The organism is Spirosoma harenae (assembly GCF_054776975.1).
Genome location: NZ_BAAHBD010000014.1, coordinates 1 through 115,343, shown reverse-complemented (window position 1 = coordinate 115,343; position 115,343 = coordinate 1). Strand labels below are relative to the sequence as shown.

Sequence of the window (115,343 nt, the reverse complement as noted above, 5' to 3'; positions counted from 1 at the left end):
CAAAACCATCACCGAAAATCGATTGGGAAACGGGCGGGTGATCTGGGGACAACCGATTCAGACAGTCTTGGCCTCACTTGGTATTCAGCCTGATGTTGACATTACGTCTCGGTCCGGAGATGCACCTATTACCTGGATTCATCGGCGAGTTGGCGATAAGCACATTTATTTCCTTGCCAATCAACGTCGATCCGTTGAAGAAACGGTTTGCACATTTCGGGTATCGGGCAAACAGCCTGAATATTGGGATGCTGCAACGGGTAAAATGACCCCAATCCCGATTTATGAATCTGAAAAGGGGCAAACTCGCCTACCAGTACATTTTGATCCATCAGGCTCAGTTTTTGTCGTATTTCGGAATCCAGCGCAGAAGCCATTACAGGCAATCGTAAAAAGAACAGAAACGCTGTTAAGTGTAAAACCTTTTCCAGGATCTACCCGGAAGCTCAATAAAGACGTAGTAAACAACTTTACGATTAGCGTTTGGGCAAAGCCTGAGTTGAATAGTATGCTTTCGCCAACGGGTTTTCTGGAACACGTAAAAGAACCCTGGACCGATTATTACGCCATCTACCCATCCGCAGGAGCCGATTTATACGGCACTGGACATACTACTTGTGGCCTAACGATTGGCCGCAATGGGGTTGCTGTTTGGGAGCGTACAACCGGTAATCCCGTATTTCGCATGGCCGCTCCGACCGCTATTTCAGGCTGGAGCCACGTTGCACTGGTCTATACGGATGGGATACCCTCGGTGTATGTAAATGGACAATTGATTCAACAGGGGAAAGGGGGTGGAAATAGTGTCCATCCTGGAACTGGTCTGGCATATTTGGGCGATGGAGCCTCATTTTACAATGGGGATATAACAGAACCTCAGTTAATTACAGAATCATTAAGTGCAGATCGAATTCAGCAATTAAGTCTTCAGAGTCGCCCAAAGTCGTTTGATTTTCTTCCTGTTACCGTCAGTACTAATGGAAAATCCGGGCTATTGTTTTGGCAGGATGGTCAATATATATTGCGCGGTCAGAATGGGAAGGATACAACAATAACCGTTTCCCAAGCCACTCCTGTCGTAGAACTGAACGATGATTGGCAGGTGCGTTTCCCACCCAATCTGGGAGCGCCTGAGCAGATCAAATTGCCTAATTTGATGCCATTGAACATGCATGCGCAGGATGGGGTAAGGCATTTTTCCGGAACAGCAACCTATTCAAAAACCTTTACCATTTCTTCGAATCGTCGCTCAATAACTAAGCGACTGTTTCTGGATTTAGGTCAGGTAGAAGTCATTGCCAGTGTCGTTCTAAATGGAAAAAGCCTGGGTACACTTTGGAAACGCCCGTATCGGCTGGACGTTACCGATGCTGTAATCAATGGGCCAAATAACCTGGAAATCAACGTAACTAATCTTTGGCCGAATCGCCTGATTGGCGATGAACAGTTGCCAGATCCAGACAAATTTACGCCGGGTGGTGGAGCAAGTGGATTTGCGAGCTTGAGCAGTGGGGCCATTATGGAGTTGCCTGATTGGTACAAAGATGGTAAACCCAAACCCGTTGACGGCCGTGTTACATTCACCACCTGGAAGCATTATAATAAAGACTCGCCGTTGCTTGAGTCTGGATTGATTGGGCCGGTGCAACTGCGAGAGGCTGAACTGAAGTTGCTAACTTAATAGGAGCGAGGAAGGATGACAAAACTGCATATTTAGTAATCGATAATGAAAACAATTATTCTCTTAACATTCCTTTCGTTCTCTGCTCCCGCTCAGCCCGTTATTGTGAAAACGGAAAATGGCCAGATTCAGGGAGCGACTAATAAAACGGGTGATATCCGAATTTTTAGAGGAGTTCCTTTTGCCGCTCCGCCCGTTGGAAATCTCCGCTGGAAAGCGCCACAACCCGTGGCGAACTGGTCCGGTATTCGGAATTGCGAGTTGTTTGGACCCAGCCCAATGCAAGGGAAGCCCACACCCTTTATGTATTGGTCGTCAGAGTTTCTGATTCCAGAGCAACCCATCAGCGAAGATTGTTTGTACCTGAACGTATGGACAGCTGCAAAAGCGGCTTCAGAGAAACGTCCAGTAATCGTTTACATTCCAGGCGGAGGATTCCGAAGTGGGGGAGGAGCCTGCCCTATTTACGACGGGGAATCGATGGCTAAAAAGGGAATTGTATTCGTCACGATCAATTATCGACTTGGTGTTTTTGGATTCCTGGCGCACCCAGAACTTACTCAGGAATCGAGCTACAAAGCATCGGGTAATTATGCTCTTCTGGATATAATTGCTGCCCTAAAATGGGTCCAGAAAAATATTGCCGCGATGGGTGGCGATCCCAGAAATGTTACGATAGCCGGTCAGTCGGCCGGAGCGTTTGCGGTTAATTTCATAACAGCATCCCCGTTGGCCAAAGGACTAATTCATCGGGCTATTGCAGAGAGTGGAGGTAGTTTCGTAACGAGCCCAATTCGCCCTAAACTCACGTTGCAAGGCGCAGAGGAACAGGGCGTTGCTTTTGCTAAATCGCTAAAAGCCAATTCACTCACTGAATTGCGCGCTAAATCTGCCGACGAAATTTTCAAAGCAACTGGAGGCCTGAGCAGTCCCATTACAGATGGCTATGTGATTCCAGAATCCATTTATACCATTTACGAAAAAGGTCATCAAAATGATGTGCCGCTGATTGTTGGCTGGAACGAAGATGATCGGGTAGCGGGGCCACCTGCCAAAGCTGATGCGTTTAAAGAGCAGGTAAACAAACGGTTTGGTGATAAAGCTGACGAATTTCTAAAAGTATACCCCGCTCAAAACGATAAGGAAGCTTCAGAATCACAAATAGCTAGCGGTCGGGATGAAGCGTTTGGTATTCAGGATTATACATGGGCAAAAATGCAGGAGAAAACAGGTAAAGCACCCGTATACGTGTATAATTTCAACCGAAAAGTGCCCGCCAATACACCCGAAACGCAGTTTGGCGCCTTTCATTCTGGCGAAATCGTTTACGCCTACAATAATCTGCACACGCTGAAACGCCCCTGGGAGCCCGCCGATCGAGCGTTGGCGGAGGCAATGTCCTCCTATTGGGTGAATTTCGCCAAAACAGGAAACCCGAATGGCAAAAATCTGCCCAAATGGGTTCCTTATACCCTCAAAATCGAAAACGTTCTGATTCTGGATACAACGATCCAGAATAAACTCCTGCCTACAAAAGCTCAGCTTGCGTTTTGGGAGAGTTATTATGGTGTTGAGAAATAAGCTTGGTAATTAACCTACAACTATGAGAAAAATGAACGTTCAAATTGGCGTATTCGCGCTCCTTTTTACGTCAACAGCGTTTGGCCAGAACTGGACCGAGACGAAAATTGGGAACTGGACGAAAGTCATGAATAAAGGAGGTCAAACGCTTGGCTACTCGGCTGGTTCGAGCGTAAAATTGCTGACCGACAAAGGTTTCGCTTTTAAAGATTTGAATAAAAACGGTAAGCTTGATACGTACGAAGATTGGCGCCTTCCGGTCGATGAACGAGCAAAAGATTTGGCGTCGAAAATGACCGTCGATCAAATTGCCGGGCTGATGCTTTATAGCAAACACCAACCCATACCGGCAGCAGCGGGCGGTCCGTTTGCGGGTACGTATGGCGGAAAAATATTTGCCCAAAGTGGTGCTAGAGTGTCGGATTTGTCTGATCAGCAGAAAGAGTTTTTGACGAAAGATAACGTGCGGCATGTACTCATCACTTCTGTTCAAAGTCCGGAAGCCGCTGCCGAATGGAATAATAACGCGCAAGGTTTGGTTGAAGGACTTGGCCTCGGTATTCCGATCAACAGCAGTTCTGATCCCCGGCATGGGACTCGGGCCGATGCTGAATTCAATGCGGGAGCCGGTGGCGCTATTTCGATGTGGCCCGGTTCTCTGGGGTTAGCAGCAACGTTTAATCCTGATCTTGTAAAACGTTTTGGACAAATTGCCGCTACCGAATATCGGTCGTTGGGTATTGCCACGGCGCTCTCCCCACAAGTTGATCTGGCGACTGACCCGCGCTGGAATCGCGTGAGTGGTACATTTGGCGAAGACCCTAAATTGGCGACGGATATGGCTCGTGCGTATGTTGATGGTTTTCAGACCTCAACAGGCGCTACCGAAATTACGGGTGGATGGGGCTATCACAGTGTGAACGCGATGGTGAAGCACTGGCCGGGTGGCGGCTCAGGCGAAGGAGGCCGGGATGCGCACTATGGCTACGGGAAATACGCTGTATATCCGGGTAAGAATTTCGAGACGCATTTCCTGCCCTTTATCAATGGCGCTTTCAAGTTGTCAGGTAAAACTGCAATGGCATCAGCAGTAATGCCATACTATACCATTTCCTACGGTCAGGATAAAAAGTATGGTGAAAATGTGGGTAATAGTTACAATAAATACATTATTCACGACCTGCTCCGAACGAAATATAAGTACGATGGTGTGGTATGTACCGATTGGCTAATTACAGCCGACGAAACAGCCGTTGATATTTTTCTTACAGGAAAATCATGGGGAGTTGAGAAACTGTCAGTTGCGCAACGGCACTATAAAATCCTGATGAATGGCGTAGATCAGTTTGGGGGTAATAATGAATCAGGTCCGGTGATCGAAGCTTATAAAATGGGTGTAAAAGAACATGGTGAAACGGCTATGCGCGCCCGATTTGAACAGTCGGCAGTACGGTTGCTGCGTAATATTTTCCGTACGGGGTTGTTCGAAAATCCATATCTCGATCCACAAGTTTCGCAGAAGTCAGTTGGGACGCCTGAGTTTATGAAAGCGGGGTATCAGGCTCAGCTGGAATCCGTTGTGATGTTGAAGAATAAGGCCAAAGTGTTGCCACTTACGAAGGGTAAAACTGTCTACATTCCCAAGCGATTTACCCCGGCCGGCCGGAATTTTTTGGGTATGGATATCCCTGAAAAACTGGAGTATCCAGTTAACCTGGACATCGTTAAAAAGTATTTTAAAGTGACTGACAATCCAGCCGAAGCCGACTATGCGCTAGTGTTCATGCGGAGTCCGGATTCGGGTGGGGGTTACAGCAGTGCCGACGCCAAAGCGGGAGGTACAGGTTACGTGCCAGTCAGTTTACAATATGGTGATTATACTGCACAGGAAACGCGTGATCCGAGTATAGCCGGTGGCGATCCGATGGAAAAATTCACGAACCGGACCTATAATGGCAAAACAGCCAAAACCATCAATACAACCGACCTGAATATGGTTAAGGAAACGTTCGCACAAATGAAAGGGAAACCAGTTATAGTAGCCCTGAACATGGCAAATCCAACGGTTGTCAGTGAGTTTGAAAAGGAATCAAATGCAATTCTGGCGCATTTTGGCGTGCAGGATCAGGCCTTGATGGATCTATTTACGGGGGCTCACGAACCATCAGCCTTACTACCAATGCAGATGCCTGCCACTATGAAAGCCGTTGAAACGCAAGCTGAAGATGTTCCGCGCGACATGAAATGCTACGTTGACTCAGAGGGTCATACGTATGATTTTGGGTATGGCTTAAATTGGAAAGGCGTTATTCAGGATTCCCGCACAGCGAAGTATAAACAGGGTGTATTAAGTCTTAAGTAATTTCGTAACCAGATCGGCAGGAAGTTGGACTTTGTGGGAATAAGTTATAAACTTGCTTCATAACTAAAGATAGTATCTTACTCGTTATGAAATTCTCGCAAACCCGATTCCTGCCGATTGCTTTGGCGAGCTTAATTCTGTTAGAAAGCTGCGCCAGTTCGACGGTCATTCAGTCGAATCCGACTGGAGCTAAATTGTATCTGAATAACTCTCTGGTCGGCACAACACCCTACCGACATACGGATACCAAAATCGTGGGCACTACAACCGAAGTGCGATTAGAAAAAGAAGGATATCGGCCCTTGTTGACAAATTTTGCCCGGAACGAACAGGCCGATGTTGGCGCGATCATTGGTGGTGTTTTTCTTCTGTTTCCATTTCTATGGACGATGAAATACAATCCTAATCGAACGTTCGAACTTTTACCAGCCACAGGAACTGAACCATCTGGTAACCTGACTATGCCACTGGCGAACGATGCAGTGGCACCAGCGTCGAAAGCTACGCAACTGCGCGAACTCAAAAAGTTGCTGGACGATGGGATTCTGACCAAAGAAGAATACGAAAAAGAAAAGAAGAAAATCCTCGATACCGATCGTTGATGAAATCGCATAAATGACGTGATGTCGGTTTCTAAAATCGACTTAGGGAGGTTTATAAAAACGTAGTTAATTGGCCACCCCATGAGTATGAGGGAGTTTTTTCGTGCTGGTCGCATCGTTATTCTTACGCTGGTTTTTACCGCGATCACATCGTCACTATGGGCGCAGGTTATCGTGTTCGATAGTTCAGCCGTCAGCCGATCGCAAGCAGAACAGGAGATTGGCCGACTGAAATCTGCGCTCAGACGACAACCTAATTCTGTTCAGGAAGCGGATACACTGCTTAATAGGGCTCGTAAGCTTGGGTATATTCCTGGCCAGGTAATAGCATTATGCCATTTGGTAGGAATCTATTTACAAGAACAGCAGACGCAGCAGGCTGACGCATTGATAGAGGAAGCGAGTCAACTATCGAAGCAAATTCATGATACTAGAGAAGCGGGCTGGGCAATGGCGATGGTTGGCCGGATGCAGGGCAGCAATGCCCGCAAAAATCCAACATTTACCAATGCACTGATGCCCGTTCTGGAGTCATTAAATGTGACGATGACTTCTAACGTATTGGCAAAACGGAAAGAACCCAATTCCTTGCCCGTCGAAGTAATTATTCCAAAGGAGCGACGCGTAACGGATAGGCGATCTTTTCCAGCCAATCCATCGGAATACATTAACAATATTCCCATCCCCAATTACGACCCAGCCATTCACACTCGTTTCCGTATAAAACCTGATTTTGTTGATCGGTGGCTCGATACGCTGATTCGATCGGGAACGAAAAATACGAAAGTCGTTCGTCAGCTTACCGAGCGAAAAAAACTTCGGGATTCAACTCAGGTGTTGAGTAAAGCGTTTGCGAAAGCAGGAAATTATGCAGAGGCATATAAATATTATTTGCAATACACGGCCTATAAAGACAGCCTGACCGCCGAAGCAACCAGCCGCCGACTGGCTTCGCTGTCTTACAAGCAGAATTTGCTCAGGAAAGAAGCGCAAATTCAATTGTTGACGAAGGATCGCCAGCTTCGGGATCAGGAAGCGCACAAGCAGCGGCAGTATGTGTTTTTGATGATTGGCTGCATTGTGCTTTTAACAGGTTTTGCCATCGTTCTGAGCCGAAATAATCGAGCCAAACAATTGGCAAACAAACAGTTAAATGACCAAAAAGAAGCGCTTCAGGCAACATTAGCTCAGCTGAAAACTACTCAAAATCAACTAATTCACGCTGAAAAAATGGCTTCGCTCGGCGAACTGACAGCAGGGATTGCCCATGAGATTCAGAATCCACTGAATTTTGTCAATAATTTTTCTGAAGTCAGTACGGAGTTAGTTGCTGAACTAATTGAAACCCGTCAATTAACGGAGCGTGACGAGGAGCTGGAGAATGAACTGCTAGACGATGTACAGCTGAATCTACAAAAGATAAAACAGCATGGTCACCGAGCGGCCAGCATCGTCAAAGGTATGCTGGAACACGCTCGGCCGAGTAGCGGACAGAAAGAAAAAGCGGATCTAAACGCCCTGATTGATGAATACTTTAAACTGGCTTACCACGGCATTCGGGCTAAGGATAAGACGTTTGAAGCCAGGATGATTACCGAACTAGACCCTACTCTGGCGCAGATAACCATCGTACCGCAGGAAATCGGACAAGTGCTACTGAATGTCTTCAATAATGCCTTTTATGCGGTCCAGAAACGCCAGCAAAGCAGTCCTGATAATTTTCAACCGGAAGTTACGGTGAAAACAAAGAAGGGGGCGAATCGGATCAAAATAATCATTCGTGATAATGGAATCGGCGTGCCGGATTCGATAAAACTGAAGATTTTTCAACCGTTTTTTACGACCAAACCAACCGGTCAGGGCACGGGTTTAGGTCTTTCGTTAAGCTACGACATCATCACAAAAGGCCATAATGGGACCTTTACCCTGGTCAGTAAAGAAAACGAATACACGGAGGCCGTAATAACTTTACCAATAGGCGCTTAACACCCTTGAACGACTAAAATCACGATTTTCGACTGTATTCCACAAAATCAAAAGCAACCGCGTGGCGCTCATCGGCAGAGTGAGGTCGGCGGCTAACTTCCTGCCATTCGCTTTTGTTGAAAGCTGGAAAATACGCGTCACCCTCGTAGGCCTGATGAATTTCGGTCAGATATAGCGTGGTAGCTACCGGCATGGCCATTTTATAGATTTCGCCCCCGCCAATCACGAAAATTTCGTCCTGATTAATGGATTTAGCTTTCGTGATGGCCTCGTCCAATGTATTGACAACAGTAACCCCATCTGCCTGAAAATCAGGATTACGGGTAATGACGATATTAGTCCGATTCGGTAATGGTTTGCCAAGGGCTTCCAGCGATTTACGGCCCATGATAATCGGGTGATGACTCGTTTTTCGTTTGAAAAATCCAAAATCGTCGGGCAAATGCCATGGCATGTCGTTATCCCGACCAATCACTCCATTTTCTGCTACAGCAGCAATAAGGCTTATTTTCATAATTTAATGATAGCATGATTGAGTGATAGAATGATTGAATAGCGCATACAGAGTATTCAATCATTCTATCACTCAATCATTCATAATTTTTTACGTCGTTCCATTAACTCTCGCCAAGTCGTGACGATAATTCCTTCTTTATCTATGTAGGCTTTCAGGGCTGGGTCCATCATGCCCAGCATATCACCTTTGCGACTTTGCCCTGAACTGCTGATGTGTTCAAAAGCTGGCGTTGGGGCGGTACAGTGCATGATAATATACGTCAGGCCGGGTTGTGCGGAATTCAACAACTCGATGAACTTTTCTGTTTTGAATTTCTGTAAAGCTTCGTCAGAAGCGCCAGCAGGTAAGTTGCTGCTGGTTATAGAACCGTCCAGGTCATCCAGAACAGGTAAGCCTGCAGCCCACAACTGCTTTCCAACCTGTTTTGCTACCTGTTGCATGGCTGCCGCTATTTTGTTGGTTTTAACAATCAGTGTCGCATGCCCGCCCGGAAACAGAATAGGGACTTTTTCCTGTATCGCTACTTTGACATAGCGTTCAAGGAATTTAGGTTCAAACAGCGTTCCCATATGCGAATCCATGTGCGTAGGTTGCAGCCCGTACGACCGGTAAAGAGCTAATTGCGCCCGAACTTCCGCTTCGACTTCATCCGCTGATGCATGCGCTACTACTTCCGCAACGGAAGGCCAGAGATTCCCCTGGCTATCATATAAGCCGGGGGTTTTTTCTCGGCCTAATAAAGCCGACCAGCGGTAATTCTTCCACTCGGAAGTAAGTGTTAAGTGAACACCCGCATCGACGTTCGGATGTTTTTTGAGGTACTCGAAGAAATGCGGAACCCAACCGCAAGGCATCATAATACTTGTTGAACTAGCAATTCCTTTATCGATCGCATTGATGGTACCGATATTCGAATCGTAGCTCATTCCCGCATCATCGACGTGGAAAATAACCACTTTTTTACCTTTCGGAAAGCCGAGTTTTTCGGCATACGTTTCGGTTTGAGCCTGGGTAGAAATGGAACCAGTCACGGCAAGAAATAAGCAAAGTAGAAAGCGTTTCATGAATGGTATCGAGTTTAGAATAAAGCAAAATCGTGTTAATCGGTTTGATCAAAAAATCAGGTTCAGAGCTTATTCCCCCGCAAAAACTCCTCGGCGGTCATGCGCCGTTTGCCTTCGGCCTGGAGTGAATCGATTTGGAGCCAACCGTCAGCCGCACGTATCAGAATTGTTTTTTTATTATCGCTGTAAGCCTGACCAATTTCGGCGGCAAATGGTGAGTCATTCGCCAGCGAAACGTCATAAATTTTAAACACTTTTCCGTTGATCAGCGTCCAGGCCGAGGGGTAGGGCGACAAACCTCGTATAAAATTACGAATCGCAAGTGCCGACTGGTTCCAGTTAATTTCGGTGGTTTCACGACTGAGTTTTGGAGCGGGTTTTAGATCGTCGGCTGCGGGTTGCGGAGTGCGTGAATATTCACCAGCTTCAATAGCCTGAACCGTTTTAAGCACCAGATTCGCTCCTCGTTCCATTAATCGGTCGTGGAGTGTTCCGGCGGTATCATTAGGGTAAATTGGTTCGTGATCCTGAAAAATCATCTGACCTGTATCGATCTCTTTTTCAATAAAAAACGTAGTGACGCCCGTTTCGGCCTCGCCATTAATGATAGCCCAGTTGATAGGCGCAGCTCCACGATATTGAGGTAAGAGTGATCCGTGTAAATTGAAGGTGCCTATGGTTGGCATCGCCCAAACCACTTCAGGCAACATACGAAACGCAACCACAACCTGTAAGTCAGCTTTGTAACTCGCTAATTCATTTAGGAAAGCTGGGTCGCGGAGTTTTTCAGGTTGTAAAACGGGTAAGTTGGCGGCTTCGGCCGCTTTCTTAACAGGTGAGGGAGTTAACTGTAATCCTCGTCCGGAGGGGCGATCTGGAGCCGTTACAACAGCCACTACCTGACAACCTGCACCCAGTAGCCGATGTAGACTGGCAACGGCAAAATCGGGCGTACCCATAAAAATAATTCGAAGTGAAGTTGGCATGAATCAGTAAATCAGTTTTTAGGGGAGCAATGGATTATGTGTTGATATAGCCGGGAAGTATTCGTAATTTTGTTCCACTGAATGCGTTGCTCCGGACGCGTTGCAGCAGGACGAGATTGATTGATAGCCTATGCGACAAACAATTTTTTATAAGTCTGAACCGTTAGCTTCGGAAACCCGGCGGCTACCCTGACGAGTCTGCAAAGAAAACCAATTTGGTTGCAGAACGGTCAGTGTACCGTTCTTTTTGTTTTTACGGAGCAGAATCAACCAATATGAATAACGAGTAAGTACACATATTATGGGAAAAATTTCATACTATACCGAAGAAGGGCTCAACCGGCTGAAAGCTGAATTGAATGAGTTAAAAACCAAAGGCCGGGCTGCGATTGCCCGTCAAATTGCAGAAGCCCGCGACAAAGGTGATTTGAGCGAAAATGCGGAATATGATGCCGCCAAAGATGCTCAGGGGCTGCATGAACTAAAAATATCGAAACTGGAAGAAGTACTATCGAATGCCCGTATTCTGGATGAATCGACCATTGATGTATCTCAGGTATCTGTTTTATCGAAGGTAAAGATCAAGAATAAGAAAAACGGCACAGAAGTGACCTATACATTGGTATCGGAGGAAGAAGCGGACTTGAAAGCCGGTCGGATTTCGGTAAATTCCCCTATTGGAAAAGGATTGTTGGGTAAACGAGCTGGCGATATCGCCGAAATTAAAGTACCCGCTGGCGTACTTGAATTCGAAGTAATTGAAATTGGACGCTAGCTTTTATGGTGATGAGAGATGAACGATAACCGCTCCGGCGGCCCGGTTATCGTTCATCTCTCATCGTTTTTCACTACCTCTATGCCTTCTATTTTCTCCCGAATTGTGGCTGGTGAAATCCCAGCCCATAAGATTGCGGAAACCGACGATTTTCTGGCGTTTCTGGATATTATGCCCACCGCAACAGGCCATACGCTGGTTATTCCGAAGAAAGAAGTGGATTACATTTTCGATCTGGATGATAAGCTATACGACGGGCTTATGGCGTTTGCGAAGAAAATTGCCCCCGCTATTGAAAAAGCAGTGCCTTGCCAGCGTATTGGGGTAGCGGTTGTTGGATTGGAAGTGCCGCATGCACACGTCCATCTAATTCCGCTTAATTCGATGGCCGATATGAATTTCAATAACAAGCTGAAACCTACTCAGGAAGAACTAGGGGCGACGGCGGCAAAAATTCGACATTATCTGTAAGCTTTGCAGCTAATGTATGCCTAAAACGAAAGTTATGCCGAATAGACGATCCGGCATAACTAACGATCCACCTCATCGCTGTCCTATAAATACCCTTATCAAAGTTCGTTTCTTTTCGATCGAGAAGTCAAGGAGGAAAAGACCCTATTGGCAATAGTATTTTTCCCCTAATTTTTTACCGGGAGCGAGCCATTTTCCAGCAACACTTTCTGAAAGAATAACAGTTGAAAAGGTAGCGCATTGCCCCAATATTCCCAGGTATGTGCACCGGGCCTTTCTGTATAGTCATGGGGTGTTTTATTGGCGACCAATTGCTGATGTAAATCCCGATTCCCTTCAATCAAAAAATCATCGACACCAACATCAAAAATTAAGGCAAGATTAGCAGCCTTTACCTGGTCGGCCATCGTGACAAGCGTATAACCGGGATAGGGTGTTTGCGGATCTTTGGGCGGGCCAAGCAGACGAGCGAAATTCTGTGATCGCGATTGCGCAAAATCCGGTTCAACTTTCCAGCTAGCCGTATTGATATTCAGTACACCACTCATACTACCCGCAGCACAATACAGATCAGGATGACGAGTAGCAATAAAAAGAGCACCATGCCCGCCCATCGACAGGCCCGCAATGATACGTCCTTTGCGATCTTGACTAGTGCGATACGTTGACTCTATTTTCTGGCGAAGTTCCGTAGCAATAAAGGTTTCAAACTGACTGGTTTTATCGATTGGACTATCATAATAGTAACTAAGGGGAGCTACACCTGGTGTAACGATAATTAGATTATACTGGTCAGCGAGTCGATGCAGCAGCGTTTTGTCGGGGACTTTAGTTAGCCAATCCCGAAAACTCCCACCTCCACCGTGTAGAAGGTACAGGACTGGGTAAACGCTTTTACCTTTCTGGTAAGTAGAGGGGAGTATCACCGCAGCTCGTAGGGTTTGCTTCATTCCAGCACTGGGAACATCCAACGTATCAACTTTCGCAGCTAACAGCGAAGTTGATGGAGTAAGCCAACCGATGAGGCAGAGTAGTTTTAAAAATTTCACGAGGCAGCAAGAAATAGAATGAGTGAATGAATTGTATGGCTAAAATAGCCCTTGACCTCTTATTTACAGGTATGTACTATAAAGTGTCTCTATAGATTATAGCTCGTCAATTATTAATTTCCTCCCGAAACAAGCAAGGCAACCGAGGCTATCCCTATTAAAATAAGCCAGGAAAGCCAGAAACGCCGACCATCCCGCCGACGTTCCTCAGTTGTCATATCCCGTCGTCGTTTGGGCGATCGTTGAAAGGCTTTGCTAAAAAAGTAGATCGAGCCCGCCAGGCCACCCAGCCCCAGGTAGAAGGTTAATAGCGCCAGGAAACCATATCCAGAACAAAGAATACTACAGGATAAACCCGCAAGGACGTAAGCAACCGCTATTCCGACAACGCCGAGGAGAATGTATAAACCACGTGGACTGGATTCTTTTGCGGCTGAAGGGTTGTCTACCTTCGTTGTTGAGCGATTCGCAAGTCGAACGGAATCTGTTCTGGAAAGGGAATCACCAACAATCGTGATACGACGACCACCCAGAGCATTTGTTGACGAATGAGTGGTTTGAACGCGTTGATTCCAGATACCACCTAACAGGCAGAATAGAAGGAAATTACTTGAAAAAGCCAGAAAAGTCCACCGCCGGACCTGGCTGTAATGAGCTGATTGGTTAATTTGATGTAGGTGTGGTCGGATCGAAAAGATCAGACCGATCAGCACTAATATACAGATGTACAATCCTGTAAGCGGTGATTGATTCAATAACGTAGATCCTAAAAGTACACCACTGAATCCGTTAATTATCTCGCCAAGAATGATCAGAGAAATGGCAATACCAACATGACGACTGGCCCAATAGGAAAGTAATTTCATACAATGTGAATTAGGGATGAGTCTGGAAAGGGAATACAAAATGGCTGACAAATTTCCCTAAACAACAGACCCAGCTAAAAAATGTTTAGCCGGGTCTGAGAATAGTACCAAAAATGTAAGTTCTTTAACGGATTGATCAGTTAAGGGATTTTTCCAGAGTTTTTTCTACACCGATAGAAAGCATTGAGATTAGATCTGCTGAAACGGCCTCCGCGAAACCTGGTAGAGTGCTCAGATCCGTTTGCCAGAGCGTTTTATCGGATAATACGCTTAGCACAAAGGCCTGAATTGTTGCGGCCGAATTTGGCTTTACCGTTTTCCAGTCGCCGTAGAAATAACCAGCTTTGTCGTCGCGGATCGGATAAGTAACGATGCCGCCATTAACCGCAATTTCGCCATAAAATTGGCCACCTTCTTCACGAACCGCTTTCATGAACAGCAGGTAAGCGGCAAATCCTAAAGCTGCCATTTTAGGAACAGCATTAAATTTCTCGTAATAGCGTTGCAAGGTAGCAACATTACGGGCCTGCATTTTGGCCGTTTCCTGAAGCGAAATATTCAGCAGTAAATGGTCGAGGTTTGGATTGCGGAATCGGTCGAGTACATCGTTCGCAAATTCCAGAACAGCCGCTTTGTCCATCCCCGGAATGCCATAATCCGGAACGGTCGGAACAATTTCATCCAGCATCAACGATTCAATGAATTTACTCATCAACGGATGCTGCATTTCGTCGGCCACTGTTTCCAGACCTAATAAATAGCCCAGCGGCATCGTGAGTGAATGACTACCGTTCAGAACCCGTAGCTTACGCTCCCGATAAAAGTTGATGTCTTCGTCGATGATAATTTGCGGAGTATTTCCATCGGCAAAAGTGAGTGTTTCCTTCACCCGATCATCGCCCTCAATGGCCCAGAGGTGGTAAGGTTCCGTAAATGTCAATAAGCCATCTTCATACCCCACTTCCTGTTGCAGTGCCTGTTGGGCTTCGTCCGTAGGTCGCGTTACGATTCTGTCGACCAGTGAATTGCAAAACCGAACGTGGAATTTAAGCCATTTCATGAACAGTTTACCTAACTCATTAAATTGAGCCAGCTTTTCAACGGCCTCCCGAAGTTTCAGACCATTGTCGGTAACCAGTTCGGTTGGAATAACGACCAATCCTTTCGCTTTGGAGCCTCCTACGCTGCGGAATCGTTCGTATAGAAACGCCGTTAGTTTCGCCGGGAACGAGTGCGGAGGTTGTTGGAAAATACTTTCCTCTACGTAATTCAGTCCAACTTCGGTCGTGTTTGAAATAATGATCTGAAGTTTCGGATTTCGGGCTAGCATCAACACATCTTTCCATTGTGTTTGGGCTGCCAACACCCGACTTACGGCTGAAACAATAGTCGTCTCTGCCACTTCTTTCCCTTGCTGTATACCCCGGACCGCTACGGTGTATAAATTATCCTGTGTCGAAAACTCATCGGTGTTACTATCCGTCGATTTAACAACGACTATTGAACCATTAAACCGTCCTTCGGCATTTGCTTTATGCACTAAATAGTCGGGTAATCCACGTAAGAGGACGCCCGTGCCGAATTGAAGAATTTTTTCCGGAAAAACAGGAGCGGGATGTATTGAACGGGTTAGTTTAGCCATGGTTGAATGGGTGGCAACCTTCTCTGCGGTCATCAGTTAAAGACTTGTTTACTGTTATCGAAACGTGAAATATAGGCCCAGATAGTGATAATTTGGCAATATTACGAACTACTTGGCTAATCAGTGCTTTGATTTTATCAAACGTCAGCTTCTATTTCAGCGCTTTTTCCTTTTAAAATAGACGCACAATACTGATACTACCTGCCTCTATCAATTAATTGCTAGTAATTCATTTATCGTTTCAATTTACCTGAACTATCCCCATTCGCTAGTGTTTCAACTTCGGCCAGTGTCGCCAGATTAACATCGCCTGCTATGGTATGTTTTAGGGCTGAAGCAGCCGCCCCAAATTCAACAGCCCGCTGTAAGTCATTAAACTTCAGTAAGCCATAAATCAAACCAGCCATGTAGGCATCTCCCGTACCAATGCGATCTGTGATAGACTTTATATCGTAGAGTCTTGATTTCTGGACCGTCTCTCCGTCGAATAGCTTGGCCGATAACTGATTATGCGATGCACTAATTGAGTTACGCTTCGTATCGGTAATGTACCGAATGTTGGGGAAACGCTTCATCATGGCCCTGCCTGCTTCCTGAAAGGTACTGCCCACTACGCCATACAGATCGGAAAAAAGTCCTTTGCTTCCCAAAACGAGCGTACAGCCTTCTGTTAATGCAGGCATGATTTCCTGCGGCCGACGGCCATATTGCCAGAGGTTACTACGATAAACAATGTCGCTGGAGACGGGAACACCCAGTCGGTTAGCGGTCTGGATACCTTGGAGCAACGTATCGGCGGCACCCTGCGAGAGAGCTGGAGTAATGCCCGTCCAGTGAAACCAGCTGGCGCCCTGCAAAATCGACTCCCAATCAATATCATCGGGTTTTATCCGTGAAAACGCCGAATCGACCCGGTCGTAAATAATCTGGCTGGCTCGACTTCCGGCACCCGTTTCCAGAAAATAGAGTCCCAGACGTCCGTCGCCGTATTTTATATATTGGGTATTGACATCAAACTGGCGAAGGTAGCCCGCAGCAGCGCGGCCCAAGGCATGGTCTGGAAACCGGCTAACGTGGTTTGCTTGTAAACCGAGTTGCGCCAGGGATACCGCTACATTGGCTTCTGTTCCACCAAAATGCATGGTTAACGAATCTGTCTGTACAAACCGCCCAACACCCGGCGGACTGAGCCGGAGCATTACTTCACCAAATGTGATAATTTTCATTTGCTTTACTTATAATCGACTGCCAACTAACCAATGAGCACTCTTCTCTAATTCTTCTGCTTTGACGGGCTCTAATTTCGGCAATATTAAATGAATCAACACCAAAGCGATCAGATAGGAACAACTGGCAATGATAAACATGGGAAGATAGCCGAAGGCCGTGATAATCCGACCTGCCAGCAAGCCCAGCAAAATACCACCTACTGATCCAAACATACCGCCAATGCCCGTTACGGATGCCACAACATTTTTTGGAAACAGATCCGATGCGAAGGTGTACATATTCGCCGACCAACCCTGGTGTGCAGCCGTAGCCAACGAAAGCAAACCGATCGCTACCGTAATACTACTGGTTTGGGCGGCAAAGAAAATAGGTACGACGCAGATAGCACATATCAACAGGGTGGTTTTTCGAGCCTTATTTGCCGACCAGCCCCAACTCATTAACTGCGTACTGAGCCAACCGAAAAAGATACTGCCCGCATCGGAAACGACGTAGATAATCAGGAAAGGAATACCAAAACTTTTCAGATCGAGCTTTTGGTCGAAAGCATCATTTGAGTTGAAAAAGTCTGGAAGCCAGGAAATATAGAACCACCAGATCGGATCGGCCATAAATTTACCAACGGCAAAAGCCCAGGTTTGTTTATATCCCAGCAATTGCCCCCAGGATACTTTAACCGGAACCTCTTTGTCATTATCACTACGAATATAAGCCATTTCGCTCGCCGAAAGGGACGGGTTTCGCTCTGGTTTACTGTACGTAATCCACCATAAAAACAGAAGCCCAAACCCAAGTAATCCTGTAACCAGAAACGTACTACGCCAGCCAAAATCCAGAATCAGGTAAGGCACCATAAAGGCCGTCAGAATGATACCGACGTTTGTGCCGGCATTGAAAAGCCCACTGGCAAACGATCGTTCGCTTTTAGGAAACCACTCCGATACGGTTTTGATGGCCGAAGGAAAATTAGCTGATTCACCCAGACCCAAAAAAGCTCGCGTCCATCGAAGGCCAGCCATATTATTGACGAAGGCCGTTAACACCCCGGCTATACTCCACACAACAATTCCAAGAGCAAAGCCACGCTTCGTTCCAATACGATCGATCAACCAGCCAACCAGCAGAAAGCCAATAGCATACGCAAACTTGAAAGCGGCATCAATATCGCCGTATTCTATTTTGAATCGGTCAGTAGCTTCTTTAGTTAGAATTGCATTGGGGGCCAAGTCCAGCATTTCTTTCCGAAACAGATCGTCGGTCATGGTAAACGATAACACTTGCCGATCGATGTAATTGATAGTCGTTGCCAAAAACAGCAAAGCAACAATGCGCCAGCGAAAGCGACCCGAAGTGGTTGGCGTTTGCAAAACAATAGTAGAAATTTGGGGAGAAAAGCAGAAATAACTGCTTATTTACCTAAAAATTAGTGATGAGTGATAAACGATAAACAATAAGTGATGAGTGGCTGACGCAAAAACAACACTCTCATCGTTCATCACTCATCGTTTATCACTACCTATTTTATGCTTGAGCAAACCTGGCGATGGTTCGGTCCAAACGACCCTGTATCGCTTAATGATGTCCGACAGGCAGGAGCTACCGGAATTGTAACGGCCCTGCATCATATTCCGAATGGCGAAGTGTGGCCAGTTGAGGAAATTATAAGCCGTAAATCGCTTATCGAGTCAAATCATCTGACATGGTCAGTTGTTGAAAGTATTCCGGTACACGAGGGTATCAAAACCCGTTCAGGCGATTATTTACGGTACATCGAAAACTACAAGGAGTCGATTGTTAACCTGGCAGAAGCGGGTATCGATACGGTTTGCTACAACTTTATGCCTGTTCTCGACTGGACACGCACGGATCTCGATTTTCCCATGCCCGATGGTTCGACAGGGCTAAGGTTTGATGCAACGGAATTTGCTGCTTTTGAATTATATATTCTGCAACGGCCCGGAGCCGAATATCTTTATAATGATGAGCAGAAACGACTGGCGAAAGCAAAGCTGGACAGTATGACCGATAGCCAGCTGCAACGCCTTACCCGCACGATCATCGCGGGTTTGCCCGGTTCAGAAGAAAGCTACACAGTTGAACGGTTTCGGGATGCGCTCGCTGCCTATAAGGACATTAGTGATCGTGAACTTCGGCAGAATCTGTATTCGTTCCTGCGTGAAATTGTTCCTGTAGCAGAATCGGTTGGTGTACGATTGTCGATTCATCCCGATGATCCGCCGTATCCGATCTTAGGGTTACCTCGCGTAGTGAGTACCGAAGCTGATGCAAAAGCACTACTGGCAGCTGCTGCTTCGCCCGCTAATGGAATCTGTTTTTGTACAGGATCATATGGAGTTCGGGCTGATAACGATCTGGCTGGTATGGCTGAACGGTTAGGGCCGAATATTCACTTTATCCACCTCCGCAGCACGCAGCGGGATGCTGATGGAAGCTTTCAGGAAGCAAATCACCTCGAAGGTGATGTGCCGATGCCCGGCGTTATGCGGGCTTTATTGGCTGAACAGAAACGCCGACAGGATGAAGGTAGGCAGGATTTTCGAATGCCTTTCCGCCCCGATCATGGCCATCGAATGCTCGATGATCTGACTTCCGGTAAGCGTACAAATCCAGGCTATACCGCCATCGGCCGATTGCGTGGACTCGCCGAATTACGCGGACTCATGCTTGGGTTGACAAGCTAATAGATAGCAGTCAGTAGTCGCAAGATCAGTCACTAAGCGGCTACTGACTGATGACTATTTTCCTATCTTGCCGTCGTAAAATCGTTTGATTATTGGCTGTTTACAAAATCCCGCAATGTCTGGATCGCCGAATCGAATAAAGAGTGGCTTATTCAGGATTGGGGTCAGTCGGTGGGGAGCATGGCTGGTTGCCAGTTCATTCCGAGTGATCTAGTACCGATAAAAAATAAACAAGTCGATAGGCAGGGCCGTCAATTTCTGATGACTACTAACTATCGACTGTTAACTCTACTGTTTATACACCTTCCCGTCTTTCATGACGAATTTGACCGCCTGAAGGGTTTTGATATTCTGAATCGGGTTTTCGTCAACGGCAATAATATCGGCCAATTTACCGGCCTCAATCGAACCAATCTGGGTATCCATACCCAATAGTTTAGCATTGTTTACTAAAGCTGATTTGACGGCCTCCACGGCTGGCATTCCCGCTTCAACCATATATTCGAATTCTTTGGCGTTATAGCCGTGGATGAAAACGCCCGCATCCGTTCCAAAGGCAATTTTTACGCCCGCTTTATAGGCTTTAGCAAACGTCGCCTGAATTTTCGGACCAATCGCTAAGGCTTTTGGCGTTACCAAAGCGGTGTAATACCCAAAGTGTTTAGCGGAATCAGCAACGGTTTTTCCTGCAATGATAGTCGGAACATAATACGTACCGTGCTTTTTGAACAGCTCAATGGTTTCATCGTCCATATACGTGCCGTGCTCAATGGTCTGTACACCCGCCCGAATGGCTCGTTTCATTCCTTCGGCACCATGCGCATGGGCGGCTACGGCGAATCCGTAATCTTTGGCCGCGTCGACAATTGCTTTCGCTTCCTCCTCCGTAAACTGCGGGCCAGAGCCGTCTTTGGCATTACTCAAAACACCTCCGGTAGCTGTAATTTTAATCAGGTCAGAACCGTCTTTATAACGTTGCCGAACGGCCTTTCGGGCATCGTCGGGGCCGTTGATAACACCATCTTCCGGGCCGGGGTCGCCCATCAAATCTTTGCGGTAGCCATTTGTTGGATCGGCGTGACCGCCTGTCGTTGCAATCGACTTGCCCGCTGTTAACACACGTGGCCCTTCCACCAAACCCGCATTGATAGCATTCCGAAGCGATACATTGATACCTGAACCACCCAGATCGCGAACAGTCGTAAAACCAGCCAATAAAGTTGTCTTGGCGAAACGGGCGGCCCGAAAAGCTACATCTGCCGGGTTGCTGGTAAATCCATCAATTGTCCCTCCACGACGGGTCTGGGTTTCCAGATGGACGTGCATATCGATCAAGCCGGGGAGTACCGTTTTTGATTTCATGTCCAGCGCCTTATCCTGACCCGATGCAGCTGTGTAGCCTTTCTGAACAGCCGTGATCTTGGCCCCTTCGACAACAATAGTCATTTGGGGTTGGACATTATTACTCACACCATCGAATAGATTGCCGCAGTGAATTAGCGTGCGTTGGGCAAATAGGGGAGATACCAGCAAAGAAAGGCCGGCCAATAGGTAAACTTTTTTCATAAAAGAAGTTGGTTGGGTACAAAAAAGGCTACAACATACCGTTGTAGCCTTCAAATTACAAAAAGACTGGAATAACTCTTACTGTTTCGTCACCTGAACGACAGCGGTTTGTGGCCGGTTGTCTGATGTAGTGCCTGGGTAAGGGTTCACTTCCCGCAGAATCACCTTATACGTTTGATTGCTTAATGTCACACTCGTTGAATCAGGACGTTTATTATTACTCGGTCCAGGGTCAGCGCCAAGGGCCAACCGAACTATGGTCGAATCCTGATCTTTCGACAGAAGTAGTTTGACTTTCGCCTGACCAGCCCAAACACAAACCACGTTAGCAGGGCAACGGCTATCCTGAATCGAATCGGCCCGGACGGTTACCTCAGAACCTAATCGGGCCGATTGATGAAGCCCAAGCGATACCTGATCAGTCGGAGTGGTATCGTTCGATTTGCAGGCGGAAAAAATTGTTATTCCAACGAAGAGTAAACCAGAAAGCTTTGTTGTTAACTGTGTCATAATGTAATCCTTTGTTTCTAGCATCGACTCCCGTACCAGAAAAAAGGTTGGAACGATTGGTTATCTTTTTACAATCACACCATCGGCCACAAAGGTCAGCGCTTTTTCTGGCTCCGTAATTTTCTCGATTTCTTCCTTCGATTTACCAGCGTCCTGCGCGTAGTGTTTCAGATCGGCTACAGGTGTAACGCTGGTTTCGGCAGTTCCTTCAACCACAACGGTTTTGCCAACAATGTCTTTCGGAACGAAAAAACCATAGTCTTTAAACGTGACCCGCATGGTTTGACCTTCGCTGGTTTTTAGTTTCATCCAGCAGCCTTTCACTTTGCAAACTGATTCTACGGTTCCTTCCACTTTGGCGGGCATTTGGGGTTTATCGCCCATTTTACTGGCTAATTGGGTAGCCGGAATTGCCCCGTTATCGGTAATTTTTTTGCCGTGGTAGCTGATTTCCTGTTGCGCAAAGGCGAGTAAAGAAGCGCTGGTCAACAGCACTGTTAGTAAGAAGCTTTTCATGAATGTTTTTTCTGTTAAACGAATAGGTAATTATTTATAATGATTCAAAAATACTAAATTCTGTGTATTCCCTCACCCCAACCCCTCTCCCAAAACGGGAGAGGGGCTTTTTTGTCTCGCCTTGTGGATTATTACCTACGTATCCGTCTACTGATAAATGGTAGATATATGAAACAACATTCGAGCACGCCGTCTATGAAGGAACTTCGTCGTGGACTTCGGCAAAATCAGACGGATGCTGAAATTGTGCTTTGGCAAGCGATACGTGCGCGGAAGTTAGCCAATGCAAAATTTCGTCGCCAGCACAGTTTTGGGTATTTTATTGTTGACTTTTATTGCTTTGAGCATAAATTAGTCATCGAGGTAGATGGTGCTGTTCATAATACACCCGAAGCAAAAATTAGCGATGCAGAGCGAGAAGCAGTATTATGTGATTTAGGCCTCACGGTAATGCGATTCAAGAATGATGACATACTGTACTCACTGACGAACGTACTTCAAAAAATTCGCGAAAATTTAACCTGAAAAACCTCCCTCTCCCAAAACGGGAGAGGGCCGGGGTGAGGGAAAATAAATCAACCATGCAAACCACCACAGAACCAACTATAAAACAACGCCTACTTTCTGACTGTCAGGCATTCATTGATCTAGCAAATGTGCTATCCGAAGATCAGTTTCGAGCAAATACATCAGATAAATGGTCGGTAGCAGAGGTCATGCAGCATTTGTATCTCTCGGCCCGGCCTGTGGCAAGACTAATGACTGGTCCAAGAGAAGTTATGATACAATGGGGAAGGGTAGAATCACCTACTCAAAACTACAACGAAGTTGCCTTAACGTACCAAAACGTATTGGGGAAAGGCCTGAAAGCACCCGCTATGGCGTCGCCCCGACCTGAAGATATGGCCGTTGAAAAACAGGTAATTATTGATCGATTTATAGGTGTTTATCAGGCATTGGATGATGCAATAAATAGCTGGTCGGAGGAGGAACTCGATGAATACAGTATGCCACATCCTGCATTGGGTAAATTGTCCGTTCGACAGATGCTGTTTTTTACCAGTATCCATACGCAACACCATTTTCGATTGCTACCAGCGTATAAATAAACGTTGTGTGTATATCTGTCAGAATCGTTGTGGCTAAATCGCAGAACGTACGTACATTGATTGTGATTAATTGAGTTATAGGTTTGATAATCAGTATTTTATTTACTAATATTAATTGGCTCTAGCCAAAACGCATCGAAAGGTCAACTCTTTCGATGCGTTTTGGCTAGGGAAATAGTTCAGGGATATCTACTTTTTCAACTGGTCAACCAGTGCCGAAACCTGCTCGGCCGACGTAGCCGGGAAATTGGCAATCCGAATCTGCGATTCTTTGAATTTGCCGTATCCACTACCTACCACCATATTAGCTGTTCTGGCTGCAGCAATAACTTCTGCCGAGGGCATTTTTGTGTTCGCCACCACAACGGTTTGCGACCGATGCCGCTCCTGCTTAACGAAGGGCTCATAGTACTCTGAGGCTTCCAGAAACTTGTAGATCATTTTGGCTTTTTCCTCGGTCTGTTTCCGAATCGTATCGATACCGATACGGTTGAAATCTTCCGCGATTTTTCCCAACAAATAAATGTACAAGACGTTCGGCGTAGCTGGCGTTTCGAAATCCTTGTAATGTTTCCAGAGAGTAGGCAGTGTATGATGCGCGCCAATCGTAATTGTTTCGGACTTCTGTAATCGTTCGGCTTTGGCTAAACAGGCTTCGCTGGCAATCCAGACGCCAAGACCGGCAGGCATGCCGAAGGCTTTCTGTACGGAAAAAAAAGCCGAATCAATGATGCTGAAATCCAGATCGGGGTAGGGGGCCGACGAAACCATATCGACGCAAAACAGCTTCTTTGGGTATTTGCGCTTAAGCTTATGAATTTCAGCTGTTTTCATTTGAACGCCTGAAGACGTTTCGTTATGCGCCAGACAAACAACTTCGGCATAATCGGCAACCTGAACGTCGGCCGCATCGAAACCTTCGCCAAAGGGCTTCTTCAGGATGTGAGCATGCTTGTGTAAGGCGTTGGCATAATCGTAAAATTTCTGTGAGAACGAGCCATTAACCAGATGATAGCTTTCATGCTCGACACAGTTTAGCAACATACGCTCCCATACCTCAGAGGCTGACCCAGTAAAGAAAATGCCATGCGTAGATGGTATAGTCAATAACGTCCGAAGTTGTTCGTCGGTGAACTTGTAAATCTCCCTGAACTGCTTACTGCGGTGCGAAATGGAACCAATTTGTTCATCTATAGCTGTTTGCAGATGTTTGTGAAAAGTTGGATACAGTTCAGCAGGACCGGGCGTAAAATACGTTTGGGGCATAATAATCAAAAATTAGGGATTGAGTGGGCAACCACACGGAAACCGAACAGACTTACCCAATTGGCGGTTCACCTTTTGGCGCATCGATTCTGGTTTGGGGATAAAAACAATTCTACCCGCCCCCGGTACTTCGGTTGCGGCTACAGGCTGACCCATGTGTTTATAAAAATCGTCAACGCAGGATTTGGGTAGCAAATCTAGGCAAAGATTAATTCCAGCGAAGTCATTGTATTGGTAAAATTGCTCGAAAAAGCGCCATTGATCGGCCGTTAAGCAAGTGGTCAATAACTTGGCTTCCCAAATACTGGTCGTATCGGGATGATTCAGTAAGGAGGGCCAGCCAGCCTCCACATACGGTTTTAGCTGAGACTCATGTAATCGACCAAAATAATGCCCTACCGTTTTTTTGCCATGAAAGCGCTGAAGCGCATAAAGCATATTTGTCCGGTTGAATAACGGGCATAGCCCCTCGGGAATGCCAATTGCATTGCCACCAACCAGACAGAATGGCCAATCTAAAATCGCTTCGCCAGGTTGTTGTTGTATCCGGGAAATATAAGAGTCGAACGAAGCCGGGTAATAGTATGGCATCTGCTCGTAGCGGACCCGATAAACGCTAACGACTTCTACCAAGCCAATCAGCACTAAGACCGCTATGAATGCCGGACGTATGCGCCCACTCCAGTGCAGGGCGAAAATGACCAGAATAACCGGATAGGTAACCGTGACACGGGAAGGAATTCGATTAAATCGATCCCAGGGGAAAATTTGCAGCGTTGGAACCTGAATCGGGTGATAGAGCGCGTGCAGTACACCAAAGATCAGAAAGGGTACATAGGCCCACCGGATCGGTTGCCGGGTTTTCCAAAAACCGAGCAGGCCTAAGGTCAGTAGAAACCAGCCCGCACTCCCCGCTCCAGGAACTTCAGGCATATCGTGTAAGTACGGTTGTAATGGATCAATAATGAGGTTGAATCCGGGCAGGTAAGGCATAAGTAGCCGAAGCGGGTGTACCCAACCGTGGCCGTTTGCAAACCGATTCTTAAAGACGAACGTACTGGTTTGCTGGACGACTTCGAGCAGCAAAGGCACATACAGTAAACTAAAAATAACGATCGCAACCAGAAGCAAAACAGCGGTGCGTGGATGTTGGAGTTCCAGCCGCCAGCTCCTAAATACCTGATTAATTTGCTTTGTCGGTTTCTCCGAACTGCGAAGCAATCGCCAGCTTACTATTCCGACTATAAACAACGCATTAAGCGTAAACGAACTTAATGCGTAACCCATTATATAACCTAAGTCCTGCCCCAGACAAAGCACCAGTAGCAGGGTTTTCAACAGTAAAAACCGTAAACTAACTGGCTCGCGCAACACGATGCGACGCGTTAGTAAGAAATCGGTGAGGATACTGAATACAGTCCAGTGGATCACCGCATAGGCAAAATGTCCGGGATATTTGTTGAGCGCGTAAAAGTTCAGAAAAGAAACAAAAAAGCCTGCTAATGCGGCTCTGAACACGCCATAATCTTTCCGAAGTAGGAAGTACGTTCCTGAACTGAGGAGGAACAGGCTTAGTAAATAATAGACGTTCAGCCAGGGGCCATTGCCGGCAGCGTGATACCAGATTGCATACCAGAAATTCTGTTCAAATGCCCATCCCTGAAAAACGTGATTGGTACCAAATGGATAAAAAGTCTGATTGTTTAGCCAATCCAGATGGGGTAATGGCCTAAACGACAGATTTTTAGCAACGTAGTACCCCATGTAATCCCATTGGTCGGTATCACCTGAGGGTATACTGGCAAGTGGACCGCTGAAGTTGCGAACAAAGAAAAATCCATACAGCAAGGCCAGTACGCCAAAAAAAGGAAGCACTATGCCTGCCGAAAACCAGCGGGCATAGCGCACTTCTGCTGAAGAAGGGATAAAGTAAAGATTCGTCATAAAAGAGGAGAAAGGTAAAAAAGAAGGTATGGGCAAAGGAAGAAGGGAATGGGCTGATCACCGAACTTTTCCCTTCTCCTCCTTTTTTCCTCGGCTCCTGTTAATACAGTAATCTAAACTTAATGGTATTGTCAATTTCCTTCAGTTCCTGAACCACTTCATCGGCATATTCTTTGCCAACATCGGTGATCACGTACCCAATTTGCTCGTTGGTTTTCAGATACTGACCGTGAATATTGATATGGTATTTGGCGAAAATGGTATTCATTTTGGCCAGAATGCCCGGTACATTGGCGTGAATATGCAGCAGCCGATGAGCACCTTTCAGCAAAGGAAGCTGAAGTTCGGGGAAGTTGACGCTACCATACGTACTGCCGTTGTTAATGTATTCGAGCAATTTGCCCGGTACAAAATTGCCAATATTTTCCTGCGCTTCTTCGGTACTACCGCCAATATGAGGGGTGAGAATCACATTCGGTATTTTGCGTAACGCGCTGACGAATTCTTCATTATTCGTTTTGGGCTCGTCTGGGAATACATCTACACCTGCCCCTGCCACTTTTCCACGTTCCAGCGCATCAACGAGTGCTGGAATATCGACAATGTGACCGCGTGAGAGATTCAGGAAAATTACCCCCGCTTTCATCAGTGAAAACTCACGGTAACTGATCAGGTTTTTGTTTTCCTTGCGTCCGTCAGTATGTAAACTGATAATGTCGGCAACGGCCAGCAGCTCATCCAGTGACTTACATTTGCGGGCATTCCCAAGCGCCAGTTTATCAACGACATCATAGAAATAAACCTCCATGCCCAAGGCTTCAGCGACTACGGACAATTGCGTGCCAATGTTGCCGTACCCAACCAGGCCGAGCTTTTTCCCGCGAACCTCAAAACTGTTTTTTGCCGATTTGTCCCAGCCCCCCAGGTGCATCAGGTTACTTTTCGGAACAACACTCCGAATCAGCATGATGATTTCGCCAATCGCCAACTCGACAACGGATCGGGTGTTGCTGTATGGTGCGTTGAAAACGGCAATCCCTTTTTGCGTACAGGCATCTAAATCGATCTGGTTTGTACCAATACAGAATGCGCCAATCGTCATCAATTTATTGGCATGTTCCAATACGCGGGGAGTTACATTTGTTTTCGACCGAATGCCGAGAATCGACACGTCGCGAATGGCCTCGATCAATTCATCTTCATCCAGCGCTCCTTTTCGGATTTCAACGTTAAATCCTTCCTGCTCAAAAAGCTGTACAGCAACAGGGTGTACATTTTCCAGTAAAAGAACCTTAATTCGGCTTTTAGGATACGACTGGCTGCGATTCAGATTATTATGATATAAAAATTCATCGAGCGAAGGAGCCACATAGTCCGCTTTTTCGACGACACGAGGACGCATGACGTTTTCAGTAAAGGCATAAAAACGATTGGCCAGTCCCGAAGCACGGATTTCATAGTCAGTATACCCATCGCCAATTACATAGACTTCACCATCCAGATTCAATTCTTTGATAACCTGAGATTTACCCCCATTAGCAGAGAGTGGGTTTTCGGCATCGAAACCTATGATAGCACCATCTCTGTCGAAGACAAATGTATTGGCGAAGACATTCGTCGAGCGAACGCCCAAAGACGTTACAATCGGTACGATAAACTCTTTGAATCCGTTTGATACGACGTAAATATTTTCCGCATTTTCGGTCAGAAACTCTTTGTTGCGCTGAAACGAATCGGAGATTTTACCCATCAGATTCTCGATCAGGGCAGGCAACTGATCGCGGTGCGCTTTAAGTAAGCCCAGCCGCAGATTGAGTGATTCGGTAAACGAAATTTCGCCCGACATTCCCCGGTCGGTGATGGTTTGAATTTGCTTCAATACATCGTCGCGGTCTGGCCGACCGATGAGTGAGATTTCGCCGAGCACGTCGAGGGCTTCGACTTTGGTAAACGTACTATCGAAATCGATGATGTAATACGTCTGTTCCAGTGGTTTGGTGAGCATAATTTACATTGGTTCAACATCCGCATCTTCCTGCGGTTCATTATCTAAAATCCGGTTACTAGTTTTTAAAGGGGCGGTAAACCGCTGTTTGTCGATGTTGCCTTTGTGTTACTCGTTTGTCAAAAATTCTACAGCCCGTTTTTCCGACCAATACGTACCCTGAAGAGTACTGTTTTTGTCGGGGAAACCGCAATGGCCGCCTTGCTCTGGAAACTCCATCCAGACGTTGGGTAGTTCCCGCGCTAACGCTTCCGGAAAACATTCGGGCGATAGAAACGGGTCATTTTTAGCGTTGATGATCAGTGTAGGTATTGCAATAGTTGGGATAAACTGGAGTGAACTACTACGCGTGTAATAGTCCAACGCATCCCGAAAACCATTCATTGGAGCTGTAAAGGAATTGTCGAACTCGCGAACATTACGCGCTTTTATAACGGCCTCAGTCGGAAAAACGCCAGGCATAACGGTTGCCTTTTGAAGCACTTTTCGTTTTAACGTCCGACTGAATCGATAATTGTAAACCAGACTATCCCACTGCTCAAGCCGTCGGGCTGAGCCCATTAGATCAAGTGGGACTGAGAAAACAACTCCCTTTTTAACGGCCGGATTAATGTCTTGTCCGCGTTCGCCCAGGTATTTCAGCGTTACATTTCCCCCTGCGCTAAAGCCCATCAAATAAACCGTCGAATAGCCTTTCGTGAGCGCATAATTTAGGACGAAGTGTAGATCTGTTGTTTCGCCAACGTGGTAAAATCGCTCTTGTCGATTCATTTCTCCACTGCACGAACGGTAATGCCATGCCAGACAATCAAACCCGTTTTTTGTTAAATGACGCACCATTCCCGCCAGATAGGGACTTGTTGAACTGCCCTCAAGACCATGGGAGAGAATAACTAACGATGAGTGATTATTCGCGTTAGCCAACTCATCACTTATCGTTCTTGGCTCATCATTAAAAAACGCCCAATCCAAATCCAGAAAATCATCGTCGGGGGTTTCGATTCGTTCGCGGACGTAGGAAACCGACACCTTGCGAAATAGCGAGGGAATAATGGTTTGCAAATGACCGTTCCACAATCGGGTGGGCGGCTCATAATTGGAAGAGGCAATCAGCGGCATTGCAGACGCGGGCGATTGAAGCCGCAAAGGTAGGGTTTTCCACTGCACGAAAAAAGGCTGGTCGTACGACGGCCAGCCTTTCCTATTGAATACAACCTGAATTGAAAAAAGCAATGATGGATGCTACCTGAGCAGCAAGTGAAACAAAATTGGTAAATAAAAAGATTTAATACAACTATTTCGATAAAATAAATAAAAATAATGAGCCAAGTACCATGGTTGAACTTTATATTGGCGTATGATTAACCTGCGTACAATTAATTACTAACATTTTTTGCCTTTCTCCTAAATACATTGGCGGAGTAATGAATCTATGCGGTCGGTTTTAGCCCTAAAATTCCTGCTACTTATCTATTTGCTTACTGGCTGTGTCGATCCGGACGGTGCGTTAGTATTTAGTAGGGTTAACACAATCGTTGTTGATGGGGTGATTACTAATCTGGCTGAACCACAACTTATTCGTCTGAATCAGTCGAAAGCCGACCCATTGACGGGGCGGTATGGTACTATTCCACTCAGTAAGGCAGCCGTTGATGTCGTAGTCGATTCAATGGAGGTGATTAGATTTCAGGAAACCGATCCGGGGCGGTATCAGGCACCTGATGGATTTATTGGTCAGATTGGGCATAGCTACCAGCTTCGATTTGTTTTATCGGACGGGCGATCGTACGAATCGACGCAGCAGGTGATGCAGGCTGTACCACCCATTGCTAGAGTTTACGCAACATTCAACTCGAAAAGTTTAGCTCCAGCTCAGCAATTAGATGGGGGCTATGTAGCTGCTCATGATTTTTTCATTGATTGGCAAGATCCTGTCAATCAGCATAATTATTATCGTTGGGATTGGATCGATTGGGAGAGACAGGAATGGTGTCACAGTTGCCATGGCGGACTCTATCAAATTACAGATGCAAATGGGAATCTGATCGAGGACTGTGTCAATGAGAAATTCACCTATCCGTACTATGATTATAATTGCCGAACAGCGTGCTGGGAAATCATCCATAGTTCTCAGTTAAATGTATTGGATGATGTCTATAGCAATGGTGGAACTGTAAAAGCACGTTTGGTTGCACAGGTTCCGTTGTATTGGAAGCAGCATTGCCTAATCGAAATTCGACAATCCTCGCTTTCTGAGTCGGCCTATACTTACCTTAAAAAGCTACGTGATCAGACGCAAAACACAGGTGGAGTTGCCGATGCGCCCGGTTCGATTCCAGTTGGGAACGTAAAAAATCGTACGACGCCCAATGAACTTGTAGTAGGCTATTTTACTGCTTCGGCCGTTTCAGCACAACGGTATTGGCTAACCCGCAATGATGCCGTAGGATTTACACCGGGGCTGTTTAAAGCGTTGAATGGGCACGATCCTATTGGTGAACCCAGTAGCTCAGCTCGCTATCGTCCTCCTTTAGCGGTTTGCGCACCGAGCGATAGCCGCACTCCCATAAAACCAACAGGCTGGCAGGACTAGTTTACTTAGGCAACAGTTGGACTATAACCCGTCGGCTTATCGTTCGTGCATTTACAGAAGTAGTTTGATCAGGGCCAACCCAATTGGCCTTTATCTGGTCAGTTGATACACCTTGTTGTTTCAAATAATTCGCTACTGTTTTTGCCCGTTGTTCGGCAAGCGTCATATTTAATTCACGTTTGCCAATATTGTCTGTATAGCCCGTCACCATTGCCATCAGTTTAGGTTGGGCCGTCAAAAGTTGGGCTAGCGAATCTAAACTGGCTTTTACACCCGGTCGAAGTTGATGACTGCTTTGATCAAAATAGAGAATCGAAATACTGATCTGGAGGTCAGACGAATATACTTTAGACTCCTGAGCAAAGGTTTCTATTAGCGTACAAGGAAGTACAATCAGACTCCAGCCAATAATCCAGCCTATCAACCTGGACAGTGCAATTTGTCGAATGCCTGCTGCCAGAACGTCCATACACCTATTTATTTTGGATGATTCGTTAGTGTCTGTTGATAATAGCCATCAAACAAGAATAGGTTTGGATGACTTTGTACTTTGATACATCAATATGTGAAATTGACTGGTTTGATTGAGTATGAAAGAGCGGATTCTCGCTGAAGCCCGGCACCTTTTTAATCATTATGGCGTCAAAACGGTCAGGTTGGAGGATATTGCCAGAGAGTTAGGCATTTCTAAAAATACCGTCTACCACTATTTCGAGAGTAAAGAAGAGCTGGTCAGGTTGATGCTGGAAAGTCAACTGAATGAAAGCCTGGAGCAAGCTACTGTCATTCAAACCCAGGTAGACAATCCAATTAGTATTGCCCTACGGATTTGGGACCGACTAATCCTGTACCGACGCGAAGTAAATCCAAACTTACTCCGCGATATAGAACGCCATTACCCGACTGTCTGGCATTTTTTTCAAAGCTTTCAAGCGGAATATATTAATCGTATTCTAGTGAAAAATCTTCGGCAGGGGATAGAGCAAGCCGTTTACCGGGCTGATTTGAATGAAGCCGTAATTGCCTGGTTATGGGTCGATCAAAGTCAGCGCGAGACGCCCTTTGAGGATGCTGATGAAGCTATCAAACACCTTTTTGTTCGTGGACTACTCACACAGAAAGGACTGGAATTTTATGCGGCTCTCTAAAGCGATTTTGTCATTCTGACCGTAGGGAAGAAACTTAATGTACCCTAATTCTAAGTAAGGATGCAGTAAGATTCTTCCCTACGGTCAGAATGACAAAAGCACTCTTTTCTAACTAATCGCTTTCGCTACTTCCAGTTCCTGCGGCTTCTTAGGCGTTACTTTTTTCTTCGTAAATCGGGCGATAATTCGGTCAACGACGAGGTAGACTGATGGGACAACCAGCAGGGTTAGTAGGAGGGAAGACGTTAATCCACCGATGATTACCCAAGCCATACCGTTTTTCGTTTCAGCACCGGCACCGCTGGCTAACGCAATTGGCAACATACCGAACACCATCGCCAATGTGGTCATCAGAATCGGACGGAGACGTTCTTTACCTGCTTCAATCAGTGCATGAACCACATCATGACCTTCTGCTTTTAGCTGATTCGCAAAGTCAACGATCAGAATCGCGTTCTTGGCAACAAGTCCCAGCAACATAATCATACCGACAATCGAGAACACCGTCAGGCTCTGCATCGACAGCGCCAAGGCCAACAATGCACCGATCAGCGCAACCGGAATGGAGAACAAGACAACGAACGGATACACAACGCTTTCGTAGAGGGCGACCATGATAAAGTACACCAGCAGAATAGCAATGCCTAACGCTAAGCCCAGACTACCAAATGCATCGGATTGCTGTTGCAATTGACCTAAGTACTGAATACTAACGCCTTCTGGAAGTTTAACATTCGCCATTTTAGCCTGAATATCAGCACCAACCGTACCAACTGGTCGGCCAATCACCTGTGAATTAATCGTGATAGACGATAATCGGTCGATACGTTCCAACACGCTTTCACCCGTTTGTTCCTGCACCCGAGCGAACTGCGATAACTCAAACGTCCGGCCCTGATTGTTGACAAACGTCAACCGGTTGACATCCTGAGGATTGGTACGGTCGAAACGGTCAAGGCTAATCAGAATATCGTATTCATTTCCGTTCTGTTTGAACTTCGATAAATCATTACCTCGGAACGCGTTCTGTAAAGCAATACCAACATCGGAAGCACTGATGCCCAGTTGCGCCATTTTTTCCCGATCCAAGCTTACCGTTACTTCCGGTTTCGGATCTTTTACGGAATACTTCACATCCTGGGTACCAGGAATCGACGTAACCACATCCTTCACCTGCGCGGCAGCCTGCCGGATACTCGTCAGGCTGGTTCCTTTTACGGCAATCTGAATTGGCGCCTGCGAAGCACCCACAATACCGACAGGGCTTACCGTTACTTTCACACCCGGAATCTGACCGACCTCCCGTTTTAGTATTTGCCCGAAATCTTCAGTCGAAACCGTACGGCCTTTTTTATCGGTTAGCTTAACGTTCAGATCAACAATATTGCTATTGGAAGACGTAGCGATACCACTGCTGGTGTAACCCACGTTCGTGAAAACGTTGGTTACTTCGGGGTGTTTCATAATCAATTGCTCGGCCCGTTGCGATACGGCGTTCGACTGGTAAATGGAAGCTGTCGGCGCTAGTTCCAACTGGACGCTCATTTCGCCCTGATCGCTTTGGGGCATGAAGGCAGCACCAATAAAACCAGCAGGTACCAGCGCAATCGAGCCAATCAACAGAACTAAAACAGCAATGAAAATCCAGCGTTTATGGCCCAGAACAGACTCCAGAATACGTCCATAAGCCGCTGTAATTCGATCCAATAGCCGCTCAAAACCGAGATTTAATTTGCCCCATAACGAGTTCGGATTGAGGGCTTCCTGTTTGCCGAAACGCGATACGAGCAGGGGAGTCAGTGTGAACGACACCATCAAGCTCATCAGCGTTGAGAATACGACAACCAGTGAGAACTCTCGTAAAATATTCCCGATCAGGCCGCCTGTCATGGCAAGCGGTACGAATACCACAACGTCAACCAGTGTGATTGCCAGTGCTGTAAAGCCAATTTCGTTCCGTCCTTCCAGAGCGGCCTGGACGCGGTTTTTACCCATTTCGAGGTGACGGTTGATATTTTCCAGAACCACAATCGAGTCATCGACCAGAATACCTACGACCAGCGAAAGCGCCATCAAGGTCATCAGGTTCAGCGAGAAACCTGCCAGATACATCAGCACAAACGTTGGGATAATGGACGACGGCAACGCGACCAGTACAAACAGCGACGACCGGAAACTATGCAGGAACAGCAACATTACTACAGATACGATCAAAACGGCCAGGAATAGATCGTCAACTACGGCATGGGCTGAAGCCAGTGTGTAAGTCGATTGGTCGGAAGCAATGTTAAATTTCAGTTTTACATCGCTGTGTTGTTTTTCCAGAACCGCAATTCGTGCCCGTACTAACTCGCTGACTGATACCGCATTGGCATCTGATTGTTTCTGTACCTGAATACCAATCGAAGGGATACCGTTGATGTGGTTGATTGCTGTCGGTTTAGCCACAGCATCGACTACTTCGGCTACGTTATTCAGTTGAATTTCACTGCCATCGGTCCGACGAGCAATGACCAGCGTACGAAGACGATTCACTGTTTCGACGGACGCATCAAACCGAATGGAATATTGCTGTTCCCGTGTTTCGAGTTGACCCGCAGGGTAACTGGTATTGGCGGCATTAATCGCCTGCGACACTTGACCGATCGAAACACCATAGGCCCGCAATTTTTCGGCGTTGACATTGACCTGAATTTCTCGCTCAGTTCCACCAATTACATTGATCTGACCAACCCCGGCAACGTTCGATAGCTGTGGTTTTAATTCATTATCAATCAGGTCGTACAATTTGGTCGGCGACAGGTTGGCAGTTACACCCATCCGCAAAACAGGAATTTCATCCGTCGAGAATTTATTCAGAATCGGCCGATCTACTTCGTCGGGCAACAGGTTGATGATCTGTTCGATCTTACGTTGGGCATCCTGTTGTGCCTGGGTTACGTCGACGCCATTCTTCAACTGGATAATGACAATCGAAGCCCCTTCTTGTGAGGTAGCGGTCATGCGATCCAATCCTTCCAGCGACGACACCGCATCCTCAATGCGTTTCGTCACGTTCGTTTCGACTTCATCGGCGGAAGCACCCCGATACGTAGTGGCTACGCTGATGACGTTCGCTTCAAATTTTGGCAGCAGGTTGTACGACAATTGTTGGTAACTCAGTACCCCGAACAAAATCAGTACAGTAAATATGGTCGTTACCAGTAACGGCCGTTTTATGGCTATTTCGGTTATTGACATGATCTTATTATTTTGTTATCTGCACAGGCTTGCCTTCGCTCAGGTTTAGCTGGCCAGTCGTGACGATTACGTCCCCAGCAGCTAAGCCGCTTAGTACTTCAATGGAGTCGCCGAAATCACGTCCTACTGAGATTTTACGCTGATGAACTACGTTGTTTTCGACGATGTATACATACGGATTTTTGATACTTTCAACCAAGGCTGTACGCGGAATCTGTAGTGCTTTCTGATTAGATTTCTGCGAAAAATCGACGTTGACGAACGTTCCGGCTTTCAGGCCGTTCCCATTGGCAATCGTGATTTCAACCGGATAATTATGCTCGTCGGTGCCTTGTGGGGCGATGTAAGAAATCTGGCCGGTAAAAACTTTGCCTGGAAATACATCGGCTGAAACTTTCACGGATTGGCCTTTATGCAGCTGATACACATCACTTTCATTGACCAGTACGTTTACTTTCAATCGCGATATATCCAGCACTTTGCCCAGCGTACTGCCTACGGTGATGTAAACGCCGGGTTCAATTCCTTTCTGAACAATCTGCCCGTTGATTGGCGCTTTTACATTGGCATCCTGAATTTGCTTCTGAATCTGTTCGGCCTGATTAACAGCGTTTTCATAGTTGTATTTAGTTTCATTTACCTGAATTTCAGTTGTAGCGTTTCCCGCCAGCAACGTGTTGTAGCGCGTAACGTCTTTCTTCAGTTTTTCGATGTTAAGTTTAGTAGCCTGTAGCGACAGTTCCTTTAATTGATTGTCCAGTTCGACCAGGGTTTGACCTTGACGGACTGGCGTACCCAGATCAAAATTGACGCGTGTGACTTTGCCGGCGGTGGTTGCCGTAATGTTTGCTTCCCGGAACGGAATTAAATTTCCCGTTTTTACAAGCTGCTGACTGACAGTGGCTTCTTCAACCCGATTGACTGTTACTGGGATCGCTACGTTTGTAGCGACAACGGGTTTGTTCTGTGCATCGATTTTCTTTTTATTCGATGCCAGTCGAAACCCGATCAGAGCAACGATAGCCACTGAGGCCGCGATAATGATGAGTGATGTCTTTTTCATGCATTGGTTGTATTGCCGTCTACTGACCGCTCCGGCGGCCCGATTAGAGTTGATTATAGAAAGTAAGTAATGTGCCCTTCGATTGCTCTAAATCAAGGCGGGCCTGGTACAGATTAATGAGTGAATTGATGTAGTCAGACTGTGATTGCCGGTATTGGGTATCGGCATTGACAAGATCGGTGAGCGATTTAACGCCTTGCTTGTATTGCAGTGTAGTGATGTTATAAACTTCCTGAGCCAGCTTAACGTTTCGATCGCCATTCAATACGTTGGTTTGTACACGCTGAATTTGCGATTGTGCATTGTTAAATTGAAGTCGATACGCAGCTACATTCAGTTTCTGCTGTTCTTCCTGATTCAGCACCGTAAGTCGTTGCTGTTTGATTTGAGCGTCCCGTTGAAATCCATCGAAAATTGGAATACTGAACCGTAGCCCAACACTACCAAATCCGACGAAATTGGTGAATAATTTATCAATAGTTTGCGCCCCCAAATTAACCGTGCCATAATTGGCCGTCAGCGCTACGGTTGGAAAATAACCTGCTTTAACTCGTTCTAATTGAAGGCGTTGTAGATCCAGATTGGTAGCTGCCTGCTGAAACGAAACTAGATTTGTAGCCTCAAAAGGTGTTTGCTCCACCGTGGGTAGTTGTTTCAGAAGGGTCGAATCTGTTAACGTAATCGTTTCATCCTGCGATAAACCCATTTGATATTTCAGGCGGTTCATAGCCAGGTTCAGATCATTCTCCGCCAACGTCAATTGCGACTGCGTGCTGTTGTAACTCACTTCTGTACGGGTATAATCAACTGGTTGAATCACACCGTTGTCGCGTTGTAATTTCAGTATGTTGAGTACCTGCTGGGTTCGCTGTAAGTTATCTCGTAGCAGTGAAATCTGTTGCTGGGCGATAAAAACCTGATAGTAATTGCTGGCAATGTTGTAAATAATGTCCTCGCGAGTTTGGCGGGTATTTAGTTCGGCTAGTTGCTGGTTGGGCTTAGCCGCTTTGATTCCGAGCAGCAACGATCGGTCATAAATGGTTTGACTGGCTTGCGCCGTTACGTTTGTCTGGTACTTCTGCCCGATAATAAATACTTGTGGTTCAGGGCCAAACACACCAGCTGGAATAACGCTTTTTTGCAGTTTGACATTATCGGTCAGCGTTCCCGTTGCTGATACCTGGGGTAGATATAAGCCCAACGCCTGACGTGCCTGCTGATTGGCATTTTCAACCTGATTTTGTGCAATGCGAACGGTGCCGAAATGTTGCAGTCCGTAGTCGATACAATCCTTTAATCGAAAGCTAGCTGGAGACTGGGCCCAGCTACTCTGGGCTAGCAGGATCAATAAACCCAGTGCAATTTTTTGTTTCATAAGTGAAATAAAGTTGATGTGTCTACTGTAGATATATCAACTATATGGTTAAAAAAATGTTACTTATCCAATAGAGAAGAAATCTTCCGGAGCGTGGTCAGAAAGGAAGCCAGTTCATCTGCATTTAGTTGATCTGTCACCTGCTTATCAATGCTTTCAGCCGTTTCGATCACTTTCTCAACTACCATTTTGCCTGCTGGCGTCATCTGAATCAGGTTCTTCCGTCGGTCGATCTCATCCGAAACGATTCGCAAGTAGCCATCCCGTTCGAGCGTGCGTATTGAGCGCTGAATGCCAGACTTATCCTTGTGCAGTAAATTAGCTATTTCCTGTTGGGAAGGCAGCTCGTCGCCCGAAAAGTAGGTTGCGAATAAAATCGGCAATTGCTCAAGTTGTAGGCTAAAGCCCGAACGCAGCAGCTCACGATTTGCCCGTTTGCCCATCAGATGGCCTACGTGATTGATCGTGAAAATGGACAGGCGACCCATCCGCTCCGAAATTTTGCTCCGTAATTCCTCTTCTTTATTGACTACCATGCGACAAAGGTATTTATTGTTGATATATCAACCAAACTTACAAAAGAAAAGTTTTTCAATTTTTCAGTTTCTTCCACCGGTCCGTTTTCTCATAACTGAAGCTAATAATTGGTTAGGAAGCAGGAAGTCAGCGTATTCTATTTAGGTAATAATTTCCCTGGATTGAGAATGCCCCGTGGGTCTAAAGCTTTTTTAATCGTACTCATGAGCGCTATTTCTTCAGGAGTACGGCTTACGTGAAGCCACGGCTTTTTCTCTAAACCAATTCCATGTTCGCCGGTGATGGAGCCTCCGATTGGCTGGAGAGGTTGATAAATAATGTCTTCAATTGTGTGTTTTGTTTTCTGATCATCGTCGCCACAACTAATAAATAGGTGCAAGTTCCCATCGCCCATATGGCCGAATATATACAGATACACATCTGGCCAACTGCTGCGTAGTGCCGATCGGATTGTGTTGATATAATCGTCCATATCGGCAATAGCCAGACTAATGTCAAATAGAAAGACTGGCCGATGGACCGAAAAGATAAACTCTACATTTTCGCGAATACCCCAGAACCAGTCCAGCTCTTTTTGCGACTGGACAATCGCAGCATCCGCAATTAACTCGGTCGTCAGGCAATGTTCTAAAAACGCTTCAACCTGTAATTTGTCTTTTTCGGCCTCCTGTCCGAGTGATTCGAGCAGAATATAAAAAGGATATGTTTGGGCTAAAGGCGGAGAAAACGTTGAAGGCTTCGACGTCATTAGTTGGTAGTAATCCTGCCACAACAGTTCAAAGCTGGTAAGGTCACTTTTTAACGTGGCTTTGGCCGCGAGTAACACTTGATTGGCTTTCTCAAAACTCTCTACGGCTATAAAAGCTGTGTTTCGGGTTTTGGGCAGGTCTTCCAGTTTCAAAACGGCTCTTGTGATAATGCCAAGTGTGCCTTCTGATCCGATAAACAGTTGTTTGATGTCATAGCCTGCATTATTCTTCATCATCCTGTTCATCGACGAAACAATCGTGCCATCGGCTAAAACGACCTCTAAACCCAGTATCAGATTTCGCATAACGCCATACCGCAACGCCTGTAGCCCACCGGCGTTGGATGCAATGTTACCACCAATCATACAGCTACCTTTAGCACCCAAATCAAGCGGAAATAGCTGACCCTGTACGGCTACAGCTTCCCGCAGTTGCTGCAATACCACCCCTGCCTGTACGATTACCGACTTGTTGATGACGTCGATTTGTTCAATCTGATTCATTCGTTCCAGGCTTAGCGCAATTTCATTGGGCTGAGTATCTGTGCCGCCAACAACATTTGTCAATCCGCCATGCGGCACGACAGGCTGATGGAAGTCATGGCAGATTTGAAGCATTTTTGATACATCCTGGGTTGTTTTTGGCAAAAGCAGCGCCAGACAATTCAGATTCCCGGATGGCTTCCAATGGCTTGCCACGCGCGTGCTGGCTTCCTCATGAGTTAGTACACAGCTTTTGCCAAACGTTTTCACCAGCAGCTCGACTATATCAGACATGGTACTCTGTAGCATTAGATGTGATAAAAACTAAATAAGCCAGAAATTATGGCCGGAATAAGCAGTAGCGGTGCGCCTGGAAACCAATACCCATAGATGGTTTTGAATCGCTGCAGATTGTTCATCCACAGCGATTCAGTCAGTAGCTACAGCTCGCTAAAAATAACCACCTTTTTCGGTAATTTCCTGAATGGATTGCCCTTCATGAACCCAATTGAAAATCATTTTTTCGTTCGCAATAATCTCCTCTGCCCGCATCAGAACATCGTAGGCAATTTCGCGGGGAACCACCAGCACTCCGTCAATATCGCCTAATACGATGTCGCCGGGTTTAATAGTTACGTCGCCAATCTGGATCGTAACCTGAAAATGCGTGATGAGGCATCGGCCCAGACTACCATTCGAGATTCTGTACTTGTAGAATAGGGGAAAGTCTGCTTCCAGAATCTGGTGTGTATCGCGAATGCCCCCGTCAATACAGGCTGCTTTTACTTTTTTCCCTTTGGCGGTGGCGGTCATAACTCCTCCCCAAAGAGTCGCTTTGCTATCGCTGGTGGTATCCCAAACCACAAATGCGTCTTCGTGCATTTCGTCGAGCATTTGCGTACGGAATTCCATTTCGCCCCGAATCATGGCATTGGGAGCGCTTTTTACGGTAAACGCAAAACCTGCTACGGTTCGGTACTCGCGAAGGGGTAGAATATGGCCGGGTAACGCCTGATTCAATAGACAGAATTCGCGCATAACGTCGTTGACAGCCCCTGTGTAGAGTTGTTCGTACCGTTGTAGTAATTCTTTTTCTGGGATAGGGAACGTGGTGTCGGAAACGCCTTCACGCTTTTCGATCAACTGCTCCAGATTCATCAATCCGACTTCTTTCTTGTACTGATCGACACTCATGATTTTTCGTTTATCTAGTTTATAATCAATTGAATAATGTGATTCCTTTTGTGTTTGTCCTGATCTGTTGTAACTGCCCTTTTTCGGCCTCTGTAACGACTAAGCCAAGTTTGCCGGATGGGTCGAAGGCGCAGTTGGTTGGGTTCTGGCCAATTGTGTTAATTTTCTGAATAACCTTTCCTTCGGGGGAAACAACGTGGATGTAGCCCGTACCATAAACGGCTACGTAGAGATTGCCGTTTTCTCCAAAAGCCATACCGTCGGGTCCGCCAGGTCCTTGCGGGCCTTCTACCGTAGCCCAGACAACCGCATTGGTCCATTCGCCGGTTTCAGCATTCCATTCGCCTTTCCAGAGTCGATGTTTATAGGTTTCCGCCAGAACCAGCGTTTTTCCATCAATGCTGAATGCCAGCCCGTTGGGGAAATATTTTTCCGTAGTGATTTTCTTGACGGAACCATTATGCATCCGTACAACTGCATAGCCCGTCGGTTCCTGCCGCGATTCGCCGGGGCAGGTAAAGAGCAGATTACCTGCTGAATCGAAGGCTAAATCGTTGGGTTTGTTGAGGGGGACGCTATCGATTTTATCCAGAATGGTATCGGCTTTTCCGGTGACAGGATCGAAGCACCGGATACTACGTTGAGCAGAATCACAAAACCAGACTTTCCCCTGCTTATCGATGGCAATACCATTCGGCCCTCCACCAACGGGAAAGCGTTTTAGCTTCCCATTTTTGACCTGAACCAAACTTTCGCCTTTCAGTTCAACAGCCCACAAACTTCCATCGGCCGCAAAAGCTGGTCCTTCCGGGAAATTTAGTTTGGTTGCTATATTGGCAACTGACGCCGATGCAGGAAGCGGAGTATTCTCGTGAATCTGCGCAATTTCTTCTTCTGACAACGCCCGATCGAACACGGCCAGGCCGCCAAGTTGGCCAACAAAATCGTTACCAATATTCCCTAGTCGGTGAACGGCTCCAACGGTGAAATCCGCACCATCGTCACCTCCGTCGAAAATACCTTCTGCATATGAGTAGGGATTGCGATCTGCGCGGGTATCGAATTGGCCGTTTCGGTACGATTTGATTAATTGTCCATCATAGGTCATAGCTACGAACGTCCATTCGTCGTACCGAACGGGTGTTTGTCCGATTGATACGTCGACGCACCATTTTTCGCCGGGAGTTGGACCGCCCACCCCCGAAATATGTCCACACACCTGACTTTTGCTATCGCGAAGCCGAATATTCAGAAACAGGCAGTACTGGCGTTTTTTCTGAGTCTCATTCCACATGCCGGCAATGGCTTCGCACTCGGCATTATCGCGACTTTTGACCTGGCGCTTTACCCAGGCCAGTATGGTTACCTGCGCATTTTTTCCGCGAATGTTCAGGCCGGGGCATTCAGCACGGGGAATGGTCAGGTATGCATGTTCTTTGATATCGAGCGAATGGTTTGACAAAACGCCCTCTTTCAGGATTGAAACCGGACCGGTTGGCTCCTGCAATAGATACTGGTATTTTCCTTTGGAACGTAGCGGTTGTTTTCCGGTAAAATCCCAGAGACATAGCAAATTGGGTACGGATAACAAATCCGATTTCGTGGATAGGGCGTGTGTTGTATTTGTCATCATCAGGCCGCTGAGTAAGGTTGACTGGGTGATAAAATGGCGTCGATTCATAGGCTATTTTCTTTATCCCGGTCGAAAAACAGGAAAGCACCCGCCCAGAGAAATAAGCTGCCCAGTACATAGACACCTGATAGGCTTGCAAGCCCGGTTGTCAGTCCCAGCGTAGGCTTTAAAACACCCAGTAGGTAGGGGGCAAACGAACCAATTAGAAAAGCGCAGGCCAGCATCAGTCCGTAGGCTGACGACCGGATTTTAGGCGACACCACTTCGTAGAGCGAGGCAACAATGTTGGAGTCGTACCAACCCCGGAAAATGCCGAATAAAAACAGGGCTATGTATGTGAGCGGCTGCGTCTGACTCATGCTGATGCCATAAATAAATGGGGCGCCCAACAGCAAACCCAAAGCCTGCACCACCAGTCGACTTTTAGGATTGGCTTTGGCGTAATAATCAGCAATTTTTGCCCCCGACAATACGCCCAGAAAGGCACCGAGATGGTGATAAAAGAGCGACGAAAATCCAGCATCGGTCAGGCTCATACCGAACTTATCGACCAGAAACGATGGCATCCAGGTCAGGTAACCGACATTTACGAATACCATACAGCCAAACCCTAGCGTGAGCATAATGACTGTCGGTTTTCGGACCACGATCCGTGCGGTTTGGCCAATTTCGGATAGCATAGGTTGGCGCGCTTCGACGGTTGCTTTTACTATGTCTTTCGGGATGCGGCTGAAGAATGCAAATGCTAGTAGAATGCCCAGACTGCCAAATAAATAGAATGCTTTCTGCCAGCCGTAATGCTCGCCAATGTATCCAGCAATGATACCACTCAGAATGATACCGAAATACACCGCCGTCTGGTGAATCGACAGCGCAAATGAGCGACTTTCTTTATACTTTTCGCCCAGCAGCGCATTAGCAGACGGAGCATAAAAAGCCTCTCCACCCCCCGTTGCCACACCGCGTAACAGAATAAATTGTAGGACAGTGGAGCAAAAGCCCGTCAGTAACGTAGCGCAGGACCAGAATAGCAGGCAAAAACCGAGAATATTTCGGCGTGAAAATCGGTCGCCAATAAATCCAGCTATGGGAACCAGTAGGCCATACGTCCAAACCAGTGCCGATGCAATCAGGCCGAGTTGAGCATCAGTCAAACCGAGATCTTTCCGAATGAGTGGTAACACGACGCTGAAAATCTGCCGGTCGGCCTGGTTCAGGAAGAAAGCCAGCCAAAGTAAAGCCAGTAACTCCCAACGAAAGCCAGTCGGTTTTTTTGTGAGCGAAGGCGGTGATTCAACCATGATTACGGGAGTTTTGCGGTTGTGGGAGCAGCATTCCAGGCACTAACAGTCAGACGGGCATTCTGCCGGGTCGAGGGTTCGCGCCAGAGTACGTCCATGTCGATTTCCTGCGTTTCGCCGGGGGCAATCCAGGTGAAATTGTCCGAAGCGACAATAGCACGTTTGGTCCCGGTAATGTCCAGTTTCGCCATAAATGCCGGAACCTTTCCCGTATTCGTCACCTTCACCCGAAGCTGAGCCTGGTCGGTGCCTGTTGGCTTCTGACCCACTACCGAAGCCGTCAGCGACGTTACTGTTTTTGCCATCGTAGGCTTTAAAAAAGGGCCTTTTTCCAGTGTTGGCCAGGGAATCGGATTATTGATGTATTTCTGATAGAACTCACCGTTTTCCAGCATCGAAAGACTGCGTGGGTAATAGAACGAGCGCGATAGAAGCTTACCTGCGCTGTCGTGCAATTCGGCAACGATGAGCACGTAGCGATCGCGGTAATCTGCCGGAATCACGTACTCGCCTAGGTCGGCAGAACCGACCGACGTACCAGCTGCTACGGTCATTTTCTGTTCCTTCTTCCAGAGTTGTTTGAACGTATCGTCGAGTACCTGCACGGAAATTGTTGCGCCCGGTATTGCCTGAGCGAGCGAGTGATTTACGTTGACAGGCAACTTGATCCGTTCACCGGGTTTCCAGAGCAGACGCGGAAGGCTGATCGCTATGTGGGTTGGTTCGTACGTTCGTTTGAGGAAGTAATACGGTGCACCAGCATTCCCAAACCAGTCCATCATCTGTATCGCAACCACTGGCCAGTGGCGCTTGAATACCCAAGGCATCAACCCCGACGTAACCGGATAATTACCCTGCATTTTTTCGGAGAAAACCTGATAAAATTCCCCCGCTCCCACCTGCGACGCTTCCGTAATGGCTTCGATAGTCGGATCAGTCATGTCGGTAACGTGTGATGCCCGACTCAACATGCGCGGTACGCGACTAGGCCCGTATTCGGTAAAATGATGAATGAACTCGTTATGCCCCTGGTAAAAGTCTTTATCCCACATTTTCCCTAACCCCGTAAATTCTTTGTTATCAACGGTTTCGTAGAATAGGCTGGCTTCGGGCATCGAGTGCATACCCGTTTCTGAAATCCAGGGCTCGTAGCGGTAGCCGATACCATACCAGGTTGGGTCCATATCGGGGTAAGTGTGGATACTTCCGTCATCGGGGGTGGTACGGACGTATAGGCGTGACTTGTCGAAAATATCCAGATTGCGTTCCAGAATACCCATCGTGGCCGCATTGCCCAGCGAATATGGGTTGAATTCGTTACCGCCACACCAAACTGCCAGCGACGGATGATTGCGTAACCGGACGATCGTTTGTACCACCTGGGCCTCCCAAATATCTTGGGGATAGAGTGGCGTGTCCTGATTTCCGATCGGGAAATCCTGCCAGACCATGATGCCCAGTTCGTTACAGATGTTGTAGAAATGCTCCGTTTCGAGCAGGCCACCACCCCAGATACGGATCAACTGAACGCCCATTTTTTTTGCCGCTTCCAGCGTCCAGCGGTAGCGTTCTTTCGAGGTTTCGAGCAACACATCCTGCGGGGTGAAGTTCATGCCTTTCACAAAAAACTTCCGCCCATTGACCACAAACTGCCAGTTCTCCCAGCGGTCGGCATAACGTGGTCCAGCCGAAGCTACTCGCTCGATGGTACGTATTCCGAACGGAAACTGAATCTGGTCGACAACCAGCCGGTCTTTTTTGAGCGTTACTTTTACCGTGTACAGATTGGCCTCGCCCAACCCGTTCGGATGCCACAGTTTGGGATTCGATATGGTTAAATCGTCTTCGAACCAGGTCCGACCCTTGAATGCCTTGAACGGTTTTTCCTGCGTGAACGCTACATTACCCCCTTTATCGACCAGTTCAAGCAGAACAGACAGGGCTGCATTGGAGGGCGTCGTACCTGGAACGCGACCGTCGTAATGATGCATCTGCGCGTTTTTCCAGGGATGGAGCTGGTAGCCAAGTGAATTCGTATCAGCCAGTACCTCACTCGCGAAGTGAAGCGTTGCTTTCCCATTTTGGATAGATGTCGTAGTCAGGTAAGGTCGTTCGAGGTGATAGGGCTGCACCATTTCGAGCCGGACATCCTGCCACATACCCACGCTGAAGAACATTTCGCAACCCGAACTTCCTGAAATGACCCACGGCTTGATAATCCGGCCACTGGCGCGAGGATTGTAGCCTTTTCGCTTTTCAATCATGTATTCGCCATTGCTGTTGCGCGGCAGACTTTCGTAATCAGTGGCCTTGTTGCCCCAGTTTCCAGCTCGCACTTCAACCAGCAGATCGTTGTTGCCCGACGGTTTTAATAGCTTGCTGATCTCAATCGTTGGTCCGCCGAACATGCCTTCGTGAACACCTAATAGCGTGCCGTTCAGCCACACTTTCGAAAAGTAATCGACACCATCAAAGCACAGAAAAGCATAGCTACCAGTTTTGGCGCTGACGGGTGTCGAGAAGGTTTTGCGGTAGTACCACACCTTCTCGTCCATGAACTTATACCGGTCGGAGTTTTTGTGGTAATAGGGGTGAGGTAGCTTCCCAGCTTTGTAGTACGACCAATGCACCGAATTCGGAATGCTGGTCTGAAACGCATCTTTGCGAGGAGCGTTCAGATCGGTTATGGGCTGGTCGGTATGCGACAATTCCCAGCCATCGCCCGATAACGATACGTGTTGCGCTCCCGTTCGTGGGGTAATCCGGTACGGTTGCCAGAGTTTATTTTTCTCTTCGGCAAATGGGTTATCTGGCGCTGGATTCTCCTGACCAGAAACCGAAGCGATGCTCAGGAGCGTTATTAGGAAGAATAGCGAAATGTGTTTACTTTTCATCAATCAAAAGGCTAAGCTTATGGAAGCACTTCGGTTTATACAGCGCGTTACCGACGATACATTGGTACTACCCATGCCCCCCTCGTACCGGGAGCAGGAGGTAGAAGTTATTGTTCTAAAAAAAGTTACGTCACCAAGGCCCGAATTAACAGTCGAAGAAAAACTGGCGATTTTGCGGAAGCACAAGGCATCAATGCCCGCTAAACTTGACCCGCAGATTGATCTTGATGAAGAATGGTACCTCCAATAAGAATTTTTCTCGACACATCGATTCTTGCTGAGTATAAAAAAGGTACTAAAACTGACTTGCTGGACGAATTGATTCAGCGCCAATATCTCTTGTGTTATAATCAAATCGTTCTTAGTGAATATCTGTTCGTGACGCTTGCTCACTACGGACAGAAGTCGCTTCGGACGTTGAAAATGGCCAATTATATTCCTGAATTGCTGGATAAGCATGACGTTGAATCGTTATTACAGCCCCTTCATTTTTTAAAAGATGTTGACGCATCTGTAGCATACGATGTTCCCCGGTTTATGCGGGAATACAATCTATTGCCCAACGACGCTATTATTTTTTCGCATTGTCAATCTTCTGGTATCAAGTGCCTTGCCTCTTATGATGCCGATTTCCAGCCAATTTGCCGTAAAGAAGGCGTTATCCTTATTGACAGCGTTGATGTCCTAAATACTCATTTCCCCGTTTCATAAGGTTTCGGTTTTCCGTAGCCCCGCATCAGCAGCAAACCACCGTCGACGGTGATGGTCGAGCCGGTCAGGTAGCTGCCCGACGCGATTAAATCCACTAGTACGCTGGCGATTTCTTCTGGTTGACCGAGCCGTCCGGCGGGTATGCCGTCGGTTACTTCCTGAAGTAAGTCTGGGTTTTCCCAAACCAACCGATTGATGTCGGTCTGCACAGCGCCAATCGCCAGCGTATTGACTCGGATGTTGTGTGGACCCAGCTCCATCGCTACGCCTTTCATCAGGATTTCCAGTGCTCCTTTGGTGGCTCCGTAGAGCGATAAGCCAAGTCCAGGCCGAATTCCATTGACCGATGTAATGGTCCAGATACTACCTGCTACCGAATGCTTTACCATATTTCGGGCAACTGATTGCGTCAGAAACGTTGTGCTTCGGAAATTGACGTTACTGAACTGTTCAAAATCGGTTTCAGTCACATCCAGAAAATGTTTTTTGTACGATACGCCCGCGTTGTTTACCAGAATATCCAAACCCCCTGCTATTTCCCAGGCTTGTTCGCCAAGTAGAATAGCCTGCGCGGTTTCCTGTAAATCAGCCTGCAGCAGATAAGCCTTAAGGCCCATTTGGCGAATCGTTTCGGCAACGGTTTCGGCATCTTCACGGTTTTCGTGAAAATGAATCACTACATCGCAACCCGCTTCGGCCAACTGGATTGCAATGGCTTTCCCGATTCCTTGCGATGCTCCTGTTACCAGTGCTTTTTTACCTTCTAAGCGCATGTTACCTCACCCCCGGCCCCTCTCCTAACACAGGAGAGGGGAGATTTTTTATTTTACTTTTTCTATATCCTGTCTGCCTTATTTTACATTCCACCAACGGTTGGGTACCAATCCGGTCGATAGGGGTCTTGGTGGAAACGGGCGTAGTAATCGCCTTTCTCCTCGTAATACTTTTCGTAGTGCTTCATCTTATCCTCGTCCAGCGATACGCCTAAGCCGGGGCCGGTCGGGACTTTGATCGCGCCATTTTCGTATTTCATTAACCCGCCTTCGATGATGTCATCGGTGAGATAATGGTAGTGCGCATCGCCCGCGAAGTTCATTTGTGGAATGGTTGACGCGGTGTGAATCATAGCTGCCAGCTCAATACCAAATTCAGCACCAGAATGCATGGCAACACCCAGATTGAACGTATTGCAGACCGCAGCCAGATCTTTTACCCCGCGCGGACCTTCCCAATAATGAATGTCAGTCAGAACAATATCGACCGAGCCCATCCGAATGGCCGGAGCCAGATCGTCGAATTTTGCCGGATACATGTTGGTGGCAATGGGAATCCGTATTTGCTTCCGAACGGCTGCGTTACCTTCCAGTCCCCACGATGGATCTTCGAAATATTCAATGTTGAGGTCTTCCAGCCGACGCCCGATTTGCACAGCGGTCTGCACCGACCACAGGCCATTCGGGTCGATACGTAGGCCGAAGTCGTCGCCCAGTTTCTCGCGGCAAAGCTCTAAAACGCGGGCTTCTTCTTTGGGCGACTTTACACCCGCTTTTAGCTTCATTGAGTTGACGCCCAGCGTTTCATGCAGCTCTACACAGAAATCGGCCATATCTTCAGCCGTTTCGTCGTGTTTACCATCGCCCGGACGGTCGTAGCGCCAGAACAGATAGGCAATAAACGGCACCTCATCGCGAACGCGTCCACCCAGCAAATCACTCAATGGTCGGTTCAGAACTTTGCCCTGAATGTCGAGACAAGCCATTTCGATGGCGGCATACAGTCGGGCATTCGACATGTAATAAATGCTACGAAGTACTTTCAGCTTGATTTTTTCAAGATGAAACGGGTCTTCACCAACGATACGTGGCTTTAGTTTTTGCAACGCTCCCCGCTGATCGCCACCACCTACTTCGCCCAGGCCAACGATACCTTCATCCGTAATAATTTCGAGAATGGTACGTAGAAAATAGCCGGGATGTACGCCCGTGTTATGGCGCAGTTGAGCATTTAGCGGAATCGCAACGCAACGGGTACGGATGTCAATAATTTTCATACTATCTTTTTTAATTGCCGTAAAAAGTGGATTGCTCTACGGTTTTAATACACTACGTTGTCAATCCAGCACCACTACCTGCGTGCGGGCACCGCTTTTCGGAAACTGAACTTCTTTCTCATATTTCTTCCCGTTCCGTTGTGTGACCACTTTGTATGTGCCGTAAAAGCCCTTGTAACTTACCGCGTTATTTTTGGGTGATATCGTTACATTCGTGCGCCATTCTTTGTTGATCAGCCGGTCCAATACGTCGTAAGCGGGCTTTTTAGAGAAATCACGATTCAGCAGACCACCTTTCCATTTGTCTTCGCCGGGCACCACCGTACCGTCGGATTTGATACGGGCCGGGGCCGCCGTTCCATCGACCAGATTCCACCAGATAATACCTTCTACTTTCGGATGGCTAAACCATAGTTTGTAATAATTCTCGGTCATCACCGCCTGGTATTCAGGACCTTTATCCGACAAGGCCGATACCGTAATTTCGGTGATATGCAGCGGTAAATTGAAATCGGAATACAGATCAAGTGTGTTGAATAAGGTGCTGGGAGTCATGGCTTTACCTTTCAGTATTTGTTCATATTCCGGTTCGCTGAAGTTGTGAAATTGCAACCCGATGGCATTGATTTTGGCGTTCCGTAGGAGCAGATTCTCAGTGAGCAGATAATCGGCGTTGTATTCGCGCTTGTTGCTGCGGTTCCAGATTCCGGTGGTGAAATTGAGCGTAAACACGTTGCTGTTTGGGAATCGATGTTCGCTTTCTTTGAACGCTTTGAAAGCAAAATCTTTAGGCATCAACACGTCGGGGTGGCGGTCCGTCACTTCGTTTACGACGTCCCAAATCTGAATGTCGTGACCGTAGCGTTCGCCAATTTCCTGAATTCGCTTGCTTATTTTCTGCTCCATGATTTTTTCATCTTTCGGCAGCCAGGTCGGGATCGACCAGCGCTGATTGTCCCACACGAGCGTATGGCCTTTTGGGGTAATGTTGTTCTTCTTCGCAAATTCCAGCACAAGGTCGGGAGCTGGGCGACGGTAGATGTACGGGCTATCTTTTCCGAACCGTAGCTTCCCCGGTTCTGGCTCCAGTTCAGGCCAGTAGAACGGAATGGTTACGAAGTTGAACAGCTTCGTAAAATGCTCTTCATAGAGGGCATCTTCTTTTGGATTTTTGAATCCTTTCACCATGAATCCATTAGCCCCGAAATAAAAATCATGGCGGGTTTGACTTAACGAAACATCACCCGGCGAAACCGGATTGCCGTCTTTGTCGGTAAACTGAACCGTAAAAGCGCCCATTCGATTGTCGCGGATACCGTCGGCAATACGTTGCTGCACAGCCGGATCGCTCCATTGACTTTTATATTCATCGGAAAGCTGGGCCGATACCTGAAATGCCGATAACGTCAGTAATGTAGCAGTGACAAGTTGTTTCATCGTAAAAAGACAGCCTGTGAAAAGTCGACAGACTAGTTGGTTTAAAAATTCAGGTTGACTCAACTGAGCTTATTTTGTTGCATTCAATGCTCCGCTGAATCCGATATGGACTCGCGCAATCCACGGATACGTATTGTCTGCCTGCGCATTGCCGGTAACAATCTTGACGGCGACTGTTCCGTGGGGCAGTGCCGAAACAGAATAGGTGTATTTATCAATCGGATTGTCTTTTTCCTTTGATATCTGGCTGGGGTAAGCCTTTCGATGGCTTTGGGTAATGGCTCCTTCTGGCAATGATTTCCAGACGGTTCCATTCGTTGAATAGAGCAATTCAATACTATCGACCCGATCACTAAACGCGAAAACATCAATCCATTTTAAAGAGTCAGCGCTGTATACCAGCTCTCCCGAACCGCTTTTTGGGGCTCGTTCTACCTGAAAAAAATCTTCTTCCGTCTGGCGTAACCTCGGCCATGATTCTGTGCTAATGCTAAGATTTTCCGAGTGAGACTGAGTCAGTGAAAAGTCCTTCAGGTTGTCCATCACCATCCTGGTAACTGGTGTCACAGGGCCTATCACGTTTGATGCTGGTGAAATCCCCGACTCATTTTTACCCTTGATTCGGTAATAATATGATTGTCCGGGAATCACACTGTTATCGGTAAACAAGGGATAATAGTAGAGATGATAGCTAATATCCAGATCGCCACTGATAGCCTGCCACGGACCTTTTAATGAAGTTGCCCTTTCTACGATATAGTATCTTGCTCCCGGCGAACAACGCCATTTTAGCGCCACGGCATCGTTCCGCACACTGGGATATAAATAAGGCGCATCTGTTGGAGCGGGTAGTGCTGGTTCCCGTTCTCCTCTGATTTTATACCCATAAGATCTGATTAGCAGGAGGTTTTCCCGTTCCTTGAAATAATCGCCACTATCGAATCCGGGCCAGCGGCTTCCTCCCCAGGAGTACGAATGAAACAATGCATGTCCGCCAATGCCACCGTTGTACAGCGGTTTCATCAAACTCCAGAGTAAAGCTCCGGTCGTGCCTGTGTTGTAAACCTGTTCGAGCACGTCTTTGAATCCCTCCAGCCGCTGAAACTCATCGATAATCATCGGGCGTTTTCCTTTGCATTCGTTCCAGAGTTCGGTAACGCTGTTTCGATAGTTGGGGTACTGGCGGGTTTTTACGATATCGATTTTCGTGTTATTCGTTAGCACATCGTTTACATTGTCCTTCATCTGCTGCACACCGTTTGCTCGACGAGGGTCGGCAATCAGATGATTGGGGTCAATGCTTTTTAGATAATCGGCCATTTCCGCAATCCAGGCTCCTTTGTTGTTCGGTACTTCGTTGCCAAATTCCCAAGCCAGAATGGCTTTATCGTTTTTGTAAAGCTGCCCCGTATACTGATTCTTACGATTAACAAACACGTTCAGTAAATCCTTGAAACCATCCTTTACGGCGGGCGTCTGGTAGTAATCGCCACCGCCATAAAGCTTACTAAACGATTCGGTAGAGCCCCAGAATTTGTTCTCTTTGACCAGACAAAGGATTACCCTGATGTTGTACTTAGTACACAACGCCAACATCTTGTCGATGCGCCGAAAGGCCGTCTCATTATACGTGCGTGGCCCCGTGACGAGTGCTTCAAATTCGCCGGAGCCGTCTTCCACGGTGATTCCCCACGTTCGAATCGTGGTAACTCCCATCTGAGCCATATCCTTAAAATAGGCTTCCATTTCAAAAGAAAGCTCCATCGGATCATAGATGTAGCCACTCGCCGGATTCGTGTTTTTGTAGCCGTCGTATGGACTGGTAATCGTCGGCGCATTTACGGATATGAATCTGAACACCTTGTTGCCATCCTTCAGCCGATCGCCCTCTCGTGTGATAAAATGGGTAAAGGCTTCTGCGTTGGCTGTACCAGCAAGGCATAGACAGAGTATCGTATAAAAAAACTTTACATTCATTACATCATGGTTTTCAGGAGTGATGACAAGCAGGTAGCCAACATCGGTCGACTACCTGACCAACCAACCTATCTGTACTTATTTACTTAATACCCCGGATTCTGATCGGTAGGAGCAAGAGCCGTATTATAATTCAATTCAGCTACCGGAATTGGCCAGAAGAGGTGTTTGTCGGCAACGTCTTTGCCGGTTGCCGCCTTAATTATCTCTTTCAGTTTAGCTGTTCCCAGCCGTTTCAGATCGAGCCAGCGTTTCGCTTCGTACTGCGTCTCGTAACCGCGTTCTTTCAGTACCAGATCATTGAAGGTAGTGGCATTGTAATCAGCCAGTTTAAAATCGATGTCTGAAGCGGTTGTTGGTGTTTTGCCATAAGCCCGGCGATGGACCTGATTAAGCGCATCCATCGCAGCTTGCGTTGGTCCATTGCCAGCTCGGCTAACGGCTTCAGCATAAAGCAGAAGAATATCGGCATATCGGTAAACCGGGAAATCGTTACCGGCACCAGTACTCGTGGCTGCAATTGGGTCTGAAAATTTCTTACACAGGATGCTTGTTTTGCCTAAGCCAATATCCCAATTGTACCAGAAAGCACTTTTGCGCAGGTCTTTATCATCCCAGTTTTTAATAATCGGATTCGTTTGCGTATCGCTATAATGTGCGTAGAAACCTCCGGCACCGTGCAATCGTGAACCAGGATGATGCGCAAACATCGCTAAATACATTCCCTGGTCGTTCTGACGGGTTTCTTTCAGATACCAGATTTCTTCGGTCGTCGTAACAACGGTAGGGCCAAAAAGCTTCGTATCGAATTCGGCGGCTGTGGTTATCGGAACCAGCGAAAACACATTTGACTTTATGATTTCATCGGCTTTGTCGCGGGCTTCGGCGTATTGATTTCGAGTGAAATAAACCTCGGCCAAAGCGGCTTTTGCAGCCCATTTCGTAGCCCGTCCGACCTGTGCCCCTTTATCGGGTAGGTTCGTTTCCGCTTCTTTCAGATCGCTCAGAATCAGCGTGTAGACTTCTTCAGCCGTGTTTCGTTTTACGTTTGGTTCGTTCAATTGTGCTTCGGTACGGATTGGAACGCCCCCCCAGTTTCGAACGAGCCAGAAATAGGCAAACGCCCGCAGATACTTGGCTTCCGCAACGTATTTCGTTACGTCGGCCTGACTAATGCTCTTGCCTTTCGGAGCGTTCTGAATGACCAGATTGGCGTTACGTATTGCCAGGTAAAATAAGCGCCATCCATCGTCGGTACGCGGGATATTGGTGCTATTAAGTCCCTGAAAATCACTCAGCACCTGATAGCTACCCCGGCCATAACTGTAATCTGTATACGCTTCAAGTTGGGCACCTAACTGCCCAGTAATACCATTGATGGCCCGAAGCTGGGCGTAGGATGCGTTGACAGCGGCTTCCACTTCACTTGCTGTGTTGTAGAACGTTTCTACAGCCACTGCTTTGGGCTTTTCGACCAGTATTTCCTTACAGGACTGGAGCAGACAAAATGCCGGGAGGAAGAATAATATCTTTTTCATGTATTGTTCAATTTTGAATGATAGAAAGAGCGAATGATAGAATGGCTGAATAACTGAATTTCACTTTTACGTTTTATTCACTCATTCGATCATTTGCTCATTCACAATTAAAACCCAACCCTGATTCCAAATGTGACGGCTTTTGATGTCGGATAGCTGTAATGGTCGATGCCCTGACCGATGGAGTTGGCTCCACCTTGAGAATTGGTTTCGGGGTCCCACCAGGAGTATTTCGTTAACGTCAGCAGGTTCTGTCCGCTGGCGTAGATTTGGGCCGTGCGCATCCAGTTTATTTTTAGCGCCTGCAACGGTAAATTGTAGGCTAACTGGATGGTTCTCAAGCGCAGATAGGAACCATCTTCTACGAATCGGTTCGAATAATTATAGCTGTTGGCGCGGGAAATAACTGGATATTTCGCATTTGTATTCGTTGGTGTCCAGTGGTTCAGATACACTTCCCGAGGCATATTCAAACCAAAGCCATAATCAAGCGTATTGTTGATCGAACTGACATTCACCAGATTATTGCCCTGCGTTCCCTGAATGAACAGGGTAAGATCAAATCCTTTAAACGACATGCTTGAGTTCAGGCCATAAATAAAGTTGGGATTGGGATTACCGATGATGGTTTTGTCGAGCTGATTGATGACGTTATCACCATTCAGATCTTTGTATTTTACTCGTCCCTGATCGGTATAGCCATCTTCAACGTAGCCGAAGAATACGCTCATCGGTTCGCCCTCACGCAGCAGGTTGGCGGCATCACTGATCAGCGTAACCCCGACGCTTCCACCCAGAATATCCTGACCGCCATTAAGTTTGACAACCTTGGACCGGTTGAACGCAATATTACCGTTTAGATCCCACTTGAACGCTTTGTCGAGAACGCGGGCAGACAGCGAAATTTCCAGTCCTTTGTTCTGAATTTGGCCTACATTCCGGATGGTACTGGTGAAACCGAAGCCACTTGGCAATTGCACCGTGTTGAGCAAATCGCGGGTGTTTTTGATGTAATAATCGAGCGTTAACTGGAAGCGGTTATTCAGAAATCCAGCATCGATACCAAAATCCAACTGCTCGGTGGTTTCCCATTTCAGGTTGCCGGGTAGTTGGGTTCCGGGTGCAAACGTATTGTAAAGCGCATCGTCGAATACGGTTTTTCCCGCCGATAGATTATTCAGCGTAGCGTAGGCATTAATGGCCTGGCTACCCGTTAAACCCCAGCTGGCACGGGCTTTCAGGTCGGTAAGGAACGATATGTTTTTCATGAAATCTTCCTCCAGCACCCGCCAGGCCAGCGCGCCCGATGGAAAATAACCCCACTTGTTGCCTTCGCTGTATTTGCTGGAACCGTCGGCCCGAATGCTGGCCGTCAGCAGGTATTTGTTATTGAAGCTGTAGTTCACCCGACCCAGATAGGAGAGCAGAGTACTAAACGAATAACTCGTTCCGGGAATACCGGGCGTTGCTGCCGATCCCAGATTCGCCGTTTCGGTAATATCGCTGAGGAAGCCGACACCCGACGCACTCAGCGACTTGTTCATGAAATCCTGATAGGTGAAGCCCGCAACCGCCGAAATGCTGTGTTTCTGGGCAATGGTTTTGATATAGCTGATGGTATTTTCACTCAGCAGACTCATTCCACGAGAGGTCGAAACGCTTGCGCTCCCTTGCGAGTTGATGAATTTGGTTGTGGTGTATGTATCGGTTTGGTCGTCGCTGTTTTCGATACCGCCCGAAATTTTGATCGCCAGCCCATCAAATGGCTTGAATGTTAGAGCCGCGTTCGCCAGCACCCGGTTTGCATCGACATTATCCGTGAACTGCTCCAGGTAATTCAGCGGATTGATCAATACGTTGGAAATGAACGGATACGCCGTTGCCAATACGCGATACGACCCATCGGTATTATACGGTGTAAGCGTTGGCGGAGCCGAGATCGCTGCCGAAATCAGCGTACCCCCCCGGTTACCACCCCCCGAATTCTGGCGACCGGTTGTAATTTTTGTTAACGTAGCCCCATAACTCAGATTGAACTTTTTACTGACATCTGTCGAAATATTAGCCCGAAGCGAATAACGTTTGTAATCACTACCCCGAATTATGCCTTCCTGATTAAAAATACTGCCACCGACCGAAAACCGTGTTTTTTCGTTGCCACCACTAACTGTCAGATTGTGGGTTTGCATCGGGGCTTTCTGGAAAACCAGATTTTGCCAATCGTAGCCATCACCAAAGCTATTGATCTGATCCTGTGTGAAATAGGGTGCTACTTTGTCGTTGGTAGCCTGCTCATTATAGAACATAGCATATTCCTTTGCATTCATCAGGTCGAGCTTTTTACGGAGCGATTGAATACTGTAACTACCTTCATAATCGACCGTCATTTTGCCTGCTTTGCCCTGCTTGGTTGTAATAATTACCACCCCATTTGCCCCCCGCGAACCATAAATAGCAGTTGCTGAGGCATCTTTCAGAATCTCAATACTTTCAATATCCGAGTTGTTGACGATGGTTGGATTGCTACCCGACGTTGGAAAACCATCGACCACATAGAGCGGCTCGTTACTTCCCTGAATGGAGTTTGTACCACGAATACGTACGCTGATGGATGCACCCGGAGCGCCAGTGTTCTGTGTTACCTGAACTCCCGGCGCCCGACCCGACAGCGCCTGTAATACGTTTGTGGCCGGAAACGCGTCGATCTCTTTTCCTTTTACCTGCGCCAGCGAACCGGTCAGATCCGACTTGCGAACGGTACCATAACCGACCACGACTACCTCATCAAGTTGCCGATCATCGGCTGCCAGTTCAACGTTAATTGTCGACTGGGTTTTAACGGCAACTTCCTGATTTAAAAAACCTACTGACGAAAAGACCAGGGTTGCATTCGCCGGGTTTGGAATCGAGATCCGATAGCTCCCGGAAGCATCCGTGGTAGTACCCGTTGTGGTACCCTTCAGTGAAACAGTGGTGCCCGGCAGAGGAGCTTTATCGCTCGCACCCGTTACCTGCCCGGATACGACGACGGATTGTGCCCACGCTACAGAAGCACAAAGCGTCGTCATACAGGCAATCAGCCACGTAAACGTAACATATTTCATGAGATTTAGGAATGTAATTTTATAATATAAAATTAAATTTTATTCTATTGCAATACTAATGTGTTCTATAGCTTATCTCCAAATTATTTCTTGTTTTTTCATAAAAAACTCAATCCGTAGCTGGTATATACTATAGTGGATTGGGCATAAAAAAAAGGCCGAGGCCTTTTTTAAATATTGTCTATATAGCTCTATATCAGTTTATTATTGATAATAGTAGCGCATTTCCGAAGGTCCTGTACGAGTTTTTGCTTATCCATAGCCATGTAGCGATATTCGGGCAAATAAATGCTCAGGCTGGAAACGACAAGTCCATTTTTGTAGATTGGTACCGCAAGCCCAATAACGTGTCGATTCGGAATTGTTTGCAACGCTAGTTCTTCCCGGCTCATGCGTGACAACACGTCATATAACTGAACTTCGGACTTAATTTCCGGCCAGGAATCGCCAGTGGGGAGCCCATATTTGTTAATGAAACGTTGAAGTTTTTCTTTGGCTAGCATGGCCAGCAAGAGCCGTCCGGAAGCCGAATCATATACAGGTTTTATATCGGCCGTACGTACCTGTAAATCCTGCTCGGCAAAAGTTCTATGAATAACAACTCGTTGATTATCTTTGAGAATAGCTAATAAACAGTTTTCGTTGACGGCGTGCGTCAGTGCATCCATTGGCTCGCGGGCTGCTTCGAGTAAATCTTTCTGGTAGGCTTCGTTTCCAGTTAAAGTGTATGATTTTGCACCGAGTATGTAGCCTTTTTTAGCCCCTATTTGTTCGACATAACCACGGGCAACTAACGTCTTCAAAATGTTAGCGCAAGTCCCATGATTCAGGCTAAGCCCATCGGCTAATTCGCCCAATGATTTTGGTTGTTCGGGATCATTTGCTATCAATTCTAATAAGTCTATGGCTCGATTAATAACCTGGATCATTTGCTATGAATTTTATAATGCAAAATTATTTTAATAAATGAGAAAATAAAACTAGGCCTGTTTTTTCATCTGTCCCGTTGATCATTGCCAATTTGGGGGAGGGATAATTTGTCTTGTACCTGATTCGTATGGTAGAAAACAGCATGCTCCGCTTTTTTTATTTAGGACCTTCCTTAAACACGCGCCAGATCGTAATCGCAACTCTTTATTAAATCGGTTTTCCATGAAATCGCACGGACAAACTCAGGCCAATCTGGATTTACTATACTGGCAGCAGTTACAAAGTGGGAGTGAGTTGGGCTTAAAAAAACTCATTGAACGCTATTTTAATGCCTTACAGAACTATGGTTACAAATTCGTTCGGGATGAGGATTTCGTGAAAGACTGTGTACAGGAAGTCTTTATTGAAATCTGGAACCGTCGGGCGCGGATCAGTACGCCGGAGAGTGTGCGGGCCTATTTGCTGGGTTCAGTGCGGAAACGCGTGTTACGGGAAGGTTTTCGCCAACGTATCAATCGGGATGACGAAACCGCTGACCTCGAAAACGATCTAACTTTTGTGGAGTTCTCGCCCGAATGGTCGGTGATTGAACAGGAGAGTCTGGCCGAAACGACCCAGCGTATTTCGGATTCCTTGAATCAGCTGCCCAAACGACAGCGTGAAGTTATTTATCTGCGCTATTATCAGAATCTGGAGCGAGACGAAATCGCTGAAATTATGGGTGTCAATCCACAATCGGTGTCGAATTTGTTACAGGCGGCCTTTAAAACATTTCGGGAAAACTGGGCGGGTGCTGTGCTGCTGGCAACCTGGCTGAGGGACGTGTCTTTCTGAAAAATTAATCGCATAACGAGTATTTCAACGGCTTCGTTGCCATCTATTTACAGAGCGTCGGTTCCACCCGTTACTTTCCCATGAAGAACGACCATTATCGAGACTACAGCGTTGACGACTTGACCCAGGACGAGCTGTTCCGGGACTGGGTTATCAATCGGAACAGCCAAAGTGAATTATTTTGGCTGGAATGGTTGGCAGAAAATTCGGATTGTGCCGATAAGGTACAATTGGCGAAAGCGTTTTTGCTGGCACTCGAAGAAAAAGATACCGGTTTGTCGCCGACCGAGCTAGAGGATATTTTTGCCAGCATCGTACAAGATAGTCAGCCTACTGTAATTCCTTTCTGGCAAAGACCGGCCTGGCGTGTAGCTGCCACGATTTTGCTGACTCTGGGCGTGAGTTATTTTGCTTTTACCTATTTACGCAAATCGGATGGGGAGCCGCTTAGCCATCAGGAAATCGCTTCACTCGAAGAAATCAGTCCGGCGCTGGCTGCCGATTATACCGAAATCAGCAACGAAAACGCCCAACCCCGAACATTTTTGTTGCAGGACAGCAGCCGGATTGTGCTCTATCCAAACGGAAAACTGCGTTATCCAAAACAGTTCGACGAGGCCAAACGCGAAGTATACTTAATAGGACGAGCCTTCTTCTCGATCAAACGAAATCCGAAGAAGCCGTTTTGGGTTTATACCGATCAGATTTCGACTCAGGTTTTAGGAACCAGTTTCCTCGTAACGACCGATGCCCGTCAGGCAAAAGTGGCCGTTCATTCGGGCCGTGTGTCGGTCTACATGCGTACCGATGTAAAGCGCGAGCAGCAACCCGGAAAGCATGAATCCGCTGGTGTCGTCCTGACGCCAAACCAGCAAGTGGTATTCTCGCTGACTGAAAAGCGATTGGTGAAATCGGTGGTTGAGAAGCCAATTACGTTGCAGAAAGTACCTGTGAACGATTATATTTTTGATGAAGCTCCCATCACCCAGGTGTTTGCCTTACTTGAAAAAACGTACGGATTACCCGTTGTGTATGATGCGTCGAGTCTGGAAAACTGCTACCTAACCGCCAACCTGACGGGCGAATCCCTCTTCGATAAATTGAATCTGATCTGCAAAATTACCCGTTCATCGTACGAGCTGGTCGATGGCCAGATTGTCATTCATAGCAAAGGATGTGATACTAAATAGCTGATATTGAATTGATTAACTTAATGGAATAAATTTTTTCTAAAAATAATCACAAAAAAACAGTATCTATAACTTCTTGCTGCTATCCATGAGCAAACCCCCTTACATCTCATGGATAGATTTTACAGAAATTTATTTCCATTTCAGGAGCTTATGAAACTCTCGGTTATTCAGTTGCTGATAACCATCCTGTTCATGGGTGCAACCTATGCACACAATGCTCGTGGGCAGGAAATTCTTAACCAGCGCATTACGCTCAAAACTGAAACCACAAATCTGAAGAAAGCCTTGCTGACCCTGGAACGGGGCACTGAGGTACTCTTCGTGTACAATCCGAGAGAGATTCAGGTAAATCAAAAGGTAACGCTCGATTCCCGGTTCACCACGCTTAGAGAAGCCCTCAACGAATTACTAACGCCATTGCATATTCGCTACGAAGTGGCTGGAAAGCAGATTGTTCTCTTCAAGAGTGACAATCAGGGATTTAATCCAATCCTGAATCCGGTAAATCCTGCCGAAATATTGGCTGACTTGACGATTACGGGTACGGTTGTCGATGAAAAAGGCGAAGGCTTGCCGGGTGTGAGTGTGCTGGTGAAAGGCACCCAACGCGGCACGTCGACTAATACGGAGGGGAAGTACCAGATTGCCGTACCAGACGAATCGGCGGTACTGGTTTTTAGTTTCGTCGGTTTTCAGACGCAGGAGTTGACGGTTGAAAAACGCAGCCGTATCGACATCACGCTAAAAACCGACAATAAAAATCTGGATGAAGTGGTAGTCGTAGGGTACGGTACCGTCAAAAAAAGTGATCTGACCGGGGCTGTAGCCAAAGTAGGGGAGGCCAATATTAAAGCTACGCCCATTCCTTCGCTCGACCGGGCTATGCAGGGACGGGCTGCCGGAGTTCAGGTGGTTTCGAACTCAGCTCGTCCGGGGGGGAGTTCAACGATCCGCATTCGAGGTTCAGGTTCCGTGAATGCCAGTAACGATCCACTGTATGTCATTGATGGATTTCCAACGGGAAACCTGAATTCCATCAATACCGATGACATTGAAAGTATTGAAGTCCTGAAAGATGCTTCTGCGACAGCTATTTACGGATCGCGGGGGTCGAATGGCGTGGTGCTGGTTACGACTAAGCGGGGAAAAGCGGGTAAAACGGTTATAAGCTATGATGGGTATTACGGCGTTCAATCGGTGCGTCATACGATCCCATTACTGAATGCACAGCAATTTGCCGATTTCGTAAACGAAGCACGCGTGAATGGTGGTGCTAAACCCTTTTTCGATGGCTCCACTGCTGATCAACCGCTTCCGGTGAGTTTAGGAACAGGTACCGACTGGCAATCCTTAATTTTTCAGAAAGCGCCTATTCAAAGCCATCAGATTTCGGCATCGGGTGGTTCCGACAAGTCTCGGTATGCGGTTTCGTTTGGCTATTACGATCAGCAGGGGATAATCCTGAACTCAAATTTCAAACGATACACCTTGCGCGCTAACCTCGACAATAACCTAACCTCGCGCTTAAAAGCGGGTCTGACGATGCAGGGAGCGTACACAACCGGCAACAATGCCCGAACCGAAGTAGACGGCAATAATGGCGGAGGTGTCACTAGTGCTGCATTAAGCTACGCGCCCAATTTTCCGGTTTATAATGCCGATGGTAGCTACTACAAAAACACGGGCGCATTGAATGGCTATGGCGTTGATAATCCATTGGCAATTGCCAACGAAATTACCAATACGAGCACCACGATTCGTTTTTTGGCCAATGCGTTTCTGGATTACACCATCATCGACGGGCTTAATTTTCGTACTAGCTTCGGGGCTGATCTTCAAAATAACAAAACCAATTATTATGCTACCCGACTGACAACAGACGGGGCTACTCTGGGCGGTAGAGCTTCGGTGGGCAATACCCAAAATGTTGGCTGGCTGAACGAAAACACCCTGAATTATACCCGGCAACTGGCTCCCCGTCATAGCCTGAATGCGTTGTTAGGCTATACCATTCAAGGGCTTGCTACCGAAAACGTTACGGCCAATGCCAATACCTTTTCCGACGATTTTGCCGAGTTCAATAACCTTAGCGCTGGTTCGTCGCTGGTAGCGCCTAGCTCCGGGTCTAGCGATTGGCGACTGATTTCGTACATTGCCAGGGTTAATTATGGGTTCGATGATCGTTTTCTGCTTACGCTGACGGGTCGGCGGGATGGTTCCAGTCGATTTGGGCCAAACCAGAAATTCGGTTTTTTTCCATCCGGAGCGCTGGCCTGGAAACTGGCGAATGAGAAATGGATGAAAAATCTGACGGCCATTTCCGACGCTAAACTGCGACTGAGCTATGGCTTATCAGGCAACCAGGAAATCGGGAATTACCGCTATCTGGCCAACATCAGTTCTACTCCCTACATTCTGGGCGGCACGCTGAATACGGGAGCTACTACATCGGCTGTCGCCAACCCTGACCTTCGCTGGGAAAGAAATGCTCAGTTCGACGCGGGTGTCGATTTTGGGCTATTTAATAACCGTGTTCAGGTCACAGCCGACTACTATATCAAAACTACCTCCGATCTGCTGTTTAGTGTCGGTATTCCAACCTCATCGGGCTTCTCAACTACCTTAAAAAACATCGGAAGTGTTCAGAATAAAGGGTTCGAACTCTCGCTGAGTACCGTTAATGTCGATCAGGGAGGATTTCGCTGGACGTCGGAATTCAATGTTACTTTCAACCAGAATAAAATTCTGACGCTCGACGGTCGGCAACAGTTTACAACCGGCACCGATGCTCAGATTTTCAACACGGCGGTTAACCCGATTCTGCTAAAAGTGGATAGTCCACTGGGCAATTTCTACGGGCGGGTTGTAGACGGTATTTTTCAGAATCAGGCCGAAATCGATGCGTCGGCCCAAAAGGGTAGCGCCAAACCCGGTGACATCCGCTACAAAGATCTGAATGGCGATGGCGTTATCAATGACAACGACCGCGACATTATTGGCAATGCGAATCCGAAGTCGTTTGGGGGCTTTAATAACACCTTTTCCTACAAAGGTTTCGATCTGAATATTTTCATTCAGGGGAATTATGGCAACCAGATTCTTAACTATGGCAACTTCGATTTACTGAACCTGACGGGCGGTAATAACCAATCGGCTCGTGTACTGGATCGCTGGACGCCCACGAACCCCAGCAACGAAATTCCTCGTGCCAACAGCGCGGGTGGCTCGCGGATTCTATCGAGTTTCCAGGTGGAAGACGGCTCGTACCTACGATTCAAAAATATCTCCCTGGGTTATACCATTCCCAAAACACTGCTAACCCGACTGTCTATGACGTCGGCCAGAGTTTACGTTACCGCACAGAACTGGTTTACGATCACGAAGTACACCGGCTACGACCCTGAAGTAAACCGCTATGGTAGCTCGTCGCTCAGCCAGGGGTTGGATTATGGGGCTTACCCAGCCGCCAAAACCCTACTGGTTGGCTTAAATCTGAAATTTTAACCCACTCGCTGAAAGCCATGAAATTCAAACACATAGCCCCAATTGTGGCGCTTTTTCTGACGGCCTGCGAAAAGCAACTGGACCTCTCGCCCGTCACCAATCTGACCAATGCTACGTATTATAAAACCGCTGAAGATGCCAGAGCAGCTGTGGGTGCCTGTTATGCCGCCATTGGCGGTACCGATCCCTTCCTAGATCTGGTTACGACGGATGATGCGATTCCGTTTCTGACCGGATCAGCCGACCGCCCTTTACTTTGGCGGTATAACATTACCCCTTCCAACACCTTCGTTTCGCAATTCGCCGGTGCCTACAATGGTATCAACCGATCCAATATTGTGATTGGACGGTTACCGGGTATTTCGATGGATGAAAGTTTGAAAAGCCGATATATCGCCGAAGCCAAATTCCTGCGGGCGCTGCACTATTTCAACCTCGTCCGGCAGTACGGCGATGTTCCAATTGTGACCACCGAAACGACCTCGCTGGAAGGATTGGGCGTTACCCGGCAACCCGCCGATAAAGTATATGAATTGATCGAAACTGATTTGAAAGACGCTGAACGTGTGCTGCCCAAAAGCTACCCGGCCAGTGAATCTGGTCGGGCTACGCTTGGCGCTGCGAAAGGCATCCTGGCGAAAGTGTATCTGACGAGGGCGGGTACTACGGCGGGTTCACCTTACTGGGCGCAGGCAGCCGCGAAAGCCAAAGAAGTCATGGAGCTGGGTGTCCATGATCTGTATGCGAATTTCGCTGATGCATTTGCGCTGACTGCACGAGGTGGCAAAGAGAACATCTTTGAAATTCAGTACCTGACCGACGTAAAAGGCCATGGTGATGGGCGCGGATACGGGGTTCGGTCAGCACCCATTTATCCAGGTACCGGCTCGGGAATTGCCCGGCCTACCGCTCAATTATATAATCTGTTTTTAGATAAGGACACGCGTAAAGCCGTTACCTTTCTGACGTCCTACGTGTATAATGGCGTCACAACCAATCTGTCGATCTCGGACCCTGATTTTACCAAAGCCATCTCGTTTCAGAAACTGTGGGATAAAACCTCTAAAACCGCTGGCGGAGAAGGTACCAGCAAACCAATTCTACGCTATTCAGACGTATTGCTCATGTTTGCCGAAGCAACGAATGAAGCCAATAAGGCCCCGACAGCAGATGCCTATGCAGCCGTGAACAAGGTCAGAACGCGGGCGGGTCTGACGGCTTTGTCAGACCTTACTTATCAGCAGTTTAAGGAAGCGGTTTGGTTAGAGCGTCGTCTGGAGTTAGTGTTCGAAAATAACCGGCGTTACGATTTGCTCCGAACCGGACGTTTGCTTGATGCGGTAAAAGCCGAGACCAGTTTCGCCCGAAGTCCTACTATTCAGCCGTTCCACGTATTAATGCCGATTCCACAAAATGACATGGATGCTAATCCAAACTTGACACAAAATCCTGGGTATTGAACCAGTTTACGGTAATTGATTTGAATAAATTAATTACCGAACTCCTGTGTCCTCACAGCCACCTGTGCGTCTGCCAGTGCCGCCATCCAGGAAGGGGTCTGTGAGGACACAGACCTAGGAAACTGACTTATTCTTTTCGGCGGTTATTTAATGCTGATCAATTACCGTAAACGTCAAACCGAAAAAATCATGACAACTCGTAGAGACTTTCTTAAACAGACCCCCGCTCTAATTGGCCTGCTTACCAGCCTTCCGGCCCTGGCACAATCAGCCGCAAAAAAGTCGATCATTCTCCGTTCGTCCTGGCAGACGGTTAATATTGGTGATATTGGCCATACGCCCGGTGTATTGGCTTTGCTGGAAAAATATTTGCCCGATGTAGAGGTTCGCTTGTGGCCGTCTAGTGTCGATAATGGAGTCGATGAATTGCTGCGTCGACGGTTTCCGAAGGTGCCGATTATCAAAACACCGGAAGAAATTGCCCTGGCCTTTAAAGAATGTGTGTTTCTACTCCACGGCTCGGGACCATCATTGGTGGCTACCAGCAGCGTGGTTCAATGGGATAAAGAAACGGGCAAACCGTTCGGCGTGTATGGCATTACGTTTCCGGGGGTTTATAGCCCTGATCCGAAAGCGATGGTGACGCCCAATCCACAGGCTGTCGAGATGCTGAACAAAGCGAAGTTTGCCCTGTTTCGAGATTCTGTTTCGCTGGATTTTGCCAAAAAGAACGGCGTCCATAACCCGATCATGGAATTCTGTCCGGATGGTGCGTTCGCGGTGGATTTACGGAACGACCAGGCCGCTACGACCTTCATGAAAGAACATGGCCTGGAAGAAGGCAAGTTTATGTGTGTTATTCCGCGTACTCGCTTTACACCATATTGGGAAATTCCGGCTAAAAAAACGCAGTTCGATGCAACAAGAGACGCCCGAAATAAGGAGATGCGCGAGCACGACAATGCCCCCCTTCGGGAAGCTATTATTGCTGTTGTTCGCCAAACGCCGATGAAAATTTTGATTTGCCCGGAAGATGAAACACAGGTGAAACTAGGTAAGGAAATCCTACTGGATAAGCTGCCCGACGATGTAAAACCGAAAGTGGTGTGGCGCGATAAATACTGGCTAACCGACGAGGCCGTGAGTACGTACATTCGCTCGGCGGGGATGTTTGGTTTGGAGATGCACTCGCCCATTATGTGCATCGGTAACGGTATTCCAGCCATTGTTGGCCGATTTGCCGAGCAAACCAGTAAAGGGTTTATGTGGCGGGATATCGGTCTGGACGATTGGCTCTTCGACATGGATAATGACCAGGATATTGCCAGCTATGCACCAACGGTGTTGGCCATGGCAAAAGACCCCAAAGCGGCAAAAGCGAAAGCCGCCAAAGCCCGCAAGTTTGTGGAGCAACGCCAACGCGAAACAATGGGTTTAGTTAAAAAGAACGTAACCGCCGTCTGAGTCCATGCAAGACCGCAGAACTTTCCTGAACCAATTTCCGGCATTGGTTGGGCTACTGGCGAGTGTTCCGACATTGGCACAATCGGCCGCAGTCGGAACATTCGCGAAGAAATCAATTATTCTCCGTTCATCCTGGCAGACTGAAAACATTGGTGATATTGGTCATACACCAGGAGTGCTAACGCTACTGGAAAAATACCTGCCAGAAGTGGAAGTACGGCTATGGCCATCGAATGTGGCCAATGGGGTAGAGGAGATGCTGCGAAAACGCTTTCCGACTGTTCCCATTATCCGAACGCCTGAAGAAATCAACCGGGCGTTTTCAGACTGTGTTTTTCTGGTGCATGGCTCCGGTCCTTCGTTGGTAGCGCGAAAAGATGTGGAACGTTGGGCAAAGGAAACGGGCAAGCCGTACGGCATTTATGGCATTACATTCCCCGGAAATTATGGGTTTCCTGAAGAGCGGCAAAAGGTAAATCCGGTTGATATAGACTTGTTGAGCAACGCCAAATTTGCCTATTTCCGAGATTCGGTTTCGCTGGAATTCGCGAAACAAAAAGGCGTTCATTGCCCCATTATGGAGTTTTGCCCGGATGGGGCATTTGCCGTCGATGTGAAAAACGACGCGGCAGCCATCCATTTTTTAAAAGAACACGGCCTGGAAGAAGGTAAGTTTTTGTGCGCCATTCCGCAGTATCGATTCTCGCCCTGGTGGGAATTGCCCAGCAAAAAACAGGCACCCAATGAGGCCCGACGGGCGTACAACGACAAGATGAAAGAGCAGGATAATAAGCCTATTCGCGAGGCTATTATCGCCGTTGTCCGGCAGACGCCCATGAAGGTTTTACTCGTTCCCGAAAACGAAACCCAGGTGCGTATCGGAAAGGAAATGCTCTACGATCCGCTCCCCGATGATGTTAAAGAGAAAGTGGTGTGGCGCGATAAATACTGGTTAACCGATGAAGCCGTAAGTACCTACATTCGCTCAGCGGGATTGTTCGGGATTGAGATGCATTCGCCGATTATGTGTATTGCCAACGGTATTCCGGCTATTGTTTGTCGGTTTGATGAGCAGACAAGCAAAGGCTATATGTGGCGGGATATTGGCCTGAACGACTGGCTGTTCGATCTAGATACCCCGAAAGATGTCGCCGGAATTGTGCCCGCCGTTCTGGCAATGGCGAAAGATCCCAAAGCCGCCCGGTTGAAAGTAGCAAAGGCCCGACAATTTGTGGAACGGCGCCAACGCGAAACCATGGACGTATTAAAGAAAAACGTACTGTCAGCCTAAAATCAGAGATATTATTGCTGTTGAAAACAATAAGCCTGGTGCGTTTATCATTTAGAGGTGAGTCGTGTTTTTGCCTGTTTTATAGCTGTCAATAAGTCGGTTAATTCCTTTACTTTTTCAGGGCGTTCAGCATACAGGTTTTTGGTTTCTGATGGATCCGTGGCCAGATTATACAACTGTCCGATCGGTTCGCCCACGTTAGGTTTTACATTCTTCGGTTCCGTAAAACCGCCAGAACCAAGACCTTCAATCAATTTCCATTCGCCTTTGCGTACGGCGAAATAGCCAATCGACGAGCTATGAACAACGGCTGGCTGATTAGCAACCAGTTTTGTTTTGCCCAATAAAACGGGCAGGATACTATAACTATCTTCAGGCGTAAAGGAGCCGTCTTTTTCTCCGATGATCTCTTTGCAGGTGGCCATCAAATTGGCTAACGTAGTTGTCGCATCGCTCACGCTGCCCGGCTTCACTTTGGTAGGCCAGCGAACAATGAAGGGAATTCGATGCCCGCCTTCAAAGGCGTCGCCCTTCATGCCCCGAAACTCGCCAGCGGCTTTGTGATTAAATTGCCTGACAAAGTTTTCGCGCCAGTATGGACCATTATCGCTGGCAAATAGTACAATGGTATTTTTGCTTAGTCCAGTTTCATCCAGGGTTTTCAATATGTCTCCAACCGCCTGATCAACCTGTTGGACAAAATCGCCATACTCTCCCGCTTTTGACGTTCCTTTATAGGTTGGTTTGGGCATCCAGGGGGTATGGGGAGCCGCCAAAGGCAAATACAGAAAGAACGGCTTTTGAGCCGACTGGCGTTTTAAAAATGAATTGGCTTTGTTGATAAAACTCGGCAGAACCTCATAGAAATCAAAAGAAGGTGCCTTTTTTCCTTCACGCCAGAATGGGCCTGTATAGCCAGATTGTAAGCTATTGCCCTCTGTGAATGCCGTCGGTTGATCCGTTAACGTTTGATTTTCAAGGTAAACGTACGGAGGCATATCTAACGAGGCCGGGAGAATAAATGAATAATCAAATCCCGCCGTTTTGGGGCCTGCCGTTGGGGGTTGGGCATAATCAATCTGGTCGGGATTCATATCGCTTTTGATGCCGAAATCAGGGTCCGACAATTTTGCCGATTGCTCGGCCGTTGGTACCCAATCTAGGCCCAAATGCCATTTGCCGATAACCGCTGTGGTATATCCATGCTTTTTCAAGAGCGAAGCTACCGTCGGTCGATCTGGTTCGATAAGTGTTCGGTTGTACCCTCGCAGTACACCAACCGGCAACCGGCTTCGCCAGGGGTAACGTCCAGTTAAAAGTGCATAACGAGTTGGGGTACAGACAGAAGAAGGTGAATGAGCGTCGGTGAAACGCATGCCTTGTGCGGCCAATCGATCGATAGTTGGCGTCGAAATCTGACCTTTGGGATTATAGACGGATACATCACCATACCCTAAATCGTCAGCTAGGATGTAAAGAATATTGGGTTGTTTCGGTACCTGTTCCTCCTCATGAAAGGAGAGCAAAACAAAGGCAAGGCCCAGCAGGCCTACACTAAACGAAGGGAAAAGGAATCGCTGCATGGCAACTCTTTCTATCTAGAACGATGGCTCACTTTTCAAAATCGGTTTCAAGTAGCTGTTTTTCGGTAAATACGCCACTGCCTTCGGGTTTCTTAGCCCGCATTTTTTTGACGTTTTCGGCCGAAATCCCCTTGCCAACTTTAGCAAAGGCATTCTGCGTAAAGCCAATGATATCGGCAATGTCCTGATCGCTGATGGTATTATTATTGATCAGCGCGGGCATTTCGTTCGTCAATTGATACAACTTGCCGTCGACGTGAATTGGGCCGCTAACTCCGTGCAGAATGATGGCTGCCAGTCGTTTCATGGAACCGTCAATGTATTCAGAACCTTTAAGTGGCGGGGCTAAATCCTGGATTCCTTTGCCATCTGGACCGTGGCAAGTTGCACAAATACTTCTGAATAATTTTAGGCCTTTGGTTCGGTTATCGACAACGTTGGTTTCCGCTACATAAATGGAGTTCATTTCTTTCTTCTGCCGCTTACCGATGGTGAGAGTCAAGTTATTCTTCAGCAGATCGGTAGGGTTCATAGAAGCCAGATACTGCTCTTCTTTGCCATCGAGCGCGCTGGTGATTCCCTCCTGAACAATACGTTGCGTCGCATATTTTTTCTCGATGGTTGATACAATGGGCAGAAAGGTAGCGTCTGACAGTTTGAGCCACGCATTCAGCGACATAGCCAGGTAAAGGTCAATCGTTTCGTTGTTCTGGGCCAACAGATCCGTGCTGATCGAGTTCATCGTTGCAACTCGCTCTTTGGTTGCCAGTCGCTCTAAAAGCCCTACCGCATGGGCAATCGTTTCGGGCTGTTTCGACTGGGTAATGATATCCTTCAGGCGTTCAAATGTCAGAGCATTTAGCCCTTCGAGCACATAAAGCGCATGAATAGCCGTCAGTAATTCATTCTTGCTTTTGGCCAGCGCCACTAACGTACTTACCACCGACGGATCGTTCTTTTGAATCAGCAATTGCTGCGAACGGTCTCGTAACCAGCCATTTGAATGGCTAAGAAAACCCACTAACTCTTTGCTGGAAGCTTTAGATAGGTCGGGGACTGGATTGGTCTTTGTGTTGGTACTGGTAACTTTCAGAATACGCCCGGCGTGCTGTAGCGTATCCAGTTTTTTGTTGGCAAGCTGCTCGGCCAGGTATTGCGTAAGATAGGCTTTGTGCTGAATGATTCCCCGGTGCATATCGACCACATACAGGGCACCATCTGGCCCCGTAAATAGGTTGACCGGACGAAATCCTTCATCGGTCGATGCGATAAATTCTTTGCCCTCAACGGCCTGACGACCAGTTGTTTGCATTGTCTTGAAGTCCAGGATGTTTCGTTTGATCAGGTTAGCTTCGGGAACGCAGACAAACGCATTCAAATTGTATGCTGCGGGGAAGGCTCCACCTCGATACACCAGGGGGCCGCAAGCGGCCGTAACGTCTTTTAAATAACCTTTCTCATCCAGAACGCCTTGTTGATACCCCCGGTTGACAGACGTTTGGTGAATTGGAAATACCCGATTCGTGGCTAATCGCTGGTGTTCGGCCAGAGTAGGTCTGAAATATTTATTCCGAATCGCCTTATTGGGAAGTACATAATCGCCCTGTAGGTTGACGGAATTATTGTTGTAATAAAGCCGACCAAAGTTGTCTTTTGTGATTCCCCATTGCCCACGGTCCGATGTCGCTTCCTTAAGCCATTTGCCGTTTTTGAGCTGATACCGGAAATGGTAATTGGCATTATAAATCCAGTTGTCGATGTTCATCATCAGGCCGTTGGACGAATGCTCGACGTTGCCACCTTCGGCATAGACGGGGTCAACGAGTGTTTTCTTGCCGGGCTTATCATTCCTGATCTCAACAAACCACAGTTTGGGGCCATCAACATACAATAAGCCACCGTATACATGCGCCAGTGCTCTGGGCAGAACCAGCTTATCTAAAAAGACTTTCGTATGGTCTACGATACCATCTTTGTTCAAGTCCTCCAGTATCGTTATTCGTCCGTTGGGTTCTTCCTCACCAATACCTTCAAGATTAGGCATGTAGCCAACCATCTCGACTACCCACATTCGGCCTTTGTTGTCAAAGTCCATACTTACAGGTGCTTTCAGAAACGGTTCAGACGCAATCAGGCTCAATTTAAATCCGTCTTCTACAACATAGTCGGTAAGCGAAAAGCGAGGTGCATCAAAAGAGATAACTCTGAATCCGGCTATCAGAGCCGAGAGCATTACTAAAATGATAACTGTTAGTTTGACTGGACTTTTTCGGGTCATGCCTATTGCTGATTTTCTTTATTTGGAAAACTTTCGTATCAACACAATACCGTAGTACCGAATAGCGGTTGTAAAAGTTTCGGTAAAGTTACCAAGGTCTTTTTGTCGATAAACATCATTTAGCTTATCTAAAATGTTATAATGCTAAGTTTTGTTAGTTTACACCATATATATATTGAGAGAATATTTTTCTGCCATTCTAAATTAAGGTTACTTCGACGAGATTTCCACCCTAACAACCAGAGCGAATGTGCCGAATCGTATTGCTGATCGTTGCTTTTTGGGGAGTAAGCAAAATTGGCTGTGCGCAGACTTTGGACGAATGGAATCTTGAAAAAGATAAGGATGGAATTCGCGTTTACTCTCGAAACTTAGTTGGTAATCGACTAAAGGAGTTACGGGTGCGATGTACTTTTCAGGGCACTCTATCTGCCCTGGTGGCCATGCTTTCAGATCGCTCGCTCTGATGGGTAATCTGTTTTTTTGCATAAACGATCTGGCCATTGACAATCGTCGCGTCAATGTTGAGGTTGTCGTCGAAAATTACCAGATCGGCGTCTTTCCCCGCAGCCAATGAGCCTTTCCGGGCATCCACACCCATAATACGGGCGGGGGTTAAGCTGGCCATTCGAACGGCATCAAGAAGTGACACATCGGCCAACTGGACCATGTTGCGAACGAGCTGATTCGTGGTGGCGACACTTCCGGCAAACGAACTTCGGTCCAGCAGTTTTGCGACGCCGTCTTCGACCAATACAGGTAAACCATTCGTTCGTGAGCCTAGTATGCTTTCGCCTTCAGGCATACCGGCTGCTCGCATGGCATCGGTAATCAGAGCAATACGGTCGGCTCCCTTGATTTTATAAACCAGCTTGAGCAGGGGAGGTGGCAGGTGAATACCGTCTGTTATCAGTTCGACGTCCATATCCAGTAACAAAGCACTCTCGATGGCACCAGCATACCGAAACGCGTTCCGTCGGGTCACACCCGACATGGCTGAATACAGGTGAGTGGCCAGTGTATAGCCATTTTCATAGGCTTCCAGCACATCGGCATAAACGGCATCTGTATGGGCTATGGCCGCCAGAATACCTTTTTCGCGCAGTCGTCGGCCGAATTCGATAGCCCCTTCTAACTCCGGAGCAGCACTCCAGCGGACAATCGACGATGAATAGGCCAGGATTTCTTCGTACTCAGCAGGATCTGGATTGCGAATGTAACGAGGGTCCTGGGCACCCCGCTGACTCAAAGCAAAGTAAGGTCCTTCCAGATGAATACCCAGGAAAGCAGCACCTCGACGGTTGTTGACCTTTGCGTTTTCGTAGATATCCAGCGTATGCAGCAGGTCTTCTTTTTCGGCGGTTAAGGTGGTAGGTACCAGGGCCGTTGTGCCATATTGAGCGTGCAATTCAGCGATTTTTAGAAATGCTTCTTCTGTACCATCCATAAAATCGTAGCCACCGCCCCCATGCACATGAATATCAATGAATCCGGGCGCAACGAACTTACCCTGGGTATCCAGTTCAGTCGCTCCGGGAACATCGACATCCCGCTCATACACACCTTTAATAAGGCCATCCTGAACGACGATGGTGCCATTCCGAATGTAGCGGAAAGGGGTGATGAGGGTCCCATTCGTTAATTTCAGAAGTCCCATTTTATTTAGCAGCCGTTTTCTTTTTCGCTTTCGCCATCACGCTTTCCAGACTTACGGCCGCTCCATTCTGGCGTTTGCTTTCGTCGGCGGCTTCCATGAATGCAAAAATCTCGATGGTTTCTTCTGCTGTTACCGGCGGCTTTCCGGTTTCGAAATAGGTAGTAATTTCTTTCAACAGGGGTTCATAGCCACCATAGGGGCCTAGTTTTGTATTCCCTGCCTGCGTAAAAACGGTTCCTCCGTATTCGTGTTTACCCGTTCGTGTACCCCGGAACGTACCAACCCGACCATCGGCCCAGGTACCGACGACAATATCGGTTCCGTCGGTATGAACCCGAACGACTTGTTTGCAGCCGGTTCCCATTGCTGTGTATAGTGTTTCAACACCATGAATGCCGTACCAGAACAGATCAGGATGTGTTTTTTCCAGAACGGCCGGGCTAAACGTGTCGGCTCCCAGAACCTGCCGTTTATCGAGCGTTTCCATGCCTTTGATGTAGCGCAGGGAGGATGCCGAAAAAACCGGAATGCCATATTTATTGGACAGCTCGAAAATCGCTACTACATCGGCCAGAGAAGCGGCAATGGGTTTATCAATAAATACGTGTTTGCCCGCTTTAAGGACTTGTGTAACCTGCTCCAGATGAAGTCGTCCGTCGTTTGTTTCCAGCAAAACAACATCTACTTTTTTGAGTAACTCGTCGATGGAGTCAACTACCTCAACGTTTAGTTTTTTGACCTCAGCGGTGTAGTCGGGAATTCGTTTTGCGCTGCTTTCAATGGTTTTACTGCCGTAAGGATAGGCTGCCACAACTTTGTATCCGGCAAAATCCGGGCTGGCGTCGGCAGCATTGAGCGCTTTGGTAAATGCTACACTATGAGACGTATCCAGGCCAATCATACCAACTCGTTTGCCGGGTTCTACTACCTGATCAAATGGCCAGGTGATGGGCTTAACACGTAGAGCAAGGCCGCCTAATACAGCTTTTTGTAAGAAAATTCGACGATTGTGAGTCAAGCCAGATCCTTGTAATTCCTTTTTTTTCATTAGCTGGGTAAGCCTGTTCGTAAAGTTGTACAATAATAAATATTGTTTGCCCTTACAGCAACCGGAGTCGACTTAAGCTACCCTTTTCACTACACTTCTAACCATCTTCTAATTTTTACTGCTTTTAGTCGTCTTAATTTTGTGCAAATTTCAAAAAAGAGCTTTGTCCATTAATGATCTGTATGCATCCTGAATCAGAATTGCTGACGTCCCACTTCGATAAGCAATTAAATAGCTAACTGGCTATTAAAGTATGGATTACGATTCGTTATGAGCGCATATTTCGTGTCTTTTTTGATTTTTTATGAGTCCATTTAAACGTATTAAAGGTCTCTGCGTTATAAACTATAAGTTATGTCTTCAACGAATAATTCAAGTATTACACCGCTAAAACGCCTGATGCGGTTGTTAGGAACGGAGAAACGGGATATCTGGTACGTTTGTCTGTATGCAATGGTGGCGGGTCTGATTAGTCTGTCCTTACCACTGGGGGTTCAGGCTGTTTTTAATTTGGTATCGAGCGGAATGGTTTTTAGTTCTGTCTACGTGCTTATCGCTCTGGTTGTGGTTGGAGTTATCATAGGTGGCCTGATCCAGATTGGACAGCAAGCACTGGTAGAAGTACTCGAGCAGCGTTTGTTTGCCAAAGCCGCGATGGAATTTACGTATCGTTTGCCCCGAATTAAACCCCAGGCACTTAACGGAATTCATCCCCCCGAATTGATGAACCGTTTTTTCGACGTTCTGACAATCCAGAAAGGAATGCCTAAACTGCTGATCGACCTGATTGCTGCTGCTGTTCAGATTTTATTTGGTATCCTGTTGCTATCGTTCTACCACCCGGTTTTTCTGGCGTTTGGTCTATTTACCTTGATAGCCCTGATTGTGATGGTCTGGATTCTTGGCCCCAGCGGTCTACGGACCAGCCTCAGTGAATCGAAGTATAAATATAAGATGGCTGCCTGGCTGGAAGATATTGCCAATCGATTGTCGGAGTACCGAAATCCCCAGAGAAGGAACGAGCCATTGACCCAGACTGACGAATTTGTCGGACAGTATCTCATCTATCGGAACCAGCACTTTCAGGTACTTAAGCGATTTTATTATAATGCGTTAGCCTTTAAGGCCGTCGTTACTGGCGGGCTGCTGATTCTGGGTACAGCGCTAGTCGTCGACCGGCAAATGACCCTGGGGCAATTTGTAGCCGCCGAGCTTGTCATTGTCCTGATCACCAGTTCTGTCGAAAAGCTGATTATGGGGATAAATACTATTTTCGACATGTTGACTGCCGTTGAAAAAATGGGAACTGTTACGGATCTCCCTTTGGACGACAACGGCCCCGAAACCTATAATCAGGACACTCCTTATACTCCGGCATTGACTCCTGTTTCTTCCTGAATGACCCATGTTAAATATATCGAATCAACGAATTGACACAACCCAAATCGACGCGCTTCCGCTTAAAAACCTAAAGCAGCTGCCCGATTTGAAAGCCGACCGCCGATTAGGTCGCTGGATGCTGGTTATCTTGGCTATTGGAATTGGAACGATGTTTCTGCCCTGGCGGCAAAATATCAATGGGGAGGGGACTGTAACGGCCCTGACGCCCCAGGATCGTCCACAAACGCTACAAAACGCTATCGCTGGCCGAATTGAGCAATGGAAAGTCCAGGAAGGCCAGTATGTTAAGAAAAATGACACCCTGCTGGTAATTTCGGAAATCAAGGATGAATATTTTGATCCGAACCTGCCAGCTCGTCTCCAGGAGCAGTTGAAGGCGAAACAGGCGAGCCTGGTCGCTAACGATGCTAAAATCAACGCGCTCGATCAGCAAATGACGGCCCTGGAAACAGGCTTGTCAGTAAAATTGTCGGCGGCCCGCAACAAGGTAAGGCAGGCTCGTTTCAAGGTCATTAGCGACAGTACCGACCTGATAGCTGTTCAGAATACGTATAAAATTGCGCAGGATCGACTTCAGCGGTACGAAAAAGGACACCAGAGCGGGCTGTTTTCGCTCACCGATCTGGAGTCGCGTCGGCTAAAAGTACAGGAAGACTATGCCAAAGTCATTGCCCAGGAAAATAAGTTAAACGTCACCCGGCAGGAATTCGTTAACGCACAGCTCGAACTAGGAACCATTGAAGCTGACTATCAGGAAAAAATGGCAAAAACGCAGTCGGATCGCAGTTCGGTGGTTTCTTACCGGACCGAAATCGACGGTGAAATCTCCAAATTGGTCAACAAAATCAGCAGCGTGGATATTCGTCGGGGTATGTACGTTGTACGGGCACCGCAGGACGGATACGTTGTGCGAGCACTGAAAGCGGGGATTGGCGAAACCATCAAAGAAGGTGAATCCATTGCTACACTGCAACCGGCGAAACCCAGGGTCGCCGTTGAACTGTATGTTCAGCCCAACGATGTGCCGCTGATTCAACCCAACAGCCACGTTCGGCTGGAATTCGATGGCTGGCCAGCCGTCCAGTTTTCGGGTTGGCCGAATGTAGCCGTTGGAACGTTCGGGGGCGAAGTGTCTATTATCGATGCCGTGAGTAGCCCGAATGGGAAGTACCGTCTGCTTGTAGAGCCCAAAAGCAGCGATAAAGATCCCAACTGGCCCCGCCAATTACGTGTTGGATCGGGTGTGTATGGTTGGGTGATGCTCGAGAATGTGCCCATCTGGTACGAAATATGGCGAAAACTCAATGGTTTCCCGCCCAGCCTGAAAGCAGAGCCGGGTAGTCCCAAGGAGGGGGCCAAAAAGTGATACATGCACCAGGCTTGTTTCTTCGACGGGTTATCATGGCTACGCTGCTGCTACTGCCCGTAGCTCGAACAGTTGCTCAGACGGCTGATAGCGTCGTGTTTTCTGCTGCTGATTTTTATGGGGCCATTACCCAATTTCATCCACTGGTCCGGTTGTCTTCTCTTTTGAGTCAGGAGGCTCAGCGTGAGGTGATGCAGGCTCGGGGGGCTTTTGATCCGAAACTGTTTTCTTATTACGATAAGAAACAGTTTGGCAATACACTCTATTACGACAAATGGCAATCTGGATTGGCTGTTCCCCTTCTTCCGGGTGGTATTGACCTGAAAGTAGCGCACGACCGGAATGTTGGTTATTACCTGAATCCGGAAAATCGGTTAGCCACGCCAGGCCTGACCAGTGTGGGACTTACTGTGCCGATTGGTCAGGGGTTTCTGATTGATGAACGTCGGAACACCCTGCGCCAATCGCAACTGGCCCTAACGTTAGCCGATGCTGAACGGGCTAAATTAATTAACAAAACGTTGTTTGATGCTGCCAAAACATACTGGGACTGGTTCTTTGCTTTCCAGCAGTATCGGCTGATCGACGAAGGGTATCGATTGGCCGACACGCGTTTTCGGGCTACCCGCGACCGAGCTCTATTAGGCGATGTGGCCGCCATCGATACAACTGAAGCGCTCATTACGGTGCAGGATCGTCAGGTGCAGCGCGAGCAATCGCTGGCAATGCTACAAAATACCCGCATTCGGTTAATGGCTTTTTTATGGAACGCGGAGCGAGAACCAGTGAATTTACCGGAAAATGTAATACCCCAGACTGTGCTTATCGGACGTCAGGATGAGGCCATTTTACAGAATCTGCTTACTCAGGCCGTAGAAACCCATCCCGAATTGACTAAACTCCAGACGAAGGAGCGTCAACTGGCCGTTGAGGAGCGTTTTCGGCGATCCCTTCTGATGCCCCGACTGAACGTTAGTGCCAGTCTGCTTAGTGGTATTCCGATTCTTGGTGAGTCGAATGGACTACCGAGTTATTATAATTTTCGGACTGATAATTATAAGATAGGTGTGGAAGCGGCTTTCCCACTGTTTTTACGCAAAGAACGCGGGAAACTACAGCAGGTACAGATCAAGGCACAACAAATCAATCTGGAACTCCAGCAGACGAGTCGAGATATTGCAAATGACGTAAAAACGTCCTGGAATGAACTCAAAGCGCTGGAGCGACAGGTGAGCGTGCAGCAGCAAACCGTACAGAATCAGCTAAGGTTGGTACAGGCCGAACAGCAAAAATTTGAGATTGGCGAGAGCTCACTTTTTCTGATCAATACCCGCGAAACCAAGTTGATTGATTTACAGGTCAAGTGGGAAGAGATGAAATCGAAATATCAGAAAGCGATCGCAGATTTATATTATCGGGCAGGTACCGTTCAATAGCGCTGATTGTCTACTGGTGGAAAAATCGCTTCCGGCAGATGTACACCTATGACTGCCTGACGGGCAAACGGATAACGTATTTTTTTCGAGGTTTCAAGAAAGCCAGCCCATTCATATACAGGCATAACAGTTTCTATTACACATCGACTCAGGGTGGCCACTTAGAATTTGCGGTAATAAATGGCTTTTCACTATTTGTTTTGATTCTGGCAATGAGCTGAACAACTGAGCAATTTCTCCCTGTATAGGCACTATCTGCTATATGGAATCACTATTTCAGTACTTTAATATCAAAGCGGATGCGGGAATTGGCCCCGTCTTTCACGTACTGCTTTATTAAAATTGCGCCTTTTTGCTTTTGTGCGTTTTCAAACAAAATAATTTTAGGACTACTTTCAGTGAAAAAATCGTCCTGATCGACAGTCGGTTGGCCAATCGGTAAAGCCTTCAGTTGGGCTGCATCCAGGTTGTTAAAATCCAGTGGGCTAGTCACCTGCGCTGGATTTAGTATGGTAGTTTTACCGACTCCCGAAATGGGCGTTAATCCAACGGAAGCGGCTTCGCTGGGGGATAGAAAACGATTATGCTCGAAGGCTTCATCCAGTCCGAAAAAGAGCAAATCGATGGTGCTGGCTTCGCTGGCTGTTATAGGCTCCGAGTCGGTGAATGCCTTTCTAAGCTGCGTTGAGTAGTAGATACCGCTCGTATTGCGGGCTGCATAAATGCCCAATTCTACATTCTGGATGTACGCATAGCCTTTGCTGGGTTTCACCGTAATGGATTTACTAACTTTCTTACTCTTTTTCCCGTTGCCAGCTTCTAGTGTAATCGTATAAACACCAGCTTTTGAGAACCGTATCGTTGGCTCTTTCTGAGAACTCTGAGCGGCATCAGCCCCTTCCATTGTCCAGGAGTTAGTTACATTGCCAACCGATTTATTCTTGAGCGTTAGGGCAATGGGAGCTTCCAATTCTTCATACTGAGCCGGAATAATGATATCGAAATCAGGAGTCAATTCAGGCTCCAGCGTAATAGTCGAATCTTTGGTAACGGTGGAATGAGTATTCGTGAGTTTTAGGCTGACTCTATGAGAACCACCCATTTCAAAGGTTACCATTGGATTTGGTTGATCGGAGGTGGCTGGACTTCCTCCTTCGAACGTCCATTCCAATTTATCGTAACCTGCCGATTTATTGGAAAAGTTGACCGTCGCTGGAGCAAATGAATTCCCGACAACCGAAAAACTAAAACTGGCCGATAGCTTATTATCGATGGTAATTTTCTTCTCCACCACACTTTGCTGGCCGTCGAAGTTGCGGGCTTCCAGGCGGATGGTGTAGGTTCCCGGTTGTTTATAGACAATTTCACCGGGGCTTTTTTTCGTAGACGTTGCTGGATCGCCACCCGCAAACGTCCATGTGAACGACTCTCCGCCAGTCGACGTATTCGTCAATACTACTGTAGCCGGAATAGTAAAATTATTGGAAACCTGATAATCAAAGCTAGCCGTGACAGGCAGCGCTATTTCTTTATAACAGCCCGTCAGAATAAATACCATCGACAAGAGAACAAGGCTTGCTCGTAGCATAGTGAAAGCCATTAAGTACTAATTAGTTAATTCGGTTATTTGATCACGATAATTCGTTTGAGAAATCGGTTGGTGGCCGTTTCAATAGCGAGAATATAGGTACCCGCACCAAGTCCCAAAGCATTGATTTGCGTAGTGTAATTGGCTATTTCTGTCTGTTTGGTTTCAAAGATCACCTTGTCAGGATTGGTACTATTGTACAGCCTTAGAGTGAAATTGGTCGGCTTTTCGAACCGAAGATTTACATTGAAATCACTCACCACGGGATTAGGACTCACCAGCAATGTTGGTTCTGCCTGGCCGGGGAAGAATGACACGGTTTTCGGCACGAAATCGACGATGGAGATGGGCTTGATCTGGTACAATTCACACTCGGCAAACACGGCTTTTATGCCGACTACATAATCCCCCAGCGTAGGCATGGAGAAAAGCAGTTTATCCTTTGTTCGCTCCGTAATGACAGCGCCAGCCGGTGTCATCCAATCCATCGAGACAGGGGCGGGGTCCGATAGGTTCAGAATAACAATCGGTTCATTAATAGGGGCTGTCGAGGTAGCGGCAAACCGTATTTTACCAGTTGGTTGAACCTGTCTGACCGTTACGGCCGATTTGAATTCGCAGCGAGCTTGGTCAAACAGGGATACGGTGTAGATTCCAGGCTGTTTAGCTTCAAGAATAGGCGTAGTGGCCGTTTGCCCGTTGGGTAGCGTCCAGCGATACGATTGAGCCAGGGGGTTGGTAACATCCAGCAAAACCGACTGTCCCTGACATACTTTTCGTTCGCTTTCCAGTTTGATGTCGAGCTTAACGGGTTGAGCGATTTGCGACGTTTTGGTAAGCTGGCACCCATTGGCATCGACCACCTTAAATGACAGTGATTCGCCACCGCACAATTTCTCTAGTCGGGTCGCTTTGTCGGTTCGGCCATCCCAGGCGAAGCTATAGGGCGTAATGCCCCCCGAAATACCCGCATCGATCGTTCCATCGCAGGCGCTATAACAGGTGGGCGATTTCACTGTAAATGTCGCATCGAGCTTGGCGGGCTCTTTTACCTGTGCGTACAGAATATCGGATCGGCACCCTTTGGCATCCGACACCACGCCCGCATATGTACCGGCCGGAAGATTGCTGATTTTTAATCCCTTCGAACTATTGCTCCAACTCGCCGTGTAGCCTCCGTTACCACCTGTTGCGGAAAGTTCGATAACGCCGTTTTTATCACCACTGCATAGGAGGTCTTTTGTTGAAACCACGCTAGTCGTCACTTTTTGCGGTTCAATGAGCGAATACGGAAAGCTTCGGGAAACCTCGTTAGAGTCTGTAACGGTTAGCATATATTGTCCTGCGGGTAGGGTGGCGAACGAATTTTGGACGGACGAAAAGGTGATCGATGGGTTGCTTTGGCTCCGTAAACTCAGGACATAGGCCGTACTTTTGGTAAAGGGCACTCCACCTGTAGGCGTCACCAAAATCACACCGTCTTTTTTGCCAAAGCAGGAAATGGCGGTAGTGAGATCAATTTTGGCTTCAATAACGGGCGGCTCGGTAAGCGAAAACGACACGACACTCGAGCAGCCTCCTTTTTGAGTAGCCACAGCATAGTTCGAATCGTACACCCTGGCTCGGTAGATTCCTCCTCGCAACGTACTGTTTTTATTGGTCGATCCTGTCGTTACGCCAACCCCATACGAATTGTCGGTTTCGTCCAGCCACTCGAACATATACCCTGGCGTTCCTCCAACTACTTGTACTGTCGCTTGCCCATCTTTTGTCTCGAATCCACGCGGATCTTTCTGAGAAACTTTCGTCAACGCCACCGCACTAGCTGGCTGACTGACAGTTATTGACTGGCTGGTGGATGGGCAGTTAAAGCTATCAAACACCTGAATCGTATACGCCCTTGGCAATAGGCCAGTCAGGGTATGTCGATTACCATTGGCAAAATCATTCGAACCTGCTGAAGCTAATTGATAGCGATAAATTCCAGTGCCACCTGCCGCCACAATCTCAATTTTCGCATCAGACCCGCCAAAGCAATTCACATCCGTTTTGGCCAGTGAGAAAGTAACGGGATCTGGATTGGTAATGGTGATATTCCCCGAAGTTTGCGCCGATGGTGTAGAGCCAATCAAGGTTTCGATCAGTGCCGAATACATTCCCGCTTCCAGATTTTCGGGAGCCGTAAACGAAGGGCCATCGAAAAAATACGTAACCACTGTAGCACCATTTCGGGAAAGGGTGAGTCGAATGGTGCTTTCACCCCTTACAATTCGTCGATCCAGATTAATGGTTAAACCGCCATTTTTCGCATCGACGCAGGTCGGTTTTTTGACGGAACTGGAACTGATCGAGATGGGCGCTGGCGTAACTGTTAACGTAAACTCTGTTGAACAACTATTGCCCCCACCTGTAGGTGTACAAGTGGCCTGATAGGTTGTAGTTGCGGTAGGGAATACGGTTTTCGAATTGCCAGTGCCTAACCCATTATTCCAACTTACCGTGCCATTTGGACAACCCGTGTACGATAGCGTGGACGACTGGCCGACGTTGATACGGGATGGACTCGCCGAAATATCAATCGAACACGGAATAACGCTGACCGTTACCGAACTCGTACAGGGCGTTCCTCCGCCATTCGGCGTACAGGTTGCGATATACGTAGTGGTGACGGATGGATTGACACTTTTCGCGTTGCCAGTACCGAGTCCGTTATCCCAACTGACCGTTCCATTGGAGCAACCCGTGTATGTTACTATTGAGTTCTGACCAGCATTAATCGTCGTCGGGCTAGCCGCAGTACCAATGTTGCATGGGTTGACGCTGATGGTGATCGAGCTGGTGCAGGCATTACCTCCGCCAGTGGGATTACAAGTTGCAACATAGGTGGTCGTGGCTGTAGGATTGACGGTCTTATTGTTGCCTGTACCTAATCCATTATCCCAGCTTACGGTTCCATTGTTACAACCCGTATAAGTGAGTAATGTACTCTGACCAGCATTGATCGATGACGGATTAGCAGATGTTGTTAAGTTACACCCATTCACCGTGATCGTTACCGTATTGGTGCAGGGCGTACCGCCACCTGTTGGTGTACAAGTGGCCTGATAGGTTGTGGTTGCCGACGGACTGGCGGTGAGATTATTACCACTGCCAACACCATTGTCCCAACTCACCGTTCCGTTGGAGCAACCCGTATAAGATAGTACGGAACTCTGTCCGGCATTCAGGCTAAGCAAACTAGCTCCCACTGTGAAGTTACAGCTACTGACGGTTACCGTAACGGTACTGGAACAGGAATTGCCTCCGTCCGTTGGTGTGCAGATAGCCTGATAGGTCGTGGTTGTCGATGGTGAAACGGTTTTGTTGTTACCCGTTCCTAGTCCATTATCCCAGCTGACAGTGCCACCTATGCAGCCACTATAAGTCAGTACAGAATTTTGCCCAGCATTAATTGTTGACGGGCTGGCTGAAACGGTTAAACTACAGGGAAGTGCCGTAACGACTACCGTCACCGAACTCGTACAGGTAGTCCCTCCACCATTCAATGAACAAGTAGCCTGATAAGTCGTCGTAGTGGATGGCGAAACGGTTTTATTGTTTCCTATTCCCAAATTGTTATCCCAGGTCACCGTACCATTTTCACAACCGGTATATGTCAACACCGAACTTTGGCCCGCATTGATATTTCCCGGACTAGCGGAGGTAGTTAAGTTGCATCCGTTCACGGTGACAGTGATTGAGCTGGTGCAGGGCGTTCCTCCCCCCGTTGGCGTACAGGTTCCCTGATAGGTTGTCGTCGCAGACGGAGTCACAGTTTTATTGTTGCCCGTCCCTAATCCATTATCCCAGCTGACGGTACCATTCGCACAACCGGTATAGGACAGGACGGTACTTTGCCCGGAATTGATCGTGGCTGGACTTGCCCCTACTGAAAAATTACACGTACTAACGGTAACTGTCACGGAACTGCTACAAGAAGTGCCTCCGCTAGTAGGTACACAAGTTGCTCTATAGATCGTGGTTGCCGATGGCGTTACGGTTTTATTGTTACCAGTTCCCAGATCGTTGTCCCAACTGACTGTGCCGTTGGTGCAACCCTCATACGTTAGGACTGAATTTTGCCCTGCGTTGATCGTAGTAGGACTGGCACTCGCTGAGAAATTACACGTGCTGACGGTGATTGTGACCGAACTGGTACAGGGCGTTCCTCCGCCAGTCGGCGTACAAGTAGCCTGATAGGTCGTTGTCGTAGTAGGGCTGACGCTGATTGAGTTACCACTTCCTGCTCCGTTATTCCAACTTACTGTCCCATTTGAGCAACCTGTATAGGTCAATACTGAACTCTGTTCTGCATTGATATTAACAGGACTAGCTGATGCCGTCAAATTACAGGCTAGCACCGTAATCGTCACGGAACTAGTGCAAGATGTCCCTCCACCGGTTGGGGCACAGGTTGCCTGATAGGTTGTGGTTGTAGATGGACTGACGGTTCTGGTGTTGCCTGTTCCCAAGCCATTATCCCAACTGACGGTACCGTTTGTACAGCCAATGTAAGAGAGAATAGAACTTTGTCCGGCATTCAACGCCAATTGGCTGGCAGAGACACTCAGATTACAGGATCGAACGGTGACGGTAATTGAACTCGTACATGGGGTTCCTCCACCAGTTGGAGTACAGGTCGCCTGGTAGGTAGTAGTCGCTGATGGTGTTACAGTTTTGTTGTTGCCCGTTCCCAAGCCATTATCCCAACTCACCGTGCCATTTTCGCAGCCCGTATACGTTAGTACTGAACTTTGCCCTGCATTGATATTCACTGGACTAGCAGAGGTGCTAAAAGTACAGGGGATGACCGTAACGGTGAGTAAATTGGTACAGGTGGTTCCCCCATCTTTCGGAGCACAAACGGCCAGATAGGTTGTTGTTGTCGAAGGGGTTACGGTTTTATTATTGCCCGTTCCCACGCCGTTATCCCAACTGACGAGCCCATATGTACAACCCGTATAGGATAAGACCGTACTTTGTCCGGCATTGATCGTAGCCGAACTGGCAGAAGTAGTGAACGCACAATCATGAACTGTTACGGTGACTGTACTAGTACAGGGCGTACCACCACCTGTTGGTGAGCAGGTAGCCTGATAGGTCGTGGTTGTCGATGGCGAAACGGTTTTGTTGTTGCCCGTGCCTAACCCATTATCCCAACTCACCGTTCCTCCTGTACAGCCAGCAAAGGACAATACAGTACTTTGCCCAGTGTTGATGGTTGAAGAACTGGCTGACGTTGTCAAATTACAGGCTAGTACATTCACCGTCACAGAACTAGTACAGGGACTTCCTCCACCGGCAGGAGAACAGGTTGCTACATACGTGGTTGTAGCCGAAGGGGTTACCGTTTTATTATTTCCCGTTCCTAATCCATTGTCCCAACTGACAGTGCCACCTGAACAACCCGAATAGGTGAGCAAGGAACTTTGTCCGGCATTGATACTAGACGGACTGGCCGACGCGCTTACCGAACAAGGTGTATTGACTGTGACAATTACCGAACTAGTACAGGCATTACCTCCACTAGTAGGGGTGCAAGTAGCACTATAGATGGTGGTGACAGAGGGACTTACCGTCTTATTGTTGCCGATTCCCAGACCATTATCCCAGCTAACGGTACCTCCTGAGCAACCACTGTAGGTTAGCAGTGAACTTTGCCCGGCATTAATCGTAGCGGGGTTAGCGGAAGCACTCATTGAGCAAGGTGCATTAACTGTGACGGTAACTAAACTGGTACAGATATTTCCTCCGCCAGTCGGCGTACAGGTCGCACTATACGTGGTGGTGATTGATGGAGTGACTGTCTTATTGTTGCCAGAACCCAATCCGTTATTCCAGCTTACTATTCCGTTAGAACAGCCGGTATAAGTCAGCAGTGAACTCTGTCCCGCATTTACAGTAGATGGATTGGCTGAGGCAACGAGATTACACGGATTGACCGTTACGGTTACGGAGCTGGTGCAAGGATTGCCGCCACCGTTTGGTGTACAAGTGGCCTGATACGTAGTCGTGGTTGAGGGGCTGACGATTAGGTTATTGCCTGTTCCTGCGCCATTATCCCAAGTGACTGTCCCGTTCGTGCAGTTCTCGTAAGCTAATGTTGTCGTTTGCCCCGCATTAATTGTGGCAGAACTAGCCAGAGCAATGACTGAACAGCCATTGACAGTTACGGTAACTGCGCTAACACAAGAATTTCCTCCTCCCGATGGGGTACAGGTTGCGCTATAGACTGTTGTGACCGAAGGAGTTACCGTTTTATTATTACCTGTTCCCAAGCCATTATTCCAGCTGACGGTGCCGCCTGAACAACCCGAATACGTTAACAGCGAACTCTGCCCGGAATTTATAGTCGATGGGCTGGCCGATGTACTCAAACTACAGGGTGCAGCTGTAACTGTCACCTGTACGGAACTCGTACAAACATTACCCCCGCCAGTTGGCGTGCAAGTGGCGCTGTAGGTGGTAGTGATCGAGGGAGTGACTGTCTTATTGTTGCCACTACCCAAGCCATTGTCCCAGCTTACCATACCATTCGTACATCCCGAATAGGTTAGCAATGTACTTTGTCCGGCATTGATGCTGGATGGGCTGGCCGACGTGGTAAGATTACAGGCATTGACATTGATAACCACCGAACTGGTACAGGACGCTCCGCCACCCGAAGGCGAACAGGTCGCTATATAGGTTGTGGTCGTTGACGGACTAACGGTTTTATTGTTACCCGTTCCCAGACCATTATCCCAACTGACTGTTCCGCCTGTACAACCAAAATAGGTTAGTAAGGAACTCTGACCCGCATTAATCGTAGTGGGACTGGCGGATGCACTCACCGAACAGGGCGTATAGACGGTTACTGTCACCGAACTGGTGCAGATGTTTCCCCCTCCCGTGGGTGTACAAGTGGCAGTGTAAGTAGTGGTCACGGTGGGCATAACCGTCTTGTTATTGCCTGTGCCTAATCCATTGTCCCAACTGACGGTACCATTCGTACAGTTTTCGTAACCCAGTATTGTACTTTGCCCCGAATTGATCGTAGGCGAACTGGCCGATGTAATTATCGAACAGGGCGTGACATTGACAGTTACCGAACCACTACAGGAAGCTCCTCGGCCAGATGGCGCACAGGTAGCCTGATACGTGGTCGTTGAAGTAGGGGTTACGGTTTTGGTATTGCCCGTTCCTAAACCGTTGTTCCAGGTAACCGTACCACCCGTACAGCCTGTGTACGACAAAACTGAACTCTGTCCAGCGTTGATACTAGATGGACTGGCCGACGCTGTTATGAAACAGTCACTTACGGCAACTGACGTATAGCCCAAACAATACCCCCCGTCTTTGTTACATTGGGCAATGTAGGTAGTAGAGACCGTTGGCGTAACGGTGATGTTATTCCCTGATCCAATGCCAATATCATTACTGGTAACCCAATCCACCGAACCACCCACACAACCGGTAAACGAAAGAACCGAGCTTTGGCCGGAACTGATGACCGCTGGTGAAGCCGTTGCCGTTATGGAGCAGTCAATGAAATGGACAACAACCGTTTGTGAACAAGGGGCTCCACTTGCCGGTGTACAGGTAGCACTATAAGTCGTTGTCGCCGTCGGACTGACGGTTTTATTATTGCCCGTTCCTAATCCATGATCCCAGGTGACTGTGCCGCCCGAACAACCCTGATACGACAGGTTTGTGCTCTGCCCCGTACTCAGGTAATCGTAAGACTTAGTTAACGTCAGCGTACAGGTCTGGGCACCGGCTTTGGTAAAGCCCAACAAACCCACCAGCCAGAAGGCAAGTATAACGTATTTCATTGTTTGAGTTCGATTACCGTTTCCTTCCAGCCCGACAAATAACCTTCCTGCATTCTGGCCCGAATCACGTAGCGATACGGCTTATTGGGCAGCATTTCCACATAGTCCATCCACTCCCGCGAGGTACCATCCAGCTTTTTAACCAGTGCCAGTTCATCGTCGGGGACGGCGCGGTAGATTAAAAAGTTGTCGATTTTATCGGATTCATTGCAGGTCCAAACCAGGCGGATCGATTGCTTGGTCGTGTCGATAACAGCCGACGTAAACTGAGAAAAATCAACGGTACGGCTGAAATAAGGCGTTTCCAGCACGACTGGAGTAGCCGGTATGGATTTGTTCTGGCTGTCGTCAAAGGCTACCAGCGTATAGGCGTAGAGACTTTTTTCGGCAACGGTAGAATCCGTATAGGTGCGCGTAAGGGTATCGGTAATGGTCATTACTTCTTCCCAGCTCGCGGCTGGTAGTTTCTTTCTATAGAGGATGTGTTTCTCCACATCTTCCGAATAACTGCGCATCCAGCGGAGAAATAGTTTTCGGTCAGCAACGGCGAAACTGTCGATGATGGGAGAGGTTGGCGGAATGATATCCGGTACTTTCAGCGTCAGCACTGTTGAGCCAACAGACTGTTTGAACAGGAAATCCATCGCCTTAACGGTATAGGAAACGTATCGTTTCGCCTGATCCAGATAGATGGTATCGGTCAGCGTAGTTTGTTGAATAAATTCGTTATTCACCCGCCGGAAACCATCAGGTGCTCCGTTGCTCCGGTAGACAAAATAGCCGTATAAATCAGCATCGGTATTGGGTTTCCAGCTTAAAGAAACAAAGGCTTGTTTCCCCTCGACTTTTATCGTACCAGTCAATCCCTGCGGCTGAACCGGCGGATCGTCGTCGGCCAGCGTAACCGGATAAGCCAGCGTTTCGAACCGATCTCCTTTTTTGGTAAACGTGAGCAGTTTAATGAAAAACGTGAATCCACGAACGGGCGCCAGTGGTCTAATGTAGGTAATGTGTTGATCTGCCGGTACGGCATCACTCAGGGGAATGAAGGGACCTTCGTGCTGTTGCGAACCGACAATCTGGTAATGATCGATATACTGGTTTAAGCTGTCTTTGTATAACCACTGCACTTCGATCGAATCTTTAACATCCGTTTCCTTCACCGAATAGATTTCCGGATGTGGTAGCGTACTTTTCGATTTTACCCGGATCGATTTCGAATAGGGCCCTATTTCCTGAAAAAGCGTTAGTCCACGAATGCGGTAATGATACGTGATAGCATCGCTCGCTAGCGTATCGGTTATGGATAAGGTATCCAGTTTGTTGGTAACAATAATGGGTAGATCCGTAATGGGTTTGTAGTGTATAGAATCTTCAGAACGCTCAATCTGATATTGATTGTAGGTGCTTCGAATGGAAGCCGTTTTGGTTATAAGCGTAACGACGCGCCCACCCACGATTCCCGTGAAATAAGGAATGCCGGGTAAAGTAGTAATATCGTCGACACCCACTTCCGGCGAGATAACCGATTTTAGCTTATAGCGGGCAGCTGACTTGTGACTGATTACATATTGATACCGTTCGCCCGGTACGGCCGTAGAGTCGATCATGCCCAGACCTGCCATACAGGCCGCCTGAAAATTGACATCTGCACTGAAAAGGGAAAAATGGAATAGCTGTCTACGCTCGTTAATCTGCGTAATGGGATCGCTCGAAAAGTTAGGGGCTTCGAAAATAGACGAATACAACAGGCTGTAATTCCGATCTTTTTTATCCAGAAACGGCTTCCAGCTAGCCGCTGGTTTAGGCATGATCCAGTTTTGTAAGACAACCTGCTGCCTGGTTCGTACGTTGATACGCTCCACGACATAGCCATCCCGATAGCCAAATTCCCAATAGCTCTGCATGGTTGGCGCCCAGCGCAGATAAATCCGTTTTTGAATGGCTTTGGCAGCAATCCCAACCGAGGGATTTGCCTCCATTTTTTCGTCAGACATTCCATATCTGACCGGTTTGCCGGGTTTGGTAGCTACTGGCTTTGCTTTTGGAGCCGGTTTGTTTTGCCCGTTGCTGATACCTGCTGCACAGCAGAGCATCAGCAATAAGACGAATAAAAATCGTGTCATATTGATTTGTTGAATTAGGGATTTCGTACGTAGAACCAGACCTGGGAGCTGCTATTATCGTCCTTGTAGTTGTCGACGCGCCCCATATCGTAACTATCCCACGTACGGGTTCTGAACGTAAATCTTTGCTTGAAGTCAGTCCCTTCTATCGGAATCCAGTCGCTGGAGGCCTCCTGTGAACCGTCCGTAATTACTAGTTCGGCAACCAGTGTCAGATCGACATTCGGCTTATGCAGGTAAGTCCATTTTTTATAGGCTCCTTTCCGCGTATCGATATCGGTACGTTCTTCATTTGAAATGAATCGGATCTGATTATTCGGCTGCTTGGATCTGAACCGGCGAAGTCCTGAACCGTAAGAGTAGTAATTGGCTGCGATAAATACATTTTCGAGGGTAGGTCCACCATCTACTCGTAAATTACACCATTCATATACAGGCACTTCCGGGTCCATTTTCAGGATAATCATTTCCGTTCGCTCGATCGAGTAGTTCGATTCCTTGGTGAAGTTTGCGTCGGCCTCTGAGCTAGTATCGCTCCGATGGATGGTTGCCGATGGAGAGGTACCTTTCACCAGATTGACTCTGGAGTTTACGTCATAAGTACGGTTCCCATTTAAGCAGGGTGAATCGCCAAACTTCATAAAGGCTTTCCCTTCGATGATGCCGCCTAACAAGCTGTATTCGAACGTCAAAGCGCCGAAGCTACCTTTAAAGTCGAAAACGCCTGCTGCCGTAAGCGCACCTCTCAGTATCTCGAATTTGGTCTGGCTTCCCTTAATATTGACGGCAATACCCAGTGCACCAGATCCATGAAACACACCCGAACCCAGCCAGTGCGAATCATTGCAGGAGGTAAACGTTTTATCGTAAGAAACCATAACCCCGATTCCTAGACGAATGCTGGCATAAACCGATACCGCTTTTGTGGGCGTAGAGAGGTATACTTCGCCCCCTAACGACAAGCCAAGGCTGAAATAGCCCGTTCCATCGGCCATGACGGTGGAGGGTAGATTGAAATTGATGGGCATTTCTCCCCGGCTGATCAACTCATTATTAATCAAGGTTTTGGCATTCTCAACAATAGGCGTATAGACGACCTGATTGCTGGGCAAGGGGACGTTCCCCCCAACAATGTATAACGTAGCGCCAATCTTGAGATAGGTAGGCGACTCATCCCGACCCAGATTAATGTTGATTTCTATCGCCAATGGCTGATCGGGGCGCCCAATCCAGAGATAGCCATTTACAGGATTAGGCGTATCTTTTTCACTCAGTTTGACGCCATTTTTCTTAGATTCTTTCTGCTCTTTATCCTCTTTGATCAGATCATCGACTACGATTTTAAAGCTAACCATCCCCAGAAATCCCGCTCCTTCGCTATCGGCCGCTCCTCGGACATACGAACGATTTCCATCGGTACTGTTCTTGCTGGTGGCATCCGTCTTCAGTGGAGCGTGCATAAACCCATACAGATTGCCCTCCATAATAAAATCATCACCGGAGGCATCGAACGAGAGGTCAAACTTGAAGATGGCAAATTTGTCATCCAGTGACACGTCCAGTAATTTGACGGCATTATTGATTTGCTGGTTGGTCAGTGTATGATTAGGCGTTTGTACTCGCCCGGAACTTGTGGCTGGTTTTGGATTTTGCGAAGCGGTCGAAAGTGCATCCGTTGCATTCATAGGTTCTACGCCAGTTGCATCACGGGCAAATTCCCATGTGCCAAATATGCTGAATTTGCGGAATCCACCCGCCCCCGCATTTTCGCCTTTCCCAAACTCCCCATAAAAGCCCAGAAACCCTCGTTGCGTATCCTTTGTCGCATAGAATGAAGCCGCCAGCAGAAAGCCTCCTACCTTTTTTAGCGGTAAAAACTTCTTGCCTGTTAACGAGTATCTGGAACCAATATCATTGGTCTGGGTCATGTTTACCGAAACACCGGCTCCCAGACCATTGACAAATACACCGGGGCCAATGGCAACCCCTGCCTCACCAAACGAAAGTAGAAAATCGACATAAGTGAAGTTAAAGGACGAATCGGTGCCTGGATATTGTCGGCCACCGAGCCAATTGACCGTTAATCGCGGGGAGTCGCTGTCGCCGGCCAATCCTACTCCAGGTGTATTACCTGTTACAGTTGATGAGACAGGGTTGTTACCCTTGGGAAATAATTTCTTTAAGCCCTTTATTTTAAATTCGGCCGTTATATGTCCATAACATACCCTGCCATATTCTTCACTGTTCTCATAGTTAAGATTTCCATCCAACGTCAACCCTACATCGGAGCCGCTCTTGATCTGGATTGTATTGAGACTTATTCCTGAAAAATTGGATTTGAAATCAATAGCTGACGTTTGTTTTTCACTCACCTCCCAGGCAAACGCAATACCAATGCCGATCACAATATTGATCCCATCTGCGTTCATTTCGGCGGAGGTGCTATTAGCTGCCACACTCGTAGTAACCGAAGGCTGTGAATTGGCGGCCGCTGGCTGTGTTGTACTAACTATCTGAGTAGTACTAACGGGGTTGATATTGGCGTAGAACGTAAAATCGATGGTGCATTCTTTTTCCGTATCGTCGTATTCAGCCATCAGTCTTTTCAGCCCGAACTTGCCAAATACGGGCGCATTCCCCAATTGTTCATAGCCCATGCGGGCAAAGCTGAAAATGGGCTTTTTACTTAGTAGCGAGTACCCAACCATCAGGTCTTCGACCAGAAATACGCCGAGCGACAGAACCTTTTCGCTGTTTTTTTGAGAAGCATCGTACGATACTTTTTTGCCATCAAGGTCCAGACCGATCACGTACCGAAAACTAAGCTTCGGGACAATTAATACGCGGGCCTGCGTAAAATTGGCACTCGAGTTACCAAGCACGGCACCGCCAACAGCTAACGAATCCGAATTATATAGATTGATGAGTTGATCAGTATTGGTGGCGGTTGGGGTATTGTTATCATTGTTGTTGCCAGCGGCTGGTCTGGTTGTTGCACTTCGATTCGTTAAACTCTGATCGTCTTTGGTGAAATCGGCTTTTGAGTCCTCCCGTAGCGTTGATTTGGCTCCCAGAAAGTACATGTTTGCCTGCTTGTTCACCTTCAGGGCAAAATTGCCTGATTTGTCGTCAAGGCTACCGGTATAGGTAATGTATTCGTCGGGATCGGCCTTGGTAAAATCGTATACCGGACTATCGTTCTTGAAGGGACTTTTAGCGACCAAGATTCCTATTTTCCCTTTGATTGTAAGGGACTTGTAATTGCTTTGAGTAATTCGAAAATTGATATTATCAATGCTCATAGGCGAACCCCCAAGCTGATTGAAATTAGCGACAGCACTTCCACTGCCCTGCATATAAATACCTGATTCGTCCATCAGGAATGTCGTAGACTCAAAACTTGGGCGTGTTGGATTCGGGTTGCTGGAGGTTGCCGGAATAAAAAACATCGGCAGATATAGGGTTGTCGTCGTTGCATACAAACCCGTCCATTGATTGATCATTTCGGTGCCTGTTCCGAAGAACGTGCCAACCGACTGCGTGATGGTTGACGGGGTCGATTTTTCGGAAAAATCGAAATAGACTTCCTTCAATAAAAACCCCAGTGCCCCCGATGATTTTTTCATCGTGAAGGCTAACTGATCTTTTAATTTCACAGTCAAACCAGCAAGGCTTGTTGCCTGAAAATCAATGGCTGACGAAACGACGGACCCATTCGTTAGCGGGTAACCTTTACTGTCTAATTTCAGGAACGTGTCTTTATTTAATTCTAATTTTCCTTTCAAAACCAGCCCGTCAAAACTGCCGCAATTGATTTTTAATTGGGATGCGGTGGTTGATGGGGCTGCGCTCATTTGGCCGCCGGTTAAACTCACTTTATACTGCGTATTTGCGAACTCCTGCGTACCCAGCATGACAAGACCGACGGTACCTGCTAAACCCGATGCCATTACGTATTTGACGCCGGTAGCTCCGAAATACAATTCCTGATCACCGAGCAGCAGTCGGGCATACACATCCAGCTCAACATGATCGGGCTTAAACAGGGCTTTTTTGATCAACAGATATCCCTGACTCGTATTGTCGATCGGAACGGCAATAGGCAATGTTTGGAGGGCCGAATTGGTCAGCGTCGATAGTATTTTTCCCTGACTCTGTAACTGATCGAATAGGGTTTTGGCCTCCTTAGCTTGCTGCGATAAATCGGCAACCTGAATTTTCGATGGCGACAATAATCGTGACATCTCGCTCAGATTCTGTACGCTCAAACTCTGGTTCAGCATCGACTCCATGGCCATAGCTGCAGCCGCACTGTTCTCTTTCGTCGGCTGAGTTAGATTTTTACCAGGGTTTTCGTCTTCTCCCAACGCGAGAAACGAACTGCCCAATAACCCCAGAACGACTGACAGGAATTTGAGTTGATGTATGGATTTCCAGAGAGTCATATTCGTACTAGATAAATAATTTTTATGCTGATAATTAGCTTGTTATAGCATGAATAATTTCGGGAGCAGTACCGAAACCGCGTCGGTGCCAAAATCGAGGTATTTACTCAGGTAAGCCGTCAGATTCGTCAGATTACGCTGATTCTCCACGGCCTGTGCCTGCAACTGGGTTCGCAGTTTCTGTAAATCCTGCTTCTTCTGTGCGTTCGTTTCGGTTGATAATTTCTCATTGATTGCATTCAGGCAAGTCGTTATCGCAGTCTGCTTATCAACCAGCTTATATTTAAAACCTGCCATCTGATAATTAACCCGAAGTATGTTGCCAATCCGATTCTGTACATTGTATTTACAGTCGTCGTAAATCTTATTGGCAACCGTCTTCAGTGAATCGATCTGAATGCCGAGTTTCCTGATCGATTGGTCGGCAACATCGCCTGAATTACCCGCACCAGCCGCCAGAAGTGAGATTTGCATGCCGGTAGGTTCGCTGGTTAAATAGCCGGAAATCACTTCATTATATTGATTGATCTGAAAATTTTCGGAGAAATACAGTTTGATGCTGGTATTACCTCCTCCCGTTGTTTTAATAGCAGCCTGCGCATATTCCGTTGTGATGACCCGCACATCGGTTCCTCCAACATGCAGCGTATCGCCAATGGCAATCGTGTTCTTGGTTTGATCGGTTGGATTGACGATCGGATTCTGGCAGGTAGCTACCAGCGGAGTCGGATTTTTCTTCCGGCTTTTGCCCGTTAATAGGGCCAGATAATCGTTGTTATCCCGCGAAACACCAGCAATTGCTATAGATGACCAGTTAAACTTTTGTAGAATTACCCGATCAGAATACAAGGTCTGGTCTGCTGCCAGATCGGTCATGCCGCCTACCCGAAAATTGTAGGCTTTCTGATTATCAATGGCAAGTTTCGATGAATAGGTGTTATTCCCAATCTTCGTCAGATCCGGGTTTTGAAGGCCATATAGAATGGATATAGGGTTAGTAAGCGAATTAAGTATAGTAGAAAGATAGCCCGTTGACTGAATAGTCGGCTGTTGGGCGTATTGCAGATCATATCGAATTTGCTGATCAATTCCCGACCAGGTTACGACAGCTTTTCCGTCCCAATCCCACTTGGCAGACGTAATGGTAGGAGCACGATTTTTTTCGCCATAGGTAAAGATGAAAATTTCGCTGTATCCGTCATTCCTGAAAATACCGACGTCCTCAAAGCCCATTTTCGCCCTCGCCCGAACCCGAAAACCATAAGTTCGTCCGGGAATCAAAGGGGGCATAGCTGGCCCAAATAGGATTGTTGTATTGGTCGTAGTGGCTTGATAATAGGGTGGCTGAGACAGGAAGAGATTTTGCAAGTTGCCGTTGTAGTTGGCTGGTACAAGTAATTCGGTTAACACAAAATCATACTCAACTGCATTGGCTTGCCTATGGCGGGGAAGCCATTGAAAAATGGTATTCTGCGGATTCTGTGTTTTTACGAACCCCTGATTTGCTGGTAAACTCAATATGGGAGGGTCGTTGACAACCAGCCAAACCGGAGGTAGCGTCACTGCGCCCGACAGCGATTTATTGGTCAGCACATCCAGTATTTCGACCGAAAAATTGTAAATGTCTTCTCCTAACGGTTGACTATATACGGTTGGTGAAATGCCTAGGTTTTCCCAGGTAAAGTAACGCCCAAAGTCAGCCTGCGTAAACGTCTGTACGATGCCGGGAGTCAGGGTAAACATGGGCACGTTGCCTGGTTGCGGACGATTGCTGAAACTAGCCCGATTGCTGGTAATTGAGAATTTGAAATAGACCTGCGTGGGACCCAGGTTCAGGTCGCGCAGAATAACTTTCAGGCTGAGATTTTGCCCCAACGGATTCGCATAATCCGACAGTTTGATCGGATAGGGAGGTTTGGAGTAAAACGTAGCCTGCACAGGAAAATGCTGCGCCCTTCCTTCCTGTAGTAGCGACAGAAGTACGACTATAAAGACTATGAAACGCACGTTTCGCATCAGCGTAAAGCGTTAAAAACGATTGACATAACCAACCGTCAGAGAAACATAGCTTTGGGCGCTCAGGCCGATGCCGGACAGCTGCGTGAATCCAAGATTACCTGAGAAGCTATTCATTTTATCCACTTTGTAAACGGCACTGGCCCGCAGGTTAAAAGCACCCGTCTGCGTATCGTATGCCTGATCGGTTGAATAGATATAAGCCAGTGAACTGCTGGTTATTAGCTTATTCGTTAAAAACGATTTCTGGATATTGACCAGCGGACCGATTGACACTGATTTTTGCGTACCGATGCTATTGTAACTCCCGTTTAGTCCAACCCCGAAACTTTGCGACAACTTGGGCTGAACGTAATTGTACAGCAGCGATGAATTAATAAATCCGGATTCCTGCCCAATTCGGACGATATCGCCCTGTTTACCCACCGATTGCATCCAGGATGCGTTCAGGTTGAGGTTATGAACGGCGGTTTCTGTACTGGCAATCGCGTAATTGATATTGGTCGAAAGATTCTGATTGATCTGCCGGTAATTCAGCGTATCCAACTGCTCGAAGGGATTCAATCGCCGAATGTTGTCGAAAGCCGTTCGGATGTACGAATAAGACGTATAGCTTGAAAAGTTGAACCCGATATTCAGTCGTTGGCTCAGGTTAGCGTTTACATTCGCCATCCCGACTACCCTCCGCTGGCTCGATGATTTTTTCTCCGCAATGTCGTCGCGCTGAAGGCCCAGGCTTCCCGAAAAATTGACTTTCCCGGCAAAAAAGGCCTGGTTGTAGCGGACGGATATGTTTTCGAGATCATTGACGAAATAGTATCCCCCCAACGTGACGTAATCAGGATCAACGCGCTGGTAATCGAGGCCGATAATGCCTCCCGATTGGCCCAGGTTGTAATTCAATCCAAATCGGTAGCTATTGTACGACTGCACATCTGCCCCGCGCCGGAAGAACATACCCGACAATGATTTCCGGCTGATGCTTTCCTCACTGATCTGATTCTTATCGGCATTCAGCGAACTGGAATTGTACTCACCACTGAGTTGCAGTCGTTTGAACAGCGTGGTGCTAAAATCCAGGCCCATCACCAGGTTTTCTTTGGGTTGCGGTCGCTGGCTATCGGTCAGATTTGGTAAGGAAGCCGGATTGTCCGACGCATTAAATAAGGTGAGTCCCACCGCGTAAACATCCGTCCGATATTGCGCTTTCACGCCCATGCCCATCCGTCGGTAGGTGGGCGATATAGGAGCCGGTGCTAACGGATCACCTTCCGTGGCTTTCAGCAATCGGCCATACATCAGGCTGATAGTCCATCGGTTTGGCGTGAGGGTGACACCAGCGCCCTGAAACTGATGCCCATTTAAAGAGTAGGGCGAAAAGGTCATAAAGCAAGTCCCGATTTCGGCCGAAATCCATTTGTAAGTCGGCCGAAATGTGACGAAATTGAAGGAGAAAGGCTGGCTGTAGGTAAAGGTGCGATTGGAATAGTTGAAACTGAAGGGCAAACTAAATGTCTTATAGGTTAGATTAATATTGCCGCTTAAGAAATAGCTGACAGCCGGAAGATTCGCTGATTGGTTGGACGTATACACCATGTTGGCCGATAGTCCGCCCGCCACCTTCAGCTTTTTATCTCCTACTTTATAGGCATTCGGGTCCAGATTTTGCCCGTAGCTATAGGATACCCAGAAAAGAAAACATCCCAGATAAAGAAAAGTGTAAACGTGTTTCATGGGCTAGAGGAAGTATACCCATCAACCTTACCCAATACGTCGAAATACGAACTAAATAATGGTTGATTTTGAGTACTCAAATCTTCACATAAGCCCTTGTTATTTTCTTACACTATTGTTTCAATTCGTATGCTATTGTTTCATTTTCGCTTTTTCTGCCGCAGAATAACGGAAAAAAGCCTGTAAATAGGCATTAAACCCACTCTTTGAACGCAAGAAAACCGAAATGGATAGTACCCATAAATGTGGTATCGACTAGATTTTAAGTGAGCCTGGAGGATAGCCAAAATGCTCACTAAATACTTTTGAAAAGTAAGGGGGGGAACTATACCCAACCCGATAGGCAACTTCTGCAACGGTCAAATTTTCGGACTGAAGTAGTTCGCAGGCTTTTTCCAGTCGTACGCTGTTAATAAATCCGGTTGTACTTAGGTTGGTCAAGGCCGTCAGTTTGCGGTGAAGCTGAGCGCGACTCATCCGCGAATGCGTAACGAGTGTATCGACGTCAACCTCTTCGGTCAGGCGGTCTAAAACAAGTTGCCGGAGCCGTTCTATAAATTGTTTCTCCTTGTCTGGCAGGGGACTACTAGCCGCTAACGAGGGCTGACTATCACTTTGTGAGGTATTACGGGTTAGGTACTGGTGCCAGCGCCGACGCAGTGCAAGGATGTTGTGAATACGAGTGGTTAGTTCAGAAAGCTCAAACGGTTTGCTCAGGTAATCGTCTGCTCCAATCGTTAGGCCGCTCATCTTACTTTCAAACGATGCTTTCGCGGATAAGATAATAATAGGAATATGACTGGTCCGATCGTCATTTTTTAACGTGCTGATCAGCTCGTAACCATCCAGTTTAGGCATCATAACATCGCTTAAAATCAAATCAGGAATAACCGCTAAAGCCTGGGCCACTCCCTCCTGACCATCAACGGCTTCGATCACCTGGTAATTTGAACGGAGATGATCAGCTACGTACGTACGAAGTTCTTTATTGTCTTCCACAACAAGGATAATTGGCTTATCCGATGGCGCATCCATTGCCACAGAATCAGTGAAGTCTGGTTGGCCTAATAGAGTCTCTGAGAGATGTTCCGCAAGAAGGGTTTCAACTGAACTATCTGCAACGGATTTGATGGGTAATTGAACCGTAAACGTGCTGCCTTTGCCCACGGTACTTTCTACGGCAACCTGCCCACCCATGAGCTCAGTAAGTTCTTTCACATACGCCAATCCAATACCCGTACCTTCGTACTGACGCGTAAGCGAGTTATCTGCCTGATAAAACCGTTCGAATATCCGTAATAGCTGATCGGCGGCTATCCCAATACCTGTATCCTGCACAACCAGCTTGAGCTGCGAGTTGCCCATTACTTCACAGGAAACGAATACCCTACCTCCTTCTGGAGTGAATTTTAATGCGTTCGAAACCAGGTTGTAAGTAATCTTGCCAAGTTTATCATCATCGAAAAGATACATCTGTTCGGTAGACGCTGATTCAGTTGATGAAGAAATCGACAGGTTAATGTTTTTTTTGACAGCCATCTCGGCAAATCCCTGAACCTGCTCGTTGATAAACGCGATTGGATCACCTACTTTGGTGTGAATTTCCAGCTTATGGGCATCCATCCGGGAAATGTCGAGCATCTCAATAATGAGCCGAGTGAGCTGGTCGGCGTTTCGCTTGATGGTATTGAGCCGTTCCTTTCCCCAGGTATCGGTTGATCGGGTGGCTAATTGTTCGGCCGCGTGCAGGATCAATGTCAGGGGTGTCCGAAATTCATGGGTGACATTAGCAAAGAACTGGCTCTTCAATTCATCGAGTTTTCGCAGGTTGGTTGCTTCCAGTTTCTCGATCATTAATTCTCGCTGTATTCGCTGCCTTCGGAGGTACGTATGAATGAGAAAGTAGCCCCCACCAACCACAAAAAGAACGGCGGCTAAACGAACCCACCAGATATTGTAAAACAACGGTTTTACATCGATATCCATCACCCTGATTGGATCATTCCAGGTACCATTATTCCGACTTGGGCTTACCCAAAAGGTGTAGTGACCCGGTGGAAGCTGGTAACTCACCAATGTGGATTGCTCTTCCCGAGTTAGCCAATCCTCACTGTAAGGGACTAATTTATGGCGGGAGCGATTCCGTTGTCGTTTATTCGAAAGGGTATAGTGTATTTCAAGGGATTCGTTTTCCAGTATGGTTAGCGAAACCCTTCCCAAAGAATCTCGCGTTAACCGGTGATTTTCAGCCTTTTCATTCAAGCGGGTTCCGTTTATTTTTACATCTACGAGACTTATAGGTGGCACTGGTTGGATCTCGTTCAGGCTATAAAGATTGAGTTCATTGGGGCTGCCAGTCCACAAGTGATTCATATGGTCAGCAAATATCCAGTCGAAGCGGTCGCCGTAATAGGGGAATTCAAGCCGTTGCAGGCCATCGCGGTCATTATACCGGTAAGCCGCATACCAGGTGCAGAAATAATCGTTTCCTTGCCGATCCGTTGAAAAAGAATAAGGCCCCAAGCTGCGATCAACATAATGTTTAACCAGAGGAAATCGCTGAAATTGTTCCTTTACTGGATCGAAGATATCAAGCACATCGGGCATCCCAATCATAAGTTGCCCATTTCGACGGACGTGAACGTTTCTGACATCGTTACTGCTGATTGAGTTTGTATTGAGTGGGTCGTTTCGGAATACCCTTACCTGTTTTGTAATTGGATGATAGGCATAAAGTCCATGAGCGGTCGCCAGCCAGAGTCTCCCATCAGCCGTTTCATTAATGTCCCATACCCGTACATTTTCGGTAAATACATGCTCGACTGCTAGCGTATTGGGGTCAACCCGAATCATACCGTTTTCCATGAGTCCGATCCAGAGTACACCATGGGAGTCTGGAAAAAGGCAATCCATGGTATATTTTACCAAATAGTCTCGTACGACCCTGGCTGAATCGGGTATTCGAATAATTTGCTGTCGTTTTGTATCAACATAAGCCAGTGATCGACTATAGCCTGGATTAAGCCAAACTTTGCCGTCGACCGAGGAAACTGCCTGAAGGAAATCATCATTCTTTCGACGAAGCGGATCGTGAAGTACCCGAAACCGGCGACCATCGTAGGTTACAATACCATCGTCAGTGGCAAACCAGAGCAGTTGAGTTTGATCCCGGCTAATCCCGTTTCCGGTAAAATTGATGCCCGACTTACTCGTGAATGTCTGGATAAGACGAGGCATAAGCTGCGCCAGTACCGACTGTCGACCAGCTATGCATCCTATAATCGTAAGCAAAAACCAGCAACTAATGAATCGACAAGCAGTTGGCATAGCTGAGCAAGACTTACCGAAAGATAGGTAATTACACTCATGAATTGTAAAACAAAGGCAGAGTTATGATTAAGTGGGCCTAAGGCTGTCCGTTTCAGAAATGACCTTTACAGGTTTAATTAAAATGTTTCGAATCTGTAGCAATCGCAACTCCTACCTGGTTGCATGAACAGAACTAAATGAACTGGCAAAAAGCCACATATACTCGTCCAGATTGGACAGAAAAGTATCCCGGATTTCCCTGTAGTAGTGGACCGCAGGTTGCATTATTAAAAACTCATGCACCATCTTGGAGCTGGTGTTCGTCAGCTGAATTTTAGCTTTGCCAGGTTCCTTTAAAAAAAGCATTGACAAGCGTAGATGATGGTCATACAGATCCCCACAAACCTAGATAAATACAACGCTCTCCACAAGTATTGCCCTTGATCCCCCTTTCTCTGAACGGTTTCTGGCTTTTTGAGATAAAAAGGGCTTGGCTGGATTTCAAATTTATAATAAGCGTTGACTTCACCAAGCAATAGTTGAGCACTTTAAAATGATTTTTATTCTGGCAACTCAACAATATGCTGTGTTGTATAAATGCTTGTTATAGAAGAATCAATCATACAAATAACTTATTGCTGATTTTTTCTTCCTCTGTAAGCTTATAATTCATGATAAGCGAAATTCTGGTTCCGTCCTGATAGTCAAAATGAATTTGTGCGCCCAGATCTTCGCTTAACCCTTTCATGAGTTGAATACCCAATGAGTTTTGATGGTTATATACGCCCTCATTCCAGCCAATACCATCGTCTTCAACCGTCAATACTAACGTATCGGCCTGCTGTTGAAGTTTTACACGTATAATTCCGTGAAGGTTACCCGGAAATGCATGTTTAAAAGCGTTCGTGACACTTTCATTGATGATCAGAGCAAGAGGAACCGCTTGCGTGCCTGGCATCTTTACAGAATCTATTTCCTGTACAATCCTGACGCGGTCCGAGAGGTCAAAACTTTCAGCAAGAAAAAGGAGGAATTCAGCTAAATAGCTCTTCATATCAATCGTTGTGATATCAGCCGACTGATACAGCTTTTGATGGATCAAGGACATGGCATAAATCCTGTGTTGACTCGTTTTTAGGGCCTTTAATGCATCATTGTCAAGGAACGCTCCCTGACTTTCAAGCAGGCAGAAAATAGTATGCAGATTATTTTTAACCCGGTGATGAACCTCTTTCAACAACCATTCTTTCTCGTTGAGCAGATGCTCTAACAATTGGTTTTTATCGGTGATAATTGAATTTTTATATTCAATTGCACGGCTATTGCGTCTATTCTGTCGGTACTTGGAAAAAAGCAACGCTGAGATAATGAATAGAAACAGTACCACGATACTGGCAATTACTGTGTTCAGGTTTGCGATGCGAATCCGTTCTTCCTGAATCTTTGCATTCTGGCCTAACAGCTTAATATTCTGGTTTTTAATTTTAATTTCATCCTCTTTTTGCTGCGCTTCGAAAGCGATACGAAGGCGTTGCACCTCGCTTTCCCTGGAACGAGTCAGATTAAAATAACTCATGCTGCTCGCAAGACTCAATTGTTTGATTGCTTCCTGATAATGACCTGTTGCTGAATCGGTTAAAAAGGTCATGTAATGCAGGTGTCTATTGACGCTGTTGTCGTGCAGCGTTTCCGAAAATTGAAGCACTTTGTACAGGAGCGGCCTTGCCTTGGCAAACTGTTTGGAATCGGTATAAAGTTGGCCCAGGCTTGCTGTAGTTCGGTAGAGATGCAGGCTGTGTTTTTTACTGATTGCATAAGCTCGTTTGTAATAAATCTCACACGTTTTATATTTTTTCATACGGCGGTAAATGCACCCCATAATCACGTTATGATAGATATGGTCTGAGATTGTTTGAGGAGATGCACTGGCAAGCAGCTTTTTGATTCTCCTTAAATCGTCTTTATAGTTGCTAGTCTTACCGTAAATGTATTCAGTATTAAAGAGGAATAGGGGGTCAGACAAGTTATACCGACCTGCTCGTTGTGAATAGTGTTTGATAGCAAGCTGGATATAAAACATGGCCTTGACATGATCGTCATTGTCCGTACACATTATAGCGTGGTTCGTATAAATGTCCCCTGCCCTACTGTAATTCTTTGTGACGGCCATTGATTTGATCGCTTCTAACGAATAAAAAAGTGCCCGTGACTGATCACCTATGTAATAATTATATTCACTCAATGCCGCATACGTACTGGGGTAATAGGGTATTCCTGATTTTTTTAAGCGCTCAGCAACGTTGAGAAGTTCTTTTTCCGCATTAGGATGTAGCTGTTTCGCATGAACCAAGGCAATAAGTTGACAACCCAGTAGCTCACGGGTGACGTCCCGCAGTTGTATACTTAAGTCAATTGCTTGATTAGCAAGGTTAATTGCTTTGGGCCAGTCATCGGTTTTTATATCGTTGTCAGCTTCACAGTAGGCATACGCTAACCGCAACTGTAAATCCATTTTGAAGCGACTATCGAGATGCTCAAGCAGCTTTTCGGCTCGGTTAAGGTCTTTTCTATCTATCGCTACGAGCGTTAGTAGAAAAGTGGCCTGCTGCTTTATTTGCTGGGGCAAGCCATTCGTTACGTCGACCCTGCGTACGTAATCGACGGCTCTATCCAGGTCTTTGTAGCGTTTTCGCGGTTTGTTATAGTACAAATTCGCCAGATCGATTAAAGCCTGATTACGACTGGTAAACGAAGTAGATGGGTCCTGAATAAGACTCGTTAACGAAGCCAACTTGTTTTCCGAAACAATCGGGAGGGGCGGATAAAACTGACAACGACCATATTCTGGCACTAAACACCCGATTACTATCAAGAGCGGAAGCCACCTCGTAGTAATCAGTAATGAAAACACAGGGCATATAATGAGCATAATACTGTTGAGTGCTATTGAATTCAGGCTTGGACTTGATAGCAAAAATTAATATAAAGCTACTGATTTGCAAAGAGTTGACAATAGTTTAGGGCTAACTTTAAAGTCAGCAGTATTCCCTTTGCTGGGTAATCCTGATATATCATGATAGTTTCTCGGATTATCACGATATATCGTAATAATCTGAATCCTAAAAATTAGTAAATTTCTGTAAATAAGGCACTTAGTTATTTGGTAGGATTTTTACGTGTTACTCCGTTAAAAATAAGATATTCTGACAACGTTTAAACGCTGGATTTACTCAAGCATGGTTTAATACGGAATGAAAACCTGAACGCTACCTACCTTAAGAACAAATGAGCCAATCAGACGACCGAGAAAAAGGATTTAAAACGGATCGAATTAAAGCGCTTACCGACGGCGTATTTGGCATAGCTATGACGCTACTAGTCCTGGATGTGAAGGAATCGGCCGGTCAGGGACAAGAATTTTGGGAGCAGTTTCAGCCAATACTCGCCAAGATTTTTCCCTACATCGTCAGCTTTCTCATCCTGGGTATTTATTGGACGGGGCATCACTCGCAATTTTATTTCATAAAGCATACAAACCGTATGCATCTATGGCTCAATATAATCCTGCTCATGTTTGTTTCGCTCATTCCTTTTTCGGCGGCCTTGCTCAGTGAAAAAAAGTTGAGTAAATTTTCCGTTTTAGTATATGGTAGTAATTTAATTGCCGTCCTCCTGGCTTTTTATGCCCAGTGGTGGTATGCCACACATAACCATCGCCTGATCGACCCGAAACTCGATAATCGCATCGTGTCTATAGTAAAAAAAAGAATGATTATTCAGGTTGGGTTCTTTTTCGTGGCTTTGGCGGTATCGTACCTAAATACTACTGTAAGTCTGATTCTATTTCTTCTAGGGCAATTGTCGTATATATTTCTTACCACCCAGACACCAACGGGCGCACCTGCAAAGGTTGAGAAGTCGGTCTCGAAGAAGCAGACCGAAAACGAAAATTCGAAATAAGAAAAGGACCGATTCTAAAGTTCAGGTGGAAGAAAAGGGCTACTTCTTATCCTGTTAATATCTAATTCAATGGGTATAGTAAAAAACAATGGATACGTTGCGTAAACGATGATGCTTATTGAAATGGTTAGAAAAGCTGACGTTGCGGCTTCGTTGACGTAACGTCATTAGCTAGTTAGAGATGTGTTCTTTATCCTGTATCGTTTGCAAAGTGAAACGTACCGTCCATTTCATCACTCCCTCGTACATACCGCATCGATTTATGAAGCATTGTATTGGTTGTTTTTCTTCTGATACCTGCTCAGGTAACACGGTTTGGCTACTTTTCCTGGCTATCCTGATCGGGCCGATGTTCACTACTACAAGCCAAGCGCAGGGATCTAAAGACAGCCGTAAAATAGTATTTACGGGGGTCGTTTCGGATGCGGTGAACGGGATGCTGATCGACTCGGTCAGTGTTTCGGCAGCTGGTGTCACCACGCGATCTGACGCCAAGGGCGTTTTTACGCTCGAAATCCCGATAAAAAAGTGGAATGCACTTAAAGACAAGGCATTAACATTTTCCCGTGACAACTTCTTTACGGTAAAACGTACCATTTCAGCTGGCGACGGGCTTCGTATTGAGACTAAAATGAAAGCCCAATATCCACTACGTAACATACTTCACCTATTTACCGACCCCGGCATTCCGGAGAGGGGGCCCCACGAATCGTCCCCCACGCCAAAATGCGCAGACGTAACCGTTGTGCCTGACTTAATTGGGGGGCAATTGGGCCGACACAATTTTATCTACATTGGCGAAAATCACCGACGTATCTGCCTGGTAATCGGCGGGAAATTAGCCTGGCACTACGACACGGAAAACGATTGGGAAGATGATGAAATCTGGATGCTGTCGAATGGAAATATCCTCCACGCGCACATGAAATACATTGAGGAAATAACCCCGAAGAAAGAAATTGTGTGGCGCTATGATAGTCCAAAAGGTACCGAAATTCATACGTGCCAGCCTATAGGCGTTGATAAAGTCCTTTTTCTCCAGAATCAAAGCGATGTAGCTCAGGTCAAATTATACAACAAAGTCACTGGAAAATTCGAGGTAGAAAAAGAGCTTAAGGAATTAGGGAAGGGGCCTCACGGTCAGTGTAGACGATTTCGTATGACCAGTAAGGGTACTTATTTGGCTGCTACCCTGGGTACCCACACGTTTTATGAATATGACAAAAATTTCAACCTAATCTGGACGCACGATCCGGGCTCTATGTGGGGCGGAGTTCCGCTTAAAAATGGCAATTACCTGTTTCAACGGGAAAATGCCACGACTTCAGTAGAGATAAACAAGGCGGGTAAGATTGTCTGGCAGGCTTCTATTGCTGACATTCAAGAGCAACTCAATAAGCTAGCCCCCAACGCCGGCAAAATAACCGCCACGCAGACCTGCGAACGATTAGCTAATGGCAATACCGTACTGTTTACCCGCTTTTGTGATGCTAGTATACCGCAGGCTATCGAAATAACGCCCGACAAAAAGGTGGTTTGGATACTCCAGGACTGGAAGCACCTGGGTGATAGTGTGTCGGCCCAATTTCTGGATGAACCCGGTTACCCGGAGGTGCCCGGTGAAACAAACCACTAAGCGCCTTGTAATTTCGGCTTATTTGTCATCATTCTGAGCAGCGAACTCAAAGGGAGTTTTTGCTCCCTGCTCAGAAGAGCTACTGGCGAAACGGGAGGCAATCGTGGGGGGATTGTCGACTGGAACCAAAGAGCCTAACTGGTCCGTAAGAATGATTGCCGAGCTGGTCAATGCACAAAGCACCAGTAAAAACAGGAGGGAGATCCAGGGTGCAGACAACACCAGTATGGTTCCCATTAGTAGCCGAATGACCATTTTCTGCCTGGCTCCGGACTGAAGTTGCTCCCTGGCCCACTGATTAACCATGGACAGAAGTCCTGTAATGATATAGCTGCCACCCACTCCGCACCCAATCAACCAGTTAGAAAGGGTCAAGCCGGGTTTTGGGTGAACGGCTAGTGCAAGGCCTACTCCGCTTACTAGCAGAAGCAGGGTGAGGGGCAGATGGAGGTAAATCCAGGCCCAGAACGGTCCGGTGCGTTGATGTTCACTTAGGGCTCGCACCGGGGTATAATAAACATAATCAAAATAGGACGCCCAGATTCCCAGCAAGGTTACTCCCGCCAGCAGTGCCCGGTTAACGCTATCGAAACGAATACCTGTCTCATGTAACTCCAGCACAATACCAGATGCAATTTGCGCAACCACTAAGGTTGTGAATGTGGCCACTCGGCCAGGCAGATGGCGGGCATCAGGTGGAAAACGTCTTTGCAAACTTAACCCTCCCGCTACCAGGGGAGTAAGTATCTCAATGACCGAAGCCAGTACCCACAAATAGTAGCTCTCTGGCGTTTGCACCAGACCAGCTCCTACCCAGCACGCAAGCCCCAGGCAGACGCCGACCTGTATATGGAAGATAAAAGGCCGCGCAACGGGTACGTAATACCGGGCACGAATGTATTTAAGCAATAGTATGACGCGTAATCCAGCGTACGTGCCTATAAAAAGTACGGTTGTCTGATGGCTGAGTAGGGCAGTCCCTATGCTTGCTGCCATAACTAACAACCCCAATAACTCCACCGATGTGAATAGAAACTCTACCGGATCATCGTCCACGCTGAATCTGTTCGCGTAAAACGTCAATCCAAACCATAACCACCATACGGGTACCAGTAGTAACAGGATATACCCTAAAGTTTCTACGGTGGGTTCAGCGAGCATGCGCTTGACCAGATGCCCAAGCATTACCACAAACGCCAGGTCGGTCAGCAACTCTATTCGGGTAGGTATGCGTGGACCCGGCGGATCTGTAGTTCGTAATCGAGGTACTTTGTCCGTTGAAAACTGATTCATACCGCGTTGTTGGCATTGAACTAAACCCGTTCGGAATAGGATCGACGTAACGCAGAGACTTACCGCGTTTTTCGAAGCGCTTTTAATACCTTGTCCGGCGTAATGGGCAGTGAGGTTAGCCGGTGACCGATGGCGTGGAAAATGGCATTGCTGACAGCCGCACTGGTTCCAACGATGGATACTTCACCCAGACCTTTTACACCCATAGCGTTGACGTAGCGGTCCTCTTCGTCAACGAATGCTACGGTCATCTCGGGGATATCCGCATTGACACATACATGGTAATCCGCCAGACTGGCGTTGGTATAGCGGGCCAGGTGTGGGTCACGCACAGTGCCCTCCATCAAGGCCGCACCAATGCCAAAGATACTGCCTCCCATAACTTGCGAACGGGCCGTCCGGGAATTAAGAATGCGCCCGGCTGCTACTACACTCACCCAGCGCGTTACGTGTACAGTCCCCAGATCGACATCTACCTGTACCTCGCAGAAATGGGCGCTGAAGGAATGCATCGAGTGACCAGCTGCGTCGTCCTTCTTGGCATTGGGGGTGTTCAGTGTGGCTTCCGGCGACTCATAGCTGCTCCCATAATGACCTGTGGCGATTCCCTCTACGTCGTCCAGACCGATGCGCTGCATTAACGTAGTAAAGGCTTCTCCTTTAGTCGCATCTGTTTTCAGTTGAAGCCGACCTTTCACAACGTCCACATCGGCTGGCTTCGCTTTATACACGGGTGAATGTTGGTCAGCAATGGCCACTTTGATGAGTTTTTGCCACACGTCCTGTGCGGCCAGAAACACCGAGGACGATACCGTGCCCGCAGCCCGCGACCCGCCCGACATGGCCGTGGTGGGTAACGCACTATCGCCCAACTCGAAGTGTACATTTTCGGGGGCTAGACCCAGTGAGTCGGCTGCTACCTGGGTGATGATGGTATAGGTCCCTGTACCCAAATCAGTAGCACCAGCTTGTACCAGGGCGTGTCCGTCGGCATACAGTCGTACGCGGGCGTTGCCCTGCGCGTCGTGTACTGGGTAGGAGCCTGAAGCCATGCCCCAGCCAACTAAGTGGTTTCCTTTGCGGGTGGCTCCGTTTTTCGGGTTTCGCTTACTCCATCCGAATAAGTCAGCACCCCGCTCGTAACACTGTTTCAGGCTTTTACTGCTCCAGGGCTTGCCGGTACCCGGATCTTTGTCAGCGTGGTTCAATAGTCGGATGGCAATGGGGTCCAGCCCCACCTGATAGGCTAAATCATCCATGGCGCACTCCATGGCAAATGAGCCAGGGGCTTCACCGGGGCCGCGCATGTAGGTGGACGTCATGACGTTAGCCCTGGCCAGCTTCACCGAAGCGTCAAAATTCGGGCAGGCGTAGAGCATGTTGATGACCTTGCTGTTCATTTCAGCGTAGTTGTCCCAGGGCGAGGTCGTCGAGGTTTTTTCGTGGAGCAGGGCCAGCAGCTTACCTTCTTTGGTCGCACCCACGTGTAGTGTCTGCTCCTGGTCTTCGCGGTGGCCCATGCTGGTAAACATCTGCGGACGCGTCAGCACCAGCTTCACCGGACGGCCTATGAATTTGGCGGCCAGCGCCGTCAGTACCGTGTGTGGCCACATCGTGAGTTTGCAGCCGAAACCCCCGCCGAGAAATTTATTGATAACCCGTACATTGTCAGATGGAAGCCCCAACATAACGGACAGGGCCTTGTGCGTCGAGGCTATCGCCTGCGTGGTGTCATAAACGGTTACCCGGTCAGCGGCTTCCCAATGGGCAATAGTAGCGCCGGGTTCCATAGGATTGTGGTGGTTGGTAGGGTGCTGACAGGTAATCGTCAGTTTCACAGGAGCCTTGGAAAATGCCGACTGAGCATCCCCCCGCTTAGTCGGTACCTGAGCGGCCGCCCCATCGTTGGGCGCAAACAGTTTAGCCCTGGCATCCTGGTAAGAAGCTACTGGCTGTTCGGCAACAACGGATACTTTTAGCAACGCAGCAGCGTGCTGAGCGTGCTCCAACGTATCGGCAATTACAATAGCCACTGGCTGTCCAGCGTAAAAAATCTGGTCAGAGGTCAATGGGGTGAAGCTCATCTGCATGGCCAGCGCAATCTTCTTTTTGCCTTCCGGAGTAGCCGGCGTCTGCGCCAGCGGTGGCATATTTAGATGAGTCATGATACCCAGTACGCCTGTCATCCGTTTGGCTTCGCTGTCGTCAAAACCGGTGATTCGGCCTTTCGCAACGTCGCTGGTTTTGATCACGGCATGGACTAAGCCCGGTATCTGGTTGTACTCAGCCGAATACGTGGCGGCCCCCATCACTTTGGCCCGACCATCGACACGAACCAGTGGCTTTCCTATGACGTCTGAGGAGGACTGCTGATCAGCAAATGTGGGATTTTCAAGTAGATCCATACGTCTTAAGAAGTAAAAAGGTAGAAAGGTGGCCCAGGTCAAGATTCACCTAGGCGTTCGCTACGGTTTGCAGGGCACGTACCAGTGTGTTTTGAGCTAGATCCACTTTGAATGCATTTTCGCTACGAGGTTTGGCTGTCTTGAGCGCAGCAGCAGCAGCCTTTTGAAACGTAGCTAGCTTAGCCGGGGCTCCCGTAAGCACTTGTTCGGCTGCTGGACTGCGCCAGGGCTGTGCCCCAACTCCACCCAGCGCCACCCGAGCCGAGCGAATAATACCATTCTGTATATCGAGACCCACAGCCGCCGATGCCAGAGCGTACGCATAACTAGTACGTTCGCGCACTTTCAGGTAGGTTGAATGTTGGGCATGGTTGGCGGCCGGAATGAGTACGGCAATAATTAATTCACCCGCTTCCAGTATATTTTCCCGATGCGGTGTATTGCCGGGCAGCAGATAGAACTCGTTGATGGGCACACGACGCTGTTTGCCGGTTTGATTTTGCAGAATCAGTACGGCATCGAAAGCCACCAGCGCCACGGCTAAGTCGCCAGGGTAGCTGGTGGTTATGCAGCTTTCACTAGTGCCTAGAATGGCCATGTTGTGGTTGTCGCCGGTGAGGGCAGGGCAGCCGGAGCCTGGCTGGCGTTTGTTGCAGGGAAAAGCACCGTCACGGAAATAACCGCAGCGAGTGCGTTGCAACAGGTTGCCGCCGATGCTGGCCATATTACGCAATTGTGCCGAGGCTGCTAACAATAACGACTGCGACACGGCTGGGAACTGTTGTAAGACAAGCGGGTTTTCACCTACGGCATTCATGCGTTCCATTGCTCCAATGCGCAGCCCGTCCCTAGTTTGCTCAATGCCTTTAAACGGTAGTGGGTTGATGTCGACTAACAAAGGTGGAGCCGCCAGATTGGCCTTCATCAAATCGAGCAGCGTCGTTGCGCCAGCCACATATACGGCCTGTGGCTGATCGTTCATCAGCTGAGCAGCTTCCTGGGCCGTACTAGCCTTTGCGTAATGAAAATCATTCATAGGTAACTCGATTAAGAGGTGACTTATAGCGAATCAGAAGATAGGTGACACACAACGGGCTGGAACGCCAGGATTGAGCAAGGCTTATTAATTACTGAATGGAGGCAACTTCGCGTATGGCAGCTAAAATGTTGGCATAAGCGCCACATCGGCAAATATTTCCGCTCATCCACTCCCGACACTGATCGTCGGACGTAGCGTGGCCTTCCCGTACACAGGCTACGGCGCTCATGATCTGTCCGGGCGTGCAATACCCACACTGAAAACCATCATGCTTAAGAAAAGCCTCCTGCATGGGATGTAACCGGGCAGTCGCACTGTCATCGCCCTTCGCCAACCCTTCGATGGTTGTGATCGCTTTTCCCTGCTGCATAATCGCCAGCGTGAGGCAGGAGGTAATGCGATCGCCATCTACATGGACGGTACAGGCTCCGCACTGGCCGTGGTCACAGCCTTTTTTGGTACCCGTCAGGTGCAGATACTCACGTAGCGCATCCAGCAACGTCGTGCGAGGCTCGGCACGTAGCGAGTACACTCGCCCGTTGATGCGTAAAGACAGTTCAGTAGCGCCCTGCACAACAGAGGGACCGGGCGCTGTGGGTTCAGCCTGATTCATGGGTGCCAGCGTTAGTCCGACCAAGCCAGTGGTGTGCTTAATAAAAGTTCGCCGTGAGCTGCTGCCCGGAGACCATTTAGATGTCATAGCGGTAGGAACATGGATAAATTAATAATAGGAAATAAAGGATGCCCGGTACATTGCCGCATGGTGGCAACGTACCGGGCTAAGCTCACTTCGCGTTCTTGTTTTCAGTTAACCACTCAGCGACGGCACGGGAGAAATCGGCTACATCAATTGGGTGGCGGCTGGTGATCAGGTTATCGTCGATCACCACAGGTTGATCCAGTACTTGCCCACCAGCGTTAATAAGGTCGGTATGAATATTCCAGTAGGCCGTCAATTTCCTGCCCTTCAGCATGTCGGCCGTAGCCAGCACTACCGGCGCGTGGCAGATAGCCGCCACTAACTTGCCCGACTGATTGAATGCCTGAATAAACGCGATAACGTCCTTGTCATGGCGCAGGTTGTCGGGGTTCCACGCTCCTCCGGGAATGAAAATGGCGTCGTAATCAGCTACCTGAATCTCATCAGCGCGCCGATCCACTTTAACCCAGCCCACGGGTTGCAGGTATTGGATGGCCATGATGTGGTCCTGAGCCATAGCCGGCATGGTAAGCCCGAAACGGGCCGGTGCAGGATTGGCCTTCGGTCCCACAATATCCACCTGAGCACCCAGCGCACGAAAGTACCACACTGGCCCAAGTAGCTCAATTTCTTCAAAACCATCAGCGGCAATGACGGCGATTTTTTTGTCAGCCAATTGCTGATCATTGTCAATAGGATCGAAGAAAAACTGGCGTAACGCTTCGTTTCCCGGAGCGGTGAGCAGATGGGCAGGAGGCATGGTCGCTACTACCGGGGCGCTACTTAGTTGTTGCAGAACATCCAGTTCATGGGTATTATTTTGTTGAGTAACCATATATGAATTGATTAGAAAATGATACGCTAAAAGCAACGCTTCGTTCTACTGACTTTATGGGGAAAATGTAAATAGGTACGGTATATAAAAAGCTAGAAACGCTACTCCTGGTTGGTAGGCATCAACAGCTTCAACTTATGTAGCCCCTTCTCGAAGGGCGGATTTGTAATGGACGTGTGGAGAAAATCAAGAATTGGTCCGACTGGTGGAAACTTTAGGTGAGTTTGAAGAGCCTCAGCGTTGCGGAATTTCTCGTACGTAAGAAATCGGGTATCGGCTCCATTCAGTTGGGTAAGTTGATAAGTGATTACGCCGGCTTCGCTACGGATGGCAGGCATCGCTGAGTGGTATCGTTTCTTGAATTCCTCCTGTGTTCCGGGTTTAGCATCGACAAACAGCATCACCGTCATCGGGTCGTCATTGGCGTTGGGTTCTCTGCGCCAGGCCTGTTTGGAGAGGGGTTCCAGATCTGTCACCGAAAACTTTTCAATGGGGGCTGTCAACCCCTCTTTGGTCACCGTATCGATTTCTTTGGTCTGAATGCTTTCTTGAAGCGTGGCAAACGGTTGCTGATTTTCCCACCGCTCAATCAACCAAAGGACGGTGGGGGAGTCAATTTCAGCATAAGCTTCGGCCATTACATTGCCTTCAATTTTCAGCGCCTGGAGAACATATGCACTCAGCGCCTGTTGCATCTGATTTTGATAGCCTGGCTTAACGGAGTATTTAGTCAGCTGAACAACTAGGCTATTGACTTCCTGAGGTAGCATTTCGGTATATAGTTTAATGACACGTCAATAAAAGCTACTTTGTTTCGGCTACTCTTCACGGGGTTAGGCAGAAGGCTCGACGTATAGTCAAGCACCAGACCCGCAGTTATTTTGATCTTAATTAGATACTCACGAACTCTGTTGTATAAGTTTTCAAAACTTGTGCCAAGTTTGTAAGTGATTGAATTTTAGACGATTAGCCTTATTTATCTTAATAAAAAAACGACGATATATCGTTAAAAAGCCCGAAATAGCGATATGTCGTTTACTAGGAGGATTTTGTAAAAATGGGAGCGAGGCAGCTGTATTTCCAGCTATTTTACCCCCTTTCTACATCGCGTTCATCCATAAAGCATATTGCGTTAGTCTTATCGATGTTGACTACTAGACTGGTCGTTCGCCAATTTTACGTCATGATCAGTGCTGGTTATAAGAGCCTGGGATAGAGGTCTTTGACGTCTTGATGAACCGAATGAAAGTCCATGCCTTCCAGATTCCAATGCGCATTTAGCGTTTTGGTATAGAGGAAAAATGCATCAGCCAGTAGTATGGCTAGTTGATGGGCAACAACTTCCCGGTTTTCAGCCGAGATACTGATTGACGTTTTCATGGGCAATGGACTAATTGATTTATATAGTACGTTTGAACAGGTTTGAAAAATACTCAAAAAAACAGTTATTCCTCTGTGATTTGAGCCACCAGCCTGGGTAAGTCCGATGTTATATTAGCCAAA

General features: G+C 47.4%; 76 protein-coding genes (1 of these 76 running past the window's edge). 25 read left to right on the top strand and 51 right to left on the bottom strand.

Annotation, left to right across the window (positions count from 1 at the left end; translation table 11 throughout):
• The 5 genes from ACYVE4_RS20110 to ACYVE4_RS20090 all read left to right on the top strand — a co-directional run.
• Positions 1 to 1,681, top strand: partial view of a glycosyl hydrolase gene (locus ACYVE4_RS20110; protein WP_461042008.1) — the final stretch only. 2,426 nt of this gene lie to the left of the window's left edge; 1,681 of the gene's 4,107 nt are visible here — the last part of the coding sequence; its start codon lies off the left edge, out of view; its stop codon occupies positions 1,679 to 1,681.
• Positions 1,682 to 1,726: 45 nt separating this feature from the next.
• Positions 1,727 to 3,262 (top strand): carboxylesterase/lipase family protein, encoded by a 1,536-nt coding sequence (locus tag ACYVE4_RS20105; protein ID WP_461042007.1) that lies wholly within the window; start codon positions 1,727 to 1,729, stop codon positions 3,260 to 3,262.
• 31 nt (positions 3,263 to 3,293) lie between these two features.
• The gene (locus ACYVE4_RS20100) at positions 3,294 to 5,624 is read left to right on the top strand and encodes a glycoside hydrolase family 3 protein (protein ID WP_461042006.1); all 2,331 of its coding nucleotides are present in this window, start codon (positions 3,294 to 3,296) and stop codon (positions 5,622 to 5,624) included.
• A gap of 86 nt (positions 5,625 to 5,710) precedes the next feature.
• Complete coding sequence (locus ACYVE4_RS20095; RefSeq protein ID WP_461042005.1) at positions 5,711 to 6,226, top strand: PEGA domain-containing protein; 516 nt, start codon at positions 5,711 to 5,713, stop codon at positions 6,224 to 6,226.
• An 87-nt stretch (positions 6,227 to 6,313) separates the two neighbouring features.
• Positions 6,314 to 8,212 (top strand): sensor histidine kinase, encoded by a 1,899-nt coding sequence (locus ACYVE4_RS20090; protein WP_461042004.1) that lies wholly within the window; start codon positions 6,314 to 6,316, stop codon positions 8,210 to 8,212.
• Between the two features lie 19 nt (positions 8,213 to 8,231).
• Here ACYVE4_RS20090 and ACYVE4_RS20085 read toward each other — a convergent pair whose 3' ends face one another.
• The 3 genes from ACYVE4_RS20085 to fmt form a co-directional block, all read right to left on the bottom strand.
• The gene (locus ACYVE4_RS20085; protein WP_461042003.1) at positions 8,232 to 8,726 is read right to left on the bottom strand and encodes a dihydrofolate reductase; all 495 of its coding nucleotides are present in this window, start codon (positions 8,724 to 8,726) and stop codon (positions 8,232 to 8,234) included.
• An 80-nt stretch (positions 8,727 to 8,806) separates the two neighbouring features.
• Complete coding sequence (locus ACYVE4_RS20080; RefSeq protein ID WP_461042002.1) at positions 8,807 to 9,793, bottom strand: polysaccharide deacetylase family protein; 987 nt, start codon at positions 9,791 to 9,793, stop codon at positions 8,807 to 8,809.
• 62 nt (positions 9,794 to 9,855) lie between these two features.
• Complete coding sequence (gene fmt, locus ACYVE4_RS20075) at positions 9,856 to 10,779, bottom strand: methionyl-tRNA formyltransferase (RefSeq protein ID WP_461042001.1); 924 nt, start codon at positions 10,777 to 10,779, stop codon at positions 9,856 to 9,858.
• Between the two features lie 301 nt (positions 10,780 to 11,080).
• On the opposite strand from fmt, the gene greA reads away from it, so the two are divergent.
• Both greA and ACYVE4_RS20065 read left to right on the top strand, forming a co-directional pair.
• Positions 11,081 to 11,554 carry a transcription elongation factor GreA gene (greA, locus tag ACYVE4_RS20070; protein ID WP_461042000.1) on the top strand — a complete coding sequence of 158 codons (474 nt, stop codon included), beginning with the start codon at positions 11,081 to 11,083 and terminating at the stop codon, positions 11,552 to 11,554.
• A gap of 81 nt (positions 11,555 to 11,635) precedes the next feature.
• A complete protein-coding gene (locus ACYVE4_RS20065; RefSeq protein ID WP_461042144.1) occupies positions 11,636 to 12,025 on the top strand; it encodes an HIT family protein in 390 nt (129 codons plus the stop codon).
• Positions 12,026 to 12,192: 167 nt separating this feature from the next.
• Here ACYVE4_RS20065 and ACYVE4_RS20060 read toward each other — a convergent pair whose 3' ends face one another.
• The 5 genes from ACYVE4_RS20060 to ACYVE4_RS20040 form a co-directional block, all read right to left on the bottom strand.
• Positions 12,193 to 12,975, bottom strand: coding sequence for an alpha/beta hydrolase (locus ACYVE4_RS20060; RefSeq protein ID WP_461042143.1), 783 nt, complete (start codon positions 12,973 to 12,975; stop codon positions 12,193 to 12,195).
• A gap of 212 nt (positions 12,976 to 13,187) precedes the next feature.
• Positions 13,188 to 13,940: a hypothetical protein gene (locus ACYVE4_RS20055; protein WP_461041999.1), complete on the bottom strand. Its 753-nt coding sequence runs from the start codon at positions 13,938 to 13,940 to the stop codon at positions 13,188 to 13,190.
• Positions 13,941 to 14,076: 136 nt separating this feature from the next.
• Entirely contained in the window at positions 14,077 to 15,582 is a 1,506-nt protein-coding gene (locus tag ACYVE4_RS20050) for a tagaturonate reductase (RefSeq protein WP_461041998.1), read from the bottom strand.
• 233 nt (positions 15,583 to 15,815) lie between these two features.
• On the bottom strand, positions 15,816 to 16,808 hold the full coding sequence (locus ACYVE4_RS20045; protein WP_461041997.1) for a PfkB family carbohydrate kinase: 993 nt from the start codon (positions 16,806 to 16,808) through the stop codon (positions 15,816 to 15,818).
• A 9-nt stretch (positions 16,809 to 16,817) separates the two neighbouring features.
• Complete coding sequence (locus tag ACYVE4_RS20040) at positions 16,818 to 18,179, bottom strand: MFS transporter (protein WP_461041996.1); 1,362 nt, start codon at positions 18,177 to 18,179, stop codon at positions 16,818 to 16,820.
• 156 nt (positions 18,180 to 18,335) lie between these two features.
• On the opposite strand from ACYVE4_RS20040, the gene uxuA reads away from it, so the two are divergent.
• Positions 18,336 to 19,514 carry a mannonate dehydratase gene (gene uxuA, locus ACYVE4_RS20035; protein WP_461041995.1) on the top strand — a complete coding sequence of 393 codons (1,179 nt, stop codon included), beginning with the start codon at positions 18,336 to 18,338 and terminating at the stop codon, positions 19,512 to 19,514.
• A 288-nt stretch (positions 19,515 to 19,802) separates the two neighbouring features.
• Here the strand turns inward: uxuA and ACYVE4_RS20030 are convergent, their stop codons facing one another.
• The 3 genes from ACYVE4_RS20030 to ACYVE4_RS20020 form a co-directional block, all read right to left on the bottom strand.
• The gene (locus ACYVE4_RS20030; protein ID WP_461041994.1) at positions 19,803 to 21,080 is read right to left on the bottom strand and encodes a metal-dependent hydrolase family protein; all 1,278 of its coding nucleotides are present in this window, start codon (positions 21,078 to 21,080) and stop codon (positions 19,803 to 19,805) included.
• A gap of 78 nt (positions 21,081 to 21,158) precedes the next feature.
• Positions 21,159 to 21,590 carry a hypothetical protein gene (locus tag ACYVE4_RS20025; protein WP_461041993.1) on the bottom strand — a complete coding sequence of 144 codons (432 nt, stop codon included), beginning with the start codon at positions 21,588 to 21,590 and terminating at the stop codon, positions 21,159 to 21,161.
• A gap of 60 nt (positions 21,591 to 21,650) precedes the next feature.
• Positions 21,651 to 22,106, bottom strand: a complete 456-nt coding sequence (locus ACYVE4_RS20020) for a DUF4920 domain-containing protein (protein WP_461041992.1) — start codon at positions 22,104 to 22,106, stop codon at positions 21,651 to 21,653.
• 168 nt (positions 22,107 to 22,274) lie between these two features.
• Between ACYVE4_RS20020 and ACYVE4_RS20015 the strand changes: the two genes are divergently transcribed.
• On the top strand, positions 22,275 to 22,631 hold the full coding sequence (locus tag ACYVE4_RS20015; RefSeq protein ID WP_461041991.1) for an endonuclease domain-containing protein: 357 nt from the start codon (positions 22,275 to 22,277) through the stop codon (positions 22,629 to 22,631).
• A gap of 56 nt (positions 22,632 to 22,687) precedes the next feature.
• Positions 22,688 to 23,215, top strand: a complete 528-nt coding sequence (locus ACYVE4_RS20010; protein WP_461041990.1) for a DinB family protein — start codon at positions 22,688 to 22,690, stop codon at positions 23,213 to 23,215.
• A gap of 189 nt (positions 23,216 to 23,404) precedes the next feature.
• Here the strand turns inward: ACYVE4_RS20010 and ACYVE4_RS20005 are convergent, their stop codons facing one another.
• From ACYVE4_RS20005 to ACYVE4_RS19990, 4 genes are all read right to left on the bottom strand, one after another.
• On the bottom strand, positions 23,405 to 24,481 hold the full coding sequence (locus ACYVE4_RS20005) for an aminotransferase class V-fold PLP-dependent enzyme (protein ID WP_461041989.1): 1,077 nt from the start codon (positions 24,479 to 24,481) through the stop codon (positions 23,405 to 23,407).
• Positions 24,482 to 24,493: 12 nt separating this feature from the next.
• On the bottom strand, positions 24,494 to 26,425 hold the full coding sequence (locus ACYVE4_RS20000) for a hypothetical protein (protein ID WP_461041988.1): 1,932 nt from the start codon (positions 26,423 to 26,425) through the stop codon (positions 24,494 to 24,496).
• Positions 26,426 to 26,525: 100 nt separating this feature from the next.
• On the bottom strand, positions 26,526 to 28,430 hold the full coding sequence (gene serA / locus ACYVE4_RS19995; protein ID WP_461041987.1) for a phosphoglycerate dehydrogenase: 1,905 nt from the start codon (positions 28,428 to 28,430) through the stop codon (positions 26,526 to 26,528).
• Positions 28,431 to 28,538: 108 nt separating this feature from the next.
• Positions 28,539 to 29,549, bottom strand: coding sequence for a YheT family hydrolase (locus tag ACYVE4_RS19990; protein ID WP_461042142.1), 1,011 nt, complete (start codon positions 29,547 to 29,549; stop codon positions 28,539 to 28,541).
• A 313-nt stretch (positions 29,550 to 29,862) separates the two neighbouring features.
• On the opposite strand from ACYVE4_RS19990, the gene ACYVE4_RS19985 reads away from it, so the two are divergent.
• Positions 29,863 to 31,023, top strand: coding sequence for a DUF4249 domain-containing protein (locus ACYVE4_RS19985; protein WP_461041986.1), 1,161 nt, complete (start codon positions 29,863 to 29,865; stop codon positions 31,021 to 31,023).
• Between the two features lies 1 nt (position 31,024).
• Here the strand turns inward: ACYVE4_RS19985 and ACYVE4_RS19980 are convergent, their stop codons facing one another.
• Positions 31,025 to 31,492 (bottom strand): OmpA family protein, encoded by a 468-nt coding sequence (locus ACYVE4_RS19980; RefSeq protein WP_461041985.1) that lies wholly within the window; start codon positions 31,490 to 31,492, stop codon positions 31,025 to 31,027.
• A gap of 121 nt (positions 31,493 to 31,613) precedes the next feature.
• Between ACYVE4_RS19980 and ACYVE4_RS19975 the strand changes: the two genes are divergently transcribed.
• Complete coding sequence (locus ACYVE4_RS19975; protein ID WP_461041984.1) at positions 31,614 to 32,171, top strand: TetR/AcrR family transcriptional regulator; 558 nt, start codon at positions 31,614 to 31,616, stop codon at positions 32,169 to 32,171.
• A gap of 108 nt (positions 32,172 to 32,279) precedes the next feature.
• Here the strand turns inward: ACYVE4_RS19975 and ACYVE4_RS19970 are convergent, their stop codons facing one another.
• The 9 genes from ACYVE4_RS19970 to ACYVE4_RS19930 form a co-directional block, all read right to left on the bottom strand.
• Positions 32,280 to 35,411, bottom strand: coding sequence for an efflux RND transporter permease subunit (locus ACYVE4_RS19970; protein ID WP_461041983.1), 3,132 nt, complete (start codon positions 35,409 to 35,411; stop codon positions 32,280 to 32,282).
• A gap of 7 nt (positions 35,412 to 35,418) precedes the next feature.
• Entirely contained in the window at positions 35,419 to 36,474 is a 1,056-nt protein-coding gene (locus ACYVE4_RS19965) for an efflux RND transporter periplasmic adaptor subunit (protein ID WP_461041982.1), read from the bottom strand.
• A gap of 43 nt (positions 36,475 to 36,517) precedes the next feature.
• Complete coding sequence (locus ACYVE4_RS19960) at positions 36,518 to 37,849, bottom strand: TolC family protein (protein WP_461041981.1); 1,332 nt, start codon at positions 37,847 to 37,849, stop codon at positions 36,518 to 36,520.
• A gap of 59 nt (positions 37,850 to 37,908) precedes the next feature.
• The gene (locus tag ACYVE4_RS19955; protein WP_461041980.1) at positions 37,909 to 38,385 is read right to left on the bottom strand and encodes a MarR family winged helix-turn-helix transcriptional regulator; all 477 of its coding nucleotides are present in this window, start codon (positions 38,383 to 38,385) and stop codon (positions 37,909 to 37,911) included.
• A gap of 137 nt (positions 38,386 to 38,522) precedes the next feature.
• On the bottom strand, positions 38,523 to 39,911 hold the full coding sequence (locus ACYVE4_RS19950) for an FAD-binding oxidoreductase (RefSeq protein WP_461041979.1): 1,389 nt from the start codon (positions 39,909 to 39,911) through the stop codon (positions 38,523 to 38,525).
• 156 nt (positions 39,912 to 40,067) lie between these two features.
• The gene (locus ACYVE4_RS19945; protein WP_461041978.1) at positions 40,068 to 40,811 is read right to left on the bottom strand and encodes an RraA family protein; all 744 of its coding nucleotides are present in this window, start codon (positions 40,809 to 40,811) and stop codon (positions 40,068 to 40,070) included.
• 25 nt (positions 40,812 to 40,836) lie between these two features.
• Complete coding sequence (locus tag ACYVE4_RS19940; protein WP_461041977.1) at positions 40,837 to 42,492, bottom strand: SMP-30/gluconolactonase/LRE family protein; 1,656 nt, start codon at positions 42,490 to 42,492, stop codon at positions 40,837 to 40,839.
• On the bottom strand, positions 42,489 to 43,745 hold the full coding sequence (locus ACYVE4_RS19935) for a spinster family MFS transporter (protein WP_461041976.1): 1,257 nt from the start codon (positions 43,743 to 43,745) through the stop codon (positions 42,489 to 42,491). Before ACYVE4_RS19935 ends, ACYVE4_RS19940 begins: the two co-directional genes overlap by 4 nt.
• A 2-nt stretch (positions 43,746 to 43,747) precedes the next feature.
• Positions 43,748 to 46,639: a glycoside hydrolase family 2 protein gene (locus tag ACYVE4_RS19930; protein WP_461041975.1), complete on the bottom strand. Its 2,892-nt coding sequence runs from the start codon at positions 46,637 to 46,639 to the stop codon at positions 43,748 to 43,750.
• Between the two features lie 19 nt (positions 46,640 to 46,658).
• On the opposite strand from ACYVE4_RS19930, the gene ACYVE4_RS19925 reads away from it, so the two are divergent.
• Positions 46,659 to 46,889, top strand: a complete 231-nt coding sequence (locus ACYVE4_RS19925) for a hypothetical protein (protein ID WP_461041974.1) — start codon at positions 46,659 to 46,661, stop codon at positions 46,887 to 46,889.
• A complete protein-coding gene (locus tag ACYVE4_RS19920) occupies positions 46,874 to 47,350 on the top strand; it encodes a PIN domain-containing protein (RefSeq protein ID WP_461041973.1) in 477 nt (158 codons plus the stop codon). The genes ACYVE4_RS19925 and ACYVE4_RS19920 overlap by 16 nt, the downstream gene beginning before the upstream one ends.
• Here ACYVE4_RS19920 and ACYVE4_RS19915 read toward each other — a convergent pair.
• From ACYVE4_RS19915 to ACYVE4_RS19885, 7 genes are all read right to left on the bottom strand, one after another.
• Positions 47,332 to 48,123, bottom strand: a complete 792-nt coding sequence (locus ACYVE4_RS19915) for an SDR family NAD(P)-dependent oxidoreductase (protein WP_461041972.1) — start codon at positions 48,121 to 48,123, stop codon at positions 47,332 to 47,334. The two genes, ACYVE4_RS19920 and ACYVE4_RS19915, sit on opposite strands and share 19 nt — an antisense overlap.
• A gap of 83 nt (positions 48,124 to 48,206) precedes the next feature.
• Positions 48,207 to 49,400, bottom strand: coding sequence for an enolase C-terminal domain-like protein (locus tag ACYVE4_RS19910; protein ID WP_461041971.1), 1,194 nt, complete (start codon positions 49,398 to 49,400; stop codon positions 48,207 to 48,209).
• Positions 49,401 to 49,460: 60 nt separating this feature from the next.
• A complete protein-coding gene (locus tag ACYVE4_RS19905) occupies positions 49,461 to 50,837 on the bottom strand; it encodes an endo-1,4-beta-xylanase (protein WP_461041970.1) in 1,377 nt (458 codons plus the stop codon).
• A gap of 69 nt (positions 50,838 to 50,906) precedes the next feature.
• The gene (locus ACYVE4_RS19900) at positions 50,907 to 52,814 is read right to left on the bottom strand and encodes a glycoside hydrolase 5 family protein (RefSeq protein WP_461041969.1); all 1,908 of its coding nucleotides are present in this window, start codon (positions 52,812 to 52,814) and stop codon (positions 50,907 to 50,909) included.
• An 86-nt stretch (positions 52,815 to 52,900) separates the two neighbouring features.
• Positions 52,901 to 54,352: a RagB/SusD family nutrient uptake outer membrane protein gene (locus tag ACYVE4_RS19895; protein WP_461041968.1), complete on the bottom strand. Its 1,452-nt coding sequence runs from the start codon at positions 54,350 to 54,352 to the stop codon at positions 52,901 to 52,903.
• A 107-nt stretch (positions 54,353 to 54,459) separates the two neighbouring features.
• On the bottom strand, positions 54,460 to 57,456 hold the full coding sequence (locus ACYVE4_RS19890; protein WP_461041967.1) for a SusC/RagA family TonB-linked outer membrane protein: 2,997 nt from the start codon (positions 57,454 to 57,456) through the stop codon (positions 54,460 to 54,462).
• Positions 57,457 to 57,647: 191 nt separating this feature from the next.
• Entirely contained in the window at positions 57,648 to 58,385 is a 738-nt protein-coding gene (locus ACYVE4_RS19885; RefSeq protein ID WP_461041966.1) for an IclR family transcriptional regulator, read from the bottom strand.
• A 223-nt stretch (positions 58,386 to 58,608) separates the two neighbouring features.
• Between ACYVE4_RS19885 and ACYVE4_RS19880 the strand changes: the two genes are divergently transcribed.
• From ACYVE4_RS19880 to ACYVE4_RS19855, 6 genes are all read left to right on the top strand, one after another.
• Positions 58,609 to 59,220 (top strand): RNA polymerase sigma factor, encoded by a 612-nt coding sequence (locus ACYVE4_RS19880; RefSeq protein WP_461041965.1) that lies wholly within the window; start codon positions 58,609 to 58,611, stop codon positions 59,218 to 59,220.
• Positions 59,221 to 59,300: 80 nt separating this feature from the next.
• Positions 59,301 to 60,410: a FecR family protein gene (locus ACYVE4_RS19875; protein WP_461041964.1), complete on the top strand. Its 1,110-nt coding sequence runs from the start codon at positions 59,301 to 59,303 to the stop codon at positions 60,408 to 60,410.
• Between the two features lie 153 nt (positions 60,411 to 60,563).
• Complete coding sequence (locus ACYVE4_RS19870) at positions 60,564 to 63,917, top strand: TonB-dependent receptor (RefSeq protein WP_461041963.1); 3,354 nt, start codon at positions 60,564 to 60,566, stop codon at positions 63,915 to 63,917.
• Positions 63,918 to 63,934: 17 nt separating this feature from the next.
• Positions 63,935 to 65,377: a RagB/SusD family nutrient uptake outer membrane protein gene (locus ACYVE4_RS19865; protein WP_461041962.1), complete on the top strand. Its 1,443-nt coding sequence runs from the start codon at positions 63,935 to 63,937 to the stop codon at positions 65,375 to 65,377.
• Between the two features lie 189 nt (positions 65,378 to 65,566).
• Positions 65,567 to 66,841, top strand: coding sequence for a polysaccharide pyruvyl transferase family protein (locus ACYVE4_RS19860; RefSeq protein ID WP_461041961.1), 1,275 nt, complete (start codon positions 65,567 to 65,569; stop codon positions 66,839 to 66,841).
• Between the two features lie 4 nt (positions 66,842 to 66,845).
• Positions 66,846 to 68,132: a polysaccharide pyruvyl transferase family protein gene (locus ACYVE4_RS19855; RefSeq protein ID WP_461041960.1), complete on the top strand. Its 1,287-nt coding sequence runs from the start codon at positions 66,846 to 66,848 to the stop codon at positions 68,130 to 68,132.
• A gap of 47 nt (positions 68,133 to 68,179) precedes the next feature.
• Here ACYVE4_RS19855 and ACYVE4_RS19850 read toward each other — a convergent pair whose 3' ends face one another.
• The 4 genes from ACYVE4_RS19850 to ACYVE4_RS19835 all read right to left on the bottom strand — a co-directional run bounded on the left by ACYVE4_RS19850 (position 68,180) and on the right by ACYVE4_RS19835 (position 74,698).
• The gene (locus tag ACYVE4_RS19850) at positions 68,180 to 69,715 is read right to left on the bottom strand and encodes a sulfatase family protein (protein WP_461041959.1); all 1,536 of its coding nucleotides are present in this window, start codon (positions 69,713 to 69,715) and stop codon (positions 68,180 to 68,182) included.
• A 28-nt stretch (positions 69,716 to 69,743) separates the two neighbouring features.
• A complete protein-coding gene (locus tag ACYVE4_RS19845) occupies positions 69,744 to 71,993 on the bottom strand; it encodes a DUF7133 domain-containing protein (RefSeq protein WP_461041958.1) in 2,250 nt (749 codons plus the stop codon).
• Between the two features lie 415 nt (positions 71,994 to 72,408).
• Positions 72,409 to 73,650 carry an N-acetylglucosamine-6-phosphate deacetylase gene (nagA, locus tag ACYVE4_RS19840; protein ID WP_461041957.1) on the bottom strand — a complete coding sequence of 414 codons (1,242 nt, stop codon included), beginning with the start codon at positions 73,648 to 73,650 and terminating at the stop codon, positions 72,409 to 72,411.
• 1 nt (position 73,651) lies between these two features.
• On the bottom strand, positions 73,652 to 74,698 hold the full coding sequence (locus ACYVE4_RS19835; protein ID WP_461041956.1) for a Gfo/Idh/MocA family protein: 1,047 nt from the start codon (positions 74,696 to 74,698) through the stop codon (positions 73,652 to 73,654).
• Between the two features lie 354 nt (positions 74,699 to 75,052).
• Between ACYVE4_RS19835 and ACYVE4_RS19830 the strand changes: the two genes are divergently transcribed.
• The 3 genes from ACYVE4_RS19830 to ACYVE4_RS19820 are packed head-to-tail and all read left to right on the top strand — an operon-like array spanning position 75,053 to position 78,901.
• Positions 75,053 to 76,096, top strand: coding sequence for an ABC transporter transmembrane domain-containing protein (locus ACYVE4_RS19830; RefSeq protein WP_461041955.1), 1,044 nt, complete (start codon positions 75,053 to 75,055; stop codon positions 76,094 to 76,096).
• A 7-nt stretch (positions 76,097 to 76,103) separates the two neighbouring features.
• A complete protein-coding gene (locus tag ACYVE4_RS19825) occupies positions 76,104 to 77,465 on the top strand; it encodes an HlyD family secretion protein (protein ID WP_461041954.1) in 1,362 nt (453 codons plus the stop codon).
• A 35-nt stretch (positions 77,466 to 77,500) separates the two neighbouring features.
• The gene (locus tag ACYVE4_RS19820; protein WP_461041953.1) at positions 77,501 to 78,901 is read left to right on the top strand and encodes a TolC family protein; all 1,401 of its coding nucleotides are present in this window, start codon (positions 77,501 to 77,503) and stop codon (positions 78,899 to 78,901) included.
• A 271-nt stretch (positions 78,902 to 79,172) separates the two neighbouring features.
• On the opposite strand, the gene ACYVE4_RS19815 is transcribed toward ACYVE4_RS19820, so the two are convergent.
• The 8 genes from ACYVE4_RS19815 to ACYVE4_RS19780 form a co-directional block, all read right to left on the bottom strand.
• Positions 79,173 to 80,489 carry a PKD domain-containing protein gene (locus tag ACYVE4_RS19815; protein ID WP_461041952.1) on the bottom strand — a complete coding sequence of 439 codons (1,317 nt, stop codon included), beginning with the start codon at positions 80,487 to 80,489 and terminating at the stop codon, positions 79,173 to 79,175.
• Positions 80,490 to 80,524: 35 nt separating this feature from the next.
• The gene (locus ACYVE4_RS19810; RefSeq protein WP_461041951.1) at positions 80,525 to 88,342 is read right to left on the bottom strand and encodes a T9SS type A sorting domain-containing protein; all 7,818 of its coding nucleotides are present in this window, start codon (positions 88,340 to 88,342) and stop codon (positions 80,525 to 80,527) included.
• Positions 88,339 to 90,468, bottom strand: a complete 2,130-nt coding sequence (locus tag ACYVE4_RS19805; RefSeq protein ID WP_461041950.1) for a fibronectin type III domain-containing protein — start codon at positions 90,466 to 90,468, stop codon at positions 88,339 to 88,341. Before ACYVE4_RS19805 ends, ACYVE4_RS19810 begins: the two co-directional genes overlap by 4 nt.
• Before the next feature lie 14 nt (positions 90,469 to 90,482).
• Positions 90,483 to 94,913 (bottom strand): hypothetical protein, encoded by a 4,431-nt coding sequence (locus ACYVE4_RS19800; RefSeq protein WP_461041949.1) that lies wholly within the window; start codon positions 94,911 to 94,913, stop codon positions 90,483 to 90,485.
• Between the two features lie 42 nt (positions 94,914 to 94,955).
• A complete protein-coding gene (locus ACYVE4_RS19795; protein ID WP_461041948.1) occupies positions 94,956 to 96,929 on the bottom strand; it encodes a hypothetical protein in 1,974 nt (657 codons plus the stop codon).
• Between the two features lie 12 nt (positions 96,930 to 96,941).
• Positions 96,942 to 98,663 carry a hypothetical protein gene (locus ACYVE4_RS19790; RefSeq protein WP_461041947.1) on the bottom strand — a complete coding sequence of 574 codons (1,722 nt, stop codon included), beginning with the start codon at positions 98,661 to 98,663 and terminating at the stop codon, positions 96,942 to 96,944.
• 255 nt (positions 98,664 to 98,918) lie between these two features.
• A complete protein-coding gene (locus ACYVE4_RS19785; RefSeq protein ID WP_461041946.1) occupies positions 98,919 to 101,990 on the bottom strand; it encodes an ATP-binding protein in 3,072 nt (1,023 codons plus the stop codon).
• Positions 101,991 to 102,591: 601 nt separating this feature from the next.
• Entirely contained in the window at positions 102,592 to 104,484 is a 1,893-nt protein-coding gene (locus ACYVE4_RS19780; protein WP_461041945.1) for a histidine kinase dimerization/phosphoacceptor domain -containing protein, read from the bottom strand.
• 773 nt (positions 104,485 to 105,257) lie between these two features.
• Here ACYVE4_RS19780 and ACYVE4_RS19775 point away from each other — a divergent pair.
• Together ACYVE4_RS19775 and ACYVE4_RS19770 are read left to right on the top strand one after the other, a co-directional pair.
• A complete protein-coding gene (locus tag ACYVE4_RS19775) occupies positions 105,258 to 105,932 on the top strand; it encodes a TMEM175 family protein (RefSeq protein ID WP_461041944.1) in 675 nt (224 codons plus the stop codon).
• A gap of 262 nt (positions 105,933 to 106,194) precedes the next feature.
• The gene (locus tag ACYVE4_RS19770) at positions 106,195 to 107,568 is read left to right on the top strand and encodes a hypothetical protein (RefSeq protein ID WP_461041942.1); all 1,374 of its coding nucleotides are present in this window, start codon (positions 106,195 to 106,197) and stop codon (positions 107,566 to 107,568) included.
• 18 nt (positions 107,569 to 107,586) lie between these two features.
• On the opposite strand, the gene ACYVE4_RS19765 is transcribed toward ACYVE4_RS19770, so the two are convergent.
• The 7 genes from ACYVE4_RS19765 to ACYVE4_RS19735 all read right to left on the bottom strand — a co-directional run bounded on the left by ACYVE4_RS19765 (position 107,587) and on the right by ACYVE4_RS19735 (position 115,220).
• The gene (locus tag ACYVE4_RS19765) at positions 107,587 to 108,861 is read right to left on the bottom strand and encodes a low temperature requirement protein A (RefSeq protein ID WP_461041941.1); all 1,275 of its coding nucleotides are present in this window, start codon (positions 108,859 to 108,861) and stop codon (positions 107,587 to 107,589) included.
• 59 nt (positions 108,862 to 108,920) lie between these two features.
• The gene (locus ACYVE4_RS19760) at positions 108,921 to 111,266 is read right to left on the bottom strand and encodes a xanthine dehydrogenase family protein molybdopterin-binding subunit (RefSeq protein WP_461041939.1); all 2,346 of its coding nucleotides are present in this window, start codon (positions 111,264 to 111,266) and stop codon (positions 108,921 to 108,923) included.
• 49 nt (positions 111,267 to 111,315) lie between these two features.
• Positions 111,316 to 112,302: an FAD binding domain-containing protein gene (locus tag ACYVE4_RS19755; RefSeq protein WP_461041937.1), complete on the bottom strand. Its 987-nt coding sequence runs from the start codon at positions 112,300 to 112,302 to the stop codon at positions 111,316 to 111,318.
• 91 nt (positions 112,303 to 112,393) lie between these two features.
• Positions 112,394 to 113,005: a (2Fe-2S)-binding protein gene (locus tag ACYVE4_RS19750; RefSeq protein WP_461041936.1), complete on the bottom strand. Its 612-nt coding sequence runs from the start codon at positions 113,003 to 113,005 to the stop codon at positions 112,394 to 112,396.
• Between the two features lie 85 nt (positions 113,006 to 113,090).
• Positions 113,091 to 113,840, bottom strand: coding sequence for a DJ-1/PfpI/YhbO family deglycase/protease (locus tag ACYVE4_RS19745; protein WP_461041935.1), 750 nt, complete (start codon positions 113,838 to 113,840; stop codon positions 113,091 to 113,093).
• Between the two features lie 101 nt (positions 113,841 to 113,941).
• On the bottom strand, positions 113,942 to 114,610 hold the full coding sequence (locus tag ACYVE4_RS19740; protein ID WP_461041934.1) for an antibiotic biosynthesis monooxygenase: 669 nt from the start codon (positions 114,608 to 114,610) through the stop codon (positions 113,942 to 113,944).
• 427 nt (positions 114,611 to 115,037) lie between these two features.
• Complete coding sequence (locus tag ACYVE4_RS19735) at positions 115,038 to 115,220, bottom strand: hypothetical protein (protein ID WP_461041933.1); 183 nt, start codon at positions 115,218 to 115,220, stop codon at positions 115,038 to 115,040.
• Positions 115,221 to 115,343: the final 123 nt, after the last annotated feature.

Coding starts and splice junctions, on each gene's coding strand:
- ACYVE4_RS20105 (WP_461042007.1), top strand. CDS start 1,727: ATGAAAACAATTATTCTCTTAACATTCCTTTCGTTCTCTGCTCCCGCT.
- ACYVE4_RS20100 (WP_461042006.1), top strand. CDS start 3,294: ATGAACGTTCAAATTGGCGTATTCGCGCTCCTTTTTACGTCAACAGCG.
- ACYVE4_RS20095 (WP_461042005.1), top strand. CDS start 5,711: ATGAAATTCTCGCAAACCCGATTCCTGCCGATTGCTTTGGCGAGCTTA.
- ACYVE4_RS20090 (WP_461042004.1), top strand. CDS start 6,314: ATGAGGGAGTTTTTTCGTGCTGGTCGCATCGTTATTCTTACGCTGGTT.
- ACYVE4_RS20085 (WP_461042003.1), bottom strand. CDS start 8,726: ATGAAAATAAGCCTTATTGCTGCTGTAGCAGAAAATGGAGTGATTGGT.
- ACYVE4_RS20080 (WP_461042002.1), bottom strand. CDS start 9,793: ATGAAACGCTTTCTACTTTGCTTATTTCTTGCCGTGACTGGTTCCATT.
- fmt (WP_461042001.1), bottom strand. CDS start 10,779: ATGCCAACTTCACTTCGAATTATTTTTATGGGTACGCCCGATTTTGCC.
- greA (WP_461042000.1), top strand. CDS start 11,081: ATGGGAAAAATTTCATACTATACCGAAGAAGGGCTCAACCGGCTGAAA.
- ACYVE4_RS20065 (WP_461042144.1), top strand. CDS start 11,636: ATGCCTTCTATTTTCTCCCGAATTGTGGCTGGTGAAATCCCAGCCCAT.
- ACYVE4_RS20060 (WP_461042143.1), bottom strand. CDS start 12,975: ATGAAGCAAACCCTACGAGCTGCGGTGATACTCCCCTCTACTTACCAG.
- ACYVE4_RS20055 (WP_461041999.1), bottom strand. CDS start 13,940: ATGAAATTACTTTCCTATTGGGCCAGTCGTCATGTTGGTATTGCCATT.
- ACYVE4_RS20050 (WP_461041998.1), bottom strand. CDS start 15,582: ATGGCTAAACTAACCCGTTCAATACATCCCGCTCCTGTTTTTCCGGAA.
- ACYVE4_RS20045 (WP_461041997.1), bottom strand. CDS start 16,808: ATGAAAATTATCACATTTGGTGAAGTAATGCTCCGGCTCAGTCCGCCG.
- uxuA (WP_461041995.1), top strand. CDS start 18,336: ATGCTTGAGCAAACCTGGCGATGGTTCGGTCCAAACGACCCTGTATCG.
- ACYVE4_RS20030 (WP_461041994.1), bottom strand. CDS start 21,080: ATGAAAAAAGTTTACCTATTGGCCGGCCTTTCTTTGCTGGTATCTCCC.
- ACYVE4_RS20025 (WP_461041993.1), bottom strand. CDS start 21,590: ATGACACAGTTAACAACAAAGCTTTCTGGTTTACTCTTCGTTGGAATA.
- ACYVE4_RS20020 (WP_461041992.1), bottom strand. CDS start 22,106: ATGAAAAGCTTCTTACTAACAGTGCTGTTGACCAGCGCTTCTTTACTC.
- ACYVE4_RS20015 (WP_461041991.1), top strand. CDS start 22,275: ATGAAACAACATTCGAGCACGCCGTCTATGAAGGAACTTCGTCGTGGA.
- ACYVE4_RS20010 (WP_461041990.1), top strand. CDS start 22,688: ATGCAAACCACCACAGAACCAACTATAAAACAACGCCTACTTTCTGAC.
- ACYVE4_RS20005 (WP_461041989.1), bottom strand. CDS start 24,481: ATGCCCCAAACGTATTTTACGCCCGGTCCTGCTGAACTGTATCCAACT.
- ACYVE4_RS20000 (WP_461041988.1), bottom strand. CDS start 26,425: ATGACGAATCTTTACTTTATCCCTTCTTCAGCAGAAGTGCGCTATGCC.
- serA (WP_461041987.1), bottom strand. CDS start 28,430: ATGCTCACCAAACCACTGGAACAGACGTATTACATCATCGATTTCGAT.
- ACYVE4_RS19990 (WP_461042142.1), bottom strand. CDS start 29,549: ATGCCGCTGATTGCCTCTTCCAATTATGAGCCGCCCACCCGATTGTGG.
- ACYVE4_RS19985 (WP_461041986.1), top strand. CDS start 29,863: ATGCGGTCGGTTTTAGCCCTAAAATTCCTGCTACTTATCTATTTGCTT.
- ACYVE4_RS19980 (WP_461041985.1), bottom strand. CDS start 31,492: ATGGACGTTCTGGCAGCAGGCATTCGACAAATTGCACTGTCCAGGTTG.
- ACYVE4_RS19975 (WP_461041984.1), top strand. CDS start 31,614: ATGAAAGAGCGGATTCTCGCTGAAGCCCGGCACCTTTTTAATCATTAT.
- ACYVE4_RS19970 (WP_461041983.1), bottom strand. CDS start 35,411: ATGTCAATAACCGAAATAGCCATAAAACGGCCGTTACTGGTAACGACC.
- ACYVE4_RS19965 (WP_461041982.1), bottom strand. CDS start 36,474: ATGAAAAAGACATCACTCATCATTATCGCGGCCTCAGTGGCTATCGTT.
- ACYVE4_RS19960 (WP_461041981.1), bottom strand. CDS start 37,849: ATGAAACAAAAAATTGCACTGGGTTTATTGATCCTGCTAGCCCAGAGT.
- ACYVE4_RS19955 (WP_461041980.1), bottom strand. CDS start 38,385: ATGGTAGTCAATAAAGAAGAGGAATTACGGAGCAAAATTTCGGAGCGG.
- ACYVE4_RS19950 (WP_461041979.1), bottom strand. CDS start 39,911: ATGTCTGATATAGTCGAGCTGCTGGTGAAAACGTTTGGCAAAAGCTGT.
- ACYVE4_RS19945 (WP_461041978.1), bottom strand. CDS start 40,811: ATGAGTGTCGATCAGTACAAGAAAGAAGTCGGATTGATGAATCTGGAG.
- ACYVE4_RS19940 (WP_461041977.1), bottom strand. CDS start 42,492: ATGAATCGACGCCATTTTATCACCCAGTCAACCTTACTCAGCGGCCTG.
- ACYVE4_RS19935 (WP_461041976.1), bottom strand. CDS start 43,745: ATGGTTGAATCACCGCCTTCGCTCACAAAAAAACCGACTGGCTTTCGT.
- ACYVE4_RS19930 (WP_461041975.1), bottom strand. CDS start 46,639: ATGAAAAGTAAACACATTTCGCTATTCTTCCTAATAACGCTCCTGAGC.
- ACYVE4_RS19925 (WP_461041974.1), top strand. CDS start 46,659: ATGGAAGCACTTCGGTTTATACAGCGCGTTACCGACGATACATTGGTA.
- ACYVE4_RS19920 (WP_461041973.1), top strand. CDS start 46,874: ATGGTACCTCCAATAAGAATTTTTCTCGACACATCGATTCTTGCTGAG.
- ACYVE4_RS19915 (WP_461041972.1), bottom strand. CDS start 48,123: ATGCGCTTAGAAGGTAAAAAAGCACTGGTAACAGGAGCATCGCAAGGA.
- ACYVE4_RS19910 (WP_461041971.1), bottom strand. CDS start 49,400: ATGAAAATTATTGACATCCGTACCCGTTGCGTTGCGATTCCGCTAAAT.
- ACYVE4_RS19905 (WP_461041970.1), bottom strand. CDS start 50,837: ATGAAACAACTTGTCACTGCTACATTACTGACGTTATCGGCATTTCAG.
- ACYVE4_RS19900 (WP_461041969.1), bottom strand. CDS start 52,814: ATGAATGTAAAGTTTTTTTATACGATACTCTGTCTATGCCTTGCTGGT.
- ACYVE4_RS19895 (WP_461041968.1), bottom strand. CDS start 54,352: ATGAAAAAGATATTATTCTTCCTCCCGGCATTTTGTCTGCTCCAGTCC.
- ACYVE4_RS19890 (WP_461041967.1), bottom strand. CDS start 57,456: ATGAAATATGTTACGTTTACGTGGCTGATTGCCTGTATGACGACGCTT.
- ACYVE4_RS19885 (WP_461041966.1), bottom strand. CDS start 58,385: ATGATCCAGGTTATTAATCGAGCCATAGACTTATTAGAATTGATAGCA.
- ACYVE4_RS19880 (WP_461041965.1), top strand. CDS start 58,609: ATGAAATCGCACGGACAAACTCAGGCCAATCTGGATTTACTATACTGG.
- ACYVE4_RS19875 (WP_461041964.1), top strand. CDS start 59,301: ATGAAGAACGACCATTATCGAGACTACAGCGTTGACGACTTGACCCAG.
- ACYVE4_RS19870 (WP_461041963.1), top strand. CDS start 60,564: ATGAAACTCTCGGTTATTCAGTTGCTGATAACCATCCTGTTCATGGGT.
- ACYVE4_RS19865 (WP_461041962.1), top strand. CDS start 63,935: ATGAAATTCAAACACATAGCCCCAATTGTGGCGCTTTTTCTGACGGCC.
- ACYVE4_RS19860 (WP_461041961.1), top strand. CDS start 65,567: ATGACAACTCGTAGAGACTTTCTTAAACAGACCCCCGCTCTAATTGGC.
- ACYVE4_RS19855 (WP_461041960.1), top strand. CDS start 66,846: ATGCAAGACCGCAGAACTTTCCTGAACCAATTTCCGGCATTGGTTGGG.
- ACYVE4_RS19850 (WP_461041959.1), bottom strand. CDS start 69,715: ATGCAGCGATTCCTTTTCCCTTCGTTTAGTGTAGGCCTGCTGGGCCTT.
- ACYVE4_RS19845 (WP_461041958.1), bottom strand. CDS start 71,993: ATGACCCGAAAAAGTCCAGTCAAACTAACAGTTATCATTTTAGTAATG.
- nagA (WP_461041957.1), bottom strand. CDS start 73,650: ATGGGACTTCTGAAATTAACGAATGGGACCCTCATCACCCCTTTCCGC.
- ACYVE4_RS19835 (WP_461041956.1), bottom strand. CDS start 74,698: ATGAAAAAAAAGGAATTACAAGGATCTGGCTTGACTCACAATCGTCGA.
- ACYVE4_RS19830 (WP_461041955.1), top strand. CDS start 75,053: ATGTCTTCAACGAATAATTCAAGTATTACACCGCTAAAACGCCTGATG.
- ACYVE4_RS19825 (WP_461041954.1), top strand. CDS start 76,104: ATGTTAAATATATCGAATCAACGAATTGACACAACCCAAATCGACGCG.
- ACYVE4_RS19820 (WP_461041953.1), top strand. CDS start 77,501: ATGGCTACGCTGCTGCTACTGCCCGTAGCTCGAACAGTTGCTCAGACG.
- ACYVE4_RS19815 (WP_461041952.1), bottom strand. CDS start 80,489: ATGCTACGAGCAAGCCTTGTTCTCTTGTCGATGGTATTTATTCTGACG.
- ACYVE4_RS19810 (WP_461041951.1), bottom strand. CDS start 88,342: ATGAAATACGTTATACTTGCCTTCTGGCTGGTGGGTTTGTTGGGCTTT.
- ACYVE4_RS19805 (WP_461041950.1), bottom strand. CDS start 90,468: ATGACACGATTTTTATTCGTCTTATTGCTGATGCTCTGCTGTGCAGCA.
- ACYVE4_RS19800 (WP_461041949.1), bottom strand. CDS start 94,913: ATGACTCTCTGGAAATCCATACATCAACTCAAATTCCTGTCAGTCGTT.
- ACYVE4_RS19795 (WP_461041948.1), bottom strand. CDS start 96,929: ATGCGAAACGTGCGTTTCATAGTCTTTATAGTCGTACTTCTGTCGCTA.
- ACYVE4_RS19790 (WP_461041947.1), bottom strand. CDS start 98,663: ATGAAACACGTTTACACTTTTCTTTATCTGGGATGTTTTCTTTTCTGG.
- ACYVE4_RS19785 (WP_461041946.1), bottom strand. CDS start 101,990: ATGCCAACTGCTTGTCGATTCATTAGTTGCTGGTTTTTGCTTACGATT.
- ACYVE4_RS19780 (WP_461041945.1), bottom strand. CDS start 104,484: ATGGATTTACAGTTGCGGTTAGCGTATGCCTACTGTGAAGCTGACAAC.
- ACYVE4_RS19775 (WP_461041944.1), top strand. CDS start 105,258: ATGAGCCAATCAGACGACCGAGAAAAAGGATTTAAAACGGATCGAATT.
- ACYVE4_RS19770 (WP_461041942.1), top strand. CDS start 106,195: ATGAAGCATTGTATTGGTTGTTTTTCTTCTGATACCTGCTCAGGTAAC.
- ACYVE4_RS19765 (WP_461041941.1), bottom strand. CDS start 108,861: ATGAATCAGTTTTCAACGGACAAAGTACCTCGATTACGAACTACAGAT.
- ACYVE4_RS19760 (WP_461041939.1), bottom strand. CDS start 111,266: ATGGATCTACTTGAAAATCCCACATTTGCTGATCAGCAGTCCTCCTCA.
- ACYVE4_RS19755 (WP_461041937.1), bottom strand. CDS start 112,302: ATGAATGATTTTCATTACGCAAAGGCTAGTACGGCCCAGGAAGCTGCT.
- ACYVE4_RS19750 (WP_461041936.1), bottom strand. CDS start 113,005: ATGACATCTAAATGGTCTCCGGGCAGCAGCTCACGGCGAACTTTTATT.
- ACYVE4_RS19745 (WP_461041935.1), bottom strand. CDS start 113,840: ATGGTTACTCAACAAAATAATACCCATGAACTGGATGTTCTGCAACAA.
- ACYVE4_RS19740 (WP_461041934.1), bottom strand. CDS start 114,610: ATGCTACCTCAGGAAGTCAATAGCCTAGTTGTTCAGCTGACTAAATAC.
- ACYVE4_RS19735 (WP_461041933.1), bottom strand. CDS start 115,220: ATGAAAACGTCAATCAGTATCTCGGCTGAAAACCGGGAAGTTGTTGCC.